Source organism: Flagellimonas profundi (assembly GCF_017313275.1).
In the GTDB taxonomy this organism is placed as follows: Bacteria; Bacteroidota; Bacteroidia; order Flavobacteriales; family Flavobacteriaceae; genus Flagellimonas; species Flagellimonas profundi.
On sequence record NZ_JAFLNM010000002.1, the window covers coordinates 766,483 to 881,825 of the forward strand.

The 115,343-nt window shown below is 42.2% G+C and carries 105 protein-coding genes and 3 tRNA genes (1 of these 108 running past the window's edge); 57 read left to right on the forward strand and 51 right to left on the reverse strand.

Annotated features, from left to right (window positions below; genetic code table 11):
* Positions 1-119: 119 nt before the first annotated feature.
* The 5 genes from J0654_RS12370 to J0654_RS12390 form a co-directional block, all read right to left on the reverse strand.
* Positions 120-193 (reverse strand) — tRNA-Asp (locus J0654_RS12370).
* A 125-nt stretch (positions 194-318) separates the two neighbouring features.
* Complete coding sequence (locus J0654_RS12375) at positions 319-1,248, reverse strand: DUF58 domain-containing protein (RefSeq protein WP_207029400.1); 930 nt, start codon at positions 1,246-1,248, stop codon at positions 319-321.
* 82 nt (positions 1,249-1,330) lie between these two features.
* Complete coding sequence (gene trxA, locus J0654_RS12380; protein WP_108246432.1) at positions 1,331-1,648, reverse strand: thioredoxin; 318 nt, start codon at positions 1,646-1,648, stop codon at positions 1,331-1,333.
* Between the two features lie 102 nt (positions 1,649-1,750).
* Positions 1,751-6,136: a DNA polymerase III subunit alpha gene (gene dnaE, locus J0654_RS12385; protein ID WP_207029401.1), complete on the reverse strand. Its 4,386-nt coding sequence runs from the start codon at positions 6,134-6,136 to the stop codon at positions 1,751-1,753.
* Positions 6,137-6,284: 148 nt separating this feature from the next.
* The gene (locus J0654_RS12390) at positions 6,285-6,740 is read right to left on the reverse strand and encodes a ferritin-like domain-containing protein (protein WP_207029402.1); all 456 of its coding nucleotides are present in this window, start codon (positions 6,738-6,740) and stop codon (positions 6,285-6,287) included.
* Between the two features lie 264 nt (positions 6,741-7,004).
* Here J0654_RS12390 and J0654_RS12395 point away from each other — a divergent pair, with 264 nt between their 5' ends.
* The gene (locus J0654_RS12395) at positions 7,005-7,583 is read left to right on the forward strand and encodes a 30S ribosomal protein S16 (protein WP_207029403.1); all 579 of its coding nucleotides are present in this window, start codon (positions 7,005-7,007) and stop codon (positions 7,581-7,583) included.
* Positions 7,584-7,595: 12 nt separating this feature from the next.
* Complete coding sequence (rimM, locus tag J0654_RS12400) at positions 7,596-8,123, forward strand: ribosome maturation factor RimM (RefSeq protein ID WP_207029404.1); 528 nt, start codon at positions 7,596-7,598, stop codon at positions 8,121-8,123.
* Between the two features lie 144 nt (positions 8,124-8,267).
* Here rimM and J0654_RS12405 read toward each other — a convergent pair whose 3' ends face one another.
* The gene (locus J0654_RS12405; RefSeq protein WP_207029405.1) at positions 8,268-8,777 is read right to left on the reverse strand and encodes a hypothetical protein; all 510 of its coding nucleotides are present in this window, start codon (positions 8,775-8,777) and stop codon (positions 8,268-8,270) included.
* A 183-nt stretch (positions 8,778-8,960) separates the two neighbouring features.
* On the opposite strand from J0654_RS12405, the gene J0654_RS12410 reads away from it, so the two are divergent.
* A complete protein-coding gene (locus tag J0654_RS12410; protein WP_207029406.1) occupies positions 8,961-9,671 on the forward strand; it encodes a tRNA1(Val) (adenine(37)-N6)-methyltransferase in 711 nt (236 codons plus the stop codon).
* 44 nt (positions 9,672-9,715) lie between these two features.
* A complete protein-coding gene (locus J0654_RS12415) occupies positions 9,716-10,894 on the forward strand; it encodes an acyl-CoA dehydrogenase family protein (RefSeq protein ID WP_207029407.1) in 1,179 nt (392 codons plus the stop codon).
* Here the strand turns inward: J0654_RS12415 and J0654_RS12420 are convergent, their stop codons facing one another.
* The 8 genes from J0654_RS12420 to hutH all read right to left on the reverse strand — a co-directional run bounded on the left by J0654_RS12420 (position 10,895) and on the right by hutH (position 24,107).
* On the reverse strand, positions 10,895-13,201 hold the full coding sequence (locus J0654_RS12420) for an FdhF/YdeP family oxidoreductase (protein ID WP_207029617.1): 2,307 nt from the start codon (positions 13,199-13,201) through the stop codon (positions 10,895-10,897). It abuts the gene before it with no gap.
* Positions 13,201-13,575 (reverse strand): DUF7009 family protein, encoded by a 375-nt coding sequence (locus J0654_RS12425; RefSeq protein WP_207029408.1) that lies wholly within the window; start codon positions 13,573-13,575, stop codon positions 13,201-13,203. Before J0654_RS12425 ends, J0654_RS12420 begins: the two co-directional genes overlap by 1 nt.
* 41 nt (positions 13,576-13,616) lie before the next feature.
* The gene (locus J0654_RS12430) at positions 13,617-16,616 is read right to left on the reverse strand and encodes a DNA polymerase III subunit alpha (RefSeq protein WP_207029409.1); all 3,000 of its coding nucleotides are present in this window, start codon (positions 16,614-16,616) and stop codon (positions 13,617-13,619) included.
* A 53-nt stretch (positions 16,617-16,669) separates the two neighbouring features.
* Entirely contained in the window at positions 16,670-17,884 is a 1,215-nt protein-coding gene (dinB, locus tag J0654_RS12435; protein WP_207029410.1) for a DNA polymerase IV, read from the reverse strand.
* A 426-nt stretch (positions 17,885-18,310) separates the two neighbouring features.
* Positions 18,311-19,282: a formimidoylglutamase gene (hutG, locus tag J0654_RS12440; protein WP_207029411.1), complete on the reverse strand. Its 972-nt coding sequence runs from the start codon at positions 19,280-19,282 to the stop codon at positions 18,311-18,313.
* A 4-nt stretch (positions 19,283-19,286) separates the two neighbouring features.
* Complete coding sequence (locus tag J0654_RS12445) at positions 19,287-21,290, reverse strand: urocanate hydratase (protein ID WP_207029412.1); 2,004 nt, start codon at positions 21,288-21,290, stop codon at positions 19,287-19,289.
* A gap of 11 nt (positions 21,291-21,301) precedes the next feature.
* On the reverse strand, positions 21,302-22,528 hold the full coding sequence (gene hutI, locus J0654_RS12450) for an imidazolonepropionase (RefSeq protein WP_207029413.1): 1,227 nt from the start codon (positions 22,526-22,528) through the stop codon (positions 21,302-21,304).
* 1 nt (position 22,529) lies between these two features.
* Positions 22,530-24,107: a histidine ammonia-lyase gene (gene hutH, locus J0654_RS12455; RefSeq protein WP_207029414.1), complete on the reverse strand. Its 1,578-nt coding sequence runs from the start codon at positions 24,105-24,107 to the stop codon at positions 22,530-22,532.
* Between the two features lie 75 nt (positions 24,108-24,182).
* Here hutH and J0654_RS12460 point away from each other — a divergent pair, with 75 nt between their 5' ends.
* Positions 24,183-25,070, forward strand: coding sequence for a LysR family transcriptional regulator (locus tag J0654_RS12460; protein WP_207029415.1), 888 nt, complete (start codon positions 24,183-24,185; stop codon positions 25,068-25,070).
* A gap of 48 nt (positions 25,071-25,118) precedes the next feature.
* A complete protein-coding gene (locus J0654_RS12465; RefSeq protein ID WP_207029416.1) occupies positions 25,119-25,673 on the forward strand; it encodes a nitroreductase family protein in 555 nt (184 codons plus the stop codon).
* Here J0654_RS12465 and J0654_RS12470 read toward each other — a convergent pair.
* Positions 25,670-26,182, reverse strand: a complete 513-nt coding sequence (locus J0654_RS12470) for a DUF456 domain-containing protein (RefSeq protein WP_207029417.1) — start codon at positions 26,180-26,182, stop codon at positions 25,670-25,672. The genes J0654_RS12465 and J0654_RS12470 overlap by 4 nt on opposite strands.
* A 113-nt stretch (positions 26,183-26,295) precedes the next feature.
* Here J0654_RS12470 and J0654_RS12475 point away from each other — a divergent pair, with 113 nt between their 5' ends.
* The 14 genes from J0654_RS12475 (at position 26,296) to J0654_RS12540 (ending at position 38,942) form a co-directional block, all read left to right on the forward strand.
* Positions 26,296-26,736 carry a hypothetical protein gene (locus J0654_RS12475; RefSeq protein WP_207029418.1) on the forward strand — a complete coding sequence of 147 codons (441 nt, stop codon included), beginning with the start codon at positions 26,296-26,298 and terminating at the stop codon, positions 26,734-26,736.
* Between the two features lie 106 nt (positions 26,737-26,842).
* Positions 26,843-29,068: a TonB-dependent receptor gene (locus tag J0654_RS12480; RefSeq protein WP_207029419.1), complete on the forward strand. Its 2,226-nt coding sequence runs from the start codon at positions 26,843-26,845 to the stop codon at positions 29,066-29,068.
* 121 nt (positions 29,069-29,189) lie between these two features.
* Entirely contained in the window at positions 29,190-29,552 is a 363-nt protein-coding gene (locus tag J0654_RS12485) for a BlaI/MecI/CopY family transcriptional regulator (protein WP_207029420.1), read from the forward strand.
* A complete protein-coding gene (locus J0654_RS12490) occupies positions 29,549-31,189 on the forward strand; it encodes a M56 family metallopeptidase (protein WP_207029421.1) in 1,641 nt (546 codons plus the stop codon). Before J0654_RS12485 ends, J0654_RS12490 begins: the two co-directional genes overlap by 4 nt.
* Positions 31,190-31,198: 9 nt before the next feature.
* Complete coding sequence (locus J0654_RS12495) at positions 31,199-32,338, forward strand: tetratricopeptide repeat protein (protein WP_207029422.1); 1,140 nt, start codon at positions 31,199-31,201, stop codon at positions 32,336-32,338.
* Positions 32,339-32,412: 74 nt separating this feature from the next.
* Positions 32,413-32,862: a hypothetical protein gene (locus J0654_RS12500; RefSeq protein ID WP_237685982.1), complete on the forward strand. Its 450-nt coding sequence runs from the start codon at positions 32,413-32,415 to the stop codon at positions 32,860-32,862.
* A gap of 1 nt (position 32,863) precedes the next feature.
* On the forward strand, positions 32,864-33,421 hold the full coding sequence (gene ruvC, locus J0654_RS12505) for a crossover junction endodeoxyribonuclease RuvC (protein ID WP_207029424.1): 558 nt from the start codon (positions 32,864-32,866) through the stop codon (positions 33,419-33,421).
* Positions 33,422-33,446: 25 nt separating this feature from the next.
* Positions 33,447-34,595, forward strand: a complete 1,149-nt coding sequence (gene hemW, locus J0654_RS12510) for a radical SAM family heme chaperone HemW (protein ID WP_207029425.1) — start codon at positions 33,447-33,449, stop codon at positions 34,593-34,595.
* Positions 34,596-34,678: 83 nt separating this feature from the next.
* Positions 34,679-35,434, forward strand: coding sequence for a cyclase family protein (locus tag J0654_RS12515; RefSeq protein ID WP_207029426.1), 756 nt, complete (start codon positions 34,679-34,681; stop codon positions 35,432-35,434).
* Positions 35,431-35,781 (forward strand): DUF4260 domain-containing protein, encoded by a 351-nt coding sequence (locus J0654_RS12520; protein WP_207029427.1) that lies wholly within the window; start codon positions 35,431-35,433, stop codon positions 35,779-35,781. Before J0654_RS12515 ends, J0654_RS12520 begins: the two co-directional genes overlap by 4 nt.
* 1 nt (position 35,782) lies before the next feature.
* Entirely contained in the window at positions 35,783-36,406 is a 624-nt protein-coding gene (locus J0654_RS12525; RefSeq protein ID WP_207029428.1) for a DUF4230 domain-containing protein, read from the forward strand.
* 1 nt (position 36,407) lies between these two features.
* Entirely contained in the window at positions 36,408-36,809 is a 402-nt protein-coding gene (locus J0654_RS12530; RefSeq protein WP_207029429.1) for a Dabb family protein, read from the forward strand.
* Positions 36,806-37,165: an MmcQ/YjbR family DNA-binding protein gene (locus J0654_RS12535; RefSeq protein WP_207029430.1), complete on the forward strand. Its 360-nt coding sequence runs from the start codon at positions 36,806-36,808 to the stop codon at positions 37,163-37,165. Before J0654_RS12530 ends, J0654_RS12535 begins: the two co-directional genes overlap by 4 nt.
* A 7-nt stretch (positions 37,166-37,172) precedes the next feature.
* The gene (locus J0654_RS12540) at positions 37,173-38,942 is read left to right on the forward strand and encodes a MutS-related protein (RefSeq protein WP_207029431.1); all 1,770 of its coding nucleotides are present in this window, start codon (positions 37,173-37,175) and stop codon (positions 38,940-38,942) included.
* Here the strand turns inward: J0654_RS12540 and J0654_RS12545 are convergent.
* From J0654_RS12545 to J0654_RS12555, 3 genes are all read right to left on the reverse strand, one after another.
* Positions 38,939-40,039, reverse strand: coding sequence for a DUF4407 domain-containing protein (locus tag J0654_RS12545; protein WP_207029432.1), 1,101 nt, complete (start codon positions 40,037-40,039; stop codon positions 38,939-38,941). The genes J0654_RS12540 and J0654_RS12545 overlap by 4 nt on opposite strands.
* A 106-nt stretch (positions 40,040-40,145) precedes the next feature.
* Positions 40,146-41,621, reverse strand: a complete 1,476-nt coding sequence (locus tag J0654_RS18375) for a M56 family metallopeptidase (protein WP_207029433.1) — start codon at positions 41,619-41,621, stop codon at positions 40,146-40,148.
* A 2-nt stretch (positions 41,622-41,623) separates the two neighbouring features.
* Positions 41,624-41,989 carry a BlaI/MecI/CopY family transcriptional regulator gene (locus J0654_RS12555; protein WP_207029618.1) on the reverse strand — a complete coding sequence of 122 codons (366 nt, stop codon included), beginning with the start codon at positions 41,987-41,989 and terminating at the stop codon, positions 41,624-41,626.
* Positions 41,990-42,105: 116 nt separating this feature from the next.
* Between J0654_RS12555 and J0654_RS12560 the strand changes: the two genes are divergently transcribed.
* Positions 42,106-42,684, forward strand: coding sequence for a PhnA domain-containing protein (locus tag J0654_RS12560; protein ID WP_207029434.1), 579 nt, complete (start codon positions 42,106-42,108; stop codon positions 42,682-42,684).
* Here the strand turns inward: J0654_RS12560 and J0654_RS12565 are convergent.
* Positions 42,681-44,069, reverse strand: coding sequence for a dipeptidase (locus J0654_RS12565; protein ID WP_207029435.1), 1,389 nt, complete (start codon positions 44,067-44,069; stop codon positions 42,681-42,683). The genes J0654_RS12560 and J0654_RS12565 overlap by 4 nt on opposite strands.
* A gap of 97 nt (positions 44,070-44,166) precedes the next feature.
* On the opposite strand from J0654_RS12565, the gene J0654_RS12570 reads away from it, so the two are divergent.
* The 3 genes from J0654_RS12570 (at position 44,167) to J0654_RS12580 (ending at position 46,685) form a co-directional block, all read left to right on the forward strand.
* Positions 44,167-44,248, forward strand: a tRNA-Leu gene (locus tag J0654_RS12570).
* Positions 44,249-44,759: 511 nt separating this feature from the next.
* Positions 44,760-45,149, forward strand: a complete 390-nt coding sequence (locus J0654_RS12575) for a response regulator (protein ID WP_207029436.1) — start codon at positions 44,760-44,762, stop codon at positions 45,147-45,149.
* Between the two features lie 78 nt (positions 45,150-45,227).
* On the forward strand, positions 45,228-46,685 hold the full coding sequence (locus J0654_RS12580; RefSeq protein WP_207029437.1) for a sensor histidine kinase: 1,458 nt from the start codon (positions 45,228-45,230) through the stop codon (positions 46,683-46,685).
* A 6-nt stretch (positions 46,686-46,691) separates the two neighbouring features.
* On the opposite strand, the gene J0654_RS12585 is transcribed toward J0654_RS12580, so the two are convergent.
* From J0654_RS12585 to J0654_RS12595, 3 genes are all read right to left on the reverse strand, one after another.
* A complete protein-coding gene (locus tag J0654_RS12585; protein WP_207029438.1) occupies positions 46,692-47,627 on the reverse strand; it encodes a pyridoxal-phosphate dependent enzyme in 936 nt (311 codons plus the stop codon).
* A 48-nt stretch (positions 47,628-47,675) separates the two neighbouring features.
* Positions 47,676-48,584, reverse strand: a complete 909-nt coding sequence (locus J0654_RS12590; protein ID WP_207029439.1) for a universal stress protein — start codon at positions 48,582-48,584, stop codon at positions 47,676-47,678.
* Positions 48,585-48,663: 79 nt separating this feature from the next.
* Positions 48,664-49,353 carry a Crp/Fnr family transcriptional regulator gene (locus tag J0654_RS12595; protein ID WP_207029440.1) on the reverse strand — a complete coding sequence of 230 codons (690 nt, stop codon included), beginning with the start codon at positions 49,351-49,353 and terminating at the stop codon, positions 48,664-48,666.
* A 119-nt stretch (positions 49,354-49,472) separates the two neighbouring features.
* On the opposite strand from J0654_RS12595, the gene J0654_RS12600 reads away from it, so the two are divergent.
* From J0654_RS12600 to J0654_RS12640, 9 genes are read left to right on the forward strand one after another with little or no spacing between them, the layout of a single operon-like run.
* Positions 49,473-51,857, forward strand: a complete 2,385-nt coding sequence (locus J0654_RS12600; protein WP_207029441.1) for a heavy metal translocating P-type ATPase — start codon at positions 49,473-49,475, stop codon at positions 51,855-51,857.
* Positions 51,858-51,916: 59 nt separating this feature from the next.
* Positions 51,917-52,126, forward strand: coding sequence for a cbb3-type cytochrome oxidase assembly protein CcoS (gene ccoS, locus J0654_RS12605; protein WP_207029442.1), 210 nt, complete (start codon positions 51,917-51,919; stop codon positions 52,124-52,126).
* Between the two features lie 2 nt (positions 52,127-52,128).
* Positions 52,129-54,330, forward strand: a complete 2,202-nt coding sequence (ccoN, locus tag J0654_RS12610; protein ID WP_207029443.1) for a cytochrome-c oxidase, cbb3-type subunit I — start codon at positions 52,129-52,131, stop codon at positions 54,328-54,330.
* A 2-nt stretch (positions 54,331-54,332) separates the two neighbouring features.
* Positions 54,333-54,521 carry a CcoQ/FixQ family Cbb3-type cytochrome c oxidase assembly chaperone gene (locus J0654_RS12615; protein ID WP_119607564.1) on the forward strand — a complete coding sequence of 63 codons (189 nt, stop codon included), beginning with the start codon at positions 54,333-54,335 and terminating at the stop codon, positions 54,519-54,521.
* A 4-nt stretch (positions 54,522-54,525) separates the two neighbouring features.
* The gene (locus tag J0654_RS12620) at positions 54,526-55,500 is read left to right on the forward strand and encodes a cbb3-type cytochrome c oxidase N-terminal domain-containing protein (RefSeq protein WP_207029444.1); all 975 of its coding nucleotides are present in this window, start codon (positions 54,526-54,528) and stop codon (positions 55,498-55,500) included.
* 51 nt (positions 55,501-55,551) lie between these two features.
* A complete protein-coding gene (gene ccoG / locus J0654_RS12625) occupies positions 55,552-56,961 on the forward strand; it encodes a cytochrome c oxidase accessory protein CcoG (RefSeq protein ID WP_207029445.1) in 1,410 nt (469 codons plus the stop codon).
* Between the two features lie 12 nt (positions 56,962-56,973).
* Positions 56,974-57,420 carry a FixH family protein gene (locus J0654_RS12630; protein WP_207029446.1) on the forward strand — a complete coding sequence of 149 codons (447 nt, stop codon included), beginning with the start codon at positions 56,974-56,976 and terminating at the stop codon, positions 57,418-57,420.
* A gap of 2 nt (positions 57,421-57,422) precedes the next feature.
* Positions 57,423-58,133 (forward strand): sulfite exporter TauE/SafE family protein, encoded by a 711-nt coding sequence (locus J0654_RS12635; RefSeq protein ID WP_207029447.1) that lies wholly within the window; start codon positions 57,423-57,425, stop codon positions 58,131-58,133.
* A 14-nt stretch (positions 58,134-58,147) separates the two neighbouring features.
* Positions 58,148-59,416 (forward strand): acetyl-CoA hydrolase/transferase family protein, encoded by a 1,269-nt coding sequence (locus J0654_RS12640; RefSeq protein WP_207029448.1) that lies wholly within the window; start codon positions 58,148-58,150, stop codon positions 59,414-59,416.
* Between the two features lie 90 nt (positions 59,417-59,506).
* On the opposite strand, the gene J0654_RS12645 is transcribed toward J0654_RS12640, so the two are convergent.
* Together J0654_RS12645 and hemN are read right to left on the reverse strand one after the other, a co-directional pair.
* Positions 59,507-60,328 (reverse strand): universal stress protein, encoded by an 822-nt coding sequence (locus J0654_RS12645; RefSeq protein WP_207029449.1) that lies wholly within the window; start codon positions 60,326-60,328, stop codon positions 59,507-59,509.
* Positions 60,329-60,345: 17 nt separating this feature from the next.
* Positions 60,346-61,704, reverse strand: coding sequence for an oxygen-independent coproporphyrinogen III oxidase (gene hemN, locus J0654_RS12650; RefSeq protein WP_207029450.1), 1,359 nt, complete (start codon positions 61,702-61,704; stop codon positions 60,346-60,348).
* Between the two features lie 185 nt (positions 61,705-61,889).
* Here hemN and J0654_RS12655 point away from each other — a divergent pair, with 185 nt between their 5' ends.
* Positions 61,890-63,734, forward strand: coding sequence for a CBS domain-containing protein (locus J0654_RS12655; RefSeq protein ID WP_207029451.1), 1,845 nt, complete (start codon positions 61,890-61,892; stop codon positions 63,732-63,734).
* Positions 63,735-63,737: 3 nt separating this feature from the next.
* Positions 63,738-64,940 (forward strand): succinylglutamate desuccinylase/aspartoacylase family protein, encoded by a 1,203-nt coding sequence (locus J0654_RS12660; RefSeq protein ID WP_207029452.1) that lies wholly within the window; start codon positions 63,738-63,740, stop codon positions 64,938-64,940.
* A 53-nt stretch (positions 64,941-64,993) separates the two neighbouring features.
* On the opposite strand, the gene J0654_RS12665 is transcribed toward J0654_RS12660, so the two are convergent.
* The 3 genes from J0654_RS12665 to J0654_RS12675 form a co-directional block, all read right to left on the reverse strand.
* Positions 64,994-65,722 (reverse strand): energy transducer TonB, encoded by a 729-nt coding sequence (locus J0654_RS12665; RefSeq protein ID WP_207029453.1) that lies wholly within the window; start codon positions 65,720-65,722, stop codon positions 64,994-64,996.
* 112 nt (positions 65,723-65,834) lie between these two features.
* Positions 65,835-66,548, reverse strand: a complete 714-nt coding sequence (locus J0654_RS12670) for a DUF2490 domain-containing protein (RefSeq protein ID WP_207029454.1) — start codon at positions 66,546-66,548, stop codon at positions 65,835-65,837.
* A gap of 110 nt (positions 66,549-66,658) precedes the next feature.
* Complete coding sequence (locus J0654_RS12675; protein ID WP_207029455.1) at positions 66,659-67,621, reverse strand: ROK family protein; 963 nt, start codon at positions 67,619-67,621, stop codon at positions 66,659-66,661.
* Positions 67,622-67,814: 193 nt separating this feature from the next.
* Between J0654_RS12675 and J0654_RS12680 the strand changes: the two genes are divergently transcribed.
* From J0654_RS12680 to J0654_RS12705, 6 genes are all read left to right on the forward strand, one after another.
* Positions 67,815-68,606, forward strand: coding sequence for a universal stress protein (locus tag J0654_RS12680; RefSeq protein WP_207029456.1), 792 nt, complete (start codon positions 67,815-67,817; stop codon positions 68,604-68,606).
* 22 nt (positions 68,607-68,628) lie between these two features.
* On the forward strand, positions 68,629-70,464 hold the full coding sequence (locus tag J0654_RS12685; protein WP_207029457.1) for an SLC13 family permease: 1,836 nt from the start codon (positions 68,629-68,631) through the stop codon (positions 70,462-70,464).
* A 17-nt stretch (positions 70,465-70,481) separates the two neighbouring features.
* Positions 70,482-72,098: a phosphoenolpyruvate carboxykinase (ATP) gene (pckA, locus tag J0654_RS12690; RefSeq protein WP_237685983.1), complete on the forward strand. Its 1,617-nt coding sequence runs from the start codon at positions 70,482-70,484 to the stop codon at positions 72,096-72,098.
* Between the two features lie 12 nt (positions 72,099-72,110).
* Entirely contained in the window at positions 72,111-73,430 is a 1,320-nt protein-coding gene (locus tag J0654_RS12695) for an ATP-dependent 6-phosphofructokinase (protein ID WP_207029458.1), read from the forward strand.
* A gap of 81 nt (positions 73,431-73,511) precedes the next feature.
* Positions 73,512-73,811: an HPF/RaiA family ribosome-associated protein gene (locus J0654_RS12700; RefSeq protein ID WP_207029459.1), complete on the forward strand. Its 300-nt coding sequence runs from the start codon at positions 73,512-73,514 to the stop codon at positions 73,809-73,811.
* A gap of 45 nt (positions 73,812-73,856) precedes the next feature.
* Positions 73,857-74,483 carry a hypothetical protein gene (locus J0654_RS12705; protein WP_207029460.1) on the forward strand — a complete coding sequence of 209 codons (627 nt, stop codon included), beginning with the start codon at positions 73,857-73,859 and terminating at the stop codon, positions 74,481-74,483.
* Here the strand turns inward: J0654_RS12705 and J0654_RS12710 are convergent.
* From J0654_RS12710 to J0654_RS12720, 3 genes are all read right to left on the reverse strand, one after another.
* Entirely contained in the window at positions 74,480-74,629 is a 150-nt protein-coding gene (locus J0654_RS12710) for a hypothetical protein (protein WP_207029461.1), read from the reverse strand. The genes J0654_RS12705 and J0654_RS12710 overlap by 4 nt on opposite strands.
* Positions 74,630-74,734: 105 nt before the next feature.
* Complete coding sequence (locus J0654_RS12715) at positions 74,735-76,126, reverse strand: sugar porter family MFS transporter (protein WP_207029462.1); 1,392 nt, start codon at positions 76,124-76,126, stop codon at positions 74,735-74,737.
* Between the two features lie 32 nt (positions 76,127-76,158).
* Positions 76,159-77,400: a 3-deoxy-D-manno-octulosonic acid transferase gene (locus J0654_RS12720; protein WP_207029620.1), complete on the reverse strand. Its 1,242-nt coding sequence runs from the start codon at positions 77,398-77,400 to the stop codon at positions 76,159-76,161.
* Between the two features lie 83 nt (positions 77,401-77,483).
* Here J0654_RS12720 and J0654_RS12725 point away from each other — a divergent pair, with 83 nt between their 5' ends.
* The 3 genes from J0654_RS12725 to J0654_RS12735 are packed head-to-tail and all read left to right on the forward strand — an operon-like array spanning position 77,484 to position 80,055.
* Positions 77,484-78,638 (forward strand): DegT/DnrJ/EryC1/StrS family aminotransferase, encoded by a 1,155-nt coding sequence (locus J0654_RS12725; protein WP_207029463.1) that lies wholly within the window; start codon positions 77,484-77,486, stop codon positions 78,636-78,638.
* Between the two features lie 2 nt (positions 78,639-78,640).
* On the forward strand, positions 78,641-79,657 hold the full coding sequence (gene galE / locus J0654_RS12730) for a UDP-glucose 4-epimerase GalE (RefSeq protein WP_207029464.1): 1,017 nt from the start codon (positions 78,641-78,643) through the stop codon (positions 79,655-79,657).
* A 41-nt stretch (positions 79,658-79,698) separates the two neighbouring features.
* Positions 79,699-80,055: a hypothetical protein gene (locus J0654_RS12735; protein WP_207029465.1), complete on the forward strand. Its 357-nt coding sequence runs from the start codon at positions 79,699-79,701 to the stop codon at positions 80,053-80,055.
* A gap of 7 nt (positions 80,056-80,062) precedes the next feature.
* On the opposite strand, the gene J0654_RS12740 is transcribed toward J0654_RS12735, so the two are convergent.
* Positions 80,063-81,163, reverse strand: coding sequence for an acyltransferase family protein (locus J0654_RS12740; protein WP_237685984.1), 1,101 nt, complete (start codon positions 81,161-81,163; stop codon positions 80,063-80,065).
* A gap of 209 nt (positions 81,164-81,372) precedes the next feature.
* Here J0654_RS12740 and J0654_RS12745 point away from each other — a divergent pair, with 209 nt between their 5' ends.
* A complete protein-coding gene (locus J0654_RS12745) occupies positions 81,373-84,171 on the forward strand; it encodes a 2-oxoglutarate dehydrogenase E1 component (RefSeq protein ID WP_207029467.1) in 2,799 nt (932 codons plus the stop codon).
* A 22-nt stretch (positions 84,172-84,193) separates the two neighbouring features.
* Entirely contained in the window at positions 84,194-85,414 is a 1,221-nt protein-coding gene (odhB, locus tag J0654_RS12750; protein ID WP_207029468.1) for a 2-oxoglutarate dehydrogenase complex dihydrolipoyllysine-residue succinyltransferase, read from the forward strand.
* Between the two features lie 71 nt (positions 85,415-85,485).
* Here odhB and J0654_RS12755 read toward each other — a convergent pair whose 3' ends face one another.
* The gene (locus J0654_RS12755) at positions 85,486-85,926 is read right to left on the reverse strand and encodes a retropepsin-like aspartic protease family protein (RefSeq protein WP_207029469.1); all 441 of its coding nucleotides are present in this window, start codon (positions 85,924-85,926) and stop codon (positions 85,486-85,488) included.
* Positions 85,927-86,002: 76 nt separating this feature from the next.
* Between J0654_RS12755 and J0654_RS12760 the strand changes: the two genes are divergently transcribed.
* The 8 genes from J0654_RS12760 (at position 86,003) to J0654_RS12795 (ending at position 91,118) form a co-directional block, all read left to right on the forward strand.
* Entirely contained in the window at positions 86,003-86,770 is a 768-nt protein-coding gene (locus J0654_RS12760) for a TatD family hydrolase (RefSeq protein WP_207029470.1), read from the forward strand.
* Positions 86,771-86,773: 3 nt separating this feature from the next.
* Positions 86,774-87,805 (forward strand): asparaginase, encoded by a 1,032-nt coding sequence (locus J0654_RS12765; RefSeq protein ID WP_207029471.1) that lies wholly within the window; start codon positions 86,774-86,776, stop codon positions 87,803-87,805.
* A gap of 66 nt (positions 87,806-87,871) precedes the next feature.
* Positions 87,872-87,959: transfer RNA gene (locus J0654_RS12770), tRNA-Ser, on the forward strand.
* Positions 87,960-88,037: 78 nt separating this feature from the next.
* Complete coding sequence (locus tag J0654_RS12775) at positions 88,038-88,766, forward strand: MotA/TolQ/ExbB proton channel family protein (RefSeq protein ID WP_207029472.1); 729 nt, start codon at positions 88,038-88,040, stop codon at positions 88,764-88,766.
* Positions 88,767-88,792: 26 nt separating this feature from the next.
* On the forward strand, positions 88,793-89,230 hold the full coding sequence (locus J0654_RS12780) for a hypothetical protein (protein ID WP_207029473.1): 438 nt from the start codon (positions 88,793-88,795) through the stop codon (positions 89,228-89,230).
* An 11-nt stretch (positions 89,231-89,241) separates the two neighbouring features.
* Positions 89,242-89,850 (forward strand): ExbD/TolR family protein, encoded by a 609-nt coding sequence (locus tag J0654_RS12785; protein WP_207029474.1) that lies wholly within the window; start codon positions 89,242-89,244, stop codon positions 89,848-89,850.
* 12 nt (positions 89,851-89,862) lie between these two features.
* Positions 89,863-90,345 carry an ExbD/TolR family protein gene (locus tag J0654_RS12790; protein ID WP_207029475.1) on the forward strand — a complete coding sequence of 161 codons (483 nt, stop codon included), beginning with the start codon at positions 89,863-89,865 and terminating at the stop codon, positions 90,343-90,345.
* Between the two features lie 71 nt (positions 90,346-90,416).
* A complete protein-coding gene (locus tag J0654_RS12795) occupies positions 90,417-91,118 on the forward strand; it encodes a porin family protein (RefSeq protein WP_207029476.1) in 702 nt (233 codons plus the stop codon).
* On the opposite strand, the gene J0654_RS12800 is transcribed toward J0654_RS12795, so the two are convergent.
* The 10 genes from J0654_RS12800 to rplM all read right to left on the reverse strand — a co-directional run bounded on the left by J0654_RS12800 (position 91,113) and on the right by rplM (position 101,758).
* Positions 91,113-91,715, reverse strand: coding sequence for a hypothetical protein (locus J0654_RS12800; protein ID WP_207029477.1), 603 nt, complete (start codon positions 91,713-91,715; stop codon positions 91,113-91,115). The two genes, J0654_RS12795 and J0654_RS12800, sit on opposite strands and share 6 nt — an antisense overlap.
* The gene (rpoN, locus tag J0654_RS12805) at positions 91,715-93,172 is read right to left on the reverse strand and encodes an RNA polymerase factor sigma-54 (protein ID WP_207029478.1); all 1,458 of its coding nucleotides are present in this window, start codon (positions 93,170-93,172) and stop codon (positions 91,715-91,717) included. The genes J0654_RS12800 and rpoN overlap by 1 nt, the downstream gene beginning before the upstream one ends.
* 46 nt (positions 93,173-93,218) lie before the next feature.
* Complete coding sequence (asnS, locus tag J0654_RS12810; protein ID WP_207029479.1) at positions 93,219-94,652, reverse strand: asparagine--tRNA ligase; 1,434 nt, start codon at positions 94,650-94,652, stop codon at positions 93,219-93,221.
* A gap of 90 nt (positions 94,653-94,742) precedes the next feature.
* Complete coding sequence (locus J0654_RS12815; RefSeq protein WP_207029480.1) at positions 94,743-97,145, reverse strand: efflux RND transporter permease subunit; 2,403 nt, start codon at positions 97,143-97,145, stop codon at positions 94,743-94,745.
* 75 nt (positions 97,146-97,220) lie between these two features.
* On the reverse strand, positions 97,221-97,775 hold the full coding sequence (frr, locus tag J0654_RS12820) for a ribosome recycling factor (protein WP_207029481.1): 555 nt from the start codon (positions 97,773-97,775) through the stop codon (positions 97,221-97,223).
* Positions 97,776-97,817: 42 nt separating this feature from the next.
* Entirely contained in the window at positions 97,818-98,525 is a 708-nt protein-coding gene (gene pyrH, locus J0654_RS12825) for a UMP kinase (RefSeq protein ID WP_207029482.1), read from the reverse strand.
* 132 nt (positions 98,526-98,657) lie between these two features.
* Positions 98,658-99,482: a translation elongation factor Ts gene (tsf, locus tag J0654_RS12830; protein WP_207029483.1), complete on the reverse strand. Its 825-nt coding sequence runs from the start codon at positions 99,480-99,482 to the stop codon at positions 98,658-98,660.
* A gap of 79 nt (positions 99,483-99,561) precedes the next feature.
* Positions 99,562-100,692: a 30S ribosomal protein S2 gene (rpsB, locus tag J0654_RS12835; protein WP_207029484.1), complete on the reverse strand. Its 1,131-nt coding sequence runs from the start codon at positions 100,690-100,692 to the stop codon at positions 99,562-99,564.
* A 224-nt stretch (positions 100,693-100,916) separates the two neighbouring features.
* Positions 100,917-101,303: a 30S ribosomal protein S9 gene (rpsI, locus tag J0654_RS12840; RefSeq protein ID WP_207029485.1), complete on the reverse strand. Its 387-nt coding sequence runs from the start codon at positions 101,301-101,303 to the stop codon at positions 100,917-100,919.
* Entirely contained in the window at positions 101,303-101,758 is a 456-nt protein-coding gene (gene rplM, locus J0654_RS12845; RefSeq protein WP_207029486.1) for a 50S ribosomal protein L13, read from the reverse strand. Before rplM ends, rpsI begins: the two co-directional genes overlap by 1 nt.
* 247 nt (positions 101,759-102,005) lie before the next feature.
* Here rplM and J0654_RS12850 point away from each other — a divergent pair, with 247 nt between their 5' ends.
* Entirely contained in the window at positions 102,006-104,657 is a 2,652-nt protein-coding gene (locus tag J0654_RS12850; protein WP_207029487.1) for a DUF5916 domain-containing protein, read from the forward strand.
* 194 nt (positions 104,658-104,851) lie between these two features.
* Here the strand turns inward: J0654_RS12850 and hisC are convergent, their stop codons facing one another.
* The 5 genes from hisC to hppD all read right to left on the reverse strand — a co-directional run bounded on the left by hisC (position 104,852) and on the right by hppD (position 110,656).
* Complete coding sequence (hisC, locus tag J0654_RS12855; protein ID WP_207029488.1) at positions 104,852-105,952, reverse strand: histidinol-phosphate transaminase; 1,101 nt, start codon at positions 105,950-105,952, stop codon at positions 104,852-104,854.
* A 4-nt stretch (positions 105,953-105,956) separates the two neighbouring features.
* A complete protein-coding gene (locus J0654_RS12860) occupies positions 105,957-106,826 on the reverse strand; it encodes a flavin reductase family protein (protein ID WP_207029489.1) in 870 nt (289 codons plus the stop codon).
* A gap of 128 nt (positions 106,827-106,954) precedes the next feature.
* Positions 106,955-108,175, reverse strand: coding sequence for a fumarylacetoacetase (gene fahA, locus J0654_RS12865; protein ID WP_207029490.1), 1,221 nt, complete (start codon positions 108,173-108,175; stop codon positions 106,955-106,957).
* Positions 108,176-108,286: 111 nt separating this feature from the next.
* Positions 108,287-109,444 (reverse strand): homogentisate 1,2-dioxygenase, encoded by a 1,158-nt coding sequence (locus J0654_RS12870; RefSeq protein WP_207029491.1) that lies wholly within the window; start codon positions 109,442-109,444, stop codon positions 108,287-108,289.
* Positions 109,445-109,522: 78 nt separating this feature from the next.
* Positions 109,523-110,656, reverse strand: coding sequence for a 4-hydroxyphenylpyruvate dioxygenase (gene hppD / locus J0654_RS12875; protein ID WP_207029492.1), 1,134 nt, complete (start codon positions 110,654-110,656; stop codon positions 109,523-109,525).
* A gap of 177 nt (positions 110,657-110,833) precedes the next feature.
* Between hppD and J0654_RS12880 the strand changes: the two genes are divergently transcribed.
* Positions 110,834-111,280 carry a MarR family winged helix-turn-helix transcriptional regulator gene (locus J0654_RS12880; RefSeq protein ID WP_207029493.1) on the forward strand — a complete coding sequence of 149 codons (447 nt, stop codon included), beginning with the start codon at positions 110,834-110,836 and terminating at the stop codon, positions 111,278-111,280.
* Here J0654_RS12880 and J0654_RS12885 read toward each other — a convergent pair.
* Positions 111,277-112,014, reverse strand: a complete 738-nt coding sequence (locus tag J0654_RS12885; RefSeq protein ID WP_207029494.1) for a sulfite exporter TauE/SafE family protein — start codon at positions 112,012-112,014, stop codon at positions 111,277-111,279. The two genes, J0654_RS12880 and J0654_RS12885, sit on opposite strands and share 4 nt — an antisense overlap.
* A 41-nt stretch (positions 112,015-112,055) precedes the next feature.
* Complete coding sequence (locus J0654_RS12890) at positions 112,056-113,903, reverse strand: glycoside hydrolase family 2 protein (RefSeq protein WP_207029495.1); 1,848 nt, start codon at positions 113,901-113,903, stop codon at positions 112,056-112,058.
* 237 nt (positions 113,904-114,140) lie between these two features.
* On the opposite strand from J0654_RS12890, the gene J0654_RS12895 reads away from it, so the two are divergent.
* On the forward strand, positions 114,141-114,644 hold the full coding sequence (locus J0654_RS12895; RefSeq protein ID WP_207029496.1) for a hypothetical protein: 504 nt from the start codon (positions 114,141-114,143) through the stop codon (positions 114,642-114,644).
* Positions 114,645-114,707: 63 nt separating this feature from the next.
* Here the strand turns inward: J0654_RS12895 and J0654_RS12900 are convergent, their stop codons facing one another.
* Positions 114,708-114,998, reverse strand: coding sequence for a thioredoxin domain-containing protein (locus J0654_RS12900; RefSeq protein ID WP_207029497.1), 291 nt, complete (start codon positions 114,996-114,998; stop codon positions 114,708-114,710).
* Between the two features lie 15 nt (positions 114,999-115,013).
* Positions 115,014-115,343, reverse strand: the end of a protein-coding gene (locus tag J0654_RS12905; RefSeq protein ID WP_207029498.1) for an NIPSNAP family protein. Its footprint extends 489 nt past the window's final position; the window shows 330 of its 819 coding nt (coding positions 490-819); its start codon lies off the right edge, out of view; the stop codon is at positions 115,014-115,016.

Here is a 115,343-nt window from a genome sequence, read left to right on the forward strand (position 1 = left end):
AATAGAGTATAAAGCACTTAAAATAAGTTACTTGTGTTTTTTGACCCCCTGCCATTAAAATGTTTGGGCAATTCAAGTCCAAAAACGCGAAAACCCCAGTAAAACTGAGGTTTTCGAAGCGGTCTGGACGGGACTCGAACCCGCGACCCCCTGCGTGACAGGCAGGTATTCTAACCAACTGAACTACCAGACCAATGATTTTATCTTTGTTAGACTCCGACAACAGTCGGATTCAAATCTTGTTCAATGCTTTTTTAAAGCGAGTGCAAATATACATTCTCATTTCGGATATGGCAAAACATTTTTTTAAAAAAATGATCAACCAAATTTTTGTCTCTCGATCATAAAGGAATTCAGCACTTGGGAGAAGTCCGAGCGAACATCTACCCCCACATATTTTATTTGGTACTGTGCGCATTTCAGTTTTAGGTCATTCTGATATTCCAATACTTTTTGCGAATATGCTTTCTTGATGGAATCAGCATACAAATCTATCTGTTCACCTGTTTCCACATCCACAAAACGTTTGGGTGTATCATCAAACTCAAAATAGAGCTCATGCTCTTTGTCCAAGAGGTGGAAAAGTACCACGGAATGTTTGTTGTATTTGAGATGACGCAAGGCTTCGAAGAGTTTATCCTCTTCAGTTTCCGTTTGGAACATATCGGTAAATAAAAAGATCAAGCTTCTTCGATGGATTTTCTCGGCAATTTGATGTAGAAACGTGTAGGTTTTGGTCTCCTTTGTTTTAGGTGTATGCGAAGCCACTTCGTTCAGTTTGGAATACAACATTTGATAATGACGTTCGCTGTTCTTCTCCGAAGCATGGAAGTCATATGTATTGGAATAGATGCTAAGCCCTACCGCATCCCGTTGTTTTTTTAAAACCTGCATCAAGGCAGCAATGGAAAGCACCCCAAAACCAATTTTGTTGAGGTTGTCCAAGGAATATTCCTTCACTTCCGGATAATACATGGAGGCCGAGTTGTCCAAGATCATGTGACAGCGCAGGTTGGTCTCATCCTCAAAACGTTTGGTGTACAAACGGTCCGTTCGGGCAAAAAGCTTCCAGTCAATATGTTTGGTGCTCTGTCCGGGATTGTAAATTTTGTGTTCGGCAAACTCCGCCGAGAAGCCATGGAACGGACTTTTGTGTATACCACTGATAAATCCCTCCACAATTTGGTGGGCCAAAAGCTCCAAATTTTGGAAGAGGGTCGCTCTGCTAAGTTCCGATCTTACGTCCATAACTGATTTCTTCGGACAAGATAAAATAAAAAAGGCTTGGCATTTGCCAAACCTTTTTTAAAATCTAATTCCAAAATTCGTTTTACAGTGCAGCATCAATTGCATCTGTATAGGTTTTTTTAGGGGATACACCCACTTGACGGTTAACTACCTCACCATCTTTAAAAACCAAAACAGTAGGGATGTTACGTACACCGTATTTGGCGGCAAACTGCTGGTTGGCGTCTACATCAACCTTACCAACAACGGCTTTGCCATCGTATTCTTGTCCTACTTCTTCAATGATCGGACCTACCATTCTGCAAGGCCCGCACCATGCTGCCCAAAAATCTACTAGGACAGGCTTGTCACTTTTTAAAACTACTTCGTCAAAAGTTGCATCTGTTATTTCTAGTGCCATCTTATTTATTTTAATATTTTACAAAGTTAGTCAAATAATGCCCATGTAACTTACATTCAGCATATTCGTTTTAATTATTGTACCATTGACAATAATTATGGTCTAATTTAATTTATAATGGATTTCATTCGCTTCCAGTTCGGAAAGTAACTCACTGTTTATCTTCACCTTCTGTTTTCGGCTCGATAGTTTGAGTTTGATTTCCTCCTGCATCTCATAAATTACAAAACTTATGGGATGATCGCCTTTATGTAATGTTAAAGTGTCCTTCAAGGTTTGGATACGCTTTTCTTGCAGCCTATCTATGTTCAGTTTGATGGTCAGCTTTTTCGCAAAGGCATCCATCACATCCTGAAGCTGCTTAAAGTCGTTGAACTGAAGCCGTGGGTCTCCTTTTTTGCCCGTATCGCGGTTTACCCAGCCTTCTCGCACAAATGCCCTAACGTGTACAAAGGAGTTGATCATTAAAAAATGACGGAACTTCAGGTATTCTTCACCAAAGATTCTTAGCTCGTAGGATTCATTATAATCTTCCAAGGTGAACAACCCCCAACCTTTGCCGTTTTTGGATACCCGGTGCTGAACATCGGTAATTACACCGGCGACCGTAAGTTCCCTGTTCACAAATTCTTCCAAACGGGAGAAATCGCTTACCGTATTCTTACAAAACGCTTTTATCTCTTTTTTGAAATCATCCAGTGGGTGGCCCGAAATGTAAATACCTACCACCTCCTTCTCACGACGCAGCTTTTCCATGGTTCCCCATTCCTCACAAGGGGGCACGATCGGCTCTGGGATCTGAACCTCGCTCGCCTCGCCAAAAAGGCTTACCTGTGATGAGTTTTGATTTTCCTGGAACTTGGAACCATACTTAACGGCTTTTTCCAAAAAGGTTATGCCATCGCCCTCATCATGAAAATATTGTGCACGGTGGGTATCGCCGAATGAGTCAAATCCACCTGCCAGTGCCAAGTTTTCAAAGGCTTTTTTGTTAGCAGCACGTAAATCCACACGTTTGGCCAGGTCAAAGATGGATTTGTAAGGCCCGTTTTCTTTTCGGTTTTCTACAATGGTCTCCACAGCGGAGCGACCTACTCCTTTAATGGCTCCCATTCCAAAACGTACCGCATTGTCCTTGTTCACGGCAAATTTGTAGTAGGATTCATTGACATCGGGTCCCAATACTTCCAACCCCATTCGTTTACATTCCTCCATAAAAAAGGTGACCTGCTTAATATCGTTCATGTTGTTGGACAACACGGCAGCCATATATTCAGCAGGGTAATGGGCCTTTAAATAAGCCGTTTGGTAAGCGATATAGGCATAACAGGTAGAGTGACTCTTATTGAAGGCATAGGAGGCGAAAGCTTCCCAATCCTTCCAGATTTTTTCAAGTATATCACGTGGATGCCCGTTTTTCTCTCCACCATCCAAAAACTGTGGCTTTAATTTTTCCAGTAGGGCAAAAATCTTTTTACCCATGGCTTTACGCAGCACATCCGCGTCACCCTTGGAGAACCCTGCCAGTTTTTGGGAGAGCAGCATCACCTGCTCTTGGTATACGGTGATCCCATAGGTCTCCTGCAGGTATTCTTCCATTTCTGGAAGGTCGTAGGTAATCTCCTCTTCCCCGTGCTTACGGGCGATAAAACTTGGGATGTATTCCATTGGCCCAGGTCTGTACAGGGCGTTCATGGCGATAAGGTCATCAAAAACCGTGGGTTTTAAGGTTTTCATGTGCTTCTGCATCCCTGGTGATTCGTACTGGAATATTCCTACCGTATCCCCTCGTTGGAAAAGCTCGTATGTTTTTTCGTCATCCAATGGAAAATCATCGGGCACCAAATCTATTCCTGTTCTTGCCTTAACAATTTTGACCGTGTCCTTGATCAGGGTCAAGGTTTTCAGTCCCAAGAAATCCATTTTCAGCAGTCCGGCACTCTCCACTACGGAGTTGTCGAACTGGGTAACGTAGAGGTCGGAATCCTTGGCAACGGATACGGGAACGAAGTTGGTAATGTCGTCTGGGGTAATGATTACCCCACAGGCGTGGATTCCCGTATTTCGCAACGAACCTTCGAGAACGCGGGCCATTTTAACGGTTTGTCCTTCCAGGTCGTCCGTTTCCGCAATATTGAGAAGTTCATGTACCTTTTCCAGTTCATCGGAACGGAACTTCTTCTTTAAGTCGGCCTCGTCGATCCCAAATATTTTGTTCAGCTTGGACATGTTCGGAATCAACTTGGCAATACGGTCGGCATCGCCCAGTGGCAAATCCAGAACACGGGCAGTGTCCCGAATGGACGATTTGGCCGCCATGGTACCATACGTAATGATTTGCGCCACTTGGTTTGCCCCGTACTTATTGATCACGTAGTCCATCACACGGCTACGGCCCTCGTCATCAAAATCAATATCGATATCGGGCATGGATACCCTGTCCGGATTCAGGAACCGCTCAAAAAGCAGGTCGTACTTCATGGGATCGATGTTGGTGATCGTCAAACAATACGCTACCACCGAACCAGCAGCGGAGCCACGGCCAGGTCCTACGGACACATCCATATTCCGTGCTTCGCGGATAAAGTCCTCAACAATCAGAAAGTATCCCGGATACCCTGAGTTTTTAATAATCTCCAGCTCAAAATCTATACGCTCCCTAATTTCATCCGTGAGCTCACCATATCGTTTTTCGGCCCCTTTATAGGTAATATGTCGCAAGTAGGCATTTTCACCCCTGTTACCACCATCCACTTCATCTTCTGGATCCTTGAATTCTTCTGGAATACTGAATTTGGGCAGTAAAATATCACTGGCAAGGTCGTAGGGCTCAATTTTGTCCACGATTTCCTTAATGTTCAAAATGGCCTCGGGCAGATCCTTGAAGAGTTCCTTCATTTCGTCGGACGACTTAAAGTAGTACTCTTGGTTGGGCAGACCGTATCGGTAGCCCCGCCCTCGGCCAATGGGTGTGGATTGTTTTTCCCCGTCCTTTACGCACAATAAAATGTCGTGTGCCTCGGCATCTTTTTTATCACAGTAATAGGTGTTGTTGGTGGCGACAAGTTTAACGTTGTGCTCTTTTGCCATTCGCACCAAAACCTGGTTTACACGATCTTCGTCCTCTTGGCCGTGACGCATTATCTCGATGTAAAAATCGTCTCCAAATTGTTCTTTCCACCACAAAAGTGCCTCTTCCGCCTGGTTTTCGCCAACGTTCAGGATTTTATTGGGGACTTCACCATATAGGTTTCCCGTGAGGGCGATCACATCTTCCTTGTATTGTTCAATTACCTTTTTGTCGATTCTTGGTACGTAGTAAAATCCATTGGTGTAGGCTATGGATGACATTTTGGCCAAGTTATGGTACCCCTTTTTGTTCTTGGCCAGGAGCACAATTTGATGCCCGTAGTCCTTTACGTTTTTATTGGTGTGGTCCTCACAGACAAAAAATTCGCAACCCACGATCGGGGTAATCTCTTTCTCGGTAGGCTGTTCGCCATTGGCGACAAGCTCTTCGTTTTTGGCCTTTACCGCTTTGTTGTGGCCCATAACTTCTTTCACAAAGTGAAAAGCACCCATCATATTGGCGTGGTCGGTTAGGGCGACCGCGGGCATACCGTGGTTGGCAGTGGCCTTGATCAAATCTTTTATGTTGATGGTGGACTGAAGTACCGAAAACTGGGAGTGGTTGTGTAGGTGTACAAAAGACTCATCTTCCAAGGTTTCCACATTCTCTTGGATTTCCTCGTCGGAAACCCCACCAGTATCTTCTGCCCAAAGGGCATCGGCTATTTCTTTTGATGCAGCCTTTAGGTTGATGTGCTTTAACCCGATGAGTTCTATTTCTTGCGGGTTGGCTTCTGAAAAGCGCTCAAAATAATCGGGCTGAACATCCAGTTCCTGATAGGAATACTGCTTTTTACGGACCAATTCCAAAAAACAGCGTGTTGTGGCTTCCACATCGGCCGTTGCGTTGTGCGCTTCGGCAAAAGGCTCGCCGAACAAGAACTCGTGGAGTTCTGTTAATGTGGGCAATTTAAATTTACCACCACGACCTCCGGGAATTTTACAAAGTTCCGCGGTATGCTCGGTACAGGTGTCGAGCACGGGTAGTTCCGTCAATGGGCTTTCCACGCCACTACGGTGGAATTCGCATCCCATAATGTTGATGTCGAATCCCACATTTTGGCCCACTACAAATTTGGTTTGCTCTAAAGCCTTGTTGAAAGCTTCCAAAACTTCGTTCAGTGGCACCCCTTTTTCTTCCGCCAATGCCGTGGATATGCCGTGTATCTGTTCCGACTCGTACGGAATATTAAACCCTTCGGGTTGTACCAAAAAATCTTGGTGCTCTATTAGATTACCGAGTTCGTCGTGCAGCTGCCATGCTATCTGAACGCATCTTGGCCAGTTGTCGGTATCGGTAATGGGAGCATCCCAGCGTTTGGGCAAACCAGTGGTTTCCGTATCAAAAATCAAATACATAGGCTATCTGTCTCGGTCAAAAAAAGAATAGATAAAAGTACGGAAGAAGATAGATTTGGTAAAAAAGAGTTTTGAGGAGTTATCAACTAAAAAAAGCCGGGAATAAATCCCAGCTTTTTCTTCTGCTTGTATCTAGTGACTTTTGGAATTACGATACTGCTGTTTCGAATATGTTTGCTGTCTCCAAGGTTTCCCTGATGGCATTTCTATGTTTCATCAATAGGCTTTCCGTGGATGGTGGCAACACAAAATCCTTATCGTGCAATATATCGTTGTAAGTGGCGATAGCTTCTTTTTCGCCTCGGTGCACTTCTTCCAACATGGCTTCTTCATTGTTGGTGGTGAACAGCGATTTAAAATCTATCCAAGATCTGTGTAAGGTTCCTTTGGTACTTCCTCCTTTTTCTGGAGTTTGTCCAAAAGACATAATCTCAGCTTTTAATTCTTGGCCAAAATTGTATCTTTTCTTGGCGCTGTCCATAAAGAATTGCTTAATGGTTTTATTGTCCACCTTTTCAGCTGCTTGTTTAAATCCTTTTTCAGCATCATAGGTTCTTTCCAAAAGTTCGTTCAATTTGTTCGACATTTCTACAGTGTACTTCATAATCTCTCTTCATTTTATCGGTTCATGGCCATCGACTCTCGATGACATTCAATTACAAGATAAGGTTAAAATACAGAATACCAAATAGTTGCGATGGTTTATAATAGGTTTAACGGGATAGGGTCCAGTTGTTAAAGGCATTTAACTTTTTTTACTGAAAACACTGTCCTATAAACAAATAAGTGTATATTTGCACCCGCTTTACAGATAAGCGATTAAAAAGAATTAATAATCAGGGTCGGGCACCCTACAAATTAATGTGATATGCCAGTTAAAATTAGACTTCAAAGACACGGTAAAAAAGGTAAACCATTTTATTGGGTAGTCGCTGCAGATGTTAGAGCGAAAAGAGATGGTAAATTTTTGGAAAAATTGGGAACTTATAACCCAAATACCAATCCAGCTACGATCAATCTTGATATTGATGGTTCCGTAAAATGGTTGCAAAACGGTGCACAACCAACTGATACAGCCAGAGCTATTCTTTCTTACAAAGGTGTGATGATGAAGCACCACCTTGCAGTAGGTGTTCGTAAAGGAGCAATGACGGAAGAGCAAGCCGAGGAAAAATTCAAAGCTTGGTTGGAAGAGAAAGAACAAAAAATCCAAGCTAAAAAAGATGGTTTGAGCAAAGCTGAAGCTGAAGCTAGGGCCAAAGCATTGGAAGCAGAAAAAGAAGTAAGCGAAAAGAGAGCTGCTGCTGCGCTACCTGAAGAGGAAGTAGCAGAGGAAGCTGCCGAAGAAACTGCTGAGGCTGCAACCGAGGAAACTACTGCGGAAGCTGAAGCACCTGCCGAAGAGGCTCCTGCTGCCGAAGAAGAAGCTGCTAAAGAAGAAGAATAGAAAAGGAGGACGATGCGCAAGGAAGACTGTTTCTACCTGGGCAAAGTCGTTTCAAAATATAGCTTTAAGGGCGAGGTGTTGGTTAAATTGGACACCGACGAGCCCGATATCTACGAAAATATGGAATCAGTGCTTGTTTCTTTGGGAAACAACCTGGTTCCATTTTTTATTGATAGGTGCCGTTTGCATAAATCCAACTTGCTCCGCATCGATTTTGAAGAGGTAAAGGACGAATCTTCCGCTGATAAGATTATCGGCTCCGAACTATACCTTCCCTTGACCATGTTGCCCCCACTTACAGGAAATAAATTCTATTACCATGAGGTGATCGGATTTACCGTTATGGATGAGGTGCACGGTGATATTGGTATCGTGGAATCCGTGAACGATAGTGCTTCACAAGATCTGTTCGAAATAAAGAAAGGGGACAAGGAGTTATTGATTCCCGTAAGTGATGATATTATTACCAAAGTCGACCGGGAGAATAAGACCATCCACGTAAAAACACCAGAAGGCTTGGTGAACCTTTATTTAAGTTGAGGTAAAAAAAAGGAGGCAATAGTACCTCCTCTTTTAACTCATAAGACCCCACGAAACTTAACTTTTTCCACTTACTCAATCTAGGTAAAATCCTAAGATGTGTCAATGGAATTACCGATGTGATTACACATGTGTTTAGCTTGTTTAAAAGTGAAAAACAAAGCCGATTAATGCTTGAAAAGCGCTATCTGATTGGTTTTTGTCAAAGGTCGCATTATAACGTAAAGTAGGTTCGATGCTCACATTGTTTGCAACGAACAAAGCGTAGCCTGCTTGTATTCCAAGCCAGCTACTGGTTCCATACCCATCAGAACTTATGCCTGTATAATCCAATCCAAGTGGTATTTTATCAATTACATAGTATTTTAATCCGGCCTTATAACTAAATGTCCCCACAATATCTCCACCAGAGTAACCTAGACCTACTTTAATAGCCAGATTATCAGCTACAAAATAGCCTCCTTCCGTTCCTACTGAATATATTGTGTAACCATCTGCCGAGGTTAACGAAAATGCAGTGCTGCCTGTGCTCCAAGAGCCTGTATTAGCTTCAATGATCCAGCTTCCTTTTTTTAAGGGGTTTGAGTTTGAATCACTTTGTGCATAAGTTGTGATTCCAGCAAAAATGAATAAGGCAAAAAGGATTTTCTTCATAATCATGAGTTTAATTGGGTGATGATTTCATCGGGGACTTTCCCCAAAATTGATAGCGAAATAATCATATACATTTGAAAAACTGACTTAAGAATTAATAAAAGGCTGATATCAACTAATGAATGATGAATTTGAATTGATGATTGTAATTTGGGTATAGGACATTGCCTTATCTTTGGACTAATGGAACCGTTCAAATTCAAGGAATTTACCATTCACCAAGATAAATGTGCCATGAAGGTAGGTACCGATGGTGTTCTGTTGGGCGCTTGGGTTTCGTTGGAAGAACATCCTGAATCAATTTTGGATATTGGAGCTGGAACCGGACTCATTGCCTTGCAACTCGCTCAACGTTCGTCGGCTGAAACCATAGATGCTATTGAGTTGGATGCCGCTGCCTACGAGCAATGTGTTGGTAATTTTGAAGCATCTCCATGGGGAGACAGACTATTCTGTTACCATGCTGGTTTTGATGAGTTCGTGGATGAAATGGAAGATAAGTACGATTTGATCGTATCCAACCCTCCGTTTTATGCCGAAGATGTGTCTAGTGGCGATCAATCCAGGGACAATGCACGGCAAAGCAGTTCTTTACCATTCGATGAACTGGTTCAAGGTGTATCCCGATTTTTGACGGAAGATGGAAATTTTGCGGTAATCATCCCATATAAAGAAGAAGGGAATTTTATTGATTTAGCCAAAAATGTTGATTTGTTTCCAAATAGAATCACCAGGGTCAAGGGAAATCCTGAAACTGATTTTAAAAGAAGTTTAATGGAATTCAGCTTTCATCAAAATAAGCCATATATTGATTCCTTGATCATTGAAGAAGGTCGACACCAGTATACCAAGGAATACATTGAATTGACCCAAGCATTTTATTTAAAAATGTAACAATGCACGAATGAAATGTTATATTTACTTAAAAATTATTCTGAATGAAGCCCGATTTATTTGAAGCCCCAGATTACTATAACCTTGATGATTTACTTTCCGAGGAACATAAACTGGTTCGTGATGCGGCCCGCCAATGGGTAAAGCGCGATATATCCCCAATTATTGAGGAATATGCCCAAAAAGCAGAATTCCCTGAACAAATTATTGCAGGATTGGCGGAAATAGGTGCTTTCGGCCCCTACATTCCCGAAGAATACGGGGGTGCAGGCTTGGACCAAATCAGTTATGGGTTGATTATGCAGGAGATTGAGCGTGGCGATAGTGGCGTTCGCTCCACAGCTTCTGTACAGTCTTCGTTAGTGATGTATCCCATATTTGCTTACGGAAACGAAGAACAACGTAAAAAATATTTGCCCAAATTGGCTACTGGGGAGTGGATGGGCTGTTTTGGACTTACAGAACCCAACCATGGTTCCAATCCCGGAGGTATGGAGACAAAGTTCAAGGATGCCGGTGATCATTATGTGTTGAACGGTGCCAAATTGTGGATTTCCAACTCGCCATTTGCCGATGTGGCAGTTGTTTGGGCAAAGAATGAAGAAGGTAGAATCCACGGATTGATTGTTGAACGTGGAATGGAAGGTTTTTCCACACCTGAGACCCACAACAAATGGTCTTTGAGGGCATCTGCTACAGGCGAACTTATTTTTGACAATGTAAAAGTGCCAAAGGAAAATCTATTACCGGGCAAAAATGGATTGGGGGCACCGCTTGGATGTTTGGATTCCGCCCGCTATGGTATTGCATGGGGAGCAATCGGTGCAGCCATGGATTGCTACGATACGGCACTCCGTTATGCCAAGGAAAGGGTGCAGTTTGGAAAACCCATTGCAGCATATCAGCTTCAGCAAAAGAAATTGGCCGAAATGATCACCGAAATTACCAAGGCCCAGTTATTGGCTTTTCGTTTGGGACAATTAAAGAATGAAGGCAAAGCCACTACTGCACAAATTTCCATGGCCAAACGAAACAATGTGGAAATGGCCATCAAAATTGCCCGCGAAGCAAGGCAAATGTTGGGTGGAATGGGAATTACAGGGGAGTACAGCATTATGCGCCACATGATGAACCTGGAAAGTGTGATTACTTACGAGGGTACGCACGATATTCACCTGTTGATCACGGGAGCTGATATTACGGGAATCTCGGCGTTCAAATAATCAAGCTCGGAGAATCTTCTCTAAAGTTACCTTAATGGATTTGCTGATGGGTGTCTGGCTCTTGTCCGCAAATTGATTGTGTGGTACCAGCATATTCGTTTCAGGAAAATAAGCAGCCATATTTCCCTTTGGGATATCGTAGGTCACCACCAAGAATTTCTCTGCGGTTCGCTGTATGCCATCATAGTTGCTATGTAGGTTAACAGTATCCAATTGTGTCAATCCCTTTTCTGCCATATCTTCCTTGTTCATAAAAACCACACGACGTTCGTTATGGATGCCACGATATCGATCGTTCAATCCATAAATGGTAGTGTTGAACTGGTCATGGGAGCGAATGGTCATCAACAATAGCTCATCAGCTCGTAATTGATGGTCGGGCAATGGGGTAATGGACAATTGTGCCATGCCGTTGGGCAGCATCCTAAAATCACGGTTACGAACGTTATTTGGTAAATAGTATCCAAATCCTTTGGATTGTTCACTGGTGTTCTCAAAACCTTTGACCGTCTTATCTATCAATTTTCGGATGAGGTTGTAATCTTGGCCCAACTCGTACCAATTCATGGAGTGGTTGCCCCTGAAATACGTGTGCGCCAAAAGTGCAATGATCTCAGGTTCACTTTTAATATATTCTGAAGCCGGTTTCAATAGTCCTTTGCTCTGCCGGACCTTGCCCGTACTGCTCTCCATCGTCAAAAATTGGAGCTCACCGTTCTTTTCATCTTTTTCGGAACGGCCAAAGGTCGGCAACAACAATGCAGTTGTACCAGTAACCAAGTGACTACGGTTCAGTTTGGTACTAATCTGCACGGTCAAATCACAATTTTGAATTGCCTCTGCGGTGTATTGGGTGTCCGAAGCAGCCATCAAAAAATTACCGCCCAGGCAAACAAAAACCTTGGCCTTTTTATCGTGCATGGCCTTGATAGCTTCTACCGTATCATAGCCTTTCTCGGTAGGAGGGTCAAAATTGAGATGTTTCTGGATATTCTCGTTCAGTGTTTTGCTCACGTAGTGCATAATACCCACCGAACGATCGCCCTGCACATTGCTATGTCCTCGCACAGGACAAGTTCCGGCAAAGGGTTTTCCAACAGCTCCTTTGAGCAATAGGATATTGACGTATTCCTTAATGCAATCCACCGCATTTTTATGCTGGGTGATTCCCATGGCCCAACAGACCACAATTTTGGATTTTTCTGCCAACAGTTCCGCTACCTTGTCTATTTTTCGCATGTACACCCCGCTTCTGCGTTGAAGGCTTTCCACGTCGTAGCGTTCCAAATCTTTCAACAGATCATCATAGCCGTCCACATACTCTACAATAAATTCATGGTCGAGGACATTGGAGTTTTTAGCATCGAGTGCCACCAATTTTTTCAAGATCAGTTTGGCCAGGGCAATATCTTCATTGATCTTTACAGGAAGGTGAATGTCGGCAATGGGTTGTCCGTTCCCCAACATATCTGAAACACTTTGCGGGTTTTTAAAGTTGGCCAATCCCGTTTCGGCCAATGGATTTATACTTATAATCTTGCCACCGTTCTTTTTGCATTTTTCCAGGGCCGATAACATTCTCGGATGATTGGTGCCAGGATTTTGTCCCACGACCATAATAACCTCTGCACCATATAGGTCATCCAGTTTTACGGAACCCTTTCCGATCCCCAAAGTTTCCGAAAGTGCTACTCCTGATGATTCATGGCACATATTGGAGCAATCGGGCATGTTGTTGGTGCCAAAGGCGCGGGCAAACATACCATAGAGGTAAGCGGCTTCGTTGCTAGATCGGCCCGAGGTGTAAAAAATGGCCTCGTTTGGGTCTTTTAGTTGGTGCAGTTCATCAGAAATCAACTCAAAAGCATCTTGCCAAGTAATGGGTTCATAATGTATACTGTACGGTTTTAGGACCATCGGTTCTACTACGCGCCCTAATTTGTTCAGTTCAAAATCACTCAGTCTGGATAATTCTTCCACGGAATGTTCCGCAAAAAAATCGGATCCTACGTTTTCTCGGGTAGCTTCATCGGCCAATGCTTTTGCACCATTTTCACAGTATTCGGCAATTTTGGATGGGTGTTGGGGAACGGGCCATGCACAACTGGGGCAGCGAAAACCTTCTTCCTGGTTCATTTCCAACAAACCTCTCATGGAACGCACGATTCCCATTTCCTTAAAAGTATGTCGTAAGGCTTCTTTTACGCCTAAAAATCCAGCAGAGGTCTGCATTGGCTCTTTTAATCGAAGCCCTGTAAATTTGATGTCCCCGGTAAGGGAAACGTTGCGCTTTGTTTCTTTCTCCATCATGGTCGGTGTTGCAATTTTGGATTGGGATAGTTGTCCGATTGGTCTTCCGCTCTGTTTTCAAGACAAGTGAAGTCTTTTTCCAACAACAAATGCAGTTTTTTCCCTTTGGGAAGCTCCATTTCACAATCAAAGCCCACAGTGTTGTTGTGGAACCAATTTTTTCCATCATCTTCGGGAACCATCATCAGTATATTGTTGTCGGAGTACGATGCTTGTAGCTGTTTTAGATCCGGCATCAGTTTGACCTGATATTGAAAAGTGCTGTGGCCAAATTCGGTGGTTTCCGTTATTGAGCCCGTTTCGGACAGTTGCTTTACTTCACTTTGGGTCAATCTAAATCGTATGGAATTCCCTTTGATTCTGATTTTCATGTAATGGTTTCAATTCGTCTTGGTAAGTTAAGGCATTCCGTTCACTTCTTCGAATCAAATAATTTTTTGCTCGTTCTCATATCGGCATATCGCGGGTCTTGGACGTAGTTTTCCTTTTTCATTTTGATGACCTCTATGCTCAAAAAGCCAAACTCTTCCACCACTTTGCCATAAAATCGATAGATGCCTTTTCCACGAAAAAAATATTTGGCCGCTACAGGCGGAAAGAGCACCGTGTCGAAGACCTCTCCGTGTTGGTCCATCAAGGTGGCAAAATGCATGCGTTTCCCGTGGTTTGTGGAGGTATTCTTTACCGTTACCAAATACCCATAAATATCGATATGTTTGTTGAGGTATCGTTGGAGGTCTTTTTGACCGTTGGTGTTTTTGGGAGGTTCTTCCAGTAATTCAAAAGGGCTGCAAAGGCAGAATCCCAAGAGTTCCAATTGTTCAAAAGCGGTCTCCAAAGCGGTGGTGTTGAGCTGGGGCATCTGAAATTTTTGATACCTTGGTGGAAACAGCTTGGGGTGTTCCAACCGATTGTTTTTGGATAGCATCAAATGGGCTTTCCAGAGCAGTTCGTGTTTGTTGGTTCCCGTAAAGCGGAAGGCATCGATACGGATTAGGATGGAAAGTTGTTCCATTCGGATGAACACACGGTCCAAGAAATCTTCGAGAGAGGAAAAACTTCCGTGAAGCATACGCTCTTTCAGTATACGTTCCATGACCCTGCTCTCCAGATCGCGAAGGTACATCATGCCTAAATAAATATGCGTACCATAAATGCGGTTTACCGCCATACTTTTGTTCACACAGGGCGGATGGATGGTAGCTCCCATCATACGGGCATCGTGCACATAGAATTCCGAACGGTAAAATCCGCCCCCGTTGTTGAGTACGGCTACCATATATTCCAAAGGAAAATAAGCTCGCAGGAACAAACTTTGATAGCTTTCCACGGCGTACGAAGCGGAGTGGCCTTTTGCAAAAGCGTAGCCCGCAAAACTCGCCACTTGGTTCCAGATTTCGGAAATCAAGGATTCGGCATAGCCCTTTTTTCTGCAATTGGAAATAAACTTGTCCTGTACTTTTTGGAACTCGTCCCGCGAACGAAACTTTCCGCTCATGCCCCTGCGGAGAACATCGGCCTCGCCTAGGTCCAGACCGGCAAAATGGTGGGCTACTTTGATTACGTCTTCTTGATAGACCATAACCCCATAGGTGTCGGGCATAATTTGTAACATAATAGGATGTGCCTTTTCCTCGGTTCTGCCCTTGTTGCGATGACGCAAAATGTATTCCCTCATCATGCCGCTTTTGGCCACACCGGGTCGGATAATCGAACTGGCGGCCACCAATCCCAAATAATTGTCGACCTGTAATTTTTGGAGCAACATGCGCATGGCGGGCGATTCCACATAAAAGCAGCCCATGCACTGTGCGGTCTTGATCAAATTGTTGATCACAGGGTCTTTTTTAAACCCTTTGATGTCATGAATATCAATGGAGCCATATTTTTCGGGCTGGTTGTAAGCCACGATTTCCAAGGTTTCCTTGATCTTGCCCAAGCCCCGCTGGCCAAGGATATCGAATTTGTACAATCCAACATCCTCGGCGATGACCATATCATACTGCGTAGTAGGGAAGCCCTTAGGCGGTAAATGGGTGGCCGAAAACCAATGCAAGGGTTTGTCACTGATTAAGATACCCCCTGCGTGAATGCTTAAATAATTGGGTTTGCCCTTGAGCAAACTACCGTATTTTAGTACGAGTTTGGATACATGGTCCAGTTGTTCCAATCTGTATCTTCCCGTCAATAAAAAATCAATGTCTCGGGGTGGCAGCCCGAACACTTTTCCCAATTCCCGGATAACACCTCGTTCCTTAAAAGTGACATAGGTGCCAAGAAGGGCAACATGTTCAAAACGCTCAAAAATGTACGCTGTCATGGCAGGGCGGTCCTTCCATGAAAAATCGATGTCAAAATCGGGCGGATTGGCCCTGTATAAATTGATGAAGCGCTCAAAATAGAGGTCGAGTTCCATGGGGTCCACATCGGTAATGCGGAGCAGATAGGCCACAATACTATTGGCACCGCTACCACGGCCAACGTAAAAAAAACCGTTGCGCCTTGCTTCGGAAACAATATCCCAATTGATTAAAAAATAGGAGACAAACCCCATTTTTTTAATGAGTTCCAATTCCTTGTTCAACCGACTTTTGATGGAGTCGTTCACCTTCTCATACCGATAGGGGAGCCCCTCGGTGCAGAGTTGGTCCAAAAGCTGTTCGTCTTCTTCGACACTACCCGAAAAAGTTTTCAGATTTTGGGGTTTTCTGTCCTTCGAAAAATCAAAATGGATGCAGCACTTGTTGAACAGTTTTTCCGTGTTTTCCAGAATAAAGGGGAATTCGGAAAACACTGCGGCCAAATTTTGGACAGGATACATTTTTTCTTCCTCATTGGCCTCTTCTTCCTTTGGAAGTTTGCTCAATAGTACATTATTGTCGATGGCCCTTAGCAATCTATGGGCATTAAAATCCTGTTTGTTCCGAAAGGTGACGGGCTGCTGCACCACCAACTTGTTGGTAAGGGACGCCAATTTCGAGAAGGGAAGTCTGCGCAGGTCTTTGATGGAGATTCCAACGAACTCATGTTCTTGAAAATTATCCAATTCATTGAGCAATACCTGTTCAAACGGATATACCACAAAGGCATTCTTAAAGTTGGGGGCGCGTTCTGGAATCTTTGAACCATCGTGAAGGTGGCGGGACAAAAAATTGTTCAGTTCCAGATACCCTTCGTTGTTTTGTGCAATACCGATAAAGCTGGGCTGGGTTCCATTCCTGAAATCGATGCCCAAAATCGGTTTTATGCCAAATTCCGGTGCCTTTCGAACAAAATTCAATCCCGCCGAGGTATTGTTGATGTCCGTAAGCACCAATTGGGTCACATGATTTTGTTGTGCCAACTCCAACAATTCCACCTCCGAGAAGGTCCCGAATCGTAAACTGTAATATGTGTGGCAGTTTAAATACAATTGTCAGTGTTCACTTATCAATTATCAGTTACCAATTGTTTATTGGAAATTGTTCATTGTTTTCTGTGCGCCAAAACCACAGGGGGTTCCCCATTAAAGGGGTTGTGCATGCTGCCAATGGTCTTTGCGCCCATGGCGGAAGCACGCAGCACACTCCTACTTCCAAACCTATTACGGACATAATCCATGGCTTGGTACAGGTTCAGGGTCTCCTCTGTATCTTCAAAAAGGTTGATCTGGTAATTGCCCGAGACCAAATGGCTGAATCGAATACCGATGAGACGTACCAACATCCGTTTATTGTACAGCGAGTCGAACAGCTCCAATATTTTTGGGATGAGCGTATGGTCTGCACTCGTGTATGGAATACGCGATTGTTTGGAATAGGTGTTGAAATCGGAATATCGAATTTTTACGGCAACGCAGGCCGTCAATTTATCGCCCCGGCGTAGTTGGTAGGCCAGGTTTTCGGTCATAGCAATCAAAATGCCCCTTAGTTTGATGATATCAATGGTATCTTTATCAAATGTTCTCTCGTTGGAGATGGATTTTCTATCGTGGAAAGGAATCACGGGCGTATTGTCTATGCCATTGGCTCTTTTCCAGATTACTCTGCCATTGGCGCCCAATACCCGTTGCATAATGTCCATGGGCATATCCTGAACGGTTTTTACCTGCCGTATGCCCAAATTTCTAAGGGTTTGATAGGTTTTATCGCCTACCATTGGAATTTTTTTGATGGAAAGCGGGGCCAAAAAAGGCTTTTCCAAACCAAAATCTATTTTGAGCTGATTGTTGGGCTTGGCCTCGTTAGTAGCTACTTTAGAAACCACTTTGTTCACCGATAGCCCAAACGAAATCGGCAATCCTGTTTCCCGAATGATTTTCTGGCGTATTTCTGTGGCGTATTTGTAACAGCCAAAAAAGCGGTCCATGCCCGATAGATCGGCATAAAACTCATCAATACTTGATTTTTCGAAAACAGGCACATGTTCCTTGATGATTTCCGTGACCACATCCGAATACTTGCTGTACGTACCCGCATTGCCACGGATTACTACGGCCTCCGGACAAAGTTCCTTGGCCATTTTCATGGGCATGCCCGAATGCACCCCAAATCCACGGGTCTCATAGCTACAGGCCGCCACCACACCACGGTCGCTGGTGCCGCCCACCAATAAGGGCTTGTTTTTAAGCTCTGTATTGATGATGCGTTCCACGGATACGTAAAAGGTATCCAAATCCAGATGCAAAATCGTCTTTTCCATTGTTCAGTTGAAGGAAAGCTAAAATATGGAAATATTCCTATAAAATGGAAATATTCCATAAAATAAATATCAACAACTCCTACTGCTATTTTATCCGAAAAATCATTATATCTTTGTACTGTTGTGTTGGATTCCAGTCACGACGATTGGAATCAGGTTGAAGCATCAAACCGATGCTCGCCAATGAAAGGCTTTCCTTTTGGGAGGCTTTTTTTGTTTGTAGTGGAAAGTGTAAATATACGTGTGGGTATTACCTTGAGCGTAGTTGATAGGTTTTACTGTCAGAGGTCTCGTATCTCGACTACACTCGATATGACAGCTCATAAAATATTAATGGGCATTCGTGTAATTCGTGTCAAACAAGCTGAGACATAACAGTCATAATAGATTCTTCGCTTTGCTCAGAATGACAATTTTTAAGTAAGATTAACTTTGGGTAATAGCGTGTGCCACATGGTGTGCCAGAGAAGCGGCCAATTTAGCCGTTTGTCCGTCGACATCGTACTTGGGATTCATCTCGGCGATGTCCATACTGATCAATTTTCCAGACCCGATAATCGTTTTTAAACATTCCAAAACCATATATGGGCTAAAACCCATTGGAGAAGCGGCACTAACGCCAGGCGCGTAGGCAGAGGAGAATCCATCCAAGTCAATGGTCACATAAATATGGTCCACATTTTTGGCAAAAGCATTGATCCAGGTCGTAATTTCATTCAGTAGGGGAATTTGAAACGTATCGTTCATTACATAGATTACATCGAGGTCCCTTGCTGTTTGGAACAGATTTCGATCATTGGCATCCTTTCGGATACCGAGACAGAGGTAGTTAAAATCGATGCCCTCTTTTTCACAGTCTTTCGCTATCTGATAAAACGGGGTCCCCGAATTGCTTTGCTCCGAGTTTTTCCGCAAATCGAAATGAGCATCAAAATTGATGATGCCGATGGTCTGTCCTTCTTTCTTGGCGTCCAAATATTTTTTGATGCCGCTGTAGTGCCCGTAGGCCATATCGTGCCCCCCGCCCAAAACGATGGGAAACTGTTTTTTTTCTAAAAGGGTCTTGGTAGCTTCGGCGAGTTGTTCTTGGGCCGACTCCATATCGCTATTGGTACAAGTAATTGAGCCCACATCGTGCAACAGCACATTGCTCCCCAAATGGTTGGGCATTTTTGCAAAACTACTTTTAATTGCATCCGGCCCATCCTCGGCTCCAACCCGACCTTGGTTCCGGTGCACCCCAGTATCACAGGCATAGCCCAAAAGGGCAATGGATTTTTTTTGGGCTTCTGGGAGTTCCTCCAAGGGTGTGCAATGCACTTTTTCGTGCAGATACAGCCATTTATTGGAAATTCTACCTGTCCAAAGGTCTTTTTTCGGGGGGTCGTAGTGTTTCATCACATTAAAAAAGCTGGTCCAAAATATTGGATTCTACAAGATAAGGCAAAGTTACCCTTAAATTGGGGGAGCGTTCCATTTCTCGTTCAATGGCAAAGCGGGCTTCTTTGTTCCTCGCCCAGCTTCTACGGGAAATACCATTGTTCACATCAAAAAATAACATTTTCTTCAATCGGTTGGAGGCTTCTTCGGAACCATCGAGTACCATGCCAAAACCTCCGTTGATGACTTCTCCCCAGCCAACGCCGCCACCATTATGAATGGACACCCAAGTGGCCCCTCTAAAACTATCGCCAATCACATTTTGAATGGCCATATCGGCGGTGAACTTGCTGCCATCATAAATATTACTGGTCTCTCTAAAGGGTGAATCCGTTCCGCTCACATCATGATGGTCACGTCCCAATACCACGGGAGCACTGATTTCTCCCTTGGCAATGGCCGTATTGAAGGCGTCCGCAATTTTGCTGCGCCCCTCGGCATCGGCATAGAGGATCCGAGCTTGCGAACCCACTACCAATTTATTCTGTTCCGCTTCCGAAATCCATTTGATGTTGTCCTGCATTTGTTGTTGGATTTCTTCGGGAGCTTCGGATTTTATTTTTTTCATCACCTCAAAGGCAATGGCATCCGTTTTTTGAAGGTCTTTTGGGTCACCCGAAGTACAGACCCATCGAAATGGGCCAAATCCGTAGTCGAAACACATGGGCCCTAAAATATCTTGTACATAAGATGGATACCTGAAGTCGATATTGTTTTCGGCCATCACTTCGCCGCCCGCTCGGGAAACTTCCAACAAAAAGGCATTGCCATAGTCAAAAAAGTAAGTGCCTTTTGCCGCGTGCTTATTGATGGCACTGATTTGACGTCGTAGCGATTCCTGTACTTTTTCCTTGAAAGCTTCGGGATTTTCCACCATCAAGATATTGGATTCTTCAAAAGAAAGTCCAACGGGATAGTAACCACCGGCCCAAGGATTGTGCAAAGAGGTTTGGTCGGAACCTAAATGAACAAAAATGTTGGCTTCGTAAAAGCGTTCCCAGACATCAACCACATTGCCGATGTACGCCAAGGAAACCACTTCTTTGTTTTCAACGGCTTCTTTGGTGCGGACAACCAATAGATCTAAATCTACCAATAACTCATCTACCCAGCCTTGATCGTGCCTTTTTTTGGCAGCTTCTGGATTTACTTCCGCGCAAACGGTGATACCCCCTGCTATGTTTCCGGCTTTGGGTTGGGCGCCGCTCATACCGCCCAATCCTGCGGTCAAAAATATTTTTCCTTCAGGTGATTCGTTTTTCTGCAATACTTTTCGGAAAGCATTCATGACCGTGATGGCCGTTCCATGGACTATGCCCTGTGGACCAATATACATGTAGGAACCTGCGGTCATCTGTCCGTATTGTGTTACGCCAAGTGCATTGAAGCGCTCCCAATCGTCGGGTTTGGAGTAGTTGGGAATCATCATACCATTGGTGACCACCACTCTTGGAGCTTCTTTGGAGGATGGGAAAAGCCCCATAGGATGGCCGGAATACATGTTCAAGGTCTGTTCCTCTGTCATTTCTGCCAAATATTTCATGGTGAGCAGGTACTGCGCCCAGTTTTGGAATACTGCACCATTGCCACCATAGGTGATAAGTTCCTCGGGATGCTGTGCCACAGCAGGATCCAAATTATTTTGAATCATAAGCATAATGGCCGCTGCCTGGTGTGTTTTTGCAGGGTATTCCGAAATAGGTCGGGCGTAGATTTCATAATCTGGTTTAAACCGATGCATGTAAATACGACCATAGGTTTTCAGTTCCTCCGCAAACTCTGATGCGAGTTCTTTGTGCCAAGCCTCCGGAAAATACCGTAGTGCATTTTTTACAGCCAATTTCTTCTCTTCCTTGGATAGAATATCCTTTCGTTTTGGAGCTGGGTTACCGTTTTTGGGATATGGTTTTTTTGCGGGAAGTTGCTCGGGTATGCCTTGTAATATTTGTTGCTGAAATTCGGTCATGGTTCAATTTTTTAATGGATATGTTTCCCTTTTTTCCAAACCATATGAGGCTTTAATTGCCCTTGGTGATATGTTATTTCTTGATAGTTATCCGTAGGGAAAACCACAAAGTCTGCCTGTGCTCCTTCTTCCAGTTTTCCTCTGTCCGACAATCGCAAAGCCGCCGCTGCCCTTGAAGTAATGCCGGCCAAAACTTCGGTGTTGGAGAGTTTTTCAAAAGTCCCTAAAATACTGGCTTGGGTCAATAGGTCACCCATGGGGGCAGACCCTGGATTGTGATCGCTGGCAATGGATAAAGCACCGCCGGCATCCAAGATTTTACGGGCAGGGGTGTAAGCGCATCCCAAACCAATGGAAGCCCCGGGCAATGCTGTGGCTATGGTATTGCTCTTGGCCAACAATCGAATCTCTTTTTCGGTACTGGCTTCCAGATGGTCGGCACTTACTGCATCAAAATCCACGGCTACTTGACTGCCTCCTGTAGTAAATTGGTCGGCATGGACCGTAATATCAAATCCCATTTCTTTCGCTTTTTGAAAATAGGGTTTGATTTCCTCTGGGGAAAAAGCACTTTCTTCCACAAAGGCATCCACGCGATTGGCCAGGTTTTCGGTTTTAATGATTGGGAACAATTCATTTATGATTGTGTCCAGATAATCGTTGTCCTCACTCCAATCTTTCGGTTTCATATGGGCTGCCAAACAAGTGGGGACCAAAGAAGCATTTGTAGTTTTGTTGGCTCGTTTGATGGCGCGTAGCATTTTCAATTCTTCATCTACAGAAAGACCATAACCACTTTTCACTTCGATGGTGGTGATGCCGTTCTTGAGATGTTTTTTACTTCTGGAAACAATCCCTTTGACCAACTCCTCTTGTGATGCTTTTCGCGTTTGGGTTACGGTATCCCAAATACCACCGCCCGCCTTGGCAATCTCCAAATAGGTTTTTCCGGCATTGCGGTAGGCATAATCACGGGCACGAGTTCCACCAAAACAAATATGGGTATGGGAGTCCACAAAGCCCGGCAGACAAACTTGTTGTCCTTCTATATGGTGGATGTCGACATCATCTGATTTTAATTCATCAAAAACACCGACTTTTAGAATTTTCCCTTCGGAAACCAATATGCCCCCATTTTCGATAACGGCTAGTTGCTCGTCTTTGAGCGCTCCTTTTAAGGGGAGTCCCGTCATGGGAAGCAATTGGGTAAAGGGTCCTATCAATAGTGGTCTGTTCATGTTAATATGTTTCAAATTCATCAAGGTGTGGGGCGTTCCACTTCAATTTTTTCTCATCCATTACACGGTCCACCAAATCAATGATTTCACGATTCTGAACGATTTCGATTCCTTTTTCAATGTCATCGGCAAAAACACGGTCGTTTTCGGCAAAAGCAACTTTGGTTCGAAGGAATGTATGGATTTCATCTAATACAACACCGGATTTTAAAGGTTTTCTGTATTCAAATGCCTGGGCCGAGGTCAACAGTTCGATGGCCAGGATTTTCTCTACATTCTCGATAATGTTCAGTGCTTTTCTACCGCTGATGGACCCCATGCTCACATGGTCTTCCTGTCCCAACGAGGTAGGAATGCTATCGGCGCTGGCAGGGAAACACAGGCTTTTGTTCTCACTCGCCAATGCCGCAGAAGTGTACTGTAAAATCATGTAGCCCGAATTGATACCTGTATCGTTCATCAGCAATTTTGGAACACCCGGACTGTTGCCTTCGAGCGCCAGATAAATGCGTCGGTCGGATATGTTTCCAATTTCTGAAGCGGCCAAAGCAGCATAGTCCAAAGCCATGGCCAAGGGCTGTCCATGAAAGTTACCTCCACTTATGGTGAGTTCATCATTTATAATGACAGGATTGTCTGTGACCGAGTTGAGCTCGATTTCCAATAATTCTTTCAAGTGTAGCCAAGCATTGCGCGACGCCCCATGTACTTGTGGCATACAACGTAGGGAATAGGGGTCCTGTACCCGTTCACAATCGATATGGTCTTCCAAAATTTCGGAACCTTGGAGCAGGGTGCGTATTCGGCCCGCCACATGTTGGTTGCCTTTGAACGGGCGGAGTTCGTGTAATTCCTCAAAAAAGGGCTTCATGGAACCTTGTAATCCTTCGAGCATCATGGCGCCAATAATATCCGCATGGCGAAGGCAATACTGTAATTTATGTAGGACCATAACACCATGGGCAGCAATGAATTGGGTACCATTGATCAATGCAAGACCTTCTTTTGGACCCAATTCCAAAGGTTTTACTCCTGTTTGCTGAAATAACTCTTGGGTCGGGATGGTTTTTCCCTGGTATTCCACTTTCCCAAGTCCAATCAATGGAAGAAATAGATGGGAGAGTGGAGCCAAATCACCAGATGCCCCTACCGAACCTTGGGAGGGGACCACGGGAATGGCATCGTTTTCCAAATGCCAAAGCATACGTTGCAGTGTGGTTTCGGCAATACCTGAAAAGCCTTTTGCCAAGGCATGGATTTTTAGGATCAACATGATCTTTGCCAATTCGTTGGAAATGGGATTGCCTACCCCCACACTATGGCTTTGCAATATGTTGGATTGAAGTATTTTGGTGTCCTCTTTGGATATTTTGGTATTGCACAAGGGACCAAACCCTGTGTTGATGCCGTACACTGTATCGCCTTTTTCCACGATACGCTGAACGCGTTGGTAACTCGCATTTACATTTTTCAGGCATTCGTCGGAGAAAACACCTTTTATGCTGCCTTGGGCCATGCCCAAAGCTATACTTGCGGTTAAATGGTCTTCGCCAAATTGAAATGTTCGGTCTATCGCCATGCTTTTTTCTTTTGAATAAAATTACCATTTAGGTTTAATAATTGCCAATACTTATTTTTGTAATAATCAATAAGTATGAATTATCAAATAGAACTTCGACATTTCATCTATTTTTTGGCAGTGGCTGAAGAGCTCCACTATAGAAAAGCCGCTGAAAAGCTGTTTATTTCCCAACCTGGATTGAGCACGCAAATCAAACAGATGGAGGAGATACTGGGCACCCAACTTTTTGTTAGGGACAAGAAAAAGGTGAGTCTGACCCCCGCCGGGGAGTTTTTGAAAAAGGAGGTGGAATTTATCTTGAATCATCTGGAACAGACCAAGAAGCAGGTAAAACTTATCGGAGAGGGGCAATTGGGGGAGGTGCGTATCGGATTTTTGGGTTCTGCCATGCAAAATGTGGTCCCCAATTTATTGCTGGGTTTGAAAGAAAAGTTCCCAACGGTCCATACCACCCTGGAGGAGCTTTCCAACCGAGCGCAGATCAATGCGATATTGGCCGATCGATTGGATTTAGGCTTTGTACGATTGTCCCGCGTTCCTAAAGGACTCGATGTGAAACCTGTTTTTGAGGACACCTTTTCCTTGGTGCTACCGGCAGACCATCCTTTGGATGAAGCGAATTTTAAGAACATCAGCCAAGTGGCGGATGAGGATTTTATTCTGTTTTCCCAAGATTATAGCCCAATGTACTACGATACTGTCCTAAGTATTTGTGAGGATAGTGGTTTTGTGCCCAATGTTTCGCATAAATCGGTCCACGCACAGACCATTTTTAAACTGGTGGAGAATAAACTGGGCATAGCTATTGTACCAACAACGCTTCAGTATGGGTTCCAGATGAAGGTAAAATTCATCGAAATGAAAAAAATAGATCAACGGGCCATTTTGAGCATGGTCTGGAAAACGGATAATAGAAACCCGGCCCTTCAAAAATGTATGGACTTGCTCCTTAAATTATGATAGCAACGTTTTGGAGCGTAACTTTGGGATTCAATTTAATAGCGCATTATGATTTTTGATCTGATCAAGGAAAGGAGAAGTATTTTTCCTCCCCAATTTAACGATAAACCCATATCAAGAGAAACTATCGAGAAAATCTTGGAGGCCGCGAATTGGGCCCCAACGCACAAGAAAACAGAACCTTGGAGGTTTAAGGTGTTAATGGGGAAAAAGAAACACGAATTAGGTGCTTTTTTGTCTAATAAATATCAAGAAGTGGACCCCAAGCCAAAACAGATGAAAATCAAAAAACTGCAGTTTAACCCATCCAACTCTGGAGCGGTAATCGCCATCTGCATGCAACGGGACCCAAAAGAAAGCCTGCCCGAGTGGGAAGAGATTGCCTCGGTGGCCATGGCTGTCCAAAATATGTGGTTGTGCTGTACCGAACTTGGTATTGGATGTTATTGGGCATCACCGGGACTTATAAAGTTTATGGATGAATTTTTTGATTTGAACGAAGGCGAAAGATGTCTCGGATTTCTTTTTATGGGGTACTACGATGGTGAAGTGGAACCATCCAATAGAACTCCTATTGCGGAAAAAGTACAGTGGCTGGATTAACCAAAAGTAAATAGGTCCCCGGCATACTTAATGGTGATGTATACGTAGAAAATGGTATACATAACAGTTACCACAAGTTTCATAAAAGTACCCGTCAAAAAACCTAAAAACGAACCAAAGGCCGCCTTCATGGCGGTTTTTTTATTGGCCTTGTTCAACAATTCGCCGACCAATGCACCAATAAATGGCCAAATGATAATACCCAAGGGTCCGAATATCGGAACAAAAAGGGCTACAAGTAGACCTATGATGGTTCCCCACATGCCAGCTTTGCTGCCACCGAAACGTCTGGTACCCATGGCGGGTATTATATAATCCAAAATGGTGATGGTGATCGCGATGACAAAGGTTACTCCCAAAACCCACCAATTATCGGGTACTGCCCTAGTCAAATAGAGTAATAATAATCCCAACCAGCTGATAGGCGGACCGGGCAAAACGGGCAAAAAGCTACCGAGTATTCCGACCAGCATCAAAAGAAACCCCAAAATGAGCAATGCTATGTCCATGGTTGTGTTTTACTGTTAGACAAATGTAACTGACAATTGTTACAAACAAAATAGAAATAAAACCCTACCCTAAATTTTTTCGTAAGTAAATTGAAGCCGATCATCAAAGGGTAATGAAAAAAAATAAAACATATACAAAATCAAAGCTCATCAGTACAGGATGCGCTGCAATGTGTCTGTTTTATTTACTTGGACTTTTTAACGGACTGGTGTTGGAGACCTTGCATGAAGTCTCCCACGTTGTTTCTCCAGAAACCAACCACCATCATTTTGCTTCTGATCACGAAGCCATAGATTATTCTTCTTTGGAAGCCATGGCGGGCCACTCCCACGAAGCATTGGAAGCCTTAAAGGAATTGTTGGAGGCCCATCAGCCCGATGAGCAAGAATCCAAGGATAGGATTAGCTTTAAATTGGATAAACATGTTCCCGAAGAAATTAGGCTTCAACATGAAATAGGTTTGTTGCCAGTAGGTAACAACAATTGGGCTTATCAAAGCATAGTTCCCTTATGGTGCCAAAGCGTAACTACACCGCCTCCCCAACATAGTTGAAAAATAGGCTAGGCCAATTTTAAGAACGAGTTCCAATCTTTTTTGGGGTGGTCTAGTACTTCTATTGTTCAGACTTATTTATCAAATCAAATTAAAAGACAACGACATGAGATATTTTATGACGGCATTGTTCATGCTGTTCATTAGTGCTCTTGCTGCACAAAACATAGAGGGAAAACTGGTAGATGAAGCTGGTTCCCCCTTAGAGGATGCTGGAATTTTCAACAAAACTAGTGGACAACATAGCCATACCGATGGAACAGGACATTTTGTTCTGGACAGAACCTCGGTGAACGACACAATTTACTTTTCCAGGTTAGGTTATGCCACGCTCACCCGAGTGGTGAGTGAAACGGATTTACAAAATACGATTACCATTGTACTTGAGGAAAGTTCCATTTCATTGGACCAAGTAGTTTTAGTATCCAAGGTGGACGCCTTGAGTAGAGTGGTGGATGTGGATGTTAAAACCAATCCCGTAAAATCATCACAGGAAATTTTAAGGAAGGTTCCTGGCTTGATCATTGGACAGCATGCTGGCGGCGGAAAGGCCGAACAAATATTCTTGCGAGGCTTTGATGTTGATCACGGAACCGATGTGGCCATTAATGTGGACGGGATGCCGGTAAATATGGTTTCCCATGCCCATGGGCAGGGTTATGCAGATCTTCATTTTGTTATTCCTGAGACCATTGAGAATGTCAACTTTGGGAAAGGACCCTATTATGCCGATCAAGGGAATTTTAATACCGCCGGTTACGTGAATTTAAAGCTGAGAAAAAGCTTGGACAAAAGCGTTTTTTCCACCGAAGTTGGACAATTTGGGGCGCGCAGGTTTATGGGAATGTTCAATGTATTGGAGAACCAAAATTCCAATGCTTACGTGGCTTCGGAATTGTATTTGACAGATGGACCGTTTGAGTCGCCACAGCACTTTAATCGAATCAATCTTTTGGGAAGATATCGCTATGCTTTGCCTGGTGATCAAGAGTTGCTGTTAACTGCTTCACACTTTTCGAGCAAATGGGATGCATCGGGCCAAATACCACAACGAGCGGTCGACCAAGGTTTGATCAGTCGTTTTGGAGCCATTGATGATACGGAGGGCGGACAAACGAGCAGGACCAATTTCGTTTTGAACCATAACAAAAACTTGGGGGCGGGTAAATCGCTCAATACAATGGTGTTTGTATCCCATTACGATTTTGAACTCTATTCCAACTTTACGTTTTTCTTGGAGGATCCTGTAAATGGTGACCAGATCAAACAATTTGAAGACAGGATGCTGGCAGGTGCTAAAACCGTTTTTCAGGATAATTCGGCCAATATGGGCAACTTGAATTTCAAATACAATGCAGGAATGGGTTTTAGATACGATAATGTAGATGATAACCAACTGTCCCACACCTTCAACCGTAAAGATCTATTGGAACGATTGGCCTATGGAGATGTGGACGAGGTAAATGGCTACGCCTTTGCTGGAGCTGAATTCAAATCCGGTAAATTTACGTTTGAGCCCGCCCTTCGTATGGATTACTTCAGGTTCGATTATGTTGACAAGATGAGTGAGCTTTACGACAGTCGCAGTGAGGAAAAAGTGGCTTTTAGCCCTAAATTCAATACCATTTACAGTCCAACTCAAAACACCCAGTTTTTCTTAAAAACAGGAATCGGTTTTCATTCCAACGATACTAGAGTCGTTGTAGCAAATGAGGGTGAAGAAATTTTACCGGCCGCCTATGGGGTGGATTTAGGAACAATTGTAAAACCAGCGGATAAATTGGTTTTAAATGCCACCCTCTGGACTTTGTTTTTAGATCAAGAGTTTGTGTATGTTGGGGATGCAGCGATAGTAGAACCCAGCGGAAAAACCAGAAGAATGGGAATCGAAGTGGGAGCGAGGTACCAACCCATGGACTGGATTTACCTATATACCGATGCTAACTATACCCATGCTCGTAGCACCGAAGAGGCCGATGGAGAAGATTACATACCCTTGGCACCCGATTTTACAATGGCGGGTGGTGTTACCATGGGAGGCAACGAAGGTTTTTCGGGAGGATTTAACTATCGATACATCGATGATAGACCTGCCAATGAGGACAATTCCATTGTAGCGGAAGGCTATTTCGTGACTGATGCAACGTTGAATTATAGTGTGAACAACTGGACCTTTGGACTGATTGTGGAAAATCTGTTCGATACCGAATGGAACGAGACACAGTTCGCTACGGAAAGCCGATTGTTCAACGAACCGAATTCTTTTGAAGAGATTCATTTTACACCGGGAACGCCTTTTTACCTACGAGGAAAGGTTACCGTAACTTTCTAAATAAGTATCCGCCAGAAAACTACGCTGGCGGATTTTTCACTAAATTATCAACTAAAAAATTAGTTTAAACTAAATATTTAGTTATATTTGTTTCGTATTGAACTAAAAAGTTAGTTGAAAAATGAAACAACTCACCAAGGCAGAAGAAGAGGTAATGCAGCTCCTTTGGAAAATTGAAAAGGGCAATGTGGCCGCAATTTTGGAAGAATTGCCAGAACCCAAGCCAGCCTACAATACGGTTTCCACCATTGTTCGGATCTTGGAGGACAAGGGTTTTGTGTCTCACGAAAAAGTGGGCAAGGGGCATGTGTACTTTCCTTTGATGAAAAAAGAAGAGTACAGTAATCAGAGCCTGAACAAATTGATGGATGGGTATTTCCAAGGCTCATTCTCCAGTATGGTGTCCTTTTTTATGAAGAAGAACGACATCAGTTTAAAGGAACTCGAAGAAATTATGAAAAACATTAAAGACAAAGAGCAATGATTACCTACATTCTAGAATCTTTAGCGTTTCAACTCGTCTTTTTGTTGGCATACGATCTTTTTTTAAAGAAAGAGACCTTTTTTCAATGGAACCGCGCATATATGCTGGCTACGTTTGCACTTTCTATTGCATTGCCCTGGGTAAAGATTGAGGCCCTACAGACCTCAATGCCACAGGAGTTGGAAACCACAACAGTATTTCTTGCCCAGTTGAACGGGGTAGTACTTGGGCCCGGCATGGAACAAGCTGGTTTGCTCGAACGTATTTCTTGGCCATACTTGGTTTTGGGTCTTGGGAGTACATTGGCAACGATATGGTTTGCTTACAAATTGATTCAGATAGGAAGACTCCGTAATAAAAGTGTGGTGGAGAATTATAAAGAATTCACGAAAGTCACCGTGCCTAAAAGTACTTCCGCTTTCTCCTTTTTTCGAAACATTTTTATGGGAGAAGAAATCAAAAAGGACAAGGAGCCCAATATTCTGGCTCACGAATTGGTGCACGTAAAGCAATGGCATTCCTTAGACCTGCTCTTTTTTGAGTTGGCCCGAATAGTCTTCTGGTTCAATCCCTTGGTGTATATCTACCAGAATAGAGTTGCGGAGCTTCACGAATTCATTGCAGATGAAAAAGCTGTGAAGCAAAACAAGGCAGCACATTTTGAGATGTTGTTGTCCGAAGCCTTCAACACACAGAATATCAGTTTTGTCAATCAATTTTTCAATAAATCACTAATCAAAAAACGAATAGTCATGTTACAAAAAAAGAAGTCCAAGGCCGTATGGCAATTAAAGTATGTATTGTTGTTGCCCCTTGTGTTGGGCATGTTGGTGTATACTTCTTGTGAGGTCGGTAAGGAAGAAAATAATGATGAAATGGATTCCAGTGTCCCTTTGACCATGGCTATAGAAGTGCCATTTGGTGTAGTAGATGAGGTGCCTGTTTTTCCCGGTTGTGAAGATGCCGTTGACAAAAAAGCTTGTTTCCAAGAAAAAATGCAAGCACATATCCGCAAAAACTTTCATTATCCCGAAGCGGCTCAAGAGCAAGGCATCCAGGGTAGGGTAAGCACCATTTTTATAATTGATCAAGAGGGAAATGTGGTGGATATCAATATGAGAGGTCCCCATGAACTTTTGGAAAAGGAAACTGAACGAATTTTGTCCAAACTGCCTCAAATGCAACCAGGTAAACAAGATGGACAACTTGTGAATGTTCCGTTTTCCATTCCAATAACTTTTAAGCTTGACGATGGGGATCAAACGAAAAAGTCTGCCCTAGAAAGTGATAATTCCGTTCCCTTCGCCACAATCGATCAAGTACCCATTTTCCCGGGTTGTGAAGATGCCGTTGACAAAAAAGCTTGTTTCCAAGAAAAAATGCAAGCACATATCCGCAAACATTTTAGATATCCCGAAGAAGCACAAGAGCAAGGTGTCCAAGGTAGAGTTTCAGTTTTGTTTACAATTGATACAAATGGTGAAATTTCAACTATAAAAAAGCGCGGTCCACATGAGATTTTGGAAAACGAAGCGGTTAGGATTATAAAACGATTACCAGCAATGCAGCCTGGTAAGCATGAAGGTCAAGTAGTAAAAGTACCTTTTGCAATCCCAATTACTTTTAAATTGCAATAATCCGTCAATTTGAAGAAGATATTTGTTCTCTTTCTGTTTATACTTTTTAAAGCCGGTGCCCAAACATCGGCTTTGACCGTTGGGGATAGTCTGTACGCTTTAGGAAATTACATCGCTGCCATCAACGAATATGCAAAGGTCGGGGATGATGAAAAATCCAGCCTTCAAATAGCACGTTCCTACCATACCATCGGGAATTACGATAAGTCCATTGCCCAATACACGGCTATTTTGGATAATAACCCTGAATTTGTACTTGCACGTTTTGAACTGGGCAAGCTATTGTTGAAAACCAAAAATTATGGACCCGCTTTGGAGATGTTCCATGTTTTGGTTAAATCAGGACAAAAAAATCCAGAGTATTTCTATTATTTAGGAAGGACTTACGAGTCCGTCAAACAAACCGACAGAGCAACCACGGCATTCAAGACTGCTGTGGAAAAAGATAGCACCCATTTACGGAGCTTATATTCTTTGGGCAAATATTATGTTGGTCAGGAGATAAAGGATTCCGCTCTGGTCTATATCGATAAGGGTCTCCGGTTTTACGAAAATGATGTGGCCATGATCAACTTAAAGGCATTGGCCTTTTTTAATAATGGGCAGTTTCAATTAGCTATTCCCCATTTTGAAAGATTATTGGATTTGGGCGAGGAAAAACCTTTCGTTTATGAGAAACTTGCTTATTGTTACTTCCGGAACTGGGAGCCGGAAAAGGCATTGGAAGCTTATCGCAAATTGAGCAGTTTCCCGAATAAATTGTCGGCCGCTTATTCAGGATTGGGCGAAGTATATTTTGAGGAAAAAGAGTTGGACAGCGCCCAATATTATATCAAAAAATCCATAGAGGAGCGAATGGCTTCCTTTCCACAGGAATATGCAAGCCTTGGCCGCATAGCCCGATTAAAGGGGCAGACAAAAAAATCCATGGATTACTATGTAAAGGCATGGGAGGAGAACAAAGACAACTATTACAATTACTATCAAGTCTGTGTTTTGGCCGACGAATACTACAAGGACCCCAAAACCCGCTTGAACTATTACGAAAAGTTGCTCGAGATGTATCCGGATCTAGTTCCGTTCCTAATGGAACGGACCAAAAACCGAATCAAAGAGATAAGGGAGGAAATCCATTTTGCCAGCAACTGATTTCTTCAAAATGTCGTAATTTCAGCCAAATTCTAGGGGCTGTCATGCAGAAGTTTGTTTTGTTAATCATTTTTATGGGTTTGCTCGTATCCTGCGAGCTGTTCGAGTCCAAGGAGGATAAGACCCAAAAACTGGTCAATGAGGAACTCCTGACGATTGATTGGAACGATGTAGACCAATACCCGCTTTTTGATGATTGTGACGAAACGGCCCCCAAAGATGCGCAACAGGAGTGCTTCCAAAACGTGATCACCGAATATTTTTCCGAAGCTTTGGCGGGACTCAACTTTCAAGTTCGGAACGATATCAACGATACGGTCTACATTGATTTTTTGATTGATGAGCATGGTTTTATGTCGGTATTGAACGTGGAGGAAAAAACATCCGTGCTCAATGAAATATCGGATTTCAACACCAAAATCTCCGCACGTTTGAACGATTTGACCACGGTGGCACCCGCATTAAAAAGAGGAAACCCAGTAAGTCTTCGCTTTAGGCTTCCACTGGTTTTAAATACCTACTAATTTGGCAACAGAAAAAATTATATTGGGAATAGATCCTGGAACCACGATCATGGGCTTCGGCATCATCAAGGTGATCAAGAAACAAATGCACTTTGTGCAGATGAACGAGTTGATGCTCCGTAAGTATGATGATCCCTATACCAAGCTCAAGCTTATTTTTGAGCGTACCTTGGAACTCATTGATACCTATCACCCAGACGAAATAGCCATTGAAGCCCCATTTTTTGGTAAAAATGTGCAGTCCATGCTCAAATTGGGCCGTGCGCAAGGTGTTGCGATGGCAGCTGGACTGTCCAGGGAAATTCCGATAACAGAGTATATGCCCAAAAAGATAAAAATGGCTATTACGGGCAATGGGAACGCCAGTAAAGAACAAGTGGCCAGAATGCTTCAAAGTCTGTTGAATTTAAAATCCTTGCCCAAAAACTTGGATAGTACCGATGGTTTGGCTGCTGCCGTGTGTCATTTCTACAACGAAGGCAAGGTAGAAGTCGGGAAAAGTTATACAGGTTGGGAAGCTTTTGTCAAGCAGAATCAATCAAGAATTAAAAAGAAGTAATAGTTCATTGCAAATTGTCCATTGAATGAGCGGAATCTATATCCACATCCCTTTTTGCAAGCAAGCTTGTCATTATTGTGATTTCCATTTTTCCACACAATTGGGAAAAAAGGAAGCCATGGTCAATGCCATAGCCAAAGAACTGGTTTTGCGAAAATCGGAGGTTGATGATGAGGTTGAGACCATTTACTTTGGTGGAGGAACCCCATCGGTTTTATCCAATGCTGAAATTGAGCGTTTGATCCAAACCGTGTATGACAATTACAAAGTAATTGACAATCCAGAAATCACTTTGGAAGCCAATCCAGACGATTTGGTGTCATCTCGAGCGCAGTCGAGAGATCTCTTTTTGAAATACAAAAATGCGGGTATTAATCGCCTCAGCATAGGTATCCAATCCTTTTTTGAAGAAGATTTAAAATTGATGAACCGGGCACACAATGCCTCCGAAGCCGAACAGTGCATCCAAGAAGCCATTCAGTATTTTGATAATATCACCATTGATTTGATTTATGGCATCCCGGGTATGGACAATGAACGATGGGAAGCCAATGTTCAAAAAGCTTTGGATTTTGGTCTGCCCCATATTTCGAGTTATGCCCTGACCGTGGAACCTAGAACTGCCCTGAAAAAGTTTATTGAAAAAGGTCTCGTTCCCGATGTTGATGATGAGCATGCCCAAGAGCAGTTCCATATTCTGGTGGATATGTTGGAAGCTGAGGGCTTCGTCAACTATGAAATTTCCAATTTTGGGAAACCTGGGTTTTTCTCCCAAAACAATACGGCGTACTGGTTGGGCAAGACGTATTTGGGCGTTGGGCCATCGGCACACTCTTTTGATGGAAAACATCGAAGTTGGAATATCCGAAACAATCCAACCTACATCAAAAAAATAGAAGCGGGTGTTTTGCCCATGGAAACTGAGGCACTTTCCACCACGGACAGGTACAACGAATATGTAATGACGGGCCTGCGTACCATTTGGGGCGTGGATTTGGATAGAATAGCTTCGGAATTCGGGAAGAATTACCGAATGTATATTAATCAGCAATCATCCAAATTTCTAGAACAGGGCTTACTGCTTATCGAGGATGGAAAATTGCTCACGACCAAAAAAGGCAAGTTTTTGGCGGATGGAATTGCATCTGATTTATTTATGCTTAATTTAAAATAGTAAATTGTCGTTCCTGTGTAGTCAGGAACCCATAAGTTGAATTAATTCCCGATAGTACCGGGAAATATTAAAAGTAACCTAATTTGATAGCCTCAATAAAACACAACTCCCGAAACTATAAAATAGACCTGACCAAACCACTTGATATTTCCATACCGCTTAAAGGTGGCGACAAAAACGTGAACGCATGGTATCTGGACCCGCCTAAAATAGCACCGCACGAACAGGATGGCTTTGTGGGCAAGGTAAGCGAGGGGGCATCCACCAATTTCAACGATATTTGGTTCAACCCACATTCGCACGTAACCCATACCGAATGTTTGGGGCATATATCCGAAGAGTTCAATTCCATCAATAAAAAGTTAAAGAAGTTTTTCTTTTTGGCTGAGGTGATCACCGTAGCGCCCGAACAAATGGGGGAGGACTTTGTGATTTCGGAAAAGCAGATAAAATACGCTCTGGGGAACAAGAAAAGACAGGCTTTGGTTATTAGAACCATACCCAATTTGGGAGACAAGCGCTCTAAAAAATATTCGGATACCAATCCCACCTATCTGACCGAGGCAGCCGCCAAACATCTGGTTAAAAAAGGGGTTGAGCACCTTCTGGTAGACCTTCCTTCCGTGGATAAGGAAAGGGACGGGGGAGAACTTTTGGCGCATAAGGCCTTTTGGAACATAAACGGCAAACCGAGGAAAAAAGCGACCATCACAGAGTTTATCTATGTACCCAATCCTGTTGAGGACGGCACCTATTTTTTAAACCTGCAAGTGGCCCCTTTTGAGAATGATGCGAGCCCCAGTAGGCCAGTGCTGTATAAAATTGAACACAATAAATGAAAACAACCCTTAAATTGGAAGAGGCAATGATGCTCGTTTTTGGCATTTACCTTTTCAGCCTGTTGGATTACTCCTGGTGGTGGTTTTTGGTATTGATCCTAACCCCCGACATTGGAATGTTAGGTTACCTTTTCGGGAACAGGGTTGGAGCCTTTTCCTATAATTTGTTCCACCATAAAGGAGTTGCCATACTAGTTTATCTCGCAGGCATCTACTTTTCCATACCTTTATGCCAGTTGATTGGAATAGTTTTGTTCTCACACGCTTCTTTTGACAGAATGTTGGGCTACGGATTAAAATATGACAAAGGGTTTAAGTTTACCCATTTGGGTGAAATAGGTACATAAAATGGGTGAAGTTGTAAACATCGTTTTAGGGTTGATCTTGGGCGCAATACTCATGTATTGGGTCTACTCCCTTTTCCGAAAAAAGAAGAACAAAGAAATTACCGAAGAACAGTCTACGGTAATCCTCAACAAAATACGAAGCGTTTGTAAACTCGTTTCTGTCGAAGGGGATTTTGCCGAAATTTATCATTACGAGAATACCAAGGACAGTTTTATGAGCTTGTTCCGTAGCAAGAAAAAGGCATTGATCGTAATCAAGGCGAAAGCACATATTGGCTACGACCTCAACAAACTGGATATGAAGGCGGACAACGATGGAAAGAAAATTATCCTGAGCCACTTTCCCGAGCCCGAAGTGTTGTCCATTGAGCCAGATCTGCAGTTTTATGATATTAAAAATGGCATTTTCAATAGCTTTTCACCCACAGATCTGACTAATCTTAATCAGGAGGCCAAGGAGCACATCAGACAAAAAATACCGGAGAGCGGGTTGATGGAAACTGCCAGAAATGAAGCTTTACAGGCCGTTCTGGTGGTAGAGAAAATCGTGGAGACCATTGGATGGACATTGGATTACTCGGCCTTGGAAATACCCAACAAGGAAAAACAACTTTTAGAAGAATAGTATGAAAACAAAAATCATAACCTTAATCTTGGTGGTAGTATTCGCCAACAGTTGTGTGCAAATCAAAAACGAAGCAGAAAATTTTGACCATACCTTTGCCCATGTGGTTTATTTCTGGTTCAAAAACCCAGAAAGTCAGTCCGATAGAGCTACTTTTGAAGCATCCTTGACCAAGTTTTTGAACAATTCCCAGTACGCGAAAACCAAGTTTATTGGTAAACCACCAAAGGCGATTCGTGATGTGGTAGACGACTCTTTTACCTACTCCTTGATTCTCTCTTTTGAATCGGCCGAAGATCAGGCAGCCTATCAAACAGAACCTCCGCACCTTGTTTTTATTGAGGAGTGCGAAGATCTTTGGGAAAAGGTGATAGTTTATGATTCTGAAGGAATTGCGCAATGAATGTAGAGGTTCTTCGCGAAGTCTGTATATCCAAAAAAGGTGTGACCGAAGAGTTTCCGTTCGATGAAAGTACATTGGTCTTCAAGGTAATGGGCAAAATGTTTGCCTTGGTACCTTTGGAAAGACTTCCACCCCAATGCAATCTTAAATGTGACCCGGAACATGCCATGCAGCTGCGTGAGGAATTTGATGGGGTCATCACTCCGGGCTATCACATGAGCAAAACCCATTGGAACACACTTTTTATAGAACAATTACCTTCAGACTTGATCAAAGAACTTATAGATCACTCGTATGATTTGGTAGTCGCCAGTCTTACAAAAAAATTGCAACAGGAGCTTAACGCTTTAGATTGATTTTTAGATGACGGAATTAAAGGAATTTTACACCAATCAAAGGGATAAACATCAAACGGAGCAACAGCGAGAAAAGAAGAAGCTATCCATTTTAGCCACGCTCAGACTTTTGATTTTTGTGTGTTTTTGGGCTGCGATTTATCTGTTTTGGGGCGCGACGGCCTTAGTTGTGCTACTACCACTTTTAATTATCTTATTTCTCTATTTGGTAACGCGATTCAGTAATGTGAAACGCCATAAAAAGTATTTGGAAAGGCTTGTTGCCATCAATAATAGGGAATTGCAAATCTTGAATCGACGTTACCAAGATTTGCCGGATGGGAAACAATTCTTGAAACCAGAACATCCCTATGCGCAGGATTTAGATCTTTTTGGTAGAGGCTCTTTTTATCAATATGCCAATCGTACCATTTTGATGCAGGGCAGGGAGGTGCTTTCCAGCTTATTGTTGGACGGATATCCAAAGGATATTTCCAAAAAACAAGCGGCCATACAGGAGCTGGCCGATTTGCCCGAGTGGCGACAGCATTTTTCCGCTTTGGCGGGCGAGACCCAACCCAAAATTTCCCCCGATCTGGTCTCCGATTGGATGAAAACCCACAAATCCTTTGTGCCCAAATGGGCAGGAATCGTTCCTCCCATTTTTGCTTTACTGTCAATTTTGGCGATCACCCTGGCTTCTATGGGTATTGTACCGGAAAGTTTGGTCCTGTTTTGGTACTTTTTAGGGGTTGGGATCGTGGGTCGGTATGCAAAAAATATTATTGCATTCACTGCAAAAGTATCCGAGGCACAAGAAACCATACAACAACATCAACAGTTGATTTCTGAACTGGAACAACAGCATTTTACATCCGAACTTCTACAGGAGCTCCAAAAGAAATTGTTGATTCAGGGTGAAACAACATCCAAAATTTTAAAACGCTTCTCTCAAAGTATGACCATGTTGGAACAGCAATTCAACTTGATTGTTTCCATATTTGCCCAAGGTCTTGGCCTGTATAGCCTTTATTACGCTTTTAGGGTTGAGTCTTGGATAAAAAAATATGGGCACCATGTGGAAGATTGGTTTGCTGCCATCGCCCAGTTTGATGCCTACATTACACTAGGTACTTATGCTTTTAACCATCCTGACCATACCTATCCAACTATGGTGGAGGGTGATATAGTACTAAGTGGTAAAGAGGTTGGACACCCCTTGGTGGACCCCAATAAAAATGTGTTGAACGATTTTGAAATAGGAAAAGGGCGCTTTTGTATTGTTACCGGGGCCAACATGGCAGGAAAAAGTACGTTTTTGCGTGCGGTTGCTTTGCAAATTGTAATGGCGAATATGGGTTTGCCGGTAAAAGGAAGTGAAGTGAAATACAATCCTGTGAGGTTATTGACCAGCATGCGCTCTTCAGATTCCTTGGCGGATGAAACCTCGTATTTCTATGCAGAACTCAAGCGTCTGAAGTATATAGTGGATGAACTGGAAAAAGAAGATTGTTTTGTTATACTGGACGAAATATTAAAAGGCACCAACAGTGTGGACAAAGCCGAAGGTTCCAAAAAGTTCGTGGAACGATTGGTGAAAAATGGATCTACGGGAATGGTGGCCACCCACGATCTGAGCCTTTGTACCTTGGCCGATGAACTTCCCGAAGTTGAAAACCGCTATTTTGACGCCCAGATTGTGAACGGCGAACTTTTCTTCGATTATAAATTTAAGGAAGGGGTTTGCCAAAATATGAATGCCTCTTTTCTGCTAAAAAATATGGGTATTGTGGATTAAAGCCCTTTTACCTGGACATTGTGAAATGAATCGGCCTGTAGGCGAAGTAACTCCTCTGCTTTTTCTTTTTTGTAACGGTACAGTTCCTCTTCAGATTTAATGTCCGCATAAATTTGCTGGTTGAGTTCCCCATCGGTGGACAACAATAATTTGCGTTGTTCCACTTTTTGGGTCACCCAAGTAGCCACCACACTTTCCTGCTCTTCAAATTTATAGTCGTATTCTCCTTTTGGGGCCAACAATTTGGCAATTATCGGAGCAGTTTCAATAGCTAAGAACAGTAAAAAGATAAAAAACGATGGAAACCAAGGCAATTTTCCCAAGGCATTGATACGTGCCATAAGTCCATCAAAACCATCAATGATCGGTTGGGAATTTGCAACGGCAGAATCGTAATCAGATTGTAAAGCTGCTATTTGCGCTTCAATATTTTCAATTTTGGCGCCGTTCGTTTCCTTTAAGGTATTGAGTTCTGCCAATGCTGCATCGTGCTTTTCACGTTTTTCCTTGTACACGGGGCCTTTGCCCAATAAACCTGTTCCTGCAGTACCTTCAGCCTCGGAAATGTAGGTGTCGTAAAGCGCATTGGTCTCTGCCTCTTTGGTCGCAATTTCACTCTTCAGGTTGGCAATGTCTTGGTTCAGGTTCTCAATTTTCGGAGTGTACTGGAGTGCCAATTGTTCCTTGTTGTCCAAGGTCATTGCATTTTTTTCCTCTAAAAGCACCTGATTGATTTCCTTCTCAAAAATCTTCATTTCCAAAGGTTTGGAAATCACTACGGCAATGATCAAGGCCAATATAATCCTAGGAGCGGCCTGGAGCAGCTCTCCCTTAAAATTGTCCCTTTTTTTTATGGTGGACACAATGTATCGGTCCAAGTTGAAAATGAGCAGACCCCAGATCAAACCAAAGAATGTGGCTATATAAATGTTGTCAAAAACGGTGTAAAGGGCATAGCCCGAAGCGATAAAAGCCATTACGGCCGTAAAGAATACCGTGGCACCGATACCTGCGTATTTGTTGCGTTCCCCGTTGGAACAAGTCTCTAAAATTTGGGTGTCCGCACCCGAGCAGAAAATAAAAAAGCGTTGTAACATATCGTGTTCTCTTTGATTGATAGGGTATTAGAACGTGATTTCAGGTGATTTGTTACATAAAAAGCCCCAAAATAGGGGCTTTTAACAATTTTTGGGTCTCGGAAATTCAGTTTTCGATGACAATGGGTTCAGTGGATAGTTTTACGATGGGATTGATTCCATTGGCTTCCCTGGCATCAATATTTATATGTTTATTTTTTTGAATCACCTCAATGGCTTTTTTGCCGGATATTTCTTTTCCGTTTAAGGTAAAACTTGCCCCTTTGGCTACCATTTTTTTGATGTGCTCTATAGGCTTTGGAGGTGCTGGTGGCACTGGTGGCGCTGGTGGCAATGTTGGTGCCGTGGTTTTGTTTTCTTTTACGCTTTTAAGGGCTGATGGAGGCATTGGAGGTCTTGTAGCATCTGGTGCTGGTGGCGGTGGTGGAAAATTGGGAAATGGTTCCGCATCTGCCCGTTGTTTTTCCGACATTTTTCCATAAATCACCTTTAACCGCATCACCTCTTTTTTGTTGATGACCATGTTGTTGCTATCCATGTTATTATACTTTTTGGCCAAGGCATTGTACTCTTTCATTTCTTCCCGTGAAGCACTTTGTTGTTGCTTGTTTTTTGCCAATTCATTGTGGGTTGTCAAATCTGACTGCGTGGTGTTTTCCTGCAGTTCCATGATTTGGTCAACGGAATCGTCTCTTTCAATTTGACGATGTTCACTAAACCCAAATAGCAATAGGGCAGTAAGTGGTAGAAGCAAAAAGCTTCTCAATACAAATGATTTTTTTGATGTGTTTGTTTTCATGACTGTAAAACGTTTTTTGATTGATGAATAATTAATGGCATTTGCAATGCCGATCGACTGATGTTTATTAAAATTATCGTGTGATAAGTACGATAAGATAGTATTTTGGTAATGTGAACGATCATTGTTCTTATTGATTACGGCCCTGTCTGCCAAGAATTCGTGGTTCAGTTTTATAGCTGATTTAAATAGGTAGATAATGGGATTGAACCATAGTAATACTTGGGCAAGTTCAATAAATAGGATATCCATACTGTGCCGTTGCTTGGCATGGGTTTCTTCATGTAATAGGACTTCTTGAGGTATGTTTTTTTCCTCAAATTGTTGTTGATTTAAAAAGATATAGTTGAAAAAAGTATGGGGAGGAAGGGATTGTTTTAAAAGTACCTTAGTGATGAAATTTTCCTTGAGTTTGGTATTGGAACGGATGCGAGACCAAATTTGGATAAGGTGTGCAACAAAACGGAATCCAAATGCCATCACTCCAAGAGCATAGAGGCTCCAAAGCATAACTTTCCAATCAAAGCTCGATGCTCCGAAAAGTGTTCGGGATGTATCGATTTCGGAGATTCCATAGGTTGTTGGGCTGAGAACATTTACGGTGTTGGGCGAAATATCCACATATTCGGTAAAAACAATATTCGGAATAAGAAAAGAGGCCATAAGTGCACCCAAAAGAAAGAATCGTTTAAAATGGTGTATGCTTTCCTTTTCCAAAACCAGTTTGTAGAAGGCCAGAAAAATGGTAAGGCATGCGGTGGATTTTAAAAGAAAGACTAGCATAATTACTTCTTTTTGATTTCGTTGTCTATTAGCTTTTTCAATTCCTCCAACTCACTTTTGCTCAAATTTGTCTCTTGGGTAAAGAATGAGGCGAACTGACTGGCACTATCATTAAAAAAGTTTTTTATGAGTCCGTTTACATGCTTGGAAAAATAGTCCTTCTTCTTTACCAATGGATAGTATTCCCTGCTTCTGCCAATAATTTTATATGCAACAAAACCTTTGTCCGCCATACGTTTTAACAATGTTGCTACCGTAGTGATAGCGGGTTTGGGTTCGGGATAGGCATCCAATAGGTCTTTCATAAAGGCCTTTTTTAGTTTCCAAACAATGTTCATTAACTCCTCTTCCGATTTTGACAACTGCATTTTCAAAGCTATTCCATGTTTTTGTTCTACAAACATAGAATAAAAATATTAATTCTACAAATGTAGAATATGTTTTAATGTCCTAAAATGTTAAGTTTGCCGTCAAAGCAAACATTATGGGATTACTGGAAGACTTACAAGAACGAAGTGGAAATACCTGCGAACTATGCGGGGCAACAGATAATTTACAGGTATATGAAGTTCCTCCGGTTTCCACTGGTGGGGTTGATGGCAGCCTTTTGGCATGCACTACTTGCATTGACCAAATAGAAAATCCCGATAATACAGATGCCAATCACTGGCGTTGTTTGAACGATAGCATGTGGAGCGAGCACGATGCCGTAAAGGTGGTTGCGTGGCGTATGTTGAATAGATTAAAATCCGAAGGATGGCCCCAAGACCTTTTGGATATGATGTATTTGGAAGATGAAACGCTTGAGTGGGCCAAAGCTACCGGCGAAGGTGAAGAAGAAAGTGAAAAAATAGTCCACCGAGATGTAAACGGCAACATTTTGGAGAATGGTGACAGTGTTGTATTGGTAAAGGACCTAAAAGTAAAAGGTTCCAGCATGGTCGCAAAACAGGGAACCGCCGTTAGACGAATTTCCCTGGATCACGAAAATGCCGAGTATATCGAAGGCAAAGTAGATGGTCAACAAATTGTTATCATAACCAAATACGTTAAAAAACTTTAGGCCTTCATCTCTGTATAATATTTGTAGAAGTAAGGGATGGTCTCGATTCCCTTTAAAAAATTCCAAACGCCAAAATGTTCGTTGGGCGAATGTATGGCATCGCTGTCCAATCCAAAGCCCAGTAAAATAGTTTTACTGTCAAAAACATTTTCAAAAAGAGCAACGATGGGAATACTTCCCCCGGTTCGTTGTGGAACGGGTGTTTTTCCAAAGGTAGTTTCCATGGCTTTGGAAGCCGCTTGGTAACCATCACTTTCAATGGGGGTTACGTATGCCTGACCTCCATGGTGGGGAGTCACCTTTACTTTCACACTTTTTGGTGCAAGGGACTTAAAATGTTTGGTAAATAAATCCGTGATCTCATGCCAATCTTGGTCTGGAACCAATCGCATGGAGATTTTGGCGTAGGCTTTACTGGCTATCACGGTCTTTGCACCTTCGCCCATATAACCTCCCCAGATACCGTTTACATCCAACGTAGGTCGAATACCAAAACGTTCAGGTGTTGTATATCCTTTTTCACCATGTACATCATCAATATCCAGTGATTTTTTGTAGGCTTCCAAATCAAAAGGTGCCTTGGCCATTTCGGCGCGCTCCTCATCTGAGATGATTTCTACTTTATCGTAAAAACCTGGAATGGTGATATGGTTGTTTTCGTCATGTAGTTGAGCTATCATTTTGGAGAGCACGTTGATTGGGTTGGGAGCTGCTCCACCGTAGATCCCGGAGTGAAGGTCTCGGTTGGCACCGGTCACTTCCACTTCCACGTAGCTCAGTCCGCGTAGTCCCGTGGTAATCGATGGTGTGTCGTTGCCGATCATTCCAGTATCCGATATCAGGATAATGTCGTTTTTGAGTTTTTCGCTGTTTTCTTTTAAAAAATCTTCCAAACTATCACTTCCCACTTCTTCCTCACCTTCAATCATGAACTTTACGTTACAGGGCAAGGTGTCGTTTTGGATCATATACTCCACTGCCTTGACGTGCATAAAAAACTGACCCTTATCGTCGCAGGCTCCTCTTGCAAAAATGGCCCCGTCGGGGTGCAGTTCCGTTTCTTTTATAACAGGCTCGAACGGTGGAGAGTCCCACAAGTTCATCGGGTCTGGTGGTTGCACATCGTAATGCCCGTAAACCAAAACGGTGGGCAAATTTGGGTCTATGATCTTATCGCCATATACCACTGGGTATCCTTTGGTTTCGCAAATCTCCGTGTTTTCGCAACCTGCATCGTCCAAGGATTTTTTAACAGCCTTTGCCGCTTCCAGAACATCCTTGGCATATGCCTTATCGGCACTGATGGAGGGGATTTTTAAGAGGTCTATTAACTCGTTGATAAATCTGTCCTTGTTGGTACTGATGTAATTATTTATGTCTTTCATATATATATTAAAAAGGACACTAAAAGTACAAAAAACAAGTTTTTAAAGGGAGTGCATTTGCAAATCGGAAAATTGATTTATATTTGCACTCCATTTCGCGGGTGTGGTGGAATTGGTAGACACGCTAGACTTAGGATCTAGTGCCGCAAGGCGTGGGGGTTCGACTCCCTTCACCCGCACAAAAGCTTCTCAATCGTTGAGGAGCTTTTTTATTTTGGAGTATTTCTACAATGTGCCGGTTTCAACGCTTCATTCCAAAATCGGGTTTCTGTTACGAGCATGAAATAGTTTAGTAGGATGGATTATGGTGAAAGCTCTTTGTTTAGCTTAAAAATTAAACGCTCGAATTGTTGGGTTATGCGTTTTTTAATTTGAAGTCTATTTACAGCCTTGATTTCTAATTTTTCATAAAAAACCATCAAAAAAACAAATAGATGTCATTAATCAATTTAATTATTGATTTTTTGCTAAAACAAGGGAATAATTATAAATTTATAATAATTGGATTCAAAAGAAAAGTTCCCAGATTACATATTGAAGAATAATGTTTAGAGCAATAATTTCTTTGTTTCTAAAGGATTTTTGCAATAAAATGCAGCAATTTCAGTTTTAATTACTGCAAAATATTGATATTTGTCAATTTTTGATAATAACCAAACTGAAACTAACTAAAACTTAAGACCAACTGCTATGTACAAGGAAATATATTTGGTCGATGACGAAGACCTCGTAAATACGGTGAATGCAATTCACTTTAGAAGAATGGGAATGGAAGATAGGGTTAAAAGTTTTACCAACCCCGAATTGGCCTTGGACGACCTTAGGTACAGAGATGACCCAAATAAGAAAACACTTATTTTGTTGGATATCAATATGCCAGAAATGAGCGGCTTTGAATTTTTGGAGTTTATGATGCTAGAGGAGTTCCCAGAATCCAACGAAGTTCTTTTGGTAACCTCATCAGAATCCGATGCAGATAAGGAAGAAGCCGAAAAATATGGGAAGTATGTCAAGGAATTTATTACCAAGCCCTTGAAAATTGAACATTTAGAAGATTACTTACAGAGTTATAACAAATAGAATTATAATCTTCTGTTGAAAAAAATTATAGTTTCCCCAATCCCTAAACCTTATATTTATTAGGATAAATCATAGCCCGTGAAACATAATCAGGTAGTAATCCATAACAAGGTCGAAATCGTTGAGGATGGTGACGATATTGTTTGGGCTATGGATGAAAATTATAGACTGACTGCTTTTAACTCTTCTTTTAAAGCTCGGCTTAAACTTGAAAATTTGGGGAATGCAGAGCGAGGCATGGATCTTAAAAAAATCTACGATAGCGGAGGCTTTTTTAATCCGTGTAAGCAAGGCTGTGAAAGGGCACTGAAGCGATACGCCACCACTTCCAAACATACTTTTGAGGATAGAACCGGGATTGTTGTCCATGAGTTTTCTTTTCAACCCTTTATGAACAGTTCGGGAGAGGTTGTTGGCTGCTGTATCTGGCAAAAGGATATCACGCAAGAAGTGGATAATAACCATCGTTTACGAGAAAGTGAACGAAATTACCGAGAAGCTCAAGAAGTGGCCAATATTGGTCACTGGAACTGGGACATGGTAAAAAATGAAATCACCTGGTCTGATCAACTTTTTAGGATTTTTGGACAAGATCCCAATATTTTTGAAGCTAATTATGAGTCGTTGGTGGATATAATCCATCCAGAGGATCGGGATGCTTTTAATGATGATGTAACCAAATGTATAGAAGAAGGAGCCTTGCACGACATTATCCATAGGATTGTTGTTAATGAGGGAGAGATAAGATATGTTCATCAAACCGGAACGGTATTTTACAATGAGGACGGAACACCTTATAGAATGAGGGGGGCAACACAAGATGTTACCAGAGACGTATTGTCGAAACGACAGATTGTTGAGCAAAACAACGAGCTTCAAAATTTTGTACGTATCATATCCCATAATCTCCGTAGCCCCATCTCCAACCTTTTAATGTTATCCAAAATCTACGAATGGGGCAAGGACGAGACCAACGATGACATTGTAAAAAAGATTGAAAATACCACCGAAGCTCTTGATCAGACTATAAAGGACCTCCATTTATCGCTGTCGTTGAAATCTGCTGACAGGGAAAAATTCAGGGAAATAGCTTTTGCCGATGTAATGAAAGATGTTGAAGGTCTTTTATCTGAAGAAATCATCAAAAACAAAGCAACGATCAAAACGGATTTCTCACAAGTGGATACCGTGTTCGCTGCTAAAAGTTATGTGGTGAATGTTTTTTACAACCTTATTTTAAATGCCATTAACTATGCTAAAAATGGAGTTCCACCAATGGTTCAAATAACATCAGAACAAAATGAAGATTCCGTAGTGCTAAAGTTTACCGACAATGGCATAGGAATGGAACTTACCCCGGAAAAGGAACGAAAGATTTTTGATATGTATGGTAGACTCAGTGGTGCTACCGAAGGCAAAGGCTTTGGACTGTATTTGGTGAAAACACAGGTAGAGGCCATGGGAGGAAAAATCGAGGTGGATAGCGAATTGGATATCGGTACAACCTTTATCATCACTTTTTACAAAAGCAATTAGTGGTTTTTAAAAGGGTAAATGGCTTAGGTCCACATTTCCGCCGGATATCACAATACCTACTTTTTTATCCTTGAACTTATTTTTTTTCTTTAAAACGGCTGCCAGCGCTACCGCACTGGAGGGTTCACATACAATCTTAAGTCGCTCCCAAATCAATCGCATGGCCTCAATAATTTCCTCTTCCGTGACACGGATAATTTCGTCCACATGTTTTTGAATGATGGGAAAATTTTTATCACCTAATTGAGTTTTTAGCCCGTCTGCTATAGTATTGGTCGTCGTATTGGTTTCTATTTTTCCACTTTTTAAGGAACGATAGGCATCATCCACCTCAAACGGCTCCCCTCCAATGGTTTTGCAATGGTTTCCAAAGTAATGGGCGGACAGTGCGCAACCGGCGATCAATCCACCACCACCAACAGGGGTTACTACAAAATCAAGGTCAGGATGTAGTTCCAACAGTTCTTTACAAGCAGTTCCCTGACCTAAAATTACTTGGTCATCATTAGAGGGATGGATAAAAGTGGCACCATATTTTTCTACAATTTGTTCTGATGCCAACTCTCTGGCTTCAAGGTTAGGTTCACATTCGATTAAAATACCACCATAGCTTTTGACTGCCTCTTTTTTTACCTGAGGAGCCGAACTTGGCATCACGATATAGGCCTTTACCCCTAAACTTTGTGCTGAAAGTGATAGGGCTTGTGCAAAATTGCCGGAAGAATGGGTAACTACTCCATTTTGTTTCTGCGCATCCGTAAGTTGCATGATGGCATTGGCGGCACCACGCATTTTAAAAGCCCCCATCCGTTGAAAGTTTTCGCACTTAAAGTATAGATGGGTTCCAGCTATTTTGTTGATGAGCCTCGAAGTGAGCACGGGTGTGTTATGGATAAAAGGTTTTATCCGCTCATGGCAGTCAATTAGTTGTTGTTTGTCCATAGAAAGCCTTATACCGGTTTTTAATGGTATAAAGATAACTACCGAAGGTTAATTGTGCGACTCTATCTCCTCCTCTTCTTCTTTTGCTTCTTTGGAAACACCCTCCATTCCCAATTCAGGAATTACCAACAAAGGTATCTGGGTATGGAAAGCCGTTCTTTTGATGATGGGCTCACGGGTCATTTTTTCCATATAGCTATGCTGATAATTCAACATGGCCAACAAATGGATGTCCAATTCTTTTGAAAATGTCTCCAAAGTGTGGGAAACCGAATTGAGTTCGGAAACGGTGTGGACATAATGTTCAATATCGCCCAAATAGCGTCTAAGCATGTTTAGGTTAAACTGCTGTAGCTCCGTGAGTGCTTTAATGCCATACTGTACATGTACAATTCGGATGGTGGCATTGAACATTTTTGCCATTTCCAAAAGGGGCGACAGCTCCGAAGAGGTATAGAACCGATTAAAATCGGTGGCAAATGCAATTTCCGAAGGGGTAACATATTCAAAATGATATGGAATGGCGAGAACAGGACATTTTTTGGTGCTCTTTATGATCCGTACCGTGTTACTGCCCATAAATACTTCATCCACACCCGAGGCTCCCTTGGTACCGGTTACGACCAAATTGATTTCAAAAGTCTCCACAATATCTTTTACCTCTTCCACCAGAAGGTTGAAAGAAGAAATAGTCTCAAAACTGTGGTTTGGATTACCATATTTGGTTTTGATCCGATCCACGGTTTTGTTCAATCCTTGTTCAGAATTCTCTCTTACCGCATCCACGATACGAACTCCATCAATCATTTTGGCCATAAATCGGCTACTGGGAATAACAGGGGTATAGGTGTTGAGCAAATAAAATTTACAACGCCTGTTGCGGAACAATTGCATGGCGTAATCGATTGCATTCCATGCATTTTCCGAAAAATCCGTAGGTATTAAAATCTTCTGCATCTGACTAAGATTATGATGCATAAAATTAGACCTATGGGTTAGGGGATACTATGACAAATGTCAGCTTTTTAAAAATGGGTCAAAAGCCTTCGACCATTTCCAAAAGTTTGCGTTCATCCTTGATGCCGATTTTTTTGCCGGAGGTATGAATCAAACCTTTCTTTTTAAATTCCGAAATGATCCTGATGGCAGATTCCGTAGCGGTGCCCACCACGTTGGAAATGTCTTCGCGAGATAGGGTAAGTGACAAAAATCCATCTTCGTCCTCTCCAAAATTGTTCTTTAAATAAAGGAAAGCTTCCGCCATACGTTGTTTTACCGTTTTTTGGGATATGTTTACAATAACATCATCGGCTTCTTTCAGGTCATGGGCCATATGGCGCAGGACCTCTAAAGTGAAATTTGGATTTTTTTGAAGGGTATTGTTGATACTTTCTTTTGGAATAAAGCAAACTTCCATATCATCTACGGCAATAGCGGAGAGATTGGTGCTTTCTTGTGAAATAACCGAGCGCTGACCCAAAACTTCACCTTTGGTGGCCAACTTTACAATTTGGTCTTTTCCGTTGGCACTTAACTTGGAAAGCTTGGAAACCCCATTTCTTACACAGTAGACCCCATTGAGCTTATCACCCTCTTCAAACAAGGGTTCTCCCTTTTTAACGGTTTTGGTGGTTTTGGAGTCGGATACTTTTTTTAATTCCTCTTTGCTCATGGCACGGAGGGAGTTGAACTGTCGGATGATACAATTTTCACACCTGCTTTCCATAATGATTAGTTTACCTGATTCAACAAAAATAGTTGATAAACAAACACAATTTACTGATAATTATCATATTTTAAAGTATAAGAGTATTGCAAATTTGCCCCAGGTAAAGCAAATGTGAAATGGCAGACTCGACCTGTTATCATTGTGGTGACGAGTGCGGAAAAAGTAGCGTTAAGTTTGATGATAAAGATTTTTGCTGTAATGGTTGCAAGACCGTTTATGAGATTTTTACATCAAATGGCCTGTCCACTTTTTACGAAATAGAAGGAAAGGCAGGAACAACACCCAACGAAATCCGTCAGAAATATGATTTTTTGGACAACCAGGAAATTGTACAACAATTGGTGGAGTTCAATGAAGAGGGTGTGCAGGTGGTTGGTTTAAGTATACCTACCATACATTGCAGTTCTTGTATATGGGTGCTCGAAAACCTGAACAAGCTGCATTCGGCCATTACTTTTTCTCAGGTCGACTTTCCAAAGAAAACCATTCGGGTAACATACAAAACAGAAGATTTCTCTCTAAAAGCGTTGGTCCTTTTGCTGGGTAGCATAGGGTACGAGCCCTATATCTCTTTAGAGGAATACAATAAAAAAGGAACTAAGGTCGATCGTTCCCTTATATATAAGTTGGGCGTGGCCGGTTTTGCCTTTGGCAATGTCATGCTGTTTTCCTTTCCCGAGTATTTTGAGGTAGAGGAATTTTGGTTGGATCAGTACAAACACGTCTTTCGTTGGTTGATGTTTGCGTTTTCGATACCGGTAGTATTTTACGCTGCTCAGGATTATTTTATTTCCGCTTATAAAGGAATCCGTTCCAAATTATTGAATATTGATGTGCCCATTGCTTTGGGAATATTGGTCCTCTTTTTACGGAGTACGGTAGATATAGTATTTGATTTGGGCTCAGGCTTTTTTGATAGTCTTACAGGTTTGGTCTTCTTTTTATTGTTGGGAAAATTTTTTCAACAAAAAACCTATGCCTACCTATCATTTGAGCGGGATTATAAGTCATATTTTCCCATTGCCGTTACCCGTTTGAAGAAAAATGGGGAGGAGGAGAATATCCAAATTTATAATATTGAAGTAGGGGACAGGGTGCTGATCCGTAGCCACGAGATTATTCCTGTGGATTGTATTCTGATCAAAGGAACTGCCGAAATCGATTATAGTTTTGTAACGGGGGAGTCCGACCCTGTACTGAAGGAATCCGGTGAAAAACTGTTTGCTGGCGGGAAACAATTGTCCGGAGTGTTGGAAGTTGAGGTATTGAAATCCGTCTCCCAAAGTTATTTGACCCAACTGTGGGGCAACTCCGTATTTTCAAAAGACAAAGCAAGCCAATTCCAGACCCTTACCGATAGCATAGGCAAACGATTTACCGTTGCCGTGTTGAGCATAGCTACGGTGGCCACTATTTTTTGGCTGATTTTTGATCCAAGCCTGGCACTCAACGTGTTCACTTCGGTGCTGATCATTGCCTGCCCATGCGCCATTGCGTTGGCAGCTCCATTCACACTTGGCAATATGCTCCGCATTTTCGGGAAGTATAAATTCTACTTGAAAAATACCAATGTGATTGAACGCTTGTCCAAAATAGACACGGCCATTTTTGATAAAACGGGAACGCTCACCACCAATCAAAAAGATACCATCCATTATGAAGGAATGGAACTCACAGAGGAAGAAACGGCACTTTTGAAAACAACCCTGAGGGCATCCAATCACCCTTTGAGCCGATCTCTTTACGATATTTTGAAATCCAATGCCATAATGACCTTGGAAGAGTTCCAAGAGCATACTGGAAAAGGAATTGAGGGGAAATACAACCAGCATTCCATAAAAGTGGGGTCTGCAGCTTACGTGGGGGAAAGCAGATCCAGTTCCATTACGAATACCGCGGTTTATATAAGTGCCGATGAAGATGTAAAAGGAAGGTTTGTGTTCAAGAACGCCTACCGGGAAGGGATGGGCCAAATATTCAATGAACTTTCGGATGATATGGAACTGGGCATTCTTTCGGGTGATAATGATGGAGAGAGGTCACAATTACAAAAAGTGCTTCCTGAAAAGACAAAGATGATGTTTGACCAAAAGCCCGAGGACAAGTTGGAATACATCAAAAACCTGCAAGAAAAACATAAGGTTTTAATGGTGGGCGACGGACTCAACGATGCCGGTGCTTTGGCCCAGAGCGATGTGGGATTGGCGGTTTCTGAGAACATCAACGTGTTTTCGCCGGCTTGTGATGGAATTTTGGATGCGAGCAAGTTGCGAATGCTGCCAAAGTTCATAAAACTGTCCAAAAAGTCCGTTCGCATTATAAAAATGAGCTTTTTGTTGTCGCTCTGCTACAATGTTGTAGGATTATATTTTGCGGTCACAGGTCAGTTACAGCCGGTTATTGCCGCTATTTTAATGCCGTTGAGCTCCATCAGTATTGTGGTGTTCACCACCTTGGCAACAAATTATCTCGGTAAAAAATTAAAAACTTTAGAAAGCTGATATATGTCATTTTTTGAAGCATACCATCAGAGTAGTTTTACACCTAAATTCAGGCAGGTATGAGTGTTATTTATGTGTTGCTGGCCATAAGCATAACGGTGGCCATAGTCTTTTTTATAGCCTTTGTTTTTTCGGTAAAAAGCGGACAATACGATGATACCTATACCCCATCGGTAAGAATGTTGTTTGAAGATGAGGTGGTCAAGGACAAGGATAAATCAAACCTAAATAAAAAGGAAATCAAACAAACTAAAAGTACAAACCAATAAATATGGAAATACAACAGTTCCGTTACGATAACAAAATCGTACAAAAGTTCTTATACGCCACTATTTTATGGGGCGTGGTGGGTATGGCAGTGGGCCTATTGTTGGCCTTTATGTTTTTGTTCCCCAATGTTACAGAAGGGATATCATGGTTAAGTTTTGGCCGGTTGCGACCATTGCATACCAATGCCGTAATCTTTGCATTTGTAGGGAATGCCATTTTTGCGGGAGTCTATTACTCACTGCAACGATTGCTAAAGGCAAGAATGTTCAGTGACGCCCTTAGCAACATTAACTTCTGGGGTTGGCAATTGATTATTGTCGCCGCAGCGTTGACCTTGCCCTTGGGGTACACAACATCCAAAGAATACGCAGAATTGGAATGGCCGATCGATTTGGCGATTGCCGCGGTCTGGGTAGTTTTTGGTTGGAATATGATAGGTACCATTTTAAAGAGAAGACAAAGACACTTATATGTGGCGATCTGGTTTTATTTGGCCACGTTTGTTACCGTAGCAGTGCTGCACATATTCAATAGCTTGGAATTACCGGTTACGGCATTGAAGAGCTATTCGGTCTACGCCGGTGTACAGGATGCTTTGGTACAATGGTGGTACGGTCACAATGCGGTGGCCTTCTTCTTGACCACTCCTTTCTTGGGGCTGATGTACTACTTTGTTCCGAAAGCGGCCAATCGTCCCATTTATTCCTATAGATTGTCCATCGTCCACTTCTGGTCTTTGATATTCATTTATATCTGGGCAGGTCCTCACCACTTGTTGTACTCTGCTTTGCCAGATTGGGCACAGAACCTTGGTGTTGTATTCTCCATAATGTTGATCGCTCCATCTTGGGGAGGTATGATCAACGGTTTGTTGACACTTCGTGGGGTATGGGATAAAGTGCGTACCGATGCTACCTTAAAATTTATGGTGGTAGCCATTACAGGTTATGGTATGGCTACATTCGAAGGACCTATGCTTTCCTTGAAAAACGTAAATGCCATTGCACACTTTAGTGATTGGATCATTGCTCACGTACACGTTGGGGCGTTGGCCTGGAACGGGTTCTTGACCTTTGGTATGATCTATTGGTTGGTGCCTCGGATGTTCAAAACGGAACTGCACTCAAAAGGATTGGCGAATTTCCACTTCTGGATCGGAACCTTGGGTATTGTGCTTTATGCCCTTCCGATGTACGTAGCCGGATTTACCCAAGCTTTGATGTGGAAAGAATTCAACCCAGATGGTACCTTGGTTTACGGTAACTTCTTGGAGACCGTTACCCAGATCATTCCAATGTACTGGATGAGGGCCATTGGAGGTTCGTTGTACATCTTGGGTATGTTCGTACTGCTGTATAACGTGGTAAGAACCATTAGATCGGGCAGCAAAGTTGAAGATGAAGCGGCAGAAGCACCAGCATTGGAACGTGTTGCCAAAAGAAGAGTAGCTGGGGAAACCTTCCACAACTGGTTGGAAAGGAAACCGGTTCAGTTGACCATCTTGGCTACCATTGCCATTTTGATCGGTGGTGTTGTTCAAATTATACCGACCATATTGGTAAAATCCAATATCCCGACCATTACCAGTGTTAAACCGTATACACCTTTGGAATTGGAAGGTAGGGATCTTTACATCAGGGAAGGTTGTGTAAGCTGCCATTCGCAAATGATACGTCCGTTCCGTAGTGAGGTGGAGCGTTATGGTGAATATGCCAAGGCAGGGGAGTTTGTTTATGACCACCCATTCCTATGGGGTAGTAAACGAACAGGTCCCGACTTGTTGCGTGTTGGAGGCAAATACTCTGATAACTGGCACTTGAACCATATGTACGATCCGCAAAGTACCTCAGCGGGCTCCATTATGCCATCTTACGAATGGCTGGTTACCGATGAGCACGATCGTAGCGATGTTCAGGCCAAAATGGAAACCATGGTAAAACTCGGTGTTCCCTATACGGAAGAAGATATCGCCAATGCTCCGCAATCCATGGCAGAGCAGGCAGCTCAAATAGAGAAGAGCCTATACGCAGACCCAGAATTCGAAAAAACGTACGAAGCGGATAAAAAATACGCCGAGGAAAACGGATTGGATTTTGTGGAAATGCGAGATCGTGAAATCGTAGCCTTGATTGCTTATCTACAGCGATTGGGTACCGATATTAAAATTGAAGGAACAGAAGAAACCATATCTCAAAACAAATAACCATGTTGAAATTTGTAAAAGAACATATGGAAACCATCGATGGGATAGCCAACTATCCCATGGTTTCCTTGCTAATCTTCTTTGTGTTTTTCGTTCTATTGTTCTGGTGGGTGTTTACCGCTACCAAGGAACACATAAGGGAGATGTCCGAACTGCCATTGGATAACGAAGATCAACAAAACAAACTATAACATTATGAGTACAAGAACGCCTTGGTGGATACGAGTCCCAGTTTTATTCTTTTTGATCTTCGGATTGATGGAATTATTTATAGACTCTGGTGATAAACCCGCAATTATTGAATATCCCATCACACAGTTTTTTCTGCTGTTGGTGCTGATGATTCTTATAGCCATAGAATTGATTTTAGCCTCCATAGAGAACATTATGTTCCAAACCCTTTCAGAAGAAGGCAAGGAGCGTTACTTGGAAGCCAAAAGCAAGAAGTTTGAATGGACGTGGGCCAAAAACCTAATGAAAAAATTGACCAAGAGCCGCTCCATCGAGCGCGAAGGTGAAATTATTCTGGACCACAATTACGATGGGATCCGTGAGTTGGACAACGTATTGCCGCCATGGTGGGTATACCTGTTCTATGCCACCATTGTATTTGCGGTAGTGTATTTGGTGCGTTTCCATGTCATTGGAGATTATGATCAAGAACTGGAATATGAACAAGAAGTCGCCGCGGCACAGCAGGCCATAGAGGAATACAAAAGAACCGCCAAAGACTTGGTGGATGCAAGTACGGTCGAGTTTCTTTCGGACGAATCCGACTTGGCGGCGGGGGAGAAAATCTTCCAGGCCAACTGCGTGGTATGTCACACCCAAGATGGTGGAGGTGGAATTGGTCCTAACCTAACCGACAAATATTGGATATTGGGCGGGGGCATCAAAAATGTCTTTACAACAATTTCTGAAGGTGGTCGTGACGGTAAAGGGATGATCGCATGGAAGCAAAGCTTAAAGCCAGCTGAAATGGCCCAGGTTGCCAGTTATGTAATCTCATTGGGCGGAACCACACCTGCCAACCCAAAGGAGCCTGAAGGGGAAATCTGGATAGACCCAGATGCACCGGAAGACACCAATGGAACAGAATCCGAGACGGAAGAAACTGCCCCTGAAGAAATGGAGCAGGCCGCGGATTCAACAGAAGTTGCCATAAACTAGTCCCATTGGGACATCTGGCAGCAAAATAGTTACCCATAAACCACAAATGCGATGGAAGAAAATTTTAGGGATTCCATAGGCACAGTCACAGAAGAAGGTAAAAGGAATTGGATTTTTCCAAAGAAACCCAGTGGACGGTATTATGATTATCGAAAGTATGTAAGTTACTTTCTACTGATTTTCTTAATAGCAGCTCCCTTTGTTAAGGTCAATGGGCACCAATTCTTACTATTCAATGTGCTCGATAGAAGGTTCAATATTTTTGGACTTCCCTTTTGGCCCCAGGACTTTCACTTAGTGGTAGTGTCCATGATCATCGGAGTGATTTTCATTGCACTTTTTACGGTGGCCTATGGTCGTATTTTCTGTGGATGGATGTGTCCCCAGACCATTTTTTTGGAGATGGTGTTCCGCCGTATCGAATATTGGATCGATGGGGACCGGGGAGCTCAAACGCGGTTGGCAAAAGCTCCATGGACCGGTAAAAAGATCCGAAAAAGAGTATTGAAGTGGATTATATTCTTCATTATCTCGTTTTTTATCGCCAACGTTTTCTTGGCGTATCTGATTGGTGGTGATCAGTTGGTCGCATATGTTACCGATGGTCCAATGGCGCACTTGAGCACTATGGTCCCGTTGCTGATTTTTACCGGAGTGTTCTATTTCATTTTTGCGTGGTTCAGGGAACAGGTGTGTATTATTGCGTGCCCTTATGGAAGATTGCAAGGGGTGCTTTTGGATGATAAATCCATTGTTGTGGCCTATGACCATAAAAGGGGTGAAGGTGAAAACGGACGCAAAAAGTTCAGAAAAAATGAAGACAGGGAGGCTCTTGGACATGGAGACTGTATTGATTGTTTCCAATGTGTGAATGTATGTCCAACGGGGATAGACATCCGTAACGGAACACAGTTGGAATGTGTGAACTGTACGGCCTGTATTGATGAATGTGATCACATTATGGAAAGTATCCATAAGCCCAAAGGCTTGATCAGATACGCCAGTGAAGATGAGATAACCAACAATAACAAGTTTCAGTTTACCGCCCGTATGAAAGGCTATACGGCAGTGTTGGTTGTGCTGATCGGTATTCTTGTAGGGATGTTATTTATGCGGAACGAGGTCGAGGCCAATATACTGCGTTTGCCGGGACAGCTGTACGAGCGCAAGGAGAACAACATCATCAGTAATGTGTACACCTATAAAGTGGTGAACAAGACCACAAAGGATATTGAAAATGTATCCTTTGGGCTGATGTCCCACAACGGGGAAATCAAAATGGTATCACAGGATACGTTCACTGTTCCCGCCGAGGAACTTGCAGAAGGAACCTTGTTCATCGAAATAAATGCTTCGGCATTGAACGGCGACAAGGATAAATTGAAGATAGGGGTCTACAGTGGAGATAAGCTCATAGAAACTACGGTGACCCAATTTTTGGCACCAAGGAGTTATAATTAAAAAAAGATAGAGATGAAAATTAATTGGGGAACGGGAATTGTGTTGGCGTTTATTGGCTTCATAGGGTTTATCCTATATTTTGTGATAAGGATGAGTACCGATGATAGTGCCAACCACGATTTGGTGACGGAGGAATATTATAAAAAAGAATTGTCCTATCAACAAGAGATAGATGCATCAAAAACCGCCGTGGAAATGAATGCCAACCTTACCGTTGAAAAAACAGATGCGGGATTGATGATTTATTTTCCAGAGCGTTTCGACCCCAAAAAAATAAGTGGAACAGTGTCCCTATACAGACCGTCTAACAAGCACTTGGATACCAACTTTCCTATAAGTTTGTCCAAAACACATTTGCTCATACCTGACAATCGCTTGGTGGACGGTCGCTGGGACATTTCCATAAACTGGGAATACGAAGGTAATTCCTTTTTGCATAAAGAAAAATTGGTGTACTGATCATGTTGACCTCTGCGTTGGTTCTGGGACTTTTGGGAAGCTTGCACTGCTTGGGCATGTGTGGGCCAATAGCCTTTATGTTGCCTTTGGACCAAAACAACAATGTTAAAAAGACGCTACAACTCTCTATTTATCACATCGGTAGACTATTGGCCTATGGGGTCATAGGAATTCTGTTCGGACTTTTGGGCAAGGGACTGTCCTTGTTCGGCATCCAGCAGAAACTTTCCATTGGTATTGGTGTGCTCATGATCGTTTTGGTATTGATTCCAGCAAAATATATGAACGGACACAAGTTGTTGTCCCCCATTTACTCCATTATTGGCAAGGTGAAATCCAAACTTGGGGCCGAACTCAAAAAAAAGACCCCCGATACCTTTTTGACCATTGGTTTTCTGAACGGTTTTTTACCCTGCGGACTGGTTTATATGGCCCTTTTGGGAGCTATTGCCATGGGCAGTCCTTTGGAGGGAGGTCTCTACATGATGATTTTTGGTCTTGGCACAGTGCCACTGATGTCCTTGGTGGTATATTCCAGAGGAATGTTCAGTACTTCCGTAAAATCTAGAATACAAAAATTGATACCGGTATTTGTGGTCATCATAGGTATTTTGTTTATTGTACGTGGACTGGGGTTGGGAATACCTTATGTTTCCCCAAAACCAGCGCCCACAGATTCAGTAACGGCGACCATAGAATGCCATCAACCATAAAAATCAAATCCACAATGAAAATAACATCAGCGAAAGAGGCGGTAGGAATTGTTAAATCAGGCGACCGAGTCTTTTTCCAAGGGGCGGCCATGACCCCAAATGAACTGATCGATGCCTTATGCGATAGGCATGAAGAACTTGAGAATGTCGAGATTATTTCCATCCATACCGAAGGGGATGCAAAATATACGAGAAAACCCTATTGCGATGCCTTTACTTTGAACGCATGTTTTGTTGGGGGCAACGTAAGAAGTTATGTAAACACCTATATGGGTGATTACATCCCGGTTTTTTTGAGTGAAATACCATGGTTGTTCGCAGACGAATACCTCCCATTGGATGTGGCCTTTGTTCAAGTTTCCCCACCAGACAAGCATGGCTATTGCTCTTTGGGAGTTTCTGTCGATGTTGCCTTGCCAGCCGTTAGAACTGCCAAAAAAATTGTTGCACAGATCAATCCACATGTACCCCGAACCCATGGTACCGGAATCGTTCATGTTGATGAAATAGCTTATGCCATTGAGGTCGATAGGCCCATTCATGAACATAATCCGACCGAAATATCGGAAGTGGAGCATCAAATAGGGAGGCATGTGGCTTCCTTGATAGAAGATGGCGCTACCTTGCAGATGGGAATCGGGAACATACCCAATGCGGTATTATCCAATTTGGGCAACCATAAAAACCTTGGCATACATACCGAAATGTTTTCTGATGGGGTGTTGCCCCTACTGGAAACAGGTGTGATCAATGGAAAGGAAAAGGCGGTAAAACGTGGTAAAATTGTGGCCTGTTTTGCCGTAGGCTCTCGAAAATTATATGATTTTATTGATGATAACCCAATCTGCGACTTTAGGGACTCCGGTTATACCAACGATACCGCCAGAATTCGAAGAAACCCTAAAGCAACTGCTATTAACAGTGCCATAGAAATTGATCTTACCGGTCAAGTTTGTGCGGACACCATTGGAGGTTACCAATTTTCCGGTGTGGGTGGTCAAATGGACTTTATGAGAGGGGCATCCCTTTCAAAAGGAGGTAAACCCATAATAGCCATGTCGTCCACCACAAAAAAAGGGGTTTCCAAAATAACGCCTTTTTTAAAACAGGGAGCAGGAGTAACCACAACACGTGCCCATATGCACTATGTAGCCACGGAATACGGTGTGGTGAATCTCTTTGGGAGAAATCTACATCAGCGAGCCGAAGCATTGATTTCCATTGCACACCCCGACCATAGGGAAGCATTGGAAAAGGCAGCCTACGAACGGTTCCATGGCTAATATCAAAATATGAAGTACAAAAAAGGGGGCAATTTTAAAATTGTCCCCTTTTTTTTTGAATTGCATGAAACCAATCAAAAATGCAACCCATCAAATTTTAAAGGTAATTACCGGTGCTTCTGAATGGTTGGCGATATCTTCACCAATGCTACCCATAAAGAAGTGGGATAAACCTCGTCTACCATGTGTGGGAATACCGATAAGATCGGCCGATACTCCCTCACTATAGTTGAGCACACCTTTTTCCACAGTATAGTCGTTATATATTTTTACTTCCATACCCACATTGGCAGCGTTCAAAAATTTTGAGATTTTATCGTTTGCATCATTTGTGCTCAAGAATTCGTCCCCTGGGGTGTTTATGTATACCAAATGAAGGTTGGACCCTAGTAAATCGGCCATTTCCTTGGCTTTTTTAAGGGCTGGGGCACTCTCTTCCTCAAAATCGGAAGCGAACACGAAATTTTTTGGTTGAAAGTCTTCGATATCTCCTTTGATTACCAATACGGGAACGTCTGAAGTTCTAACTACACGCTCGGTATTTGATCCTATAAAAATTTCTTGTAAGCCATCTGCGCCATGTGATCCCATAACAATAAGGTCAGCTTTGTGTTTTTCGGCCACTTCGGCCACCTCGCTGAACACTTTGTAATGTTTGATTACGGGTGTGACTTTAATATCTTTTAAATAAGGTTTATCCAAAAAGTCGGTAAACCTTTGTTCGCCAATTTTTATTAGATGCACAACTTGTTCTTGGGATATGTATCCCGATTCGCCCATAATAGCTGGTGAAAGTTCCAACATATGGAGAACAAATAATTCTGCCTTGTGCTGTCTTGCCAATGAAGCAGCAACTTTTAGAGCTTTTTCGGATTGATCGGAAAAATCGACCGGTACGATTATATGTTTCATTTTATTGCTTTTTGAGGTTAAACGGTCATGGAAAATATTCGGGTATTTGGTTTTTTTCGATGCATTTTTAAATCAAATGCCATACTTATGTTTCTTACAAAGGGTCTTCCTTTATCGGTTACTTTAATTTTGGTGCCATTTATTTCTACCAATCCGTCTGATTCCAGTTCGGATAGATTGGCCAAGATGTTCCCAAAATCAGCTATTTGCTCTTCCTCTGCGTTCCATGTAGTCTCAAATTGACACATAATATTAAGAATATGTCTTCTTAAGATTTCGTCTTCTTCATTAAGGATGTGTCCCCTAAAAATAGGGATAACTCCATGTGAAACCAAATTTTCGTATTCCTCCACGTTTTTTACATTTTGGGCAAAACCGTACCAACTATCGCTTATGCTGGATGCTCCCAGGCCTATCATTAGTTTGGTTTTTGAGGGAGTGTAGCCCATAAAGTTTCGGTGCAATGTTCCTTTTTCCAGCGCTTGGTACAAACTGTCCGTTGGGAGGGCAAAATGATCCATACCAACGTCTTTATATCCAAATGCTGCAAGCATTTTTTTACCCATTTCATACTGGGCCTTTTTTTCCACGGATGATGGAAGGTCGGATTCTTTATACCCTCTTTGTCCGTTACCTTTTAACCAGGGCACATGTGCATAACTGTAAAATGCAATCCTATCCGGTTTTATGGCATTGGTCTTCATAATGGTTTTCTCCACATCGGAACTGTCCTGAAATGGCAAACCATAAATAATATCGTGCCCAACCGATGTGTAGCCAATCTCCCTGGCCCAATCGGTAACATTTTTTACATTTTCAAAAGGTTGTACTCTATTTATGGCACGCTGAACAGTTAGATTATAGTCCTGTACGCCAAAGCAAACTCTTCTAAAACCTACATCGTAAAGTGCTTGTAAATGTTCTTTTGTCGTATTGTTCGGATGTCCTTCAAAACTAAATTCAATTTCATCTGCTTTCTTGCCGAAGCGGAGAATGCCCTTGATCAACATTTTTAAATTCCCGGGAGAAAAGAAAGTGGGGGTTCCGCCACCTAAGTGAAGTTCTTTTATAATGGGTTTTGAACCCAATAGTTCAACATATAGTTCCCACTCTTTTAAAACCGCTTTTATATAAGGACTTTCTACTTCGTGTCGTTTGGTGATACGCTTGTGGCATCCGCAAAAGGTGCACATACTTTCACAAAAGGGTAGATGAATATAAACACTGACTCCTTCTTGGGAACTCTCCTCGAAGGCTTTCAGTACACTGGATTTCCATTTTTTCCCGGAAAAAGTGTCCAAATCCCAATAAGGTACCGTTGGATAACTTGTATACCTAGGACCTGGAACATTATATTTTTGAACTAATTCGCACATAAGCTACATACCATTTCATTATAGTTCAAAATTACCTTGGACAGCTTGCAAAAAACATGATAATTGTCAGTATTGCCATCTTAGCAGTAAAAGACTCCGCTCTGTTCCCTGATGACTATCATATTTTTCCTTCGTTTACCATTGTACTTTTATAGGATGACCCAATACGCTTAAACTTTATTCCTATGGGAGAACATATCAAGAAAAGCTCATTTAGCGAAGAGGAGCGGAAAATTTTTGTTCAGCACCTTATTGATGATATCCAAGCCTTGGAGAATATGATCAAAGACGGATTGATCGAAGATGATATTGTTCGAATTGGTGCCGAACAAGAAATATGTTTGATAAAGGATGATTATAGACCTTCTCCAAACTCCTTGGACATATTAAAAGATATTGACGATTCCCATTTTACAACCGAATTTGCCACCTATAATGTTGAAGTCAATCTAGACCCCTATACGCTGGAAAAGGGATGCTTTACAGCTATGGAACAGCAATTGCGAACATTGTTGGGTAAGGTTAAGAAAGCTGCCAATGGGCGGGACACCAAAGTTGTTTTGACGGGAATACTTCCTACCATTAGCAAGGGTGAACTGGGTATGGATTTTATGACTCCAATTCCCAGATATTATCGGATAAATGAAGTGTTGAAGGCTTGGAGAGGTGACGATTTTTGGGTTAGGATCAAAGGTGCGGATGAGCTTTCCTTGCATCATGATTCTGTACTTTTTGAAGCTTGCAATACGAGTTTTCAACTGCATTTGCAGATAGCACCAGATGATTTTATCAAAAGTTATAATTGGGCTCAGGCCATTTCGGGACCGGTTTTGGGAATTTGCTGTAACTCTCCTTTATTATTGGGAAAAGAACTTTGGAGAGAGACTAGAATTGCCCTGTTCCAACAAAGTTTGGATACACGGGTCTGGACAAAGGCGGTAAAAGAACAAGTCGCCAGAGTTGGTTTTGGCGAACAATGGCAAAAGGAGTCAGTTGCCGAAATTTTTAAAAAAGATATTTCCACCCACCGAATTTTATTGACCAAACCAATTAAAAAAAGTTCGTTGGACCTGCTAAAAGAGAATAAAATACCAAAGCTGGAAGCACTGAGCCTGTTCAATAGCACCATATACCGCTGGAACCGCCCCTGCTATGGGGTAGGAAATGGAAAACCCCATTTACGTATTGAGAACAGATATATTCCATCTGGTCCCACCGTAATTGATGAAATGGCCAATTTTGCTTTTTGGGTGGGCTTAATGGCAGGAAGACCAAAAAAGTACGACGATATGCCCGGCCTTATGGATTTTAAGGTGGCCAAACTCAACTTTATAAGAGCGGCCATGAGTGGAAGGCATACTGTCTTTTCGTGGTTGGACAAGACCATGACGGTAAAAAAGATAATCAAGGAAGAGCTGTTGCCCATAGCATACGATGGATTGCGAAAGCTTCATATTGATGAAGGGGACATTACCAGACTTTTAGGAATCATCGAGGCCAGAACCAAGTATGGTACTGGTGCCGAATGGCAAATCAAAAACTTTAGGGCGCTTAAAAAGCAAATGAAATTGGACAGTGCCATTGTTCAGCTCACTAAGGCAATGTACAATAACCAAGAAACCGAGGTTCCGGTACATCTATGGAAGCCTATTGAGGGAATGGCCAAGACAAAGGAATCCTTCCATTGGGTGAAACAGATCATGTCGACAAAGCTGATGAAACTCTATGAGGACGATTATGCCAATTTGGCCTTAGCCATTATGCAGTGGAACAATATCCACCATATTCCTGTTGAAAATGAAAAAGGGCAATTAGTGGGATTGCTTACATGGAGCCATATAGAAAAGTTTAAAAAACTGGATACAAAAGAGGCAAGGGTATCGGATATTATGGTTAAAAATGTAATAACCGTTGAGCCCAGAACAGAAATAGAAACTGCAAAAAACCTAATGGAAGAGCACCAAATTGGATGTTTGCCTGTTTGTGTGGACACCCATACTGTGGGAATAATTAGTAAAGTAGATTTGTAAAACATGTCTTTAGTTCATAGCATAGCATTGGATGAAACCCTTGAGGTAGACCGCGTAATTGACCATATTCAAGGAATTGAAGGTGGTCCCACGGTAGTTTTCTTTGGAGGTGTACATGGGAATGAAACGGCCGGAGTTTTTGCCGTAAAGGAAATGTTCCAAGAAATCAGGTCGCAAAAAAAACCTGTTAACGGCGAAATATATGCTGTTTCAGGAAATCTGGGCGCTCTTCAAAGCAGGCAAAGATTTCAAAAAGAAGATTTGAATAGGATATGGTTTCCGGAGCGTATCGAACATATTGTCAAAAACAAAGAAGCTAATCATAACGAAGAAGAGGAACTCAACCATCTGTATTTGCTATTAGAAAATATTTTGGATACCGGAAATCCGCCATTTTACTTTTTAGATCTTCATACGACCTCCAGCGATACTTCTCCGTTTATGGTGTTGAACGATAGTCTGCTGAACCGAAAATACGCTTCCAACTATCCGTTGCCCATTATTTTGGGGATCGAAGAATATTTGAAAGGTGCCTTATTGAGTTATATAAATGAGTTGGGCTATGTTTCACTAGGTTTTGAAAGTGGCCAGCACGATGATGAAAAGGCAGTACAGAACAGTATTGATTTTATTCGTTATTCCTTGGCGTTGACCCAATCTGTGAATGTTTCCGAAAAGGAGTATAAGCAGTTAAAAAAAACAATATTAAAATCCAGTACGGTTCCAAATAAGTTTTATGAAATATATCATCAGCATGATATAGGTCCCAAAAACGACTTTAAAATGTTTCCTGGGTTTATCAATTTTCAAAAAATACCCAAAGGTGTGGGCTTGGCCGTTGTGGATGGGGTGGAGTTAAAAACAACAAGAAAACGACAGATTTTTATGCCTCTATACCAAAAACAAGGCAATGAAGGCTTCTATTTTATAAGACCAATTCCTAAAATACTATTATGGTTGTCCAAAAAGCTAAGAGGGCTCAAGGTAGATCATATTTTGGTGAAGTTGCCCGGGGTACAATGGGAGTCCGATAAAAAAGACACGTTGATGGTAGACCAAAAGGTGGCCCGATTTTTCGCCAAATCTTTTCTCCACTTGTTGGGGTATAGGGCAAGAAGGTTTGATAGAACACACTTAATTGCCAAAAACAGGGAACGTGCATCCAAATCTTCGGAATATGCCAAAACTGAGTGGTTCCGGAAATAAAAATAAAAAAAGGCCCAAGCGTTAACTTGGACCTCGATCTATTTGGATCATGTTTAGTTTTGCATTTTAAAATTAATTGGAATACTATATTTCACGCTTACTGGTTTTCCTCGTTGTTCCCCTGGTTTAACTCTTGGAAGTGAAGCAATAATACGCTCAGCCTCTTTTTCCAATAATTTATCCGGACCTCTTTTTTGGATATTGCTCACCTGGCCTTTGGAGTCTATTACAAATTGTAAATATACTCTGCCCGTAATTCCCATATCCAAAGCAGCTGGAGGATAACTAAAATTCTTTTTAATGTGCTCCTGTACCTTTTGGTTAAAGCATTCCTTGCGCTCTGCTTGGCTCTGTAAGCTTTCACAACCTGGGAAAATCGGAACGTTTTCTATTACTGCAAATGGTACAACAATATCTTCTTCCACCTCTTCCACATCAACATCATCAATGCTCACAACGGCATCTTCAATATAGGTTTCCTGACTACTTTCTGTACTTTCAATTACAGTTTCTTCCACGTCTTCCACGTCCTCCACAATTTCTATTATCTCCGGAGCGGATGGTGGTGGAGGTGGTGGGGTGGTTCTTAATATTTCGGTAATGGGTACATCTTCCTTAAGCTCATCGGTAACTTGTACAACTTCTGTAGCTTGGGATTCTTCTTCATAAAACTTTACTTCGAAGGATTGCCATGTCATGAACAATACCGAAGTAAGTCCTATCATGAAATAAAGACTGCTATTGCGTCCAATTTCGGCGTTTGGGTTCTTTTTTGGTTTCATGACTTTTACTATTTAACTAGGTTAAAGATAACTTGGTTAAAAATCAAAAAATATGATAATAATCAGGTTTGTCCTTAGAGCGAAACTCTCTTGTTTTTAACGATTTATGTTTTCAATCGGAGTTTAGGGCCAAATCATTTTTGGTGAGGTCGATATTAAAAGATAGACTTAACCTGATCATGTGCTCAGCGGAATTTTTAAACTTTTGATTGAAGTATCCTATGTCTGCGTTCAAACTAGAGGTAATTTGTTGGCCTATGCCAATAAACACCCTATTTTGATTAAATATGCTGCCCTCTAGGTTAACAAAGATTTCATCAAAGGCCTTGAAATAAATATCCTTGTATAGGGGCCTTTTAAATTGAAGGCGATATCTAATCCTATTATTGACCTTGGCGTCTTCAGTATTGACCAGTCTTCGGTTCTCTAGACGTAAGCGATGTGCAATGGAATTATCGATGAACTTGAATTTTAGGGTGTATTCACCATATATCCAAAGCTGATTGGTATTGACCACATCGTTGGGTTCCAAATAAGAATTTGAATTGAGCAAGGCGAATCCACCTGTAAAAGTGGAGCTCTTACTTACCCTGTAGGATGCACCAGTTCTGAAAAAGAAAAATCCATATGTATCCAACATATGGTGGTGTCGGATAATACCCACTGTTGGGATGCTCCAATCTTGGTGAATTTTGGTAGTGCCACATAGCACAAGCCAAGAGCCATATTCATTTTCTTCTGAATTTTGGGCATAAAACGATTGTGCTGGAAGGACTGAGAGTACTATGGAACAAAGCAATCCTGAAAAATACTTTGTATACTCCATAATCTATGGTTTTGGATTGTTGGAGTACAAAGGTTTTCACTATTACATAGGATATAGTATGATACTTATCATATGTCTGTTCCTTCTTATAAAAATCGACTGCTTTAGACCTATTTTTTCTTTTTATTTTCCCAGATAAGGGCTGCAGCTCCACATATGGCAGCCGTTTTGCCATGCATGCTTGAGTGAAGAAGTTTCACCTTTCCTTTATAAACATCTAACAAGAATCGGTTAAAATATTTTTCCAAAGGAGTCATGATCCATTTACCGCTATTGGTCAATCCTCCCATTAAAATAAATGCCTCTGGCTGTGTAAAGGCAGTAAAGTTGGCCAATGCTTGAGCCATGATGCGGGCCGTATAATCGAAAGCTTTAAGGGCAATTTCATCCCCTTCTTCGGCAGCTTGGGTAATGTCCTCTCCATGTAGGTCGTTATATGCAACATCCCTAAATCTACTATCTACCAAATACTTGCTCTGCATGTACAAGATTGTTCGTTTTAATCCAGTAGCGGATACGTATGCCTCCAAACCTCCTTTTACTCCAAGTCCCGTTAATCTGCCATCGCCAATGGTCATGTCCACATGGCCCAATTCACCTGCAAACCCATCAAACCCATCTATGAGTTGACCATTGGCTACAATTCCTGCCCCAAAACCGGTGCCCAAAGTGATTACGATAAAATCCGTCATATCCTTTGCTCCTCCAAACAACATTTCGCCCAAGGCCGCTGCACTGGCATCGTTCATAATACGTATGGGCATGTCCAAGCGTTGCTTTAAAAGTTTTACCAATGGCACACTTCCTTTCCAAGCCAAATTGCTGGCACTTTCAATGGTTCCATTTTTGCTGGAGGCATTTGGAGCACCAATACCGCAACCAATTACGTTGGCCCCTTCTCCAAATCGATCCAAAAGTTCGTCTACAGTAGATTTTATTTTGTCCAGATAGTTGTCTAGGTTGGGATATTCCTTGGTCCTGAAAAATGTTTTTTCGTAGCATTCACCATGTTCGTCCACCAAACCTATCTTGGTTTTGGTTCCTCCAATATCAACACCAATTACTAAATCCATATGTAAATTCGAATTGTTTTAAGGTTTTTTAAATATAACCAATATGATATCAAAAAAAATAACTTACCGTATTTTTATGGGGACGGAATTTTTGCTAATATCATGGAAAAGTTGGAAATACTGACTTCTGTCATGTTTTAGGTGATGGGTCGATTCTACTTTTGATTGTGTATTGAAATAAATAAAAATAGGTATGAGCAGTTTAAAAAAAATATTAGTTCCTTTTGATTTTTCGGAGGCATCCATAAATGCTTTGGAATATGTCGTCAACTTCGTTGGAACAGAACGTTCCATAGGTATTTTGGGCCTGTATGTGGGAAATATGGCCATTAGTGATGCGGACAGTAAAAAATTGGAAAACGATTTTTCCAAGGTAATGCAGTCCTTTGGTGTTAGATTGAAGGTTGCACCAAAGTTTATGACGGATACAGGTGAAGTGATCGGCACCATTCTTTCGGCCCAAGAAAAAAGTAATGCCGACATCATCATGATGGGGACCATGGGCGATAAAATCACGGATGAAGCTATCACCAATACCTCGCAACTGGTTTTAAAGGCCAACTGTCCGGTAATCTCAATTCCTTATGGAACAAGTATTAAGGACCCTAAAAACATTGCCTTGGTGATGGGGGGCGAAAAAATTGATGACAAAGAAGTTTTGGAGACCCTTTTGGACATTGCCCGTACTTTTGACGCCCGTGTTCATGCCCTTACCATTTATAAGGATTCGATCTATGATGAAAAGGCAATCAAGGAATCCAACGAAAATCTGTTGGAATATTATTTGGAGCATTTTTATGAGGATCATTCCTTTAGCAAAAATGATGATGTGGAACAGGGCATATTGGATTATATCGCAGAGAAAAACATTGACATGTTGACCATATTGCCACGAAACCATACGGAAAGGAGCGAGCCATCCGAAGGACGGTTGACCAAACTATTGACCTTGCACTCGGAGATTCCGGTGCTGGCCCTGGACTAAACTCAAACCTTTATTTCTTAGCATGCTGCCACTGCTGATTATCTTAGGGGTTACCATTTTTCTATTTGTATGGGGTAAATTCCCTCCAGATGTAGTGGCTCTCATGGCCATGCTCTCACTTTTCCTGACAGGAATTTTGAACATAAGTGAGACCTTGGCAGGGTTTAGCAATCCAACTGTAATTATGATTGCGGCCCTATTTATCATTGGGGAAGGGCTGTCCAGAACTGGTTGGACAGCTATGGCAGGTCAGTTTTTCGTGAAATGGGCCAGAAGGAACATTTCCCGCTTATTGGTCATTGTTACCTTGGGTTCCAGTTTGCTTTCCGGTTTTGTAAGCAATACAGGAACGGTCGCGGCATTGCTTCCGGTTACCGTAACTGCGGCTTGGAATGCAGGAACACTGCCATCAAAATTATTGATTCCCGTGGCCTTTGGTTCCAATACGGGCGGACTGCTCACCTTAACAGGTACACCACCTAACATTATTGTGAGCAATGCTTTGTCCGAGAGTGGATTTACGGGTTTTTCGTTCTTTGAATTTGGATTGATAGGAGTGCCGCTCCTTATTATTTCCGTCCTCTATTTTAGGTATCTGGGTTACAAATTGCTTCCCGACCACAGGACAAATAACAAGCCTATGGCCATAGATCAGGAAATGCACAAATGGATAGAAAACTACAGTATAGGTGATAATCTTTACCGATTACGTATCCGGTCCATGTCACAATTGATAAATACCACTATAGGGGAATGGAATTTTGAGGGTGAGCACAAGGTCTCGGTAATGCGACTAAAACGCAGACACCCCAATAAACTGCACCGGATACCACAGTTTGTGGAAATGCCCGGTTTGGATACCGAAATGCGTTATCACGACATCATTACTGTAAAAGGTGGACCAGAAGATGTGGATAAACTTGTTTTAAAGTTCCATTTGGGTGTAATACCACTTAAGCCTGAAAAGGATATGCTCAAAAAAGAACTGATCAACCAAGAGGTGGGGATGGCAGAAATGATCATTACACCAAAATCTGTTTTTGTGGGCAAGAGCATTAATTTGGGTCACTACCTTCGTAAGACCGAGGTGCAACTTTTGGCCGTATCACGGGACAATGCCCCCTTAACGGGTAAAATAAAAATCAAAGCGGGAGATGCCTTTGTGATTCGTGGCCAATGGGAAAATATTATAGCGCTGAAATCGATGCACGAAAACCTGGTGATATCCGGAAGTCCTGAAGCGTTGTCCAAAAATGTGGATCAACTGACTACAAGGAGTTATATTGCTTTAGGGACCTTGGTATTGATGATTCTGCTTTTGGTCCTCAATATTTTGCCCGGAGCCATAGCAGCACTGGTATGTGCTGGAATTATGATGTTAACGGGCTGTGTTCCCATATCAAAAGCATATAAAGGCATTAGTTGGACGAGTGTGGTGATGATCGCGGCCATGATCCCTATGGGATTGGCATTGCAAAAAACAGGTGTGGCACAATTGGCGGCCAATAGTCTGGTGGATACCTTGGGAAGTATACATCCCGTAGCCTTATTGGCAGGTATTTTCTTGTTGACGGCAGCTTTTAGTCAAACCATAAACAATTCGGCAACTGCAGTTTTAATGGCGCCGATCGCTATAATGGCATCCACGACCTTGGGGGTTTCGCCAGAACCCTTTATGATTGCCGTAGCGGTAAGTGCCTCGACTGCATTTTTAACCCCTGTGGGAACAACCACCAATGCCATGGTAATGGCAGCGGGCGGATATAAATTTATTGATTATGTAAAAGTAGGGGGGCCTTTGCTCCTGCTTTTCTTTATAGCAACATTAGTATTGGTTCCATGGATATGGAGCTTCTAACCATTAAAACCACAATTATGAGTACAACCAAAGACCTTAGTAAGTATGGATTGAAAAATGTCCGGGCGCAATGGAATCTTGATGCTGAAACGCTACAAAAACTTACCCTTGAAAAGGGCATGGGAGTAGAAACCGAAAATGGCACCCTTTGCGTGAACACGGGAAAGTTTACCGGAAGATCGCCCAAAGATCGGTTTTTGGTAAAAGATGATTACACAAAGGACAAAATTTGGTGGGGCAGGATCAATAAACCTGTATCTCCCGAAAACTTTGATAAGCTATACAATGAGATAACCAATTACCTCGATGGCAAAGAAGTTTTTGTAAGGGATGCCTATGTGTGCGCAGACCCAAAATACAGAATGAATGTTAGAACCATCACCGAATACCCCTGGTCCAACTACTTCATCAAAAATATGTTCCTGCGTTTGGATGAGGCGGAACTTGAGGATTTTGAAGAAGAGTGGTTAGTGCTTTGTGCCCCTGGTTATGAAGCCCAAAACCCATCTGAATATGGTATATTGAGCGGAAACTTCTCTATACTTAATTTTACCAAAAAAATTGCCTTGGTAGGCGGTTCTGCCTATACCGGGGAAATGAAAAAAGGTATTTTCTCCGCACTAAACCTTATCCTGCCCACCGAAAAAGAGGTACTCCCAATGCACTGCTCCGCCAATGTTGGTGAAGCTGGGGACACCGCAATTTTCTTTGGATTGTCCGGAACTGGTAAAACCACCTTGTCCGCAGACCCGGAGCGTAAACTTATCGGGGACGATGAGCATGGTTGGACCAAAGAGGACACCATCTTTAACTTTGAAGGTGGGTGCTATGCCAAGGTAATCGATCTTACCGAGGAAAAGGAGCCTGATATTTACAGGGCCATCAGACCTGGAGCGCTATTGGAAAATGTGGTGTTCAAAGAAGGGACAAAGGAAGTGGATTTCTTCGATAGTTCCATCACACAGAACACACGGGTAAGTTATCCTATCTATCATATCGATAACATACAAGAGCCATCCTATGCATCCAACCCTAAAAATATCTTTTTCTTAACTTGTGATGCATTTGGTGTATTACCGCCGGTATCTAAATTGACCCCAGGTCAAGCAGCTTACCACTTTATTTCGGGCTATACCGCTAAGGTTGCAGGAACGGAGGCAGGTATTACGGAGCCCGTGCCATCATTCTCAGCTTGTTTTGGAGAGCCTTTTATGCCATTGCACCCTGCAGTTTATGCTGAAATGCTAAGCGAAAAAATGAAAGCCTCCGGAGTTAATGTATGGCTGATCAACACCGGATGGAGTGGAGGACCTTACGGAGTAGGGTCTAGAATTAAACTGAAATATACGAGAGCAATGATTTCTGCCATTCTCGAAGGTAAATTGGACGATGTGGATTTTGATACGCACCCCATTTTTGGATTACATATGCCAAAATATTGCCCGGGCGTTCCCACAGAAATGTTGGACCCAATGAACACTTGGTTGCAAAAAGGAGCTTATGTAAGCAAAGCGATACAACTGGCGCACTCGTTCCATATCAACTTCGATAAGTTTGCAAGCCAAGCTTCGGAGGAAATTATGAATGGTGGTCCGCTCATTGATTCGCACCATAGTTTAACGGAACATCTTTAAGACTTATATAAAGTGAATAGCACAAATAGATTTCATATAGAAAGCTTAGGGGCGCCTAAATTCAAGTCGCCCCTTGAGCTAAGTACGCTAAAGGGGGACCATATATTCGATTTTATCAGAGAATCGGATAAGCTGGTCTTTGACCTTTCCATGGAACATTACCAACAATGTTTAAAAAATGGGGAAGAGCCGCTTTGTTTGGAAAAGGCGGGCCCGCGGCAAAATCTTTTTTTTGATTCGGAGAAGGCTACGGCGGCCATTGTTACATGTGGAGGTTTATGTCCTGGTATCAATAATGTGATACGGGGTTTGGTGATGGCACTATATTATTTCTATGGGGTTAAAAAAATTATAGGAGTACCGTATGGTTATGAAGGCCTTAATCCGGAAAAAGGACATGAGTTGGTACCATTGACACCGGAAAAAGTAAAGGATATCCATCAATTTGGAGGTACATACTTGGGCTCGTCCAGAGGGGCGCAGGATGTTTCCGTTATGGTGGATACCCTGGAAAAAAACAAGGTGGATATGCTGTTTGCTATTGGAGGTGATGGAACCTTAAAAGGCGTAAACGCCTTAGGTGAAGAAATCTCCAGGAGAAACGCTAAAATCAGCGTGGTAGGCATACCAAAGACCATTGATAACGATATCGACCTGATCGATGAATCCTTTGGTTTTGAAACTGCTTTTGATGTGGCAAGTCCTATTTTGCGAGATGCCCATAATGAAGCAACAGGAGCTTATAATGGAATCTCCATTATTAAATTAATGGGAAGGGATAGTGGTTTTATCGCTGCTTCTGCCGCTTTAGCTATGCCCGTGGTGAATTTTGTGCTGATCCCCGAAATGGATTTTGCCCTGGAAGGAGAAAAAGGGTTTTTGAAAGTATTGGAACAGCGTCTACACGAAAAAAAACATGCGGTAATCGTAGTTGCCGAAGGAGCGGGACAAAAACTCTTTAAGGACAGAAAGATTGTTAAAGACGCATCTGGGAACATTCAGCACGAGGATATTGGAGTTTTACTAAAGGAAAAAATCGTGGAATACTTCGAGGGTAAAAGCCCTGTGACCATAAAATATATCGACCCCAGTTACATTGTTCGGTGTGCTCCGGCAAACTCCAGCGATAGCGTATTCTGCAGTCGGTTGGCCTACCAGGCAGTACATGGTGCCATGGCAGGTAAAACCAAATTTGTGGCCAGTAGGGTCAACAACCGATATGTGTATGTCCCCATTTCCGAAGTCACCAAAAAAAGAAAAAAAATAGACATTGAAGGAGAGTTTTGGTTCTCGGTACTACAAAGTACGGGGCAACCTTTTTCTTTGGGATAGATGGAAGAAATTTAAACTGACAATTGTCATTAAATCTTTTCTTTAGTAGTTATAGATTTGAATGTAATCAAAACAATAATCATGGAAGTACATGTTCAATATCAAAAAATGATGACCAGTGAATCATTGACCCAATTGTTAATGAAAAAACTGGAGGGTTTAGAAAACAAATACAGTTGGTTGATCAAAGCCAACGTACTTTTTAAAGAAGAGAACGACAGTTCTGGAGAAGGCAAAATTTGCGAAATAGAACTGAGTGCCCCGGGTCCTAGGATTTTTGCAAAGTCCAATACGGATGATTTTGAAAAATCCATGGCAAATACCATTGAAGATTTAAAAAGACAGTTAGAAAAAAGGCAAGCTACATTTGCTACTCACTAAATAAAAACAAATCCATTCTGCGCATCAATCGTTAAAACTATAATCATGAAATCAAAATTAATTGCTTTAAGTCTGCTCTTACTGATGGGGTGTTCCTCCACTAGGTTGGTTAGTACCTGGAAGAACCCGGATATCGTTCTTTTTGATGCTTACCAAGTGCTAGTTGTGGGTATGATACAAGATGACAATGCCCGGATGGAGTTCGAGACCGGTTTTGCCGATGCTTTAAAGCAACAAGGTATTGATGCGGTGCGCAGTATGGATGTTTTTGATGTAGAATTTACTTCAGGCAAAAGGTCCGAGAAGGAATTGGAGGAAGTGGAGCAACAACTTTTGGATAAAGGCTTTGATGCTATTTTGTTCACTAAAGTTGTGGGTACAGAGAACAGAAGAACATTTAGGGAGCATATCAACGATGTGGATAGAATGTTGATGCGCTTTACTACGGATTATATGGAGCATCAAGAGATTTACTTCGACCCCGAATATTACGACACCTTCAATATTTACCATGCAGAAACCTCCCTATACTGCATATGTGTTGGAAAGGAAATTGAATTGATTTGGAGGGGGGAAGTGGACGTAACAGAGCCTGCCAATGTAAACAAAGCTATAGACTCCTACATAAAGTTGGTGACAAAGTCAATGGGAGAGCAAGAGATTATTTTTTAGGAAGAAAGCCCTATGGCTTCCAATACCCCTAAAAGGTCCAAAGCAATTAAAACAGGAATTGCTATCAGTATTACGATCAATACAAAAACCATGATTCGCAAAAAGCCGACCATGAGCTTGTTTCCAAAACTAATTTCATCCGCCATAATAGTGTAATTTCCTTCAATTTACGGAATTATTTGCGCATTACCTTTACATGGAAACCCAATATTCGATTAACGGATGTATTTATACCGTGTGCTGTGAACCAATTATTTGGAGTCTTCTTGTTTTCTACTGAGCAGTTTCCCCAGCTCTTCCAATGAGATTCCTTTCGTTTCGGGCATCATAAAGATTACCCAAAGTAATTGTAGCACCATCATAACCGCAAAAAAGATAAAAATAGGCCAAGGGTTATCTTTGAACACACCTATTTCCGCATCTAAAAAGGTAGGTGTGAGCAAGGTGATCAAAGCGGCGAATACCCAATGTGTCCCAGTTCCCCAAGACTGTCCATAAGAGCGAACTTTATTTGGGAATATTTCGGAAATAAAAACCCATATCACAGCACCCTGTCCAATAGCGTGGGATGCGATGAAAATCAAAATAAAGCTTAGGAGAAGCACAGAATTCGCTCCAGAATAAAAGCACCATCCCACCATGGCCAAACTTACAATGTAGCCAATGGAGCCAATGTACATTAACTGCTTACGACCCAGTTTGTCAATAAGCGAGATCCCCACAAATGTGAAAATCAAATTTATGACCCCGATGGATATGGAACTAAAGAGCGATTCCCCCGAGGCCAATCCTGCCCGTTCCAATATTTCCGGAGCGTAGTACAATACAAAATTAATACCGGATAGTTGATTGAAAAATGCGATTAAAAAGGCCAGTACCAACGGTTTGTTGTATTTGCCGGAAAACAGATTGTCCTTGGTCTTCTCTGTAGTGTCCAACAAAGCGACCTTTATCTGTTCCAAATGAACGGAAGCCTTATCTTTTGCAATGCCTAGTAGGGTAATGGATTCGATTACTATGGCATCTGCATGGTTTTTCATTAACAACCATCTTGGGCTGTTAGGTATTTTAAATACCATGATAGTATAAATAAGTGCTGGCAATCCTTCGATACCCAACATCCATCGCCAAGCTATACTTTCATCAAAAATTATCCCGATGAGGTAGTTGGATATAAAAGCAATCAAAATTCCAAAAACAATGTTGAACTGGTACATGGCCGTTAACCTTCCACGAGTCTGTGCAGTAGAAATTTCGGAGATGTATACAGGAGCCGCTACCGAAGAAGCACCTACACCTACACCACCTATAAACCTGAAAAGCGAAAAGCTATAAGGTTCAGGCGCCAAGGCGGAGCCGACCGCCGATGCAAAATAAAGCACCCCTATCCAAAACAGGGTTTTCTTTCTTCCCAAACGATCTGTGGGAATACCGCCGAAAAGTGAGCCTAAAACGGTTCCCCAAAGCGCCATGGACATAATAAAGATGCCGTGAAAAGTAAAAATGGAGTCTCCCAAAAACCAATTGGTGTCCCATATTTCTTTTATAGGTTGGTTGGCACCGGAAATAACCACTGTGTCGAACCCAAACAAAAAGCCCGCTAGGGCCGCTGTCAATGAAATTCTGAAAATACGCTTGTCCATATGGGATGAATTTTGTTAAAGCTAACCAAATTTTACAAAATGCTGGAAATGTATTTCATGATCAAGTCAGCTGCACCTCGGTTGGAGGTAATATAATTGGAGTTGATGTCCCCTATATTTTTAATGGAAATGGGCTTGTTCAACAGCTCGCCCATTAAATTATCAAAACTATCCTGGCTGGAAACGGGAATGATACCACCTTCGTTGACCAAGTCTTCTGCTTCCTTAAAGCCTTCAAATTGTGGTCCAATGATGATGGGGATTCCAAAAACCGCTGGCTCCATGGTATTGTGCAGTCCCGTGGCAAAACCACCGCCCACATAAGCGATGTTCGCATAGCTGTAAATTTTGGTCAGCAATCCAATGGTATCAATAATAAGGACATCGATCTCTTTTAGATTTTGGTTGCCCAATTCCGAATAACGTATCACGCTTTTTTTTAGAGCAGAGGCAATTTTATCGATATGCGCAGGCTTTATCTCGTGGGGAGCGATTACATACTTTATCTTTTCGTTGGAGTTGTTCATGTAATTGATCAGGATTTTTTCATCTTCGGGCCAAGTACTGCCCGCTACCAAGCACAATTGATTGTTCTTGAAACGATCCATAAAATCCAAATGGTTGTTGCGCTTCAATATTTCGGAAACACGGTCCAACCTGGTATCACCACCAATACTGGAATGGTTTAAGCCGATGGATTCCAAAAGAACTTTGGACTTTTTATCCTGAACAAAATAATGATCGAATTTCCGTAAACTCTCTCGCATAAAGCCCCCAAAGAACTTAAAATAGATCTGCCTTTCGGAAAAAATGGCGGAGACCAAAATGGTAGGAGTGTTTCTTTTCTTGAGATGATATAGGTAATTGGGCCAGACTTCATATTTGACAAAAATGGCTAGCTCTGGGTTCACCAGGTTTAAAAAGTGCTTTGCTTTGTAATTGCTGTCCATGGGCAGGTAAACTACCACATCGGCAACCGGAGTATCCTTTTTGACCTCGAAGCCCGAGGGTGAAAAAAAACTGAGAACCAATTTATGTTCAGGATAATTGGAGCGCAATCTTTCCAAAATGGGCAGACCTTGTTCAAACTCGCCAAGGGAAGCTACGTGCATCCAGATGGTTTTGTCCGTTTGGCTAAGTTGTTCTTCCAACAAGGGAAAAGTACTCTTTCTACCTTGCACGAACAATTTGATTTTAGCATTGAAAAGTGCGACTACTTTTAGCACAAGCCAAGCGAGGTTGATCAGGATATTATAAAGAAAACGCAAGGGCATCATTTTTCGCTAAAATACATTCTTTCGATCAGAGACCATTATGGCATCTTAATTTCTTAATTTTGACCTATTAATTTATTCCAATGAAAAAAATACAAATGGTTGACCTAAAAGGTCAATACGAAGGCATAAAAACCGAGGTCAACGAAGCCATTGCGGAAATCTTGGATTCCTCTGCATTTATAAATGGACCCCATGTTCACGCGTTTCAAAATGAGCTGGAAGAGTATTTGGGTGTAAAACATGTGATACCCTGCGCCAATGGTACCGATGCACTTCAAATATGTATGATGGGACTTGGATTGCAACCGGGGGATGAAGTGATCACGGCGGACTTTACATTTGCGGCTACCGTGGAAGTAATCGGTCTGTTGCAACTCACACCTGTTTTAGTAGATGTGGAACCCGATACCTTCAACATAAATGTGGAGGCCATTGAAAAGGCAATTACGCCTAAAACAAAAGCCATTGTTCCTGTACATCTTTTTGGGCAATGTGCCGATATGGACGGGATTATGGAGTTGGCCAAAAAGCACGATTTATATGTAATAGAAGATAATGCACAGGCTATAGGAGGCTCTTATTTCTCCAAAGATGGTTCTAAACAAAAAGCAGGGAGTATAGGGCATGTTGGTGCAACATCATTCTTTCCGTCCAAAAACTTGGGTTGTTATGGAGATGGAGGTGCCATTTTCACCAACGATGATGATCTGGCGCATACCATTCGAGGTATCGTAAATCATGGTATGTACAAAAGGTATTACCATGATGTAGTTGGTGTAAATTCACGCTTGGACTCCATTCAAGCGGCTGTGTTACGGGCCAAATTGCCTAAATTGGATCTCTACAACCAAAAGCGTTGGGAAGCGGCAGCAAAATATTCCAAGGCGTTTAAAGGACAAGCGCATATTGTCGCGCCAAAAATATCTTGCGGCTGCGATACCGAGAAAAGCGTTTGTGATTGCCACGTATTTCACCAGTATACTTTGAGGATTACCAATGGGAAACGAGATGAACTGGTACAACATTTAAACGATAATAACGTTCCATGTGGTGTGTATTATCCAGTTCCGTTGCACAAACAAAAGGCTTACGCGGACGACCGTTACAACGAAGATGATTTCCCTGTTACCAATCAGTTGGTCAACGAAGTGATTTCCCTTCCCATGCATACAGAATTGGATGATGAACAAATTGAATATATAACCAATTTGGTAATCGACTTTGTAAACAAATAAAAATGAAAATACTGGTAACGGGTGGTTTGGGCTTTATTGGTTCGCACACTGTTGTTGAATTGCAAAATGAAGGATTTGAAGTAGTCATTGTGGACAACCTTTCCAATTCATCTATCGATGTGTTAAACGGCATAGAAGCCATTACAGGTAAAAAACCCATTTTTGAAGAGTTTGATCTCCGGGACAAAGCAAAGGTTCAAGATTTCTTTCAAAAACATAGCGATATTATAGGAGTTATCCATTTTGCGGCATCCAAAGCAGTGGGGGAAAGCGTACAAAACCCTTTGCTGTATTACGAAAACAACCTTGGAGTATTGGTCTACATTCTTCAAGAATTGAAGAAAAAAGGTGGTGCAAGCTTTATCTTTAGTAGTTCCTGTACCGTATATGGTCAGGCAGATGAAATGCCGATTACCGAGGCCGCCCCTGTAAAACCTGCCGAATCCCCTTATGGCAACACCAAACAGGTGGGCGAGGAAATTATAAGGGACACCTGTAAGGTACATCCAGAGATCAAAGCCATTGCGCTACGCTATTTCAATCCGATCGGGGCACATCCATCGGGTAAAATCGGGGAACTGCCCATAGGAGTGCCACAAAACTTGGTGCCTTTTATCACCCAAACGGGCATAGGTCTACGGGAACAACTTTCTGTTTTTGGAGATGATTACCCTACCGAAGATGGTACTTGTATCAGGGATTATATCCATGTGGTCGATTTGGCCAAGGCCCATGTTGCCGCACTGCAGCGTTTGTTGGAAGGGAAGAACGAAGACAATTACGAAGTGTTTAATTTGGGTACGGGAACAGGAAGCTCGGTATTGGAAGTCATCCAAAGTTTTGAACGTGTTTCTGGGGAAAAATTGAACTACAAAATAGTGGACAGAAGACCTGGGGACATTATCCAAGCTTACGCCGACACTAAAAAGGCAAATGAGGTTTTGGGTTGGAAGGCAAAATCAAGTCTTGACGACGCTATGAAATCCGCATGGGAGTGGGAGAAAATCATAAGAAGTTAGGGTAGAGTGATCCCAAACTCCAATTTGTACGTAAATAGGGTATGCTGCCCAACCAAAATAACAGTTTGGAGTTGCTGAAGACCGTTCAGCAAGAACAACTCTATCAAAAATTGATTCACCAGCTCAAAAAGGATTTTGAATTGGCCAATGTGCCTATAAATCTGCCTTTGGACATATCCCCTGAAGAACTTAAAACCATTATTCACGAAAAAATCTATTTTTTGATCGTGGAAAAGTTTCCGGAGTATCTCAACCTCTTATATGTGGTGGATATATCGGAAGATCAGGTAAAAAGGATAGCTCCGTCCGATGTTGTTGATATTTCGGCAGAGGTATCCTTTTTACTTTTAAAAAGGGAATGGCAAAAAGTTTGGTACAAGGCCAAATATAGCAGCTGACCTTTGGTCAGACTTTTACGTAAATGCCTTTTTTGTCCATAAAATAGCCCACGACCCAGCAGGTGAGCATTACCCAAAGGGCAAACAGCAAAGAACCGACATGTCCGCCAGACCACGATATAAACACATTGTCGGCAATCCATCTGTAAAGTGACTCTCCATTAATGTCTATGGCAAAAAGGGTGATTATGAACAACTCCGATAATAAATAAATGAACAAAGTGTTTTTACCAAAAACCTCAAAAAAGTAGCTCCACCCTTTGGACTTCCTCATATCCAAAATGTAAATAAGAATGGCAATGGCAAAAAGGTCTATGCCGCAGGTAAGCAAAACAAACGAGCTTGTCCAAAGTTTTTTGTTGATGGGCAAGATAAGGTCCCATGCCAATCCTACAAAAACCAGGGCAAACCCGACCATCATCAATTTAGCCACCGTTTCAAAGTTTTGACCATTGTTCTGGATAAATCGACCAGCCAAATAACCGATGATCACATTTACAATGGCGGGAAGTGTACTCAATAGGCCTTCCGGATCAAAAGCTATGCCTTCCCCATGGTACATGTGGTTGGCGCCAATAAGCCATTCATCAAGTTTTAACACAGCATTACCCGATAAGGTGAGGTCGCCAAAACCAATTAAAATAAGATGGTATCCGACCAAAAATGCCACACTCAGCCAAATAGCTGTTTTTGTCTTCACAAAATGAAGAATAATGGAGGCAAACATATAACAGAGGGCAATACGTTGTAAAACCCCAAAAACCCGAGTCTCCGAGAAGGGCTTTAACTGTCCATCATCAAAAAATGGGTACCAATACATTAAAAAGCCGAGCAAGAATATAATCGCTGTTCGCTTCAAGACTTTTTTGAAAACAGCGGATTGCCCCATGTTTTCGTACTTCTTCATGCTAAAGCTCATGGAATTTCCCACTACAAACAAAAAAGTGGGGAATACAAGGTCGGTCAACGTAAAACCGTTCCATTCGGCATGTAATAAAGGTGAAAATGTAGTGGACCAGTTTCCCGGTGAGTTCACAATGATCATCAAGGCAACGTCCAGACCCCTGAAAACATCTAGGGAAAGGTACCTATTTTTAAGTTTGGACATGTTAAGTTGGTTTAGGTAGGCGTTCAAGTTAAATTATTTTTAGTTTATCCTGTTAATTTGAGTTAAAAATTTCATTTTTATTGCTTTCGTGTTCATTCTGTGATATAGTTGTAAATTTGAATAAGAAATTAAAGGGAATACAAGCATATAAATGCTAAAACCCGTATTTTTGACAAAATTTTCCATAAAGTTTTGGAGAAACAGAAAGAATGGACAAATATTCATTTTTAAACGCTGCGCACACTTCATTTTTTGCGGAGCAATACGATAAATATCTAACGAATCCCGATAACGTAGAGCCCAGTTGGAGGGCTTTTTTTCAAGGATTTGACTTTGGTTTGGAAGGTTCCCTCGAAGATTTGGGGGTCGAATCTGACAAAGGCGGAATGGTTGTGCTTTCCAATGGAAGGAAAGTGGAGATGCCCGAAGCCCTTCAGAAGGAGTTTCAGGTAATTCGCCTTATTGATGGTTACCGCTCTCGTGGACACCTCTTTACCAAAACCAATCCCGTAAGGGAGCGAAGAAAGTATGCCCCTACTTTGGACATCGAAAACTTTGGTCTGAACCAAGAGGATTTGGATACGGTTTTTGATGCAGGAAAGATACTGGGTATCGGACCGGCATCATTAAAAGAAATTATTCGTCATCTGGAAAGCATCTATTGTGATGCTATAGGGGTGGAGTACATGTATATACGAACCCCGGAACGTATCCAATGGATTCAGGATTGGCTCAATAAAAACCACAATCACCCAAATTACACGGCCGACGAAAAGAAGAATATCCTAAGGAAGTTAAACGAAGCCGTTTCTTTTGAAAGCTTTTTGCATACCAAATATGTGGGGCAAAAACGATTTTCTCTCGAAGGTGGCGAATCCTTGATTCCAGCGTTGGATGTGATTGTTGAAAAGGCAGCCGACCAAGGCGTAAAACAATTTGTTGTGGGTATGGCCCATAGGGGGCGTTTGAATGTGCTCACCAATATTTTTGGTAAGTCACCAAAGGATATCTTTAGCGAGTTTGATGGTAAGGACTATGAAGAAACCATCTTTGATGGTGATGTAAAATATCACTTAGGATGGACCTCTACCCGTGAAACGGACTCTGGGAAAATTGTCAATATGAACATTGCCCCGAATCCATCCCACTTGGAGACCGTTAATTCGATCGTTGAAGGAATTTCCAGGGCCAAGCAGGATCGCGACCATCAAGAAGATATTACTGAAGTGCTACCCATACTGATTCACGGAGATGCTGCTTTTGCTGGACAGGGAGTGGTGTACGAAGTAATTCAGATGGCTCGCCTGGATGGATATACCACAGGAGGGACCATTCATATTGTGGTGAACAACCAGATTGGGTTTACCACGAACTACCTGGATGCAAGGTCATCCACTTATTGTACCGATGTGGGCAAGGTGACCCTTTCCCCGGTTCTTCACGTAAATGCCGATGATGCCGAGGCCGTGGTGCATGCCACAACCTTTGCGTTGGAATATAGAATGCGTTACAAGCGAGATATTTTCTTGGATTTGTTGGGATACAGAAAGTATGGGCACAACGAAGGTGACGAACCCAAGTTTACCCAACCGTTATTGTACAAATCCATTTCCAAGCACAAGAACCCAAGGGACATTTATGCAGAGAAATTGATTGCTGAAGGTGTAATCGATGAGAACTACGTAAAGGAACTCGAAGAAAAATACAAGAACGATCTCGAGGAGGATCTTTTGGATTCCCGCAAAATCGAGAAGACCAGGATAACCCCTTTCATGCAAGATGAATGGGAAGGGTTTGAGCAAGTGACCGAGGAGGTAATGCTGAAACCTATGGATACCACCTACGACCTTAAAAAGTTGGATGAGGTGGCCCAAAGCATCACCAAGCTTCCCGAGAACAAGAAATTTTTGAGGAAATTGGTGCGATTGGTGGAAGGTCGCCATAAAATGTATTTTGAGGATAACAAGCTCGATTGGGCCATGGGTGAACTTTTGGCCTATGGATCACTGATTGAAGAAGGTTACGATGTTAGAATGACAGGTCAAGATGTGGAAAGGGGAACCTTCTCGCACAGACATGCCGTCATCAAAACAGAGATGCACGAGGAAGAAGTAGTGTTGTTGAATGAAATGGGTGACAACCAAAATGGAAAGTTCCATATCTACAACTCATTGCTTTCGGAATATGCCGTAATGGGATTTGATTATGGCTATGCCATGGCAAGCCCAAAAACCTTGACCATCTGGGAGGCACAATTCGGAGACTTCAGTAACGGAGCACAGATTATTATAGATCAATACCTATCTTCTGCAGAGGACAAATGGAAGCTGCAAAATGGATTGGTGCTTTTATTGCCGCATGGTTATGAGGGACAAGGGGCGGAGCACTCATCGGCGCGTATGGAAAGATACCTGCAATTGTGTGCCAAGGACAATATGTTCGTAGCGGATGTGACCACCCCGGCGAACTTGTTCCACCTCTTCCGTAGACAAATGAAAGCCAAATTCCGTAAGCCTTTGGTGGTATTTACGCCTAAAAGTCTGTTGAGGCACCCCAAGGTACATTCCACTAAAGAGGAAATGTCCAATGGCAGTTTTCAGATGGTGATAGATGACGCCGATGCAAAGGCGACCAAGGTCAAAACCTTGGTCTTCTGTACGGGTAAATTCTACTATGATCTTTTGGATAAGCGTGAAGAGCTCGAAAGGGATGATGTTGCTTTGGTGCGTGTGGAGCAGTTGTTCCCATTACCAGCAAAAGAAATGCGAAGCATTATCAAGAAATATAAAAACGCCGACGATATTGTTTGGGCCCAAGAAGAGCCAAGAAACATGGGGGCTTGGAGCCACATGTTGACGCATTTGGATGAGGCCAAGCAGTTTAGGGTGGCGTCCCGTAGATTCTATGGTGCACCGGCTGCAGGTAGTGCTGTGCGTTCAAAAAGACGTCATGCCCAAGTACTGGACTACGTTTTTGACAAGAGTAAGGATAACATGCAATTAAGATAATACAAGTATAAACTATAACAGAATGGTTTTAGAAATGAAAGTTCCCTCACCGGGGGAATCCATTACAGAGGTAGAAATCGCCGAGTGGTTGGTAGAGGATGGAGACTATGTGGAGAAGGACCAGGCCATAGCCGAGGTAGACTCGGACAAGGCAACATTGGAGCTTCCTGCAGAGGAGAGTGGAGTTATTACCCTTAAGGCCGAAGTGGGAGATGCCGTAGCCGTTGGCGAGGTGGTTTGCCTCATCGATACGAGTGCGGAAAAGCCTGAAGGTTCATCTGGCTCATCCGATAAAAAAGAGGAGTCCAAAAAAGAAGAACCTAAGAAAGAAGCGCCCAAGAAAGAGGAGTCCAAAAAGGAAACTTATGCTTCCGGAACACCATCTCCAGCTGCCAAAAAGATATTGGACGAAAAAGGCATCGAACCTTCATCCGTTTCAGGAAGTGGAAAAGATGGGCGTATTACCAAGGACGATGCTGTAAAGGCAAAACCATCTATGGGGACCCCAACAGGTGGTAGCCGTGGGGAGAGTCGTTCCAAATTATCCATGCTACGTAGAAAAGTGGCCGAGCGTTTGGTTGCTGCGAAGAATGAAACGGCTATGTTGACCACTTTTAATGAAGTCGACATGTCCGCCATCTTTGAGTTGCGCAAACAGTACAAAGAAGAATTCAAAGAAAAACATGGTGTAAGCCTTGGATTTATGTCCTTCTTTACCAAAGCGGTAATTCGTGCGTTGCAAATGTACCCGGCCGTTAACTCCATGATCGATGGTAAGGAAATGATCACCTACGAATTCTGTGATATCAGTATTGCAGTTTCCGGACCTAAAGGTTTGATGGTGCCTGTAATCAGAAATGCTGAAAACCTTTCGTTTAGGGGAATCGAATCTGAAGTAAAACGTTTGGCGATTCGAGCCAGGGAAGGTGAGATCACTGTGGATGAGATGACAGGTGGTACCTTTACCATTACGAACGGTGGTGTATTTGGTTCTATGTTATCTACCCCGATCATCAACCCACCACAGAGTGGGATTTTGGGTATGCACAACATTGTGGAGCGCGCGATTGTTAGGGACGGGGCCATTGCCATTGCACCTGTAATGTACGTAGCGCTTTCTTACGACCACAGAATTATTGATGGTAAGGAATCCGTTGGGTTCTTGGTCGCTGTTAAAGAAGCATTGGAAAGTCCAGAAGATTTGTTGATGGACGGCAACGTGAAAAAAGCGTTGGAATTATAAAATAATGTCACCTCGAGCATGGCTGCTGAGCGAAGTCGAAGTGCAAGCGAGAGGTCCAATAACAAATGCCTTTACTTTTTTAAGTAGAGGCATTTTTTGTTGTAATCGATCACAGCTTTTCCCTTTTTAAGTACATCGGCGCCAATGATTCCATCTACAGGCAGGGCATTGTGGGCTACCAAGGCTTGGTTTACGTGGGTTAGGTCAAAAAGAACGACCTTCTGCTTTTTCTTTTTCCAGTTCCCTATCCGGATTTTGTTTTTGTTGGATATCAACGTTTCCATTTCCGTGGCACCGGCACCGGCCGCTTTAATGTCCGTAGCTTCTGAGGCCATTTCAAAAAATTCGATTTTGTCCATTCCCACGCAGGTGTTGGAGGCTCCCGTATCCAATATAAACTTACCTGTAACGCCGTTGATACTGGCAACGAGTTCAAAGTGGTTGGTTTCGGTCAATACCAAAGGTATTTTAATGTATGCTTTGGATTTGAGGAATTTTTTGAGTGATGCCATAGGAAAATATGCTCTTGACGAATCTTTAATCGGAAACAAAGTTTTGGGACATCTAAGATAAGCCTATTTTTGCGATATGATTATTACAGATACCCATACCCATTTATATAGTGAGGCCTTTGATGAGGATAGAAGTGAAATGATGCAACGTGCCCTGGATGCAGGGGTGAAGCGCTTTTTTATTCCCGCCATCGATTCAACCTACACCCAATCCATGTTGGATTTGGAAACCCATTACCCCGATAATGTTTTTTTGATGATGGGCTTGCACCCAACACACGTCAAAGAAAATTATAAAGACGAATTGGCCCATGTGGAAGAATGGTTGTCCAAGAAAAAGTTTTATGCCGTTGGTGAAATAGGGGTAGACCTATATTGGGACAAGACCTTTCTCAAGGAGCAGCAAGAAGCCTTTGCCTATCAGATCCGGTTGGCGAAAAAACATCAATTGCCAATAGTGATCCATTGCCGTGATGCCTTTGATGAGGTGTTCGAAGTGCTGGAACAGGAAAAAGGGGAGGGCCTCTTCGGGATTTTCCATTGTTTTACGGGAACTTTGGAACAGGCCCACCAAGCCCTATCCTACAACATGAAGTTGGGTATTGGGGGCGTGGTCACCTTTAAAAATGGAAAAATCGATAAATTTTTGAACGAAATCGACCTGAAACACATTGTGCTGGAAACGGATGCTCCGTATTTGGCACCGACGCCCTATCGCGGAAAACGTAACGAAAGCTCTTATATCATAAAGGTGTTGGAAAAACTATCTTCCATATATAATAAGCCTGAAGAAGAGATCGCGGCAATCACTATGGAAAACTCCAAGGAAATCTTTGGAATCTGATCTATGAAAAAAAAGACCAATATATTGCTGATCTATACCGGGGGTACCATCGGTATGGTAAAGGATTATAAAACCGGCGCACTCAAGGCGTTCAATTTTGATGAACTGGTAAAGAATATTCCAGAGCTGAAACAATTGGACTGTAATCTTAGGGGCGTATCGTTCGATAATCCGATAGACTCCTCCAATATGAATCCGCATTATTGGGCGGTCATTGCATCCATTATCGAGGAGCATTACGAGGATAATGATGGTTTTGTGGTGCTTCATGGCAGTGATACCATGAGTTATTCTGCATCGGCATTGAGCTTTATGTTGGAAAATTTACAGAAGCCGGTCATCTTCACGGGCTCTCAATTGCCCATAGGTGATTTGCGCACCGATGCGAAGGAGAACCTGATTACTTCCATCGAGATTGCTGCACTTCAGAAAAAAGGGAAACCGGTATTGCAGGAAGTAGGGCTGTATTTTGAATATAAACTTTATCGGGGCAACCGCACCACCAAGATAAATGCCGAACATTTTGAGGCTTTTGATTCGTTGAACTACCCACCTTTGGTGGAATCGGGAGTTCATTTAAAAGTGCATCAGAACTATTTGATCAAAAAAGTGACGAAAAATAAGTCGTTACAGGTCCATAAAAAAATGGACAATCGGGTGGCGATACTAAAGTTATTTCCTGGAATCAACCAAAATGTGCTGCAATCAGTCCTTGCTATTCCCGATTTAAAGGCATTGATTCTGGAAACCTATGGTGCGGGGAACGCTCCTATGGATGGATGGTTTCTGAATGCGATAAAAAATTCAGTGGAAAATGGTTTGCATATAATCAATGTGACACAATGCTCGGGAGGAAGTGTTTTTATGGGGCATTACGAGACCAGTGAAAAACTCAGGGAGATGCAACTTGTTAACGGCAAGGATATTACAACCGAGGCTGCTATTACAAAGGCGATGTACCTATTGGGGACAGGGGTTCCCGACAAATTGTTCAAGACAATTTTCGAGACACCACTTCGCGGTGAAATGGTGTAAAATTAACGCTTCAAATTTCTATAACTAATTATTTTTTTGTTTATTGGTCGCCCTAAATGAAACAATAGAGAGGTGGCCGAGTGGTCGAAGGCGCACGCCTGGAAAGTGTGTATACACCAAAAGTGTATCGAGGGTTCGAATCCCTTCCTCTCTGCAAGGTATTTTAGTTTTTCTATTATAAAATTTTTATATCTTTAACATTATTAACTAACTAAATTTAAGTTTAAGTAAAATGAAAAAAATATCCTTTACTCTGGCGGCTGCCGGAATGTTTGTGATGGGAACTACAACTGCGTCTGCAGCAATGTTGCAAGAAGAAGCTGAAGCCAGCAAAGGTTTCACCCAAGTGTTAAAAGAGCAATTTATCCAAGGAGGTCCTGCCTTTATGGGTATTGTACTTCTATGTTTGATCTTGGGATTGGCTGTAGCCATCGAAAGAATTATTTATTTGAATTTGGCAACTACAAACTCCACTAAGTTGAAACAACAAGTTGAGGACGCCTTGACTTCCGGTGGTGTTGAAGCTGCTAAAGAAGTTTGTAGAAACACTAAAGGACCTGTTGCTTCTATCTACTACCAAGGTTTGGATAGAGTTGATGAAGGAATCGAGTCTGCTGAAAAAGCTGTAGTTGCATACGGTGGTGTTCAAATGGGTCAATTGGAGAAAAACGTTTCCTGGTTGTCTTTGTTTATCGCTATTGCTCCCATGCTTGGGTTCATGGGTACGGTAATCGGTATGATTCAAGCCTTCCAGAAAATTGCTGCAGTAGGTAACTTGAGTGCTTCCTTGATTGCAGGTGATATCCAGGTAGCGTTGTTGACAACCGTATTCGGTTTGATCACAGCGATTATCCTTCAGATTTTCTACAACTATATTATTGCTAAAATCGATAGTATCGTAAATGACATGGAAGACAGCTCAATTGCATTGATTGACATGTTGGCTGCCCATAAGAAATAATTACGAATTAAAAACTATCGAGAATCATGAATAAAATAGTAAAAATATTACTCATCGTCATCGGATTGGTTGCAGCCGTTCTTTGGTTCTCTCTTCCGTCTGCCGATGATCCAGGTGCCATAAACAGTGGATCAATGAACTTCATGTTCATTATTATGTACATCTTGTTGGCTATTGCAGTTGTAACTTCAGTAGTTTTCGGATTGGCAAAACTGTTTACCACAAAAGGAAGTTTAAAGAAAGCTCTTTTCGCAATAGGAGGATTGGCTATTGTTGTAGCTGTATCATACGGGCTTTCTTCTGATAACATGGCTGTGGTTGAAGCTATGTCCGAAAGAGGCGTAGAGACCACGGAAGGAACTGTGAAAAACATTGGAATGGGATTGAACGTATTCTTTATCCTAACCGTTATCGCGGTGATTCTAATGGTTTTCCCAGGATTGAAAAGAATGTTTATTAAGTAAAAAGTTTTATTATGCCTAGAAGAAAAGGAGCGCCGGAAGTAAATGCTGGTTCCATGGCGGATATCGCTTTCCTCTTGCTTATCTTTTTCTTGGTGACTACCACTATAGAAACAGATGCAGGTTTGGATCGTATGTTGCCGCCGTTCGAGCCGCCAAATGAAGAACCGCCTGTAATTAAGCAGAAAAACATTTTTACTGTGAACATCAACAGGAATGGTCAGCTTTTGGTTGAAGATCAATTAATGGAAATCAGTGATTTGAGAGAGGCTGCTTCTAAGTTTCTTGAAAATGGAGCTGATGGTTCTTGCGATTACTGCAAGGGTAGAAAAGATCCTGCCTCATCGGATAATCCAACAAAAGCCATTATTTCATTGAAAAATGATCGGGAAACCAAGTATAGTACCTACATTACCGTTCAGAACGAATTGGTAGGTGCATACAACGACTTACGGAACCGTGAAGCCCAACGTATTTATGGTAGGGATTTTACCGATATGGAGGCGGAGTACCTTAATCCGGAAACTCCTTCAAACGTAAGAGATGAGTTGAAGGACAAAGTGAAGCGTATCCAGGATATGTTCCCACAAAAGCTTTCAGAAGCTGAAACAACAACCAATTAAACTATATTTAATATGGCTAAGTTTACCAAAAAGAAAGATGGCGATTTGCCAGCGGTGTCAACAGCTTCGTTGCCTGATATCGTTTTCATGTTGTTATTTTTCTTTATGACAGTAACCACAATGAAAGATAGTTCCTTAATGGTTGCTAATACCCTTCCCAATGCTTCTGAAATAAAGAAGTTGGAAAAGAAGGATCGCGTAATTTACATTTATGTAGGTACACCTACGCAAGAATATCAAAAGGTTTTTGGTACAGAACCAAAAATTCAGTTGAATGATAAATTTGCCAATGTGGACGAAGTAGGTTCATTTATTTTGGCAGAACGTGCAAAGAAACCGCAAGAACTTCAAAATGTATTGACTACTGCTTTAAAAGTTGACAAGAACGCCAATATGGGTCTTATCACTGATATTAAGCAAGAATTGAGAAAAGTAAATGCCCTTAAAGTGAATTATACCACTTACGAAGGAGATGCTTTTAACAATCTACAGTAGGCAATAGCTTAGATTTAGTGGGAAACGCTCCAAATTTTTAATTTGGGGCGTTTTTTGTTTAAAATATATTCATGGCTCGTAACGTATTTCCGTTTGTACTAGGTATTGTATGTTGGCTGCTTTCTGCGCCCGCCTACGGTCAAGTAAATGATAATCAGGAGCAGGTCAACGATCCTCGTTACCTGGAAGATCAATTTTACTTTGGTGTCGGCTACAATTTTCTATTGAATAAGCCGGACAATCTCGCCCAGCGTAACCTTTCCTATAACCTTCACATGGGATTTATTAAGGATATTCCATTTAACCAAAATAGAAATTTTGGTATTGGATTAGGTATTGGGTACGCTGTGAGTTCATATTATTCCAATTTGGTTGCTTCAAAAAACGGTAATACGGTTGTTTATGAAATTATGACCCAGGCAGATTATAATAGGAGTAAGTTAGCAACCCATTCTATCGAATTCCCGTTCGAAATCCGATGGCGTACTTCCAATGCAAAAGATTATAAGTTTTGGAGGATATATGCTGGCGCCAAATTGGGATATGTATTTTCCGGTAGGTCAAAATTGGTCACCGACAATGGAAACGATTCGTTTTCAAATGATGATATTGATTCATTGCAATATGGTCTTACACTCAATTTCGGGTATAACACGTGGAATATACATGCGTATTATGGATTAAATCCTTTACTTAAGGAGGAAGCTTCGCTGGAGGGTAACCCAATAGATTTAAGTGTTCTTAGAATAGGCTTGATTTTTTACATCCTATAACCAATATTTCAAAATAATCAGCTGAGAGCAACATCCAAGCAGAAAACCAATCAATAGTTCATTTTTGGTATGGGCTTTTAAGTATAATCTGGATGTGGCCACCATTCCCGTGAATAGCGTAAAGAGGCTAATGGCAATGGTAATATTTATCTCAAAATGAATGCTCAGGGCCACCATAAAAGTCAAAATACTTCCCATGCCCAATAAATGCATGCTGGTTTTAAATTTGAAGAAGAGCAGAATCAGTGTTGCACTTGTAGCGGTCAAAAGCCCTGTAAAGTAATAAAAGAGCTCGTGTACGTAGTTATTGGGTATTACTTTGTACAATATCATCAAAAAGATGATACAGCTTATGTAAAGTGGGTATTTACGTTCTTGTAACGTTGGCAGGAATATGGAATTGATTACCCCTATATTTTTCAATATCAGAAAAAATATGATGGGAATGATAACCGTAAGTATGAAAATGGGCAGTATGTTGCCACTTTGGGTCTCCAACGTACTGTATGGAGCCACTTTAAAGTACACTATCGTACCTCCGATCGGTATGAACAATGGGTGAAAAATGTAGGAGATAATGTTGTATACGTGGCGCATCAAATTTCTTTTCGTAGCCTTGCCACTGGGATATCCAGTTGTTCCCGATACTTGGCCACGGTCCGTCGGGCTATGGGATACCCTTTGTCTTTTAGCATTTTTGCCAATTTCGCATCGGTGAGCGGTTTTTTCTTGTCCTCATCACGGATTACGGTCTCCAAAATCTTTTTTATTTCTCTTGTGGATACATCCTCCCCTTGTTCATTCTTCATGGATTCGGAAAAGAAATCCTTGATCAGTTTGGTGCCATAAGGGGTGTCCACATATTTACTGTTGGCCACCCTTGAGACCGTGGATACATCCATATCTATTTTATCGGCGATATCCTTTAGGATCATGGGGCGCAATTTACGCTCGTCCCCGGTCATAAAATACTCTTTTTGGTACTCCATAATGGTGTTCATGGTAACAAACAAGGTTTGCTGGCGCTGTCTAATGGCATCAATGAACCATTTGGCGGCATCCAACTTCTGTTTGATGAACATCACCGTATCCTTTTGGGATTTGGACTTTTCCTTGGCATTTTTATAGCCCTCCAACATGTTGCTGTAGTCTTTGGAGACATGCAGCTCTGGAGCATTTCTGCCATTTAGGGTGAGTTCCAGTTCACCATCCACGATTTTTATTGAAAAGTCGGGAACAATGTGCTCGATCATACGGGTGTTCCCAGAGTAGGAGCCCCCGGGCTTTGGATTGAGTTTTTCTATTTCCGATATGGCATCTTTAAGCTCTTCCTCGGAAACATGGTGTTTTCGTAAAAGTTTGGAATAATGTTTTTTGGTGAAATGATCAAAAGATCGTTCCAAAATATTGATGGCCAGCTCTACAGAAGGTTTTTGTTCTTTCCGTTTAAGTTGGATTATCAAACATTCATCCAAGGAACGTGCGGCCACACCAGGGGGATCTAAATCCTGTACAATTTTAAGAACCTCCTCGATTTTTTCCTCTTCTACATAAATGTTTTGGGTAAAGGCAAGGTCGTCCATAATATCTGGAAGGGGCCGGCGTATATACCCGCTCTCATCTACGCTACCTACCAAAAACTCGGCAATGGCCCATTCTTGGTCATCCAGATAAACCGTGTTCAGTTGGTTGAGCAAATATTGGTTGAACGATGTTCCAGCGGCATACGGCACGCGTTTATCATCGTCATCTGCACTGTAATTGTTTGTTTGGGTACGGTAATCCGGTATCTCATCGTCGCTTAGGTAATCATCAATATTGATTTCCTCTGTGTCGATATTTTCGTTGTCGGCCGAATCATCGTAGGTGTCCTCGTAAATATCATCCAAAGCATCAGTTTCCTCCTTACCACTCTCCAAAGCAGGGTTTTCCTCCAACTCTTGCTTTAATCTCTGTTCAAAAGCCTGGGTTGGCAATTGAATGAGCTTCATGAGCTGAATCTGCTGTGGAGACAGTTTTTGGGAAAGCTTAAACTGTAGATGTTGTTTCAGCATATGGATGATTTACAATCTTACCTTCTTTTAAAATAATGAATTCAAATTAAAACTCAGCATTTTGTGGTGTTCTTGGGTAAGGGATTACGTCCCTAATATTGCCCATTCCGGTAGCAAATTGAACCATACGTTCGAATCCAAGGCCAAAACCACTGTGTACGGCCGTACCAAATTTTCTCAGGTCCAGATACCACCAAAGTTCTTTGGCATCGATATCCAGTTCCTTGATTTTTTGTTCCAGTACATCCAATCGTTCCTCCCTTTGTGAACCTCCGACAATCTCACCGATACCAGGAAAAAGTACATCCATGGCACGCACCGTTTTTCCGTCCTCGTTCAACCGCATGTAAAATGCTTTGATGTTTGCAGGGTAATCAAAAAGAATAACGGGGCATTTAAAGTGTTTCTCTACCAAAAAGCGTTCGTGTTCACTCTGTAGGTCTGCTCCCCATTCGTCAATTGGGAACTGGAATTTCTTCTTTTTGTTCGGTTTGCTGTTCTTTAATATATCAATGGCTTCCGTGTAGGATACTCTTTTGAAATTGTTGTCGACAACAAACTTTAATTTTTCGATCAAGGCCATTTCTGAACGTTCGTTCTGAGGCTTGGTCTTTTCTTCGTCCAATAGGCGTTTTTCCAAGAATGCAAGATCGTCTTGGCAATGGTCCAGCACGTATTGGATAATATATTTAATGAAATCCTCGGCTAGGTCCATATTGGCATCCAGATCATAGAAGGCCATTTCGGGCTCGATCATCCAGAACTCGGCCAAGTGACGCGATGTGTTGGAGTTTTCCGCTCTAAAGGTTGGTCCAAAGGTGTAGACTTTGCCCAATCCCATGGCATAGGTCTCAGCTTCCAACTGTCCCGAAACGGTCAAGTTGGTCTCTTTTCCAAAAAAGTCCTCGGAGTAATCCACTTCACCGGTATCGTTCAGAGGTGGATTTTTGTCATCCAAAGTGGTCACCCGGAACATTTCACCTGCACCCTCGGCATCCGAACCGGTAATGATCGGCGCATGCATATAATAAAATCCGTTCTGTTGAAAGTAGCTGTGTACGGCAAAAGAAAGTACCGATCTAACTCGCATTACCGCAGAAAAGGTATTGGTTCTTACTCTAAGGTGTGCTTTTTCCCTCAAGAACTCCAAGGAGTGCTTTTTGGGTTGAATAGGGTAGGTCTCGGGGTCGGCGGTACCGTGAACAAATATATCGGTGGCCTGTATTTCCACGCTTTGGCCTCGACCTTGGCTCTCTTCCAAAGTCCCTGTTACCTTTAGGGCAGCTCCACTGGAAATTTGTTTGAGCAATGCTTCGTCCAAATTTTCAAAATCCACGACACATTGTAGGTTATGTATGGTGGAACCATCGTTCAAGGCAATAAATCGGTTGCTTCTAAATGTTTTTACCCATCCATTTACTTCAACGGAATCTCCTACGGGTTGCTTTTCTAGCAATTCTTTTATGGAATAAGACATCATTCTAAAACTATCGTAATTTAGTTGGTAAAGATAGGTTTTTGATAAAAAACGATAGCAATGGAACGGCCTAATTTATGGCCTTGTTCAAGACTATTTGTCCTTGAGATTGTCCTCGTCCTGTGGTAAAATGTCGATTTGGGGCTTTTTGAGTACTTGTTTGTTGGCTATGCTCCTTTCCAAAGACAGAAGTAGCGACGGTAACAAGATCAAATTGGATAGCATGGCAAATAACAAGGTGGCGGAAACCAAGCCTCCCAAAGCTTTTGTGCCTCCAAAACTAGAAATGATAAAAACGGAGAAACCGAAAAAGAGTACTATGGAGGTGTAGAACATGCTAACACCTGTCTCGCGCAAAGCAGCATACACAGATCGCTTTATATGCCAACGGTGAGTGGAAAGTTCTTGCCGGTATTTAGCTAAAAAGTGAATGGTGTCGTCCACTGAAATGCCGAAGGCTATACTAAACACCAGGATGGTAGACGGTTTAATAGGTACACCCAAATAACCCATGACCCCAGCGGTAATAACCAAGGGCAGTAGGTTGGGTACCAAAGAAATGATCACCATTTTAAATGATCGGAACAGATATGCCATGAAAAGGGAGATCAACCCAATGGCCAAGGCGAGCGATAATAATAGGTTTTTTACCAAATACTTTGTTCCCTTTAGGAAAAGCAAGGCCTTCCCTGTCATAAAAACATTGTATCGCTCCGCTGGAAATTCTTTGGTGATGGCTTGTTGTACGTCTTTTTCGATTTCCTCCATACGATCGATTTTCACATCGCGCATATAGGTCGTCAAACGTGCCGTTTGCCCCGTGCTGTCCACAAAACTTTGTAAAAGCTCATTGGTCCCTTCGGTCGATGATTTTTGAACAGCGTTCATTATAAAAGTGTTCTCTTGACTGGTTGGCAGTTGATAGTATTTTGGGATTCCGTTGTAAAAGGCCTGCTTGGAATATTTAACAAGGTCAACGATTGAAATGGGCCTTGAAAGCTCCGGTATTTCATCGATTACAGTGCCCAATCGGTCCATTCGTTTCAAGGTGGCGGGCTTAACTACACCATTTTTTCGCTTGGTGTCCACAACAATTTCCATAGGCATAATACCATCAAACTCTGCCTCAAAAAATTGAATGTCCTTATAAAAGTGACTTTTTTTGGGGAGGTCTTCGATCCTACTTCCTGTAATGCGCATCTGATATATACCGATAATGCTCAACACCAAAACAGCTACGGTGGTAATGTAAACGGCAATTCTATGGTTTCTGACCATGTTTTCCATCCAATTGACAAAGAAGTCCATCCATTTTTTGTTCAAGTGCTTTAAGTGCTTTGTTTTGGGAAGCGGCATAAAACTGTAAATGATGGGTATGATCAATAGGGAAAGGATAAAGATGCCTATAATGTTAATGGATGCCACGATACCGAATTCCTTGAGCAGATCACTGTCCAAAATAATGAAAGTGGCAAAACCAGAAGCCGTGGTAATATTGGTCATTAAGGTAGCATTGCCAATTTTGGAAATTACCCGTTGTAAGGACAGTGCCTGATTTCCGTGTTTTTTTACTTCTTGCTGATATTTATTGATCAAGAAAATACAGTTGGGAATACCAATTACGATGATCAAAGGTGGAATCAATGCTGTAAGAATGGTGATTTCATACTTAAGAAGACCAAGTATTCCAAAGGCCCACATGACACCAATAATCACAACGCACATGGAAATGAACGTGGCCCTAAAGCTCCTGAAGAAAAAGAAAAATATAATGGAAGTGACCAATAGAGCGCCAACGATAAATAGACCGATTTCGTCCACAATGGATTTGGTGTTCCAGGTTCGGATGTATGGCATTCCCGAGATACGTACATCCATTGTTGTTTCTTCTTCAAAATCCTCTACGAGCTCCGCAAGGTCGTTCAGGATAAATTCATTTCTTACCGCCGTGTTCATAATATCCTTGTCCAGATATACCACGGTTTGAATGGTTCCTGTTTTGGGGTTGTATACCAAATTATCGTAAAAAGGAAGTTCCTTAAAAAGATGGTTTGTTAAAGAATCGATTTCCTGTTTGGTCTGCGGTGGAGTAGAAATCAAGGGTTCCATGGCAAATGTCTGGGTGTCGTTATCCTTGATCAGTTCCTTAAGGTTTTCGAGGGAAATAACATAATCAACTTCCGGAAAGGCCTCCAATTGTTTGCTGAGTACATTCCAGCGATTAAAATTTTTCGGCGTAAACAGGGCAGAATCTTTAATGCCCAAAACAATGGCGTTGCCCTCTTCACCAAATATTTTGGTAAAGGCATTGTATTGGACACTGGCCGGATGATCGTCAGGTAAAATATTGGCTTCCGTATTGGAAAACCTCATATTTTTCCACTGTAATGCCAAGAAAACAGTGAAACCTATAACCCCTAAAAGAATAAGAATCCTATTCCTGAGTATAATTCTTGCGACCTTTGGCCAAAATCCTTTAGTGAGCTTTGCTACCATGTGGGTTTTATTGGGCGCAAAGGTAGAAAATGATATGTTGTGTTCCTAGAAAAGGTGGAGGTCAAAATCCAAGTTTTACACCTTCATAATCTCGGCTTCTTTTGTGGATAAGATGGCATCCACTTTGTCGCCATAAGAATCTGTCAGTTCCTGAACATCAACTTCCGCGTTGCTCAACAAATCTTCCGAAATATCCAGTGCTTTCAGTTCCTTATTGGCATCTTGTCTTGCGCTGCGAATACTAACTTTGGCATCTTCGGCTTCAGATTTGGCCTGTTTTGCCAATTGTAGTCTTCTTTCCTCTGTCAACGGTGGTACGTTAATGATTACCATTTCTCCATTGTTCATTGGGTTAAACCCCAAATTGGCGTTCATGATCGCAGTTTCGATATCGGCCAAAAGACTTTTCTCCCATGGTTGTACCGAAATAGTTCGGGCATCTGGGGTATTGATATTGGATACTTGGGAAAGTGGGGTTTGGGAACCATAGTAGTCCACCATTACAGTGGAAAGCATCATTGGGCTTGCCTTACCTGCCCTGATTTTGGTCAGTGCTTTTTGCAAGTGGGAAATACTTGCTTCCATACTTTCTTTTGTGCTATCAAGAATAAACTTTACTTCTTCGTTCATAACTTTCAAATTTATAAAACTGAAACCAAAGGGTGTGCCAACCTATACATTGACCACTGTTCCTATATTTTCTCCTGAAACTATTTTCATTAAGTTGCCTCTCGTATTCATGTCAAAAACCACAATGGGCAATTCGTTTTCTTGACTAAGTGTAAATGCTGTTGTATCCATGACCTTTAGTCCCTTGGAAAGCACTTCATTAAAGGAAATGGAATCAAATTTAGTGGCATTTTTGTCTTTTTCAGGATCTGATGTGTAAATCCCGTCTACACGTGTTCCTTTTAAAATCACATCAGCCTTTATTTCGATGGCTCTAAGAACGGCAGCAGAATCCGTGGTGAAATAAGGATTCCCCGTTCCGCCGCCAAAAATTACAACCCGTCCTTTTTCCAGATGCCTTATGGCTCTCCTTCTTATGAATGGCTCTGCAACTTCGTTGATTTTTATGGCAGACTGTAGTCTAGTTTGCACTCCATTTAGTTCGAGTGCACTCTGTAGGGCAAGACCATTGATTACAGTGGCGAGCATTCCCATATGGTCTCCTTGGACCCTATCCATACCTTGACTTGCTCCTGCCAGGCCTCTAAAAATATTTCCACCTCCAATTACAATGGCAACTTCAACACCTTTCTCAACAACGGCTTTTATTTCTTCGGCATATTCGTCCAGTCGCTTGGCATCTATTCCGTATTGTTGTTCGCCCATTAAGGCTTCTCCACTTAATTTTAATAAAATTCTTTTGTAATGCATTGAAAGTTTCTTGAAGTCCGGACAAAAATAATCAAAAATTTTTACGGGAAATGAAGAATTGTTGGTTAGATATGGACATAAAAAAACCGCTTCTAAAAAGAAGCGGTTTCGTGTATTTATGCCGTTGGTGAATTAACCAAGAGCTACCCTCGTAAATCCGGTAACTTCCAAGCTGGAATCTACAGATTTAACGTATTGGGAAACGCTCTGCTTGCTATCTTTTATAAAAGCTTGGTTCACCAAAGTGTTGTCTTTAAAGAAACGCTTCAATTTACCTTGAGCGATTTTATCCAACATTTCTTCTGGTTTACCTTCTTCGCGCAATTGGTCTTTTGCGATTTCGATTTCCTTATCGATGATGGATTGGTCAACACCTTCCTCGTTCAAGGCAACTGGGTTCATCGCGGCAGCTTGCATGGCTACATCTTTTGCAGCTTCTGCAGCGCCATCAACATTGGCGGACAAACCAACCAAGGTTGCAATTTTGTTGCCAGCGTGGATGTAAGATCCAACAAAGGGAGCGTTCAATCTTTCAAAACTTCCGATCTCGATTTTCTCGCCGATAACCCCGGTTTGCTCGGTCAATTTATCAGCTACCGTCATTCCATCAATAGAAGCGGCTAGGAAATCATCCTTGCTATCAAAACCAAGTGCCAAATCGGCCAAGTCGTTTGCAAGTTTTACAAAGCTATCGTTCTTGGCAACAAAGTCGGTTTCACAGTTTAGTGAAATAACCACACCTTGTGTGTTATCGCTATTTACTTTAGCGATAGCTGCACCTTCTGAAGATTCTCTGTCAGCTCTTTTTGCTGCAACTTTTTGACCTTTTTTTCTTAGGATTTCAATAGCCTGGTCGAAATCACCTTCTGCTTCAACCAAAGCTTTTTTACAATCCATCATTCCAGCTCCGGTAGCTTTTCTTAATTTATTTACCTCTGCGGCAGTAATCTTTGCCATTTTCTTTTCTTTTTAAATTTTATTAAAGTAAAACACTGTAGGAGTGTTTTTTGTTTAGGATAATGTTTAATCAGTTGGTTTATTCAACCCCACCTTTTACGTTATCTTGCCATTCTTTAAGTTCGTCCCATTTTCCATCGGCAGCCATTTTGGCTTGCTTTGGCCACGATGTTGGGTCCAAATGAGCCAATGTTGTACTGGCTTCTGTCAAAATTTCCTTGATTGTTTCAGCATCCTTATCTGCAAGTTCAGCGAAGGTTGTTACTCCATTGGCTACCAAAGCTTCAGCAGTTTTTGGTCCTATCCCTTCAATTTTGGTCAGGTCGTCCGGCTTAGCCTCTTTTTTGGTTTCCTTTTTTGGAGCAGCTTCAGCTTTCTTTGCTGGCTTTTCTTCTGCTGCTTTTTCCTCTTTCTTCGGAGCTTCTTCTTTCTTTGGAGCTTCTTCTTTCTTTGGAGCTTCTTCTTTTTTTGCAGCTTTAGCTTCTTCCTTTTCTTTGTCCTTACCACTGCCCTTCTCGTTCTTGCGCTCTTCCAAGCCTTCAGCAACAGCGTTGGTCACGGATTCCATAATAGCTTCAATGGATTTACCTGCATCATCGTTTGATGGGATGGCGTAGTCAACATCACGAGGGTCGGAGTTGGTATCGACCATTGCAAAAATTGGAATGTTCAATTTTTGGGCTTCCTTTACGGCTATGTGCTCACGCATGGTGTCCACGATAAAAAGTGCACCTGGCAAACGGGTCATGTCCGCAATGGAACCCAAGTTTTTGTCCAACTTGGCGCGCAAACGGTCAACTTGCAATCTTTCTTTTTTAGAAAGTGTGTTGAAGGTACCGTCTTTTTTCATGCGGTCGATAGCTGCCATTTTCTTAACAGCTTTACGAATGGTTACAAAGTTGGTCAACATACCACCTGGCCATCTTTCGGTAATGTATGGCATGTTCACTTTGGATACTTTGTCCGCTACAATGTCTTTTGCTTGTTTTTTTGTGGCTACAAAAAGGATTTTTCTTCCTGAGGATGCAATTTTTTTAAGGGCTTCGTTAGCCTCTTCTAATTTTGCAACTGTTTTGTAGAGATTGATGACGTGGATACCGTTACGCTCCATGTAGATGTAAGGAGCCATGTTGGGATTCCACTTTCTTGTTAGGTGCCCAAAATGCACCCCTGCTTCCAGTAAGTCTTTTACTTCAATTTTACTTGCCATTTTTTGTACTTAGTTTACGTTCCGTTGTAAGTAGCAATGCACTGGTGGTCACAAAATTTTGTTCGCCCGGCACATTTAGATGCTAAACTAGTTTCCAAAAAGTTGATTTGTTTATCCCTTTTGGAACAACGACAACTTGGTTAAAAATATAACCCTGAAATATGTACACTTTCAGGGTTTTCAATGAACTTATTAAGATTGGGTGCCGAAGCACCCAAAATATATTAACGTTTGGAGAATTGGAATTTCTTACGGGCTTTCTTCTGACCGAATTTCTTCCTTTCTACCATTCTTGGGTCTCTTGTTAGCAACCCTTCTGGCTTAAGAACAGCTCTGTTCTCAGCATCTATTTCGCACATTGCTCTGGACAATGCCAAGCGAACAGCTTCTGCTTGACCAGTGATTCCTCCACCGTAAACATTTACTTTTACGTCGTAGTTGCCATCAGTTTCGGTTAAAGTGAAAGGTTGTTTCACTTTGTACTGCAATGTACCAGTGGTAAAATAATCGTTTAGATCTCTTTTGTTTACTGTGATGTTTCCAGATCCTTCTGAAACATATACTCTAGCCACAGCAGTTTTTCTTCTACCTATCTTATGAACCACTTCCATTATTTGTAGTCGTTTAAGTTTATAGCTTTTGGTTTTTGCGCTTCTTGTCCGTGCTCGGCACCGGCGTAAACCTTAAGGTTTCTGAACAAGTCAGCTCCAAGTTTATTCTTTGGGAGCATTCCTTTTACCGAATTTTCAATGATTCGCTCAGGATGCTTTTCCAATACTTCTTTAGCGGAAGCGGAACGTTGCCCACCTGGGTATCCAGTATATCTTTGATATTCCTTATCGTCCCATTTGTTACCGGACATGTCGATTTTTTCTGCATTGATGACAATAACATTGTCTCCACAATCAACATGAGGGGTAAAGTTGGTCTTGTATTTCCCTCTAAGTATTTTGGCTACTTTAGACGCCAATCTTCCTAAGGTCTGTCCTTCAGCATCAACCAATAACCATTGCTTGTCAACAGTAGATTTATTGGCGGAAATAGTTTTATAACTTAATGTGTCCACTTCTCGAATATTATTGATTTAAATAACCTATCCCGATTAACGGGCTGCAAATGTACAATTATTAGATTGAATTACAAACGGTTGGTTGGGAATATTTTTGCACTTTTTTCAAATTCAATCTTCGGGTCCAAAAATGGATTGTAAGATACCCTATCAACTGTTAAAAAAAGACTAAAAAAATAATAGACTGTAACTTCTTACAATTTCACGGGTCTTTACGATATCAATCTAATCAAAAAACGATCAAGTGAGAAACGCAGCACTGGTTTTTCTGACCCTATTCTTTATTTATTTTGCCCAAGCACAAGATTCTACCGAAGTAATTAGTAAAAAGAAGTATACCACACAAGCTTTGGGTGACTATGCTGCTCCTACTATTAATGGTATATTGGAAGACGAGGCTTGGGGACTTGTGGAATGGGGAGGTGATTATATCGAATGGCAGCCGGACGAAAATACACCACCTACCCATCAAACCAAATTTAAAATACTGTATGATAGCAAGAACCTATATATAGGAGTGCGCTGTTACGATTCAGAACCAGATAAAATTGTAAAAAGGCTGTCCCGAAGGGATGGTTTTGATGGGGACTGGGTCGAATTCAACATTGACAGCTATTTTGATAAGCGTACCGCGTTCTCTTTTACGATTACCGCTGCTGGGGTAAAGGGTGATGAGTTTATTTCCAATAACGGTAATAACTGGGATTCCAGTTGGAACCCCATATGGTATGCCAAGGCACATGTGGATGATGAGGGTTGGACCGCTGAGCTTCGTATACCCTTAAGTCAATTAAAGTTTGGAAGTGCCAAAGAGCAAGTTTGGGGGTTTCAGTCCACTAGACGATTTTTTAGGAATGAGGAGCGTTCTGTTTGGCAACGAAAGCCAGTCGACCAGCCTGGTTGGGTGAGCGAGTTTGGAGAATTGCATGGGCTAAAGAACATTCAGCCGCAAAAGCAGTTGGAAATTCAACCTTACACAGTTGCAAAAACCGAAACCTACGAAGCTGAAGAGGGCAACCCTTTTAGAGATGGGAGCGAAAACAATATAACAGCAGGGCTTGATGCCAAAATCGGCATCACTAACGATCTTACGTTGGATTTGACCGTTAACCCCGATTTTGGGCAAGTGGATGCCGACCCATCGGCCATTGCATTGGATGGTTTCCAGATATTCTTTCAGGAGCGACGTCCATTTTTTGTGGAAAACAAGAACATTTTCGATTTCAGGGTTTCCCAATCACAGGCAGGAAATACATTTGGTTCCGATAACATATTTTATTCAAGAAGAATTGGTAGGAGTCCGCAAGGATATCCGAATACTTCTGATGGCGAGTTTGTGGACCAGCCTGATAATACGCCAATTATCGGCGCAGCAAAGTTTAGTGGCAAGACCAAAGATGGATGGGCCATAGGTGCGCTCGAAAGTGTGACTGCTCAGCGAACTGCTACCATTTTAAATGGAGATGGAGACACTCGTAAGGAAATGGTGGAGCCCCTTACCAATTATTTTGTGGGTAGATTACAAAAAGACTTTAACCAAAGAAACTCCTACATTGGTGGGATTTTTACGGCTACCAACCGCGAACAAATCCCCGAACAGCTCAATTTTTTACATGATGCCGCTTACACGGGAGGTTTTGACTTTAAACACCAATGGGCCAATCGGGATTGGTATGTTGGAGGCAATATTACAATGAGCCATGTCCGGGGCAGTGAAGAGGCCATCACCAATACGCAGCAATCCATTACACATTTGTTCAATAGGGTAGGTGCGGAACATGTTGCTGTGGATACAACAAGAACATCACTGACAGGAACTGGTGGGAATGTTCAAATTGGTAAGGTAGGTAACGGCCATTGGAAGTTTGAATCCGGTGCTACCTGGCGTTCGCCGGAATTGGAGCTTAACGATATTGGTTTTCAACGACAGGCCGACGATGTGCGGCACTATACTTGGATTGGCTACCAAACTTTGAAACCCGATAGCACCTTTAGGCGAGTGGGCATCAATTACAACCATTGGACAGCTTGGGATTTTCAGGGTAACCATAATTATTTACAGTTTAACACAAATAGTTGGCAAAACTGGAAAAATAATTACCGCACCAATATCGGATTCAATTTTGCACCCATTGAATATTCCAACTTTGCTTTACGGGGAGGACCAAGGTTGAGGCAATCTCCATGGATGAGTTTTTGGAACAGTATTAACACTGACTATAGGAAAAAATTACGCTTTTCCTTTTTCCATAATGGACGAAAAGCGTTGGATAATTCCATAAAGACCTATTATATGGAAGGCGGTTTTGTGTATCAACCATTAAATGCGCTGCGGATTTCTGCTTTTCCATCTTTGCGAATCAATCACGATAAATTGCAGTTCATTGATAATTTTGATGATGTCAATGGGTCTCCGCGCTACCTTAATGGGGAAATCAACCAGCGAACCTTAAGCATGTCATTTCGATTAAACTATACCATCAATCCCAACCTGACCATTCAATATTGGGGACAACCCTTTATTTCTAGGGGGAGATACTCCAATTTCAAACACATTACCGATCCAGTGGCCAAAAATTTTGAAAATCGCTTTGTGCAGTACACGGCCAATCAAACAACGTTATCCGATGGCACCTACGGCATAGATGAGGACTTGGACGGTGTTACCGATTTTAGTTTTGGCAATCCCGATTTCTCCTTTGTGCAGTTCCGTTCCAATTTGGTGATTCGATGGGAGTACATTCCAGGCTCGGAAATATTCTTGGTATGGTCGCAAGACGTGACTCAAACCGGAAATCCCACCGAAGGGCTGTTACCGAGTTTGGGAGATAACATTTTTGGACAAAAACCGCACAATATCTTTTTGTTGAAGGCTACCTATCGATTTGTATTGTAATTGTCATTCCGCACTTGATGCGGAATCCAATTGTCAGTACGAGTGTTTTCTTTTAGGAAAAAGTATCGAAAAACAGGCTTCATTAGTAATTCTGATTCTCGATACAATTTTTTTCGCTTGCCTCAAAAATCAATTGAATTGACAAGCCTCAATAAAGGTGCTTAGATTCCTGCTTTCGCAGGAATGACATTTTACTAACTGCTTGTGATTTTCCGAATCGCCTTCACCAAAGCTTCATTCGCCTCGGCATCACCTATGGTGATACGAACCTTGCCAGGGGCTCCAAATTGTGAAACTGGACGTACCATTATACCTTCCTCCATCATTTTGTCCGTAAATTCCATTTCGGGAAACGGCGGGTCAATGATAAAAAAGTTGGCTTGACTTGGCCAATATTTGATGCCCAGTTTATCAAAGGCTTTGGCAACATATTTTCTGCCTTCCAAAACGGTCTTTACGGTTTTTTCAATGAATTCGGTATCGTTCAAAGCTCCAATGGCAGCTTCAATGGAAGTCAACGGAAGCAGAAAGGGTTTGTGGATCAAGCGCACATAATTGGCAATGGTCGGAGTGGTATAGCCATATCCGATTCGCTGACCTGCTAGACCATAGGTTTTGGAAAAACTATTGAGACCTATAACATTGTGACCCTCCAAAACATAGGGCAATGCCGTAACATAATCCTCGGCATCTGCAAAATGACGATAGACTTCATCGAACACCACAAGAATATTCTTGGGTACACGGGCCATAAAATCATCCATAACCGGTTTTGGAATGTAAGTGCCGGTAGGGTTGTTGGGACTGGTCAAGAATATGATTTTGGTCTTATCGTTGATGGCATTCAAAATGCCTTCCACGTCTAAATCGTAGTTGGGTGCCAAGAGCGGGATGTCCACCTGATGGGCGCCATACCATCTCGAAAAAACAGAGTAGGGCAGGAAGCAAGGGTTGGAAAAAATCACTTCGTCCCCTTCGTTGATAAAAGCCCGAAGTAGCATATCAATGACCTCCGATCCACTATTGCCGCATAAAAATTGGTCGGCTGTCAGTTGACCATCAAAATCTTGGACCAAGGCCTCGCGCAGGCGAATGTCGGTCTGGTCGGGGTAGATGTCAATCTTGTCAAGCGCTGCTTTCATTGCAGCAATTGCCTTGGGCGAGGCACCCAAGGGGTTTTCATTGGAGGACAGTTTGTATATTTTTTTATCGGTCGGGGGTATGTTTTTACCGCCCTTATAAACCTCTTTGGGCACCAAATGGGCCTTGAATATGGATTTGATGTTTTTTTTCATAATACTATAAACTCTCCGCAAATAATAAATACGCCATCGCTTTTTCCGTATTGCCCTCTTCCAATAGCTTTTTGGCCATGGTATGCAGTTCGGTTTTGGAGGCATTTTCCACTCCTTCGTTGGCTACGATGGTTTTAATATCTGCCGTAGAGGGAACACTTTCCAAGTTTCCCAATCGGCCCAAATTGTTTCCTGTGAGCACATCGCTTTCACGGATGCCCTTGGGCAACGCATCCACACCAATTCCATGGGTACGGATAGGTTTTGGAATCTCGAACAAGGATTCTTTGATGGCTCGGATATACCAGTTGCCACCCATACGGCCTACCAGGTCCAACTTTTCAGTGTCCAGCACATCATCCGTTAAGTATTCGTCGTTGATGTGTATCATATCCACTTGTGCGATCACCAAGTTCCCTGCCCCGGGAATTTGTCCCAATTCAACCACTTCCAATACGCTGCACTCAAAAGATACGGGAGCTTCGCCCACACGTGGGGGTTTTACTTTTACACTGGGCACTTCGGTGAAACCAGCTTTTACAAATTCATTCACGTCTTTCCCATAGGCCGTGCTAGAGAGGGACATCTGCTCTGCCATCTTATGGTTCACCACATTGATTACTACTTCGGGTACTTCTACCACATTTTGGTGGGTGTGCTTTAAGGAATTGTCCCTTCCGCTCCTTGTTGGGGAAAATACCATTACGGGAGGGTTGGAACTAAAGACGTTGAAAAAACTGTATGGGCTCAAGTTTACATTACCTTCGGCATCCACCGTACTGGCGAAGCAAATCGGCCTTGGCGCCACAGCTGTTGATAGAATACTGTAAAGTTCCGGTTGAGGTATTGTAGTTGGGTCTAAGGTCTTGATCATTAAGATTGATTTTTTGTCATTCCTGCACTTCTGGAGGAATCTCTATTCGTTTTCTGTCTAGGTGACTGAGCGGAGTCGAAGTCACATTTAAATGGTCAAGTAGCTTCGACTTCGCTCAGCTACCAAAATTATTTAGCTGGCAGCACTTTAGTGGTCACTTCACCAAAGCCGACTCTAATATCGTCTTTTTGGGCGTAACCCCTCATCGTTACCGTATCACCATCTTCAATAAATTTTCGTTCCGTTCCATCTTTTAATTTGATGGGTCTTGTGCCACCCCAAGACAATTCGAGCATGGAGCCAAAACTGTTTTCTTCTTTACCGGAAATGGTTCCGGAGGCCATCATATCCCCAATGTTAATGTTACAACCGTTTACCGTATGATGCGCCAATTGCTGGGCCATATTCCAGTACATATGTTTAAAATTGCTAAAGCAAACGGTGGTTTCCTTTCCTTGTTCTGGTGTGATGGCAACCTCCAAGTTGATATCATAGTTCTTTTCGCCTTCATATTTTAGATAGGGCAATACTTCGGGCTCTTGTTTGGGACCATGGGTCCTAAAGGGTTCCAAAGCTTCCAAAGTCACCACCCATGGAGAAATAGACGAGGCAAAGTTCTTGGCCAAGAATGGACCAAGGGGCACATATTCCCATTTTTGAATGTCACGAGCGGACCAATCGTTGAACAGTACCAGTCCAAAAATATAATCCTCGGCTTCCTTGGTGGAAATGGATTCGCCCAATTGGGTTTCTTTTCCACAGACAAAGCCCATTTCAAGCTCAAAATCCAAGCGTTTTGTAGGACCAAAAACAGGTGAGTCCTCACCTTTGGGCATTGTCTGACCTTTGGGACGATGAATGGGCTGCCCACTTACAATTATGGAACTTGCCCTGCCATGGTAACCCACTGGAATGTGTTTCCAATTGGGCAAAAGGGCGTTTTCGGGGTCGCGGAACATTTTCCCTACATTGGTGGCGTGTTCCAAACTGGAATAAAAATCGGTATAGTCTCCGACCGCTACGGGCATATGCATGTGGGCCTCGGACTGCTTAACGAAGAGTTCGGGCTTTCCGGCTAAAACGGAATTATCGTCTTTCAGCCAATACTGAATCTTTTTACGGACCCGTTTGGTGACTTCCTTTCCAAGGGAAATAAAATCGTTCAAGGTATCCTTTTCCAGCAATGCCGTGTTGAAGTCGAACACATCCAACTCAGCAACGGCGGCTAAATCAAGAATGTATTCCCCAACGGCGACACCTACTCGTGGACTTCGGTCCCGCGTTGAAAAGATCCCAAAAGGGATATTGTGAATCGAAAAATCTGAATTTTCAGGTATTTCTATAATCATCGAATGTTACATATATGTCATTCCTGCGGAGGCAGGAATCTTTTTGAACAATGGATTCCGCATCGTGCTTCGACTGCGCTCGAAATGACAGAAGGCAATAACGAATTCATTTTACTCCAACCACGATTTATAATACTTGCCATCATCAATTTTGAGGGCATTTTCTGTTACTTGCAATGGTTTGAAGGTGTCTATCATCACGGCCAATTCTTCCGTACCTTTTTTACCGATACTGGCTTCGTAAGTGCCTGGGTGCGGTCCGTGCGGAATACCCGCTGGGTGCAACGAAATATATCCTGGTCCAATTCCTGTTCGGCTCATAAAATCACCATCCACATAGTACAACACTTCATCGGAATCTATGTTGGAGTGATTGTAAGGTGCGGGAATCGATTTTGGATGATAATCATACAGTCTTGGGCAGAATGAGCAAACCACGAACGCACCTGTTTCAAAAGTTTGGTGAACAGGTGGCGGTTGATGTACGCGCCCCGTAATCGGTTCAAAATTATGGATGGAAAATCCGTAGGGGAAGTTGTAACCGTCCCATCCCACTACATCAAAAGGATGTGTGGAATAAACGAGTTGGTGCAACATACCCTGTTTTTTGATTTTCATCAAAAACTCTCCTTTTTCATCAAAAGTTTGGAGGTCCTGCGGCAATTTATAGTCTCGTTCGCAAAAAGGGGAGTGTTCCAAAAGTTGGCCAAACCAGTTGCGATACCTTTTTGGGGTATAAATTGGATGGAAGGACTCAGCATACAAAATACGGTTGTCCTCTGTATCAAACTCTATTTGATAAATCATTCCACGGGGAATGATGAGGTAATCCCCATATTCAAACGGAATGTTCCCCAAAAAGGTTTTCAAGGTTCCCGACCCTTTATGGATAAAGAGCATTTCGTCTGCATCGGCATTTTTATAGAAATAGTCCGTAACAGATTTTCTAGGTGCCGCCAAACCTACATGAACATCGTTGTTCACCAAGAGCGGTTCCCGTGCTTCAAGAAAATCATCTTTGGGAGCTACATCAAAACCGATAAACTTGCGGCTAGTGATATTTTTTTCTACCGCAATCTTTGGACCTACATCCAGAGCTTTCCCAATTTCCTTGACCTGAGTAGGTCGGTGAACGTGGTAGGAAAGTGAGGACATCCCATCAAAACCGATAGTTCCAAAAAGCTGCTCGTAATAGAGGCCACCATCGGGTTTCTCGAATTGGGTATGCCGTTTTTGCGGAATTTTCCCGAGTTTATGATAAATAGGCATTGCTTTGGTTTTAAGTGATAAGTGTTAAGTGATGAGCACATTGCTTGCCCAAAACTTAACACTTATAATTTACAATTTTTAGTGCAATGTGCCGCGAAGCTCTTGTTCACGTTCTATGGCTTCGAACAATGCTTTAAAGTTACCTTTTCCAAACGACTGTGCACCTTTTCTTTGGATTATTTCGAAAAACATGGTTGGTCGAGGCTCTACAGGCTTGGTAAAGATCTGTAACAAATATCCCTCATCATCGCGATCTACCAAGATGCCCAATTCTTTCAAAGGTGCAATGTCCTCGTCAATTTCACCGACACGGTCGGTTACGGCATCATAATATGTAGCGGGAACTCTCAAGAATTCCACTCCACGACTTCTAAGATCGCGAACGGTTTGGATAATATCGTCCGTGGCCACGGCAATGTGCTGTACGCCTTCATCCTCATAAAAGTCGAGGTACTCTTCCACTTGGGATTTTTTCTTTCCTTCGGCAGGTTCGTTGATCGGAAATTTGATACGTCCGTTACCGTTGCTCATCACCTTACTCATCAAAGCAGTGTAGTCCGTGGAAATATCGTTATCGTCAAAAGAAAGAATGTTTTTAAAGCCAAGTACATCCTCGTAAAACTTTACCCAATGGTTCATTTTGTTCCAACCAACATTACCTACCATATGGTCCACAAACTTTAGACCGGTTGGTTCTGGGTTATAATCAGGTGTTTCCCATTTTTTAAAGCCGGGCAGAAAGGTTCCATTGTAATCCTTGCGTTCCACAAAAATATGCACGGTCTCACCATAGGTGTAGATCCCGGAACGGACCACTTTACCATCCTTGTCCTCTTCAACTCGTGGCTCCATGTAGGATGTGGCACCTCTTTCCATGGCATTGTTATAGGCTACAGTGGCATCATCCACCCATAGGGCCACAACTTTAACCCCATCACCATGTTTGTCGATATGTTTTCCTATTTCCGTCCCACTTTTTAAGGGAGAAGTCAACACCAAACGGATTTTATCCTGCACCACTACGTAGCTCTCACGGTCCTTTAGTCCAGTTTCAAGCCCAGCTTGCGCATAGGATTGAAACCCGAAAGCTGATTTGTAGTAATGGGCTGCTTGCTTGGAATTCCCTACATATAGCTCTACATAATCGGTCCCGTTAATGGGCATAAAATCTTCAGATGTATTTGCTCCTTTGGGAAGTGTTGTTGTTTCCATGATGTATTCTGTTTTTTTATTGTTCAGTCTTATTTTGTTGCATCAACAACAAAAATAGTAATTTTGAAATACGAAAGGGATTTTGTTGACTGAAATTTGAGTTAAAATTAATGAAGACCTTGATGGATGATTCTTGGAAAAAAGGGAATCCCTATTTTTGTGGCTATTCTTAAATAAATGCTCAGTCGTATAGATGAAATACAGGGGATGGGGTTCCATTTGGATTTGGTACTCCGTAAGATTCAAAAAGCTTATCTGCGTAAGTTTGATGAACTCGGTGTTGATACGACCATTGAGCAATGGGTGATTCTTTATCAAATCCACCAATTGGGGGAGAACGCCAGTCAGCGTGATATTGTAAACGAGAACTTTCGAAACCGTGCCACCACCTCTAGGGTAATCGGTGGGTTGGAGCGCAAAGGCTGGATTTCCAAAACCCGTTTTGATGGTGATCAAAAGCGATTTAAACTGGAACTGACACCTAAAGGGCAAGAAATTTTGGACATTACACTGCCCAGTGCCTTGGCTTTGCGAAAACTAGCGGTCAAAGGTGTGGATGCTTCGGAATTTGAAACCTTTTTAAAGGTTTTGGATACGATAGGGGATAATTATGAAGAAAATTAGTTCAAATGGTCAAAAGTCAACTTGGCTATAGTGGCCAACCCAATAAGTAAAATAAAGATGAGGCTTAACCTTCGGAATTTTCCTTGCGGAATGTAATGCAGTATTCTTTTTCCTAAATAAGTGCCCACCAAACCAATAGCGAATAAAAAAGGCAGATAGGTTAATTCCTGCTTCCCGATATATCCATTTTCGTAATAGACAAAAGTTCGCGAAAAATCAATCATAAAATCAATAAAGGCAGAGGTGGCGATAAAGGCATGTTTTTCCAGATTGAATGCCGCCATGGTAAGTCCTCTAATGGCCCCTCCAGTACCCAATAATCCCGCCGAAAAACCAGATAGTGAACCTCCGATTATGGAGTTCCTTTTGTTGGGAAGTACCATAATTTCATTTTTTATCAAAAACAGTAGACTAAAAACAACGAGAAATATCCCCAAAATAATTTCCAATGAGCCGGTATCCACTATTTTGGATAAGAATCCACCTGCAATAACAAATAGTACCGAAGGGACACCGATGTACAACAATAGCTTTTTGTCCAACCCTTTTTTGAACAGGAATATTTTACTGACGTTGCTGGACAGATGGAAAATGGCCGTCATGCCAAGAACCGAGTAAAAATCAAAGTAAAAATTACCGAGTGGCACAAAGAACACCGAAGAACCGAAGCCACCAATGGTGCCAATGATTTCCGCAGCCAAAGCCAATAGGAGAAAAATGTAGCTTATCTTCACGACTTATCGATTCCTAGAAAAAGAAAGGTACTCTTTTTATGCTATTTATTTCCTGACTTATTCCAAGTATCATAAAAGCCTTTCAGTACCCAAAAGGCTTTTTTCTTTTTACCCTCTTCCGAGATCAATCCTTTTCGGTTATAATCGTCCTGTATGTTGGGCAATGGTCTTCGGGGCGATCTAAAATCCACCAAAATCCAGGGGGACATGCCTTTTAACTGGTCAATTTTCTGCAGCATTGCCAAGGTTTCTTGATACAGATATTCTTGGTATTCCTCGGTCCATCGTGTGTTTCTATCACCGTGAAGACCCTGTTTGGCACCTGCCCCGAACTCAGAAACGATAACGGGCTTGTTTTGAGTGATTTCCCATTCTGTAATTCTTGCCAGATCGGGGGTTCCTCCGTACCATCCTATGTATTGGTTAAAACTGAGTACATCCACCAATTCGGCCATGGGATCATCAATATGTTTAATGTTAGGGTTGTTTGGGTCGCTACTCTGTTCCAATGCGGCACTGATCAGTCGGGTGGAATCTATTTTTCTTGCTGTTTTAATGAGATTGGTCAAAAAAGCAGTCCGCACATCGCTCACGGGAGTTTCGTTGGCCATGGACCAGATGATGACCGCAGCCCGGTTTTTGTCCCGTTGCATCATTTCTTGCAACTGATTTTCTGCATTCGCATAGGTATTCGGGTTGTTCCATTGAATGGTCCAATAGACCGGATTCTCTTCCCAGACCAAAATACCCATCTCGTCCGCAAGCCTAATAATGTGCTCATTGTGCGGATAGTGGGACAAACGAACGTAGTTTCCGCCCATTTCCTTGATCCATCCCAAGACTTTCTCGGCATCTGCCCTGGAATTCGCTCTTCCTTTGGTGATAGGGCTTTCTTCATGCAGACTGATACCTTTGAGCAGTATGGGTTCCCCATTCAAAAGGATATCATCTTCTTGGGTGCTAATGGTTCGGAATCCTATTTGGTCTTTCAGTTGTTCTTCATTAGTTGAAAAAGATACTTCATATAGCTTGGGATTTTCGGGTGACCAGTAGTCAATTTTTCTGGATTTGATTTCGAAACTGCCCTGGCCCGAAGCATCTGTGACCAACTTCTTTTTGATACCCAATTCTGGTATTTCCACCGTAACTTCATGAGCGGAATTGGCTTCACCTTTTAGGTTGACCTCACCTTTGATGATATGGTTGTCCTCAGTATCCAAATGGATAAAATAGTCAAGAATGTAGGTTAATGGTGTTTCGACCAATTTTACGTCCCGAGTGATGCCGCCATAGTTCCACCAATCGGTATTTAGGGTAGGGACACCCTCTTTGGACCGCTTATTGTCTATCTTAAAAATGATAAAGTTGTCCTTTTCCTTCAATAGATCGGTCACTTCAAAATTAAAAGGCGTGAACCCCCCAAGGTGAGCACCCAACTTTTTGCCATTTAAGTAGGCTTCTGTTTTGTAATTGGCAGCTCCTACATATAAAAACACCCTGTTGCTATCTTCCGTCTTGGTATAATCAAAAGATTTCTTGTACCAGATCGTGCCTTCGTAATAGTAGAGTTTCTCTTTTTGGGTGTTCCAATCCCCAGGAACTTGCAAAGTATCGGATTCATCAAAATTATATTCGATTAAATCTGAAGGACGCTGGGCCTTTGTATTGGTAAAATAGGCATTGGCCGAAACCTGTTCCTGTTGGTCGAACGGTTCGTAGCGATAATTGTAATACCCATTTTCGTATGGATCTACAATGTAATGCCATACTCCATTGAGGGAGGTGGTTTTTCGGTTAAAGGTGTTGATCATCAAGGCATCGGGTTCTTGCGACCAGATATGCGTATTACAGCCGAGTATGAACACCAGGCCTAAAACAATGTTTTTCATGTGCTCGTGTTGGAGTACTAAAGATAGGAAACTTGTTATTTATGTCATTTTACCCTAATAAAATCTTAAAATGTCGATTTTGTGTTAATTAAGCATATAAACTGGACAATCCATTGGAAGTTGGGGCAATAAAACCACCTCAACTTTGTCCTTGTATAACTTAGATATACAACTGCTATGAAAAACACGAATTTTTATCCGACAATGTGGTCAACAGTCCCATATGTCCCAAGTGTTATGACAGCTGCATATGCTGCCGAAACCCATGGAACTGAGTTGATCTTGAAAAATGAGGCCGCAACGGCACACCATGTTTCAGAAATGTCCCTTAACATTACCAAGTTCTCTGCAATCGACGAGCACGGTAATGAGCACTTTATTATAGATTTTCCCGGTCAGAACCCAGTAACCCTAAAAGGAATTGCTTCAGGGAACTTTATACGTTCCAAAAGCGTGCTTTCCTTGCCCCAAGGTAAATACAAAGCTTTTCGCTTTTATACAGCGGGTTGGGGCAACCAGTTTATTTACCGGGATGGGGTGGCCGAATCGGCCAATTCGTTCAACCGTTTGGATTTTCAGATTGAAAATGGGTTTACGGTTGAGGAAGGCAATGCCCCTGAAGTTAAATTGTGGTTTGACTTTTCTCCCTACCAGTGGAAGCGACACTTTAAACCGCTTACGGATTTGTTTATTGGGAGCAAAAGTCAAAAACCACGATTGGCCAATAGTTTTGGCAATTGATCATTAAGCTATGAAAAGGAATGAAAAAGGCACCGATTGGGTGCCTTTTTTACTATTTAAAAGTTAGATTAACCCCCCACTGAGCCGTTTTAATTTTTGCAATACCTCATATACTGAAAAACTTCTGGCAAAACGGGCCATTTCCCTGTCATCTGCCTTTATGATGACCACCGGTAAGGTAAATACCATGGATTGTCCTGTAAACTCCACTTCCTCCTCCACATCTACTACTCTAATGTTCACTTTTGGAAAATTTTCCTTTACGGCTTCCAGCAACTTTGGTTTTAACACCTTACAGACGCCACAGGTTTTGCCCGTAAAATAAATGAGGTCTAAGGTTTGCGTTTCTATCATATGGATTTTTTGAAATCAATAATCCGAATATTCTGTAGGGTATAAAAACCAAATATCGGCATGGTTCACATTATTTTCATATTTGGGCATGGCAATCAGTTCTTTCCACTCAGGCGAATCTACAAAGGCTTCCCAGTTTTTGTCCCTAGTGGGCATATCCGCATGGGTGGTCATATACATTAAATTGGGCATTTTTGGCCCGGAAAGCACCTCCCCATAAAATACGGCATTGAAATCCAATCGGTCGAACAGTGTTACCTCGCCGCCGGCGTTGAACATATCCACCTTGTTGCGATAGTATTTTTCGGTGGGTGATTCATAGCTACGCAACTCATAGACGCGTTC

What these genes read in the sequence shown, in the direction of transcription:
- J0654_RS12375 (WP_207029400.1), bottom strand. Translation starts at nt 1,248, where the DNA reads ATGGACGTAAGATCGGAACTTAGCAGAGCGACCCTCTTCCAAAATTTG.
- trxA (WP_108246432.1), bottom strand. Translation starts at nt 1,648, where the DNA reads ATGGCACTAGAAATAACAGATGCAACTTTTGACGAAGTAGTTTTAAAA.
- dnaE (WP_207029401.1), bottom strand. Translation starts at nt 6,136, where the DNA reads ATGTATTTGATTTTTGATACGGAAACCACTGGTTTGCCCAAACGCTGG.
- J0654_RS12390 (WP_207029402.1), bottom strand. Translation starts at nt 6,740, where the DNA reads ATGAAGTACACTGTAGAAATGTCGAACAAATTGAACGAACTTTTGGAA.
- J0654_RS12395 (WP_207029403.1), top strand. Translation starts at nt 7,005, where the DNA reads ATGCCAGTTAAAATTAGACTTCAAAGACACGGTAAAAAAGGTAAACCA.
- rimM (WP_207029404.1), top strand. Translation starts at nt 7,596, where the DNA reads ATGCGCAAGGAAGACTGTTTCTACCTGGGCAAAGTCGTTTCAAAATAT.
- J0654_RS12405 (WP_207029405.1), bottom strand. Translation starts at nt 8,777, where the DNA reads ATGAAGAAAATCCTTTTTGCCTTATTCATTTTTGCTGGAATCACAACT.
- J0654_RS12410 (WP_207029406.1), top strand. Translation starts at nt 8,961, where the DNA reads ATGGAACCGTTCAAATTCAAGGAATTTACCATTCACCAAGATAAATGT.
- J0654_RS12415 (WP_207029407.1), top strand. Translation starts at nt 9,716, where the DNA reads ATGAAGCCCGATTTATTTGAAGCCCCAGATTACTATAACCTTGATGAT.
- J0654_RS12420 (WP_207029617.1), bottom strand. Translation starts at nt 13,201, where the DNA reads ATGGAGAAAGAAACAAAGCGCAACGTTTCCCTTACCGGGGACATCAAA.
- J0654_RS12425 (WP_207029408.1), bottom strand. Translation starts at nt 13,575, where the DNA reads ATGAAAATCAGAATCAAAGGGAATTCCATACGATTTAGATTGACCCAA.
- dinB (WP_207029410.1), bottom strand. Translation starts at nt 17,884, where the DNA reads ATGGAAAAGACGATTTTGCATCTGGATTTGGATACCTTTTACGTATCC.
- hutG (WP_207029411.1), bottom strand. Translation starts at nt 19,282, where the DNA reads ATGAAACACTACGACCCCCCGAAAAAAGACCTTTGGACAGGTAGAATT.
- J0654_RS12445 (WP_207029412.1), bottom strand. Translation starts at nt 21,290, where the DNA reads ATGACCGAATTTCAGCAACAAATATTACAAGGCATACCCGAGCAACTT.
- hutI (WP_207029413.1), bottom strand. Translation starts at nt 22,528, where the DNA reads ATGAACAGACCACTATTGATAGGACCCTTTACCCAATTGCTTCCCATG.
- hutH (WP_207029414.1), bottom strand. Translation starts at nt 24,107, where the DNA reads ATGGCGATAGACCGAACATTTCAATTTGGCGAAGACCATTTAACCGCA.
- J0654_RS12460 (WP_207029415.1), top strand. Translation starts at nt 24,183, where the DNA reads ATGAATTATCAAATAGAACTTCGACATTTCATCTATTTTTTGGCAGTG.
- J0654_RS12465 (WP_207029416.1), top strand. Translation starts at nt 25,119, where the DNA reads ATGATTTTTGATCTGATCAAGGAAAGGAGAAGTATTTTTCCTCCCCAA.
- J0654_RS12470 (WP_207029417.1), bottom strand. Translation starts at nt 26,182, where the DNA reads ATGGACATAGCATTGCTCATTTTGGGGTTTCTTTTGATGCTGGTCGGA.
- J0654_RS12475 (WP_207029418.1), top strand. Translation starts at nt 26,296, where the DNA reads ATGAAAAAAAATAAAACATATACAAAATCAAAGCTCATCAGTACAGGA.
- J0654_RS12480 (WP_207029419.1), top strand. Translation starts at nt 26,843, where the DNA reads ATGAGATATTTTATGACGGCATTGTTCATGCTGTTCATTAGTGCTCTT.
- J0654_RS12485 (WP_207029420.1), top strand. Translation starts at nt 29,190, where the DNA reads ATGAAACAACTCACCAAGGCAGAAGAAGAGGTAATGCAGCTCCTTTGG.
- J0654_RS12490 (WP_207029421.1), top strand. Translation starts at nt 29,549, where the DNA reads ATGATTACCTACATTCTAGAATCTTTAGCGTTTCAACTCGTCTTTTTG.
- J0654_RS12500 (WP_237685982.1), top strand. Translation starts at nt 32,413, where the DNA reads ATGGGTTTGCTCGTATCCTGCGAGCTGTTCGAGTCCAAGGAGGATAAG.
- hemW (WP_207029425.1), top strand. Translation starts at nt 33,447, where the DNA reads ATGAGCGGAATCTATATCCACATCCCTTTTTGCAAGCAAGCTTGTCAT.
- J0654_RS12520 (WP_207029427.1), top strand. Translation starts at nt 35,431, where the DNA reads ATGAAAACAACCCTTAAATTGGAAGAGGCAATGATGCTCGTTTTTGGC.
- J0654_RS12525 (WP_207029428.1), top strand. Translation starts at nt 35,783, where the DNA reads ATGGGTGAAGTTGTAAACATCGTTTTAGGGTTGATCTTGGGCGCAATA.
- J0654_RS12530 (WP_207029429.1), top strand. Translation starts at nt 36,408, where the DNA reads ATGAAAACAAAAATCATAACCTTAATCTTGGTGGTAGTATTCGCCAAC.
- J0654_RS12535 (WP_207029430.1), top strand. Translation starts at nt 36,806, where the DNA reads ATGAATGTAGAGGTTCTTCGCGAAGTCTGTATATCCAAAAAAGGTGTG.
- J0654_RS12540 (WP_207029431.1), top strand. Translation starts at nt 37,173, where the DNA reads ATGACGGAATTAAAGGAATTTTACACCAATCAAAGGGATAAACATCAA.
- J0654_RS12545 (WP_207029432.1), bottom strand. Translation starts at nt 40,039, where the DNA reads ATGTTACAACGCTTTTTTATTTTCTGCTCGGGTGCGGACACCCAAATT.
- J0654_RS18375 (WP_207029433.1), bottom strand. Translation starts at nt 41,621, where the DNA reads ATGCTAGTCTTTCTTTTAAAATCCACCGCATGCCTTACCATTTTTCTG.
- J0654_RS12555 (WP_207029618.1), bottom strand. Translation starts at nt 41,989, where the DNA reads ATGCAGTTGTCAAAATCGGAAGAGGAGTTAATGAACATTGTTTGGAAA.
- J0654_RS12560 (WP_207029434.1), top strand. Translation starts at nt 42,106, where the DNA reads ATGGGATTACTGGAAGACTTACAAGAACGAAGTGGAAATACCTGCGAA.
- J0654_RS12565 (WP_207029435.1), bottom strand. Translation starts at nt 44,069, where the DNA reads ATGAAAGACATAAATAATTACATCAGTACCAACAAGGACAGATTTATC.
- J0654_RS12575 (WP_207029436.1), top strand. Translation starts at nt 44,760, where the DNA reads ATGTACAAGGAAATATATTTGGTCGATGACGAAGACCTCGTAAATACG.
- J0654_RS12585 (WP_207029438.1), bottom strand. Translation starts at nt 47,627, where the DNA reads ATGGACAAACAACAACTAATTGACTGCCATGAGCGGATAAAACCTTTT.
- J0654_RS12590 (WP_207029439.1), bottom strand. Translation starts at nt 48,584, where the DNA reads ATGCAGAAGATTTTAATACCTACGGATTTTTCGGAAAATGCATGGAAT.
- J0654_RS12595 (WP_207029440.1), bottom strand. Translation starts at nt 49,353, where the DNA reads ATGGAAAGCAGGTGTGAAAATTGTATCATCCGACAGTTCAACTCCCTC.
- J0654_RS12600 (WP_207029441.1), top strand. Translation starts at nt 49,473, where the DNA reads ATGGCAGACTCGACCTGTTATCATTGTGGTGACGAGTGCGGAAAAAGT.
- ccoS (WP_207029442.1), top strand. Translation starts at nt 51,917, where the DNA reads ATGAGTGTTATTTATGTGTTGCTGGCCATAAGCATAACGGTGGCCATA.
- ccoN (WP_207029443.1), top strand. Translation starts at nt 52,129, where the DNA reads ATGGAAATACAACAGTTCCGTTACGATAACAAAATCGTACAAAAGTTC.
- J0654_RS12615 (WP_119607564.1), top strand. Translation starts at nt 54,333, where the DNA reads ATGTTGAAATTTGTAAAAGAACATATGGAAACCATCGATGGGATAGCC.
- J0654_RS12620 (WP_207029444.1), top strand. Translation starts at nt 54,526, where the DNA reads ATGAGTACAAGAACGCCTTGGTGGATACGAGTCCCAGTTTTATTCTTT.
- ccoG (WP_207029445.1), top strand. Translation starts at nt 55,552, where the DNA reads ATGGAAGAAAATTTTAGGGATTCCATAGGCACAGTCACAGAAGAAGGT.
- J0654_RS12630 (WP_207029446.1), top strand. Translation starts at nt 56,974, where the DNA reads ATGAAAATTAATTGGGGAACGGGAATTGTGTTGGCGTTTATTGGCTTC.
- J0654_RS12635 (WP_207029447.1), top strand. Translation starts at nt 57,423, where the DNA reads ATGTTGACCTCTGCGTTGGTTCTGGGACTTTTGGGAAGCTTGCACTGC.
- J0654_RS12640 (WP_207029448.1), top strand. Translation starts at nt 58,148, where the DNA reads ATGAAAATAACATCAGCGAAAGAGGCGGTAGGAATTGTTAAATCAGGC.
- J0654_RS12645 (WP_207029449.1), bottom strand. Translation starts at nt 60,328, where the DNA reads ATGAAACATATAATCGTACCGGTCGATTTTTCCGATCAATCCGAAAAA.
- hemN (WP_207029450.1), bottom strand. Translation starts at nt 61,704, where the DNA reads ATGTGCGAATTAGTTCAAAAATATAATGTTCCAGGTCCTAGGTATACA.
- J0654_RS12655 (WP_207029451.1), top strand. Translation starts at nt 61,890, where the DNA reads ATGGGAGAACATATCAAGAAAAGCTCATTTAGCGAAGAGGAGCGGAAA.
- J0654_RS12660 (WP_207029452.1), top strand. Translation starts at nt 63,738, where the DNA reads ATGTCTTTAGTTCATAGCATAGCATTGGATGAAACCCTTGAGGTAGAC.
- J0654_RS12665 (WP_207029453.1), bottom strand. Translation starts at nt 65,722, where the DNA reads ATGAAACCAAAAAAGAACCCAAACGCCGAAATTGGACGCAATAGCAGT.
- J0654_RS12670 (WP_207029454.1), bottom strand. Translation starts at nt 66,548, where the DNA reads ATGGAGTATACAAAGTATTTTTCAGGATTGCTTTGTTCCATAGTACTC.
- J0654_RS12675 (WP_207029455.1), bottom strand. Translation starts at nt 67,621, where the DNA reads ATGGATTTAGTAATTGGTGTTGATATTGGAGGAACCAAAACCAAGATA.
- J0654_RS12680 (WP_207029456.1), top strand. Translation starts at nt 67,815, where the DNA reads ATGAGCAGTTTAAAAAAAATATTAGTTCCTTTTGATTTTTCGGAGGCA.
- J0654_RS12685 (WP_207029457.1), top strand. Translation starts at nt 68,629, where the DNA reads ATGCTGCCACTGCTGATTATCTTAGGGGTTACCATTTTTCTATTTGTA.
- pckA (WP_237685983.1), top strand. Translation starts at nt 70,482, where the DNA reads ATGAGTACAACCAAAGACCTTAGTAAGTATGGATTGAAAAATGTCCGG.
- J0654_RS12700 (WP_207029459.1), top strand. Translation starts at nt 73,512, where the DNA reads ATGGAAGTACATGTTCAATATCAAAAAATGATGACCAGTGAATCATTG.
- J0654_RS12705 (WP_207029460.1), top strand. Translation starts at nt 73,857, where the DNA reads ATGAAATCAAAATTAATTGCTTTAAGTCTGCTCTTACTGATGGGGTGT.
- J0654_RS12710 (WP_207029461.1), bottom strand. Translation starts at nt 74,629, where the DNA reads ATGGCGGATGAAATTAGTTTTGGAAACAAGCTCATGGTCGGCTTTTTG.
- J0654_RS12715 (WP_207029462.1), bottom strand. Translation starts at nt 76,126, where the DNA reads ATGGACAAGCGTATTTTCAGAATTTCATTGACAGCGGCCCTAGCGGGC.
- J0654_RS12720 (WP_207029620.1), bottom strand. Translation starts at nt 77,400, where the DNA reads ATGCCCTTGCGTTTTCTTTATAATATCCTGATCAACCTCGCTTGGCTT.
- J0654_RS12725 (WP_207029463.1), top strand. Translation starts at nt 77,484, where the DNA reads ATGAAAAAAATACAAATGGTTGACCTAAAAGGTCAATACGAAGGCATA.
- galE (WP_207029464.1), top strand. Translation starts at nt 78,641, where the DNA reads ATGAAAATACTGGTAACGGGTGGTTTGGGCTTTATTGGTTCGCACACT.
- J0654_RS12735 (WP_207029465.1), top strand. Translation starts at nt 79,699, where the DNA reads ATGCTGCCCAACCAAAATAACAGTTTGGAGTTGCTGAAGACCGTTCAG.
- J0654_RS12740 (WP_237685984.1), bottom strand. Translation starts at nt 81,163, where the DNA reads ATGTCCAAACTTAAAAATAGGTACCTTTCCCTAGATGTTTTCAGGGGT.
- J0654_RS12745 (WP_207029467.1), top strand. Translation starts at nt 81,373, where the DNA reads ATGGACAAATATTCATTTTTAAACGCTGCGCACACTTCATTTTTTGCG.
- odhB (WP_207029468.1), top strand. Translation starts at nt 84,194, where the DNA reads ATGGTTTTAGAAATGAAAGTTCCCTCACCGGGGGAATCCATTACAGAG.
- J0654_RS12755 (WP_207029469.1), bottom strand. Translation starts at nt 85,926, where the DNA reads ATGGCATCACTCAAAAAATTCCTCAAATCCAAAGCATACATTAAAATA.
- J0654_RS12760 (WP_207029470.1), top strand. Translation starts at nt 86,003, where the DNA reads ATGATTATTACAGATACCCATACCCATTTATATAGTGAGGCCTTTGAT.
- J0654_RS12765 (WP_207029471.1), top strand. Translation starts at nt 86,774, where the DNA reads ATGAAAAAAAAGACCAATATATTGCTGATCTATACCGGGGGTACCATC.
- J0654_RS12775 (WP_207029472.1), top strand. Translation starts at nt 88,038, where the DNA reads ATGAAAAAAATATCCTTTACTCTGGCGGCTGCCGGAATGTTTGTGATG.
- J0654_RS12780 (WP_207029473.1), top strand. Translation starts at nt 88,793, where the DNA reads ATGAATAAAATAGTAAAAATATTACTCATCGTCATCGGATTGGTTGCA.
- J0654_RS12785 (WP_207029474.1), top strand. Translation starts at nt 89,242, where the DNA reads ATGCCTAGAAGAAAAGGAGCGCCGGAAGTAAATGCTGGTTCCATGGCG.
- J0654_RS12790 (WP_207029475.1), top strand. Translation starts at nt 89,863, where the DNA reads ATGGCTAAGTTTACCAAAAAGAAAGATGGCGATTTGCCAGCGGTGTCA.
- J0654_RS12795 (WP_207029476.1), top strand. Translation starts at nt 90,417, where the DNA reads ATGGCTCGTAACGTATTTCCGTTTGTACTAGGTATTGTATGTTGGCTG.
- J0654_RS12800 (WP_207029477.1), bottom strand. Translation starts at nt 91,715, where the DNA reads ATGCGCCACGTATACAACATTATCTCCTACATTTTTCACCCATTGTTC.
- rpoN (WP_207029478.1), bottom strand. Translation starts at nt 93,172, where the DNA reads ATGCTGAAACAACATCTACAGTTTAAGCTTTCCCAAAAACTGTCTCCA.
- asnS (WP_207029479.1), bottom strand. Translation starts at nt 94,652, where the DNA reads ATGATGTCTTATTCCATAAAAGAATTGCTAGAAAAGCAACCCGTAGGA.
- J0654_RS12815 (WP_207029480.1), bottom strand. Translation starts at nt 97,145, where the DNA reads ATGGTAGCAAAGCTCACTAAAGGATTTTGGCCAAAGGTCGCAAGAATT.
- frr (WP_207029481.1), bottom strand. Translation starts at nt 97,775, where the DNA reads ATGAACGAAGAAGTAAAGTTTATTCTTGATAGCACAAAAGAAAGTATG.
- pyrH (WP_207029482.1), bottom strand. Translation starts at nt 98,525, where the DNA reads ATGCATTACAAAAGAATTTTATTAAAATTAAGTGGAGAAGCCTTAATG.
- tsf (WP_207029483.1), bottom strand. Translation starts at nt 99,482, where the DNA reads ATGGCAAAGATTACTGCCGCAGAGGTAAATAAATTAAGAAAAGCTACC.
- rpsB (WP_207029484.1), bottom strand. Translation starts at nt 100,692, where the DNA reads ATGGCAAGTAAAATTGAAGTAAAAGACTTACTGGAAGCAGGGGTGCAT.
- rpsI (WP_207029485.1), bottom strand. Translation starts at nt 101,303, where the DNA reads ATGGAAGTGGTTCATAAGATAGGTAGAAGAAAAACTGCTGTGGCTAGA.
- hisC (WP_207029488.1), bottom strand. Translation starts at nt 105,952, where the DNA reads ATGAAAAAAAACATCAAATCCATATTCAAGGCCCATTTGGTGCCCAAA.
- J0654_RS12860 (WP_207029489.1), bottom strand. Translation starts at nt 106,826, where the DNA reads ATGATCAAGACCTTAGACCCAACTACAATACCTCAACCGGAACTTTAC.
- fahA (WP_207029490.1), bottom strand. Translation starts at nt 108,175, where the DNA reads ATGATTATAGAAATACCTGAAAATTCAGATTTTTCGATTCACAATATC.
- J0654_RS12870 (WP_207029491.1), bottom strand. Translation starts at nt 109,444, where the DNA reads ATGCCTATTTATCATAAACTCGGGAAAATTCCGCAAAAACGGCATACC.
- hppD (WP_207029492.1), bottom strand. Translation starts at nt 110,656, where the DNA reads ATGGAAACAACAACACTTCCCAAAGGAGCAAATACATCTGAAGATTTT.
- J0654_RS12880 (WP_207029493.1), top strand. Translation starts at nt 110,834, where the DNA reads ATGCTCAGTCGTATAGATGAAATACAGGGGATGGGGTTCCATTTGGAT.
- J0654_RS12890 (WP_207029495.1), bottom strand. Translation starts at nt 113,903, where the DNA reads ATGAAAAACATTGTTTTAGGCCTGGTGTTCATACTCGGCTGTAATACG.
- J0654_RS12895 (WP_207029496.1), top strand. Translation starts at nt 114,141, where the DNA reads ATGACAGCTGCATATGCTGCCGAAACCCATGGAACTGAGTTGATCTTG.
- J0654_RS12900 (WP_207029497.1), bottom strand. Translation starts at nt 114,998, where the DNA reads ATGATAGAAACGCAAACCTTAGACCTCATTTATTTTACGGGCAAAACC.